Here is a 112,302-nt window from a genome sequence, read left to right on the forward strand (position 1 = left end):
CTATCTTTCTGCCGGATATCTCGATGAAAAGGGAATACTGGATATCTCTTATTACAAGCGTTATAATTTCCGGGTGAATCTTGAAAATCAGATTCGTAGCTGGTTGACAGTAAGTGCTAATATCTCCTACTCGGACTATACCAGTAACGGAGGGGGAGCGATGGGAACAGGAGCGAATCGCGGTGGCGTTGTATTGGCTGTTATCAATACGCCGACATATGCTCCGATCTGGGATGCTTTAAATCCGAACCAGTATTACAATAACTTCTATGGAGTTGGAAATATCACCAACCCGTTGGAGAACATGGCACGTGCGAAGAATAATAAAGATAAGGAAAACCGTTTGCTGGCATCGGGCAACGTGTTGCTTACCTTGCTGCCGGAGTTGAAGTTTAAATCAACTCTAACACTTGACCGTCGCAATGCTGTAAATACTACTTTTCTTGATCCGATTTCTACTGCCTGGGGACGTAACCAGTATGGTGAAGCCTCCGATAACCGGAATATGAATACGGTATTGACATTCGACAATGTATTTACTTACAATAAGAACTTCAAGAGACATGGTCTGGAGGTAATGGCAGGGTCATCGTGGACGGATTCAGACTACTCTAACAGTTGGATAAACGGTTCACACTACCGCAATGATCTGATACAGACCTTGAATGCCGCGAACAAGATTGCCTGGGATAATACCGGTACAGGTGCTTCTCAATGGGGAATTATGTCATTTTTCGGACGTGTAGCTTACAATTTTGATAGTAAGTACCTGTTGACGGCTAACCTGCGTGCCGACGGTTCTTCTAAGTTGCATCCTGATCATCGTTGGGGGGTATTCCCATCGTTCTCAGCTGCCTGGCGTGTATCTTCCGAGAAGTTTATGGCTGATCTGACGTGGATTGATGACTTTAAAATACGTGGAGGCTGGGGACAGACAGGTAATCAGTCTGGTATTGGTGACTATGCTTATTTGCAACGTTATAATATCGGTCGTATTGAATGGTTTAAGGTAGCGGCTGAAGGTGATACAACAGATTATGCGAATGCGGTACCGACTATCAGCCAGGCCAATTTACGTACGTCTGACCTTACTTGGGAAACGACTACTCAGACCAATATTGGTCTGGACCTGACAGTATTGAATGGACGTTTGACTTTTAACATGGACTACTATTACAAGAAGACCAAGAACATGCTGATGAACGTATCACTGCCTGCCGGTGCTGCTGCAGCTACTTCTATCGCCCGTAATGAAGGTGAAATGACTAATAAAGGTTTTGAGCTTACCATTAGTTCGAAGAACTTCCGGGGGGGAGCATTTACCTGGGATACGGACTTCAATATTTCCTTCAACCGGAACAAATTGACGAAACTTGAATTGCAGAAAGTGTACTATGATGCCAAAACTGCGGATGTAGTCAACGATTATGTAGTGCGTAATGAGCCGGGACGTGCTTTAGGAGGCTTTTACGGATATATCAGTGACGGTGTAGATCCTGAGACTGGTGAATTAATGTATCGTGACCTGAGTGGTGATGGTAAAATCTCGACTTCCGACCGTACTTATATCGGCGACCCGAATCCGGACTTTACTTATGGTCTGACCAACACTTTCTCATGGAAAGGATTTAATTTGAGTGTGTTTATCCAAGGCTCTTACGGAAATGATATCTTCAATGCTTCCCGTATAGAAACAGAAGGGATGTACGATGGAAAGAATCAGTCTACCAAAGTACTGAACCGCTGGAAGATACCCGGACAGATAACCAATGTGCCGAAAGCTAATTTCAAGTTGCTGAACTCTACTTACTTTATTGAAGATGGCAGTTACCTGAGATTGAAAGACGTTTCCTTGTCGTACAACTTTAAGGGCAAATTACTGCAGAAATGGGGAATCACCCGTCTGCAACCTTACTTTACCGCTACCAATCTGCTGACATGGACAAGCTACTCCGGCATGGACCCGGAAGTAAACCAATGGGGTAACAGCGGTACGGTGCAAGGCATCGACTGGGGTACATACCCGCATTCTAGATCATACGTGTTTGGTATTAATGTTGAATTCTAATGAAAGGAAAGACTATGAAACTAAGATATATATTTTATGGACTCACTTCCGGTTTGCTGTTCGGACTTTCTTCCTGCTCACTGAATTACGATCCGATCGATACTTATTCGGATGCGACCGAAGGTGTGACGGATACCGGTACAAAGGTGGTATTTAAAGATAAAGCGGCTGTAGAAAGTCACCTGACGACTATCTACAATCAGATGCGCGACCGTCAGGAACACTGGTATGTGGACTTGTTGCTCATATCAGATTCGCATGCGGATAATGCGTACGCAGGAACTACGGGAGCTGAGGTACTTCCGTTTGAGAACAATTCCATCGAAGGTTCCAACTCTGTGCTCGAACGTGACTGGAACCGTTATCTGGAAGACGTTGCCCGTGCTAATAAATTGATATGTAATATTGACTTGGTGACCGATAACTCTTTGACTACTGCCGAACGTGCGCAGTATAAGGCGGAAGCAATGATATTCCGTGCCATGGTCATGTTCGATATGGTACGTCTGTGGGGGGATTTCCCGGTTATTACAACAGTAGCTGATGATATTACTTCAGAAAATATCGAAGATGTGTATGAACAATATTTCCCGGCACAAAACACAGAACTGGAAGCTTATCAGCAGATAGAGAAAGATTTGCTGGCTGCCATCCAGCATGCGCCGGATAATACGGCAGGCAACAAAACTCTGTTTACAAAATCCGTAGCCCGTACTCTTCTTGCAAAGATCTATGCAGAGAAACCGTTGCGTGACTATTCAAAAGTAATCCGTTACTGTGACGAGGTGAAGGCTGATGGTTTTGAGCTTGTGAAGGACTTTAGCGATTTGTTCGGCATGAATGCTGCCGGAACGGATGCAAAAGCCCGTAATACTAAAGAATCTATACTGGAAGCTCAGTTTACTCCCGGTTCGGGTAACTGGTGTACATGGATGTTCGGACGTGACCTTGTAAACTGGAATAATAACTTCACTTGGGCAAAATGGGTAACTCCGTCACGTGATTTGATCAATGCTTTCAAGAAAGAAGGAGATCAGATTCGCTTTCAGGAATCCGTAGTTTACTATGATTGTAATTGGAGCAACTATTATCCGTCGGACAATTATCCTTTCATGTACAAATGCCGTTCGGCTAATAGCAGCATTATTAAATACCGCTATGCTGATGTGCTGTTATTGAAGGCAGAAGCATTGATCATGCAGGATACGCCGGATCTGGAAGCGGCAGCTAAGATCATCGACGAAGTGCGTGAACGTGCCGGATTGGGCGAATTGTCTTCATCCGTACGTAAAGACCGGGATGCGATGATTACCGCATTGCTCAACGAACGTCGGCTGGAACTGGCATTCGAAGGACAACGCTGGTTTGATCTGGTTCGTCTGGATAAGGTAGAAGAGGTGATGAACGCCGTATATGCGAAAGATTCAGGTCGCAAGTCACAGGTTTACGCCTTTGATAAGAACTCTTATCGCCTGCCTATCCCACAATCGGTAATCGATGCCAATGACAAGATTGAACAGAACCCCGGATATTGATAGAGCCGGAGATAACATCACTTATAATGTATTTAAATAGAAAAAGAAACTAACGATTATGATAAACATGAGAAATATAGCACTGACCTTTTTAGGATGCTTCACCATATTAGCGGCTTGTAGCAATAGTGATGATGCGGAAAAACCGGTAGTACCTGTCCCCACCGGAGATGTAGCCATTTATACGACAACCAGCAGTCTGACCCGTGATTTGACCCGTGATGCGGTTAACTTCAGCCCGAAAGACAATTTGGCTCCAACCACAATAACTTTGAATCCTGCGGAACAGTACCAGACGATGGATGGTTTCGGAGCAGCTATCACAGGTTCTACCTGTTACAACCTGTTACTGATGAAACCGGCTGACCGTCATGCTTTCCTGACGGAAACATTCTCCGATAAAGATGGTTTCGGATTCAGTTACATCCGTATTTCCATTGGTTGTTCGGACTTCTCGTTAAGCGAATATACCTGCTGTGATACGAAAGGGATCGAAAACTTTGCTTTGCAGAGCGAAGAAAAGGACTATATCCTTCCGATCCTGAAAGAGATTCTGGCCATTAACCCTTCTATCAAGGTAATTGCCGCTCCTTGGACCTGTCCGAAATGGATGAAAGTGAAAAGCCTGACAGACCGTACACCATTAGATTCGTGGACGAACGGACAATTGAACCCGGATTATTATCAGGATTATGCTACTTATTTTGTGAAATGGATACAGGCATTTAAAGCCGAAGGCATTGACATTTATGCAGTAACTCCGCAAAATGAACCTTTGAACCGTGGCAACTCCGCTTCGCTCTATATGGAATGGGAAGAACAAAGAGACTTCGTGAAAACAGCGCTCGGTCCTCAGATGAAAGCTGCCGGACTGTCTACCAAGATTTATGCTTTCGACCATAACTACAATTATGACAATATCGAATCGCAGAAGAACTATCCGGGCAAGATTTACGAAGATGCTGCTGCTTCTCAGTATCTGGCAGGTGCTGCTTACCATAACTATGGCGGCAACCGTGAAGAATTGCTGAATATACATCAGGCATATCCTGAGAAAGAACTTCTGTTTACAGAAACTTCTATCGGCACATGGAACAGCGGACGTGACTTGTCGAAGCGTCTGATGGAAGATATGGAAGAGGTAGCATTGGGAACAATCAATAATTGGTGTAAGGGCGTAATTGTCTGGAATCTGATGCTCGATAACGACCGTGGTCCGAATCGTGAAGGTGGTTGTCAGACTTGCTATGGTGCGGTAGATATCAATAACAGTGATTATAAGACAATCATACGTAACTCTCACTACTATATCATTGCTCATCTTTCAAGTGTTGTGAAGCCGGGAGCTGTGCGTATCGCCACTACCGGTTATACGGACAACGGTATTACCTGTTCTGCTTTCGAAAATACGGACGGAACGTATGCCTTTGTTCTGATAAACAACAATGAGAAGTCGAAGAAGATAACTGTCAGCGACGGCCAACGTCATTTCGCTTATGACGTTCCCGGTAAATCAGTAACTTCATACCGTTGGGCAAAGTCAAAGTAAGAACCTTAAAAGTATAAAGACAATGAAAAAAAGTATCTATATAACATTGGCATTGGCGGGAATCTTATCCATGAATTCCTGTAATGATGACGAGTTCCTTCCCGGTAATCCGAGTATGGAGATCAAGGCGGAGAATGCGGATGCCCTTTTCGGCGACAGCCTTCCGTTTACGATCAAGGCTTCGGATGTAGACGTTCCTCTTTCTACTTTGAAAGCGCAGCTTTTCTATGGAGAAGAACAGGTATCTGAAACGGTGATCCGAACAAAGACAAGTGGAAGCGACTATACTGGAAAGATTTATATTCCTTATTATGCTAATATTCCTAACGGAAAGGCGACATTGAAGTATATCCTTCAGAATATTCACTTTACTACGACGGAACAGGAAACGGAACTTACGTTGGTACGCCCGGACTTTCCTTATCTGACCCTGGTAGATGAAGAAGGGCAGGAGTACCGGATGGACAGGCAATCGATGTATCATTATAGCGTATCGGGAGACTTTTCGCAGAAGATGAAAGTGTATATCAAAACTCCGAAAGTAGGGGAGCACGGCAACGAGCTAACTTTTGGCTGGGAAGACAATACGATTGCAGTAGGCTCTACTACGTCTATCCCGTTCTCCAATACAGAGCCGGGCAATTATACGATTCAGTTTAATACTTTCAACTATGAAGCGAGTCCGTTTGCCAAATTATTGTTGAACGGAAAAGAAATGGAACTGGTAGAAAACGATGTATATGCTGTTAAATTGTCGTTAAAGCAGAATGACATTCTGACGTTCGAAGGAGTGCCTGCTTATGATGAATGGTGGATTGATCCGGACTTCTTTGAAAAGCAGGAGGATGGAACACTGAAGTTCCTGCCGATTGACGGAAGCTATCAGATTACAGCAAACGGTAAGAGACAGTACTTCTCTGTCATAGCTTTAAAAGACGGTGAAGCAGCTAAATTGCAGGATGACGGAACAGGAGCTATCTGGGCTATCGGAAATGGAATTGGCAAGCCGTCGGTATCTTTGTACGAAGTGGGATGGACGCCGGAGAATGGTTTGTGTATGCCGCAACTTACGGCAAAGAAGTATCAGCTTACGTTTACTGCCGGTGTGACTATGAAAACAAGTGATATTGACTTTAAATTCTTCCACATAAACAAGTGGGATAATGGTGAATTTAAGGGAGATGCCATCTCTACTACAAGCGACCTTGTTGAAATAACAGAGTCGGGTAACTTGAAGTTGCAGGAAGGTCAGAAATTTGAGAGAGGTGGTGTTTATAAGTTTACGGTAGATGTAACGAAAGGTAATACCAAAGCAGTACTGACTGTAGAGAAAGTAGGACAGGTAGACTTGCCGCGACCGGACATTACAATCAATGGAATGAAGCTGGAAGAAGGCAGTTCCGATATGTATCAATTGCAGATGTCTTTGACGCAGAACCAGACACTCGAAATAGGTGGCATCGAAGATCTAAATGATTGGTATGTTGATCCGGATTATCTGGTGGAGACCGGAGATAATCACTTGAAGTTCTTGCCGGTTGCCGGTAGCTACAGGGTGATGGTAAATGCTACACGTAAATACTTTGCAGTAATACGTATGAATGGCAATAGTGAAGCCGGACTGGATGCTGACGGGCATGGTGCCGTATGGTTGTTGGGCTATGGTATGGGCTCTCCGTCTATTAAGGACGAATTTAACTGGGACTTTTCGACTGCTTATTGTGTGGCGGAAATCAGTCCGAAAGTTTATCAGTTTACTGGGAAGACTGGTGCTGAAGGCAGTACGGTTATTGGTGAACGCATACGATACGATTATATCAGTGTTAAATATCTGGGTGGAAAGTCTTGGGATCAGCAATTTCATCAAAAGAACCTGCAAATGGATCAGGCTACCCGGAACTTATTCAATGTTGATGAGGAAAATCTTGTATTGGCCTCTCCGTTGGAACAGGGAGTTACTTATGTGTTTACGTTAGATTTCACTCAGGGGATAGATAAAGGAATTCTTTCTGTTGTGAAGAAGTAAAAATACAGAAATCATTTATGAACATGAAATTTAAAGCAACGTTACTTGGCTTGTCTATAGCCGCCGTTTTACCGACTATGAATATGGCGCAGACACCAGTATATCTGGACACGAGCAAGCCTGTCGAAGAACGGGTGAAAGATGCGCTGAGCCGTATGACACTTGAAGAGAAGGTGAAGATGACTCATGCGCAGTCTAAATTTAGTTCACCGGGAGTCCCTCGTCTGGGGATTCCCGAAGTATGGGCAACCGATGGCCCTCACGGCATCCGTCCCGAAGTATTATGGGATGAGTGGGATCAGGCAGGATGGACAAACGATTCCTGTATAGCCTATCCTGCATTGACTTGCCTTTCTGCAACATGGAATCCCGAAATGTCTTATCTTTATGGGAAGAGCATTGGCGAAGAAGCCCGTTACCGGAAAAAAGATATTCTCCTGGGGCCCGGTGTCAACATCTACCGTACCCCGTTGAATGGGCGTAATTTTGAATATATGGGCGAAGATCCGTACCTGTCTTCCATAATGGTAGTTCCTTATATTAAGGGAGTACAGGAAAACGGTGTTGCTGCTTGTGTGAAGCATTACGCATTAAACAATCAGGAGTTCAACCGTCACACCACCAATGTTCATTTGAGCGACCGTGCTCTTTATGAGATTTATCTTCCGGCTTTCAAAGCGGCCGTTCAGGAAGGTGGTGCTTGGGCAATAATGGGAGCTTACAACCTTTATTCGTTTAGTGAAGATACCGACTCCGGTAAGCTCTATAAGACTCAGCATGCGTGCCATAATAAGCGATTGCTGCAAGATATTCTGCGTAAGGAATGGGGCTTTGATGGTGTCGTCGTTTCAGATTGGGGCGGAGTACATGATACTTTCCAGGCCATTTCGAATGGTCTGGACATGGAGTTCGGTTCATGGACAAACGGACTTTCTGCCGGGACAAGGAATGCTTATGACAATTACTATTTGGCACATCCTTACCTGAAACTGATCCAGGACGGAACAGTCGGAACCAAAGAACTGGACGAAAAGGTGAGTAATATCCTCCGTCTGATCTTCCGCACTTCGATGAACCCGTATAAACCTTTCGGTTCTCTGGCTTCGCCCGAGCATGGACAAGCCGGACGAAAAATCGGTGAAGAAGGAATTGTACTGTTACAGAATAAGGATAATGTATTGCCTATTGACTTGAAGAAAGCCAGGAAGATTGCTGTTATCGGTGAAAACGCCATTAAGATGATGACTGTAGGGGGTGGTAGTTCTTCTCTGAAAGTGAAATATGAGATATCTCCTTTGGACGGCTTGAAGAACCGCGTAGGTTCACAGGCGGAAGTTTTGTATGCCCGTGGATACGTTGGTGACCCGACAGGGGAATATAATGGAGTACAGACCGGACAGGATTTGAAAGACGACCGTTCGGAGGATGAACTTCTTGCTGAGGCTGTAGAAGTGTCTAAAGATGCGGATTACGTAATTTTCTTCGGTGGACTGAACAAGAGCAATCATCAGGATTGCGAAGATTCGGACCGTGCATCCCTTGGATTGCCGTATGCGCAGGACAGGGTGATTGGCGAGTTGGCAAAAGTAAATAAGAACTTGATTGTCGTAAACATCTCCGGTAATGCGGTTGCCATGCCTTGGGTAAATGAAGTGCCCGCTATTGTTCAGGGTTGGTTCTTAGGTTCGGAAGCCGGAACAGCTCTTGCTTCGGTACTGCTAGGAGATGCTAATCCGTCGGGGAAACTTCCTTTTACTTTTCCTGCAAGACTGGAAGACGTAGGCGCACATAAACTGGGTGAATATCCGGGGAATAAAGAAGAGCTGGCACACTCCAAGAACAATGGTGATACCATAAACGAAATCTATCGTGAAGATATTTTTGTTGGCTATCGCTGGGCAGACAAAGAAAAGATCAAACCGCTTTTCCCGTTCGGACACGGATTGAGCTATACTACTTTCGCTTACGGGAAACCTTCGGCTGACAAAAAGGTGATGACTGCCGATGATACCATCTCTTTCACGATCAACGTAAAGAATACAGGTACTCGTGAAGGTCAGGAAGTTATCCAGCTTTATGTCAGCGATAAGAAATCCTCTCTGCCTCGTCCGGTCAAGGAACTGAAAGGCTTCAAGAAAGTAAAACTGGCTCCGGGTGAGGAGAAGGCTGTAACGCTGACGATTGATAAAAAAGCCCTGAGCTTCTTCGATGATGTCAAACACGAATGGATGACAGAACCGGGTAAGTTTGAAGCAGTCATCGGAACATCATCCAGAGACATTAAAGGAATTGTACCATTTGAGTTGAGATAGGTATCCGTTTGGTAAAACTGGGGTCCTCCCCCGGTAAAACAGATTGCTGGGAGAATGTTGTTATCTTATAAAAGAGAGAGTCACAACATTCTCCTTTTTCTTTGAAACGAGTTTGGCTTGTGATTAGAAATAAGGCTTATACCTTGCATTTTACTGTGGTATATGCAATTTAGAATGAATTTCTTTTTCCTATTCTGATTTATATCCTATCTTTGTAGTGCTCTTTTTTCAAAATCACACAAGGCTGGAAACCTGCCTTGTAATTGTGGCAGGCATTTTTATGCCTGTCCGGTTCATTCTATATGGGCGGTTTCGCACCCCCATGTAGAGTGTTAATGCACCTGCTGCCTTGTGTGAACGAGAAAAGAGCAATGGGACAGGCGGAACCGCTTCTTTTATTATCTAAAACCACCTTTCTGTTTAGTCCCGTTGAACTTAATTTATTCACCATTTAATTTAAATTCTTATGAAGGAGGTTTTAAACAACCAGCAGATTGTTTGTCCGGGGGACGCAACACAATTCATGCATGCCATTTTTTCTTCTGATCATGAAATGATGACCTTTTATCTTACGCTCAATCGTTTTATAAATCCAGCCAGTTATTTGGTGGAACGCTCGGATCGGCAAAGACTGGAAGATTTAGAGAATGTTCTTTTTGGTAATGTAGCAGCCTTCGAGGCAGTCCATCATTTTAAGAAAATTAGTGTAAAAGATGTGATTAAAGGATTTGGTATGCATATGATGAATATGCAGGTTTCAAATGCCAATCGTATGCAAAGTGCCAATATAATGGGCTCTTTTATAGATTGTATTATCGATACTACTAAAAATAGTTGGCAATATAAACAGATGTACCGGGTCAATCATTTACATCTTGAGAATGTCAGATATTTGCTGAATCGACTGAATGAAGAGTAATCTGTTGAAGGAAATAATAGTGACCTGATGATTATAATTTGTCTCTTTCTACAGAGTTAAAAACGTTATTCTTATTGTCACTTGTCACTTTTCAGACTTAATGTGCTGCAATTTAGCGTGATAAGGGTGATAATAGGTGGTGATAATAGGGTGATAATAGAGAAAAATCGCTTTTCTATTGTCACCTTCATAAGAGATTCTGCCTTCCTGATTCAGGTAAGACGGTTCATTTAATGGTCTGTGCTACGTTTGTTAAGCTGTTTTCAACGTTAGATTAATGTATTACGGTCGTTACATTTCTTCGTTTCACGTCTGTAATCCCATGAGTTCATGTACGTGAACCGATGGGATCACGTACGCAGTCCCAACGGTTTACGTACGTGGAACGAAAACAGGAAGCGGACAAAAGATATTAATCAAGGCTTGTCCGCCTGTTAACCTTACCGGGATATATGATAAGATACGTAGTGTCAGGACGTTTGATGTCTTTGTCTGGCTATTATAATGTTATTTACTTGTTAATACCAACAAACTCTCCGGTCCCATATTGAAAAGCAGGTCAATAATACTCAGATTAGGGAGAAAACCGAGTTTGGAATCAAAGACTTGGTAATAGGGATGCGGAATAAATTCCGGGTCGGCTATCCGGAAATCTTTCTTAGGATGAATAATCTCGCGGAAATCTGTTTCTTCTGCTGCAAATTCCGTTTTATATTCTGAAGTTCGTTCAATGCAAGGTTGAATGTCTATCAACTTACAGACCAGCTGGCAGATTTCTTCGTTGAAATCGGCTAAAAACTCGTATTTCTTCTCATAGAAAGGTCGGAAGTCGTCTTTATAATATTCAAAGTAAGGAGTGCTGTTGTAGGCTGATTCGATAGCATTCCAATGCAGATGGCGCCAGTTACCGTGATCGGAAATACGTATATCCTTCATCGGACATTTCAGCGTATCCGGTTTGACGGTTGGAATGGAGAGTGCCAGTTCGCCGTCAGGTCCGGCAATCGTACAACGGTTGCGATAGGTTTGCTTTATATAATGATCGTGTTGTTCGACATATATTTTATCATATTCCAATAGTTTGGTATAATATTCTACTGGAGCAAGGTAGGCAGATGATAAATAAGCTATTCTCATTATTTTATGTACAGATGTTATGTTGAAAACTATGCATGTGAATTATTTTACAGACTGAAAGAAGCGATTCCATCGGTATCCGTCAAAGATTCCCGTTCCTTTTTCTTTAGAGAACCAGATCAACGATGCTTTCCCGATGATATGGTCTTGCGGAACGAATCCGAACAGACGTGAATCGGACAGATTGACACTATTGTTGGAAGCCATCCAGTAGTAATCTTTGGTAAAAAAACAATGCTGTGTGGGTTTTCCGTCGATATAAAGCGTATCATTCTTTATTTCCGCCTGTTTGCCTTCGTGCATCACGAGGGTATTTCGCAGCAATGTGATATTCCACGGATATACTCGTAGTGCTTTCCCTTTGCCGGGAACGATGAGCGGTTTAAGCTCTTTTTCGCTCTTTTCCGTCAAAGGCTGAATCCAGTTCTGATCGCTGATCGCTTGTTCCAGTAAGTAATATTCATAGCGGCTGAAACTGCGGACATGAGTACTGTCATTACTTCCCATCAGTCCGTCGTTGGTGATGGAAAGGGTTTGCATAAGCGAAGTGATCAACTGCTCTTTGGCAGCGGGATAGGTGTAGAGCCTTTTCTTGTCCGGATTGAGTTGCGCTTCGGGAGAGGATACGGAGAAAAGGGAATCGACAAGCAGGGTATCACCGGGAGTACCGATACAACGGCTGATATAGATTTCTCTTCGGTCAATAGTCGGTTGCCCGATAGCGGTGGGATTATTAAAGACTACAACATCTTGTTGCCGGACAGATCGCTCGCACCAACGGTGATATGAGAACAGTGACATCAGCGGAACCCGCAGGCCGTAGCTCCATTTGTTGACCAGAATACGTTCACCCTGAAAAAGTGAATTCTCCATACCGGTGGAAGGGATAAGGCAGGATGTAAAAGCGAATCCCCGGAGCAGAAGCACGACGGCTATTGCTCCGGCGAATGCGAATATCCATTTGAATTTACGAATGTTCATCAATTTCTATCACCTTATCACTCTATCATGTCTGTATACTTATTAGTCTACCCACTTGAAGAGGCGGTTCCAACGGATTTTACCATCAAACCATCCGCGGTCTTTGTCAAGTGACAGCCATACAACGATAGGTTTACCTACTACATGGTCTTCAGGAACGAATCCCCAATAGCGGGAGTCCGCAGAATTGTGGCGGTTGTCGCCCATCATCCAGTAATAGTCCATCTTAAAGGTATATTGATCGGTTTTCTCGCCGTTGATATAAATACCGTCCGGCTTGATTTCCAGCTTATTTCCTTCGTAAGCGACAATACAACGTTCGTAGATAGGCAGGTTGTCTTCAGTCAGAGTGATAGTAGCACCTTTGGCGGGAATCCAGATCGGACCGTAGTTGTTACGGTTCCATTTGGTATGTAAGTTGAGCGGGTACATCTGTCCGGCATACTCTTCCGGTTCCATGACGATCTTGCTGATGAGCTTTTTGTTGCCGGACAATGTTTCGTACATTTTCTTCGTCAGCGGAAGATGATAAATAGGAGCCATCTTTCCTTGTGCATTCCGATTGTCCAGTCCGATCTGTCTGAAGGTTTCTTCCCATGAAGAATCATCATACAATGTCTGGTCTGCCTTGCTGATGCCTAATTCACGGAACATATCTTCCGTGATATACGGGCCTGTGGTCTGTACGAAGTAGTTGAACTGCAGATTTTCGGGATTCTCGATAGCCTTGCCGTCAATCATGACCTGACCGTCTACGATCTGCAGCGTATCTCCGGGCAGACCGACACAGCGTTTTACATAGTTTTCACGGCGGTCTACCGGACGATAAACGACCTCTCCGTAAACACGCGGATTCGATAGAATTTGCTGGCGACCGGCATTATAATACAAATCGTAAACAGCACGTTGCTGCTGGCGTGTCAGACTGTCCATCTCTATCTGCTTGGGATACAGGCGCTGACCTTCACCGTAAGCTATAGAGTAGAAATCTGTTTGCTGATTGTTGAGCGCTACCGTATCACCGGCAGGAAAGTTGAAGACAACAATGTCATTGAGTTTCACTTTTCCGAACCCGGGAACTCTTTTATATTTCCACTGAGGCCATTCGATATATGATTTGGTATTTAAAATAGGCAACGTATGTTGCGCCAACGGCATGGAAAGCGGCGTATTCGGCACACGTGGCCCGTAACTCATCTTGCTGACGTACAGGAAGTCGCCTACCAGCAATGACTTTTCCAAAGACGAGGAAGGAATCTGATAGTTTTGGAAAATGTAGATATTGACAAAGTAGACAGCAACCAATGCAAAGACAATAGCATCTACCCAGCTCATAACATTACGAACGGTAGGATTCTTCGATTTCTTCCAGAATGACCAGGGTATTTTCTTGGTGATATAAATATCGAAGATGAAAGGAACGACAATCAGCCCCCACCAACTGCGTACCCAGATGAGGAAGGCGAGATAAAGGAGAATAGCAATGGTGCATTTGATCCATTGTGTGCGTGTGGCTTGTCTCATAATCTATATTCGTTTGATAGTGGCTTTGAAGCCTTATTCGTTTAAGAATGGGAATAAATCACTCATGCCCAGATATCCCTCATGTTGGGCCGTGTATTCGGCAGCAAGGATGGCTCCCAATACAAAGCCGCCGCGATTCTTGGCATCGTGCGTGATGGAAATGCTGTCTACTTCTGACTCGTAGCGGATGGTATGGATGCCGAAAACCTCTCCTTCACGGATCGAGTCGATAGGAAACTCGTTGGAAGCGCAGGCGTCGGTGCCGCTGACGGTACCGTCCGGTGCAAGGAGCGTTCCTTTTACCCATTTGTCTTTGCGGTCCATGTTTTCCAGTATACCTTCAGCCAGTGTGATGGCAGTGCCGCTGGGTGCATCCAGTTTATGGATATGATGAGTCTCGCTCATGGTGACGTCATAACCGGGGAATTGATTCATTATTTTTGCCAGATACTTGTTGACAGATGAGAAGATGGCTACTCCAAGACTGAAGTTGGACGACCAGAAAAGGGTTTTTCCTCCTTCGGTACATAGCTTTTTGATTTCTTCGCCATGTTCCGCCATCCATCCTGTACTGCCTGATACTAATTTGACTCCGGCTTTGAAAGCTTTCATATAATTGCTGTAGGCTACCATCGGATTGGTGAACTCAATGGCTACGTCGGCGGACTTGAATGCTTCCGACTCAAAGTCTTCCTGATTATCAACATCAATAATGCAGACAATTTCGTGTCCGCGACTAAGGGCTGCCTTTTCAAGTTCCTTGCCCATTTTTCCATAACCGATCAACGCTATTTTCATTGTTTTCTGACTTATATTCAAAATAATAGTCGCAAAGATAAGATTTTTATTACATTTGCAGTGCACATTAACTTTCTGTTAACATGGAACACCTTCTCCACTATGTGTGGAAACATAAATTATTCCCTCTCAAAATACTGCAAACCACCAAAGGCTTACTGGTAGAAATTATCGATTCCGGACTGCAGAACCCTGATGCCGGTCCCGACTTCTTTAATGCGAAGCTGAAGATAGACGGTACATTGTGGGTGGGAAATATAGAGATACATACTCATTCTTCAGACTGGTACCGTCACGGTCACGACCATGATAAAGCATACGATTCTGTGATTCTGCATGTGGTGGCCGAGGCAGATGCCGAAGTAACCCGTTCCAACGGTGAGCAAATCCCCCAACTGCTATTGACCTGTCCCGAGAATGTACAAACCCATTATCATGAACTCTGCATTGCCGACCAATATCCTGCCTGCTACTCCATCATAGGGTCCTTATCCAAATTAACGATTCACTCCTGGCTGACGGCTCTTCAGACCGAACGACTGGAGCAAAAAGCAAGGCAAATTGCCGATCGGCTGGAACGATGTGACCGTCATTGGGAAGATGCCTTCTTTATCACTCTTGCCCGTAATTTCGGTTTCGGCTTGAATGGCGAGGCTTTTGAGACGTGGGCAGGACTGCTTCCATTTCGGGCGATAGACAAGCATCGGAATGATCTGTTTCAGATAGAGGCTTTTTTCTTCGGGCAGGCCGGTTTGCTGGAGGAGGCGTTTTTAAAGAAGGAGCAGGAAGATGAGTATAGTCTCCGGCTTCGTAAAGAATTTCGCTATCTGCAACGGAAGTTTGAAATAACTCAGGTGATGGATGCCGGTTTATGGCGTTTTTTGAGGCTTCGTCCGGAAAACTTCCCCCATATCCGGTTAGCACAGTTGGCCTACTTGTATCAGAAAGTTGATAAGCTCTTTTCGCAGATGATGGAGGCAGAAACCTTGCCGGAAGTGCGTCAATTACTGTCTACTCATGCTTCTGCTTATTGGGACAGTCATTATATATTCGGCCGTCCTTCTTCGCAAAAAGAGAAATCAATGGGAGAGAAGTCACAGGACTTGATTGTGATTAATACCGTTGTTCCTTTCTTATATGCTTATGGCCTGCATAGAACCGACGAGCGGATGTGCGATCGTGCCGGACGTTTTCTGGAAGAGTTGAAAGCGGAGAATAACCATATTATCCGCTCGTGGAGAGATGCCGGGCTACCGGTCGGTTCGGCGGCAGATAGCCAGGCATTGATACAGCTCCGCAAAGAGTATTGTGATAAACGGAAATGTCTCTTTTGCCGTTTCGGATACGAGTATTTGCGGAAGAAATGAGTCGTTTATTTCTCTAATAACTTATAGACTGCATTAAGAAGGTCATTTTCCCTGTTGGGCCTGGGGGCGTCACGGTCTACGATGTTTCCTTCCTTGTCTATCAATATATAGGTGGGGAAGGAGCGGACCTGCAGAAACTTCTCAATAGCACTTTGCTGCTCATCGGGCAGGTTATAGTGGACGGCAATTTTGCCGGTCAGTCCATATTCCTTGATAATGTTTTTCCACGATTTGTCCGAGGAATGGTTGCAGAGATACAAGAATATCACGTCTTTTCCCTCAAACAGCTTCTTGGCACTTCCTGCATATTGCATCATGTCCTTGCACGGACCGCACCAGGTGCCCCATACATCCAGATAAACCACTTTCCCTTTATAAGGCTCGATGATTTTGCGGAATAATTGTTCTCCGTCTGTGATCTCTGCCAGAGGTTCGTTAGGCATCAGGCTTTCGGGATATTCGATGGCCTTATGGGATATTTCTTCGTATATCCCTTGTTGGTTTAATACATAAGCCTGTAGGGAAGGATTAGAAACTTCTGCTTTGAATTTACTGATGAGGCTGTCCGGCAATTCTTTGTGAGTCTGCTGCAACATCTCATAATAGCAATTTGCCTTTAGTATCTCCTTTAATTTTTCGTCCATTTGCAGGGAGTCAATGATAGCAAGGGTACGATTGATGGAATTAGCGAGCAAGTTTCCCATCATATAGTCATTGAAAATTTCGTCTCTGCCTACGAGGCTCTGTATTGTTTTGATGCTCGGTTCCATCTTTTTGTTGTAGGCAGCCATTGTCAGCGAGTCAGCAGTATTCGCAGCTTTCATTTTTTCAATTTCTTTTTCGAAGTTACTGAAGGCGTGTAATGCGTCTTTTTCTTCTTGTGATAGCTGAATCTTTCCGTCCCTTTCAAATTTAAGATAGAGCATTTCCATCTTTTGAGGAGTTACGGTCAATCTGTTTGAAGAAGCGGGAGCAATGTCCGTTATGTATCCGACGTAATCCCGCAGGAAAGAACCATAATCTCTGAGAAGCGTATAAGGCTCTACCGGACGGGGATATAGTGCCGAGTCTACATAACTCATAAATTCCGGTTGCAGATGCTCCTGCTTGTTACGGTCTACCGAAAAGCGGCGTTGCATCAGGTCGCGTGCAGCGTTGTAGCGGATTTCCTGTTCTGTGTAATAGCGGAATTTGTGCGAGAGAAGCGGATGATCATTGAGCATCTTTGCGCGATATTCTGATTTATGACGGATGATATCCTGCGTCTTTTGCAAATATTCCATATTATCCATTTTTTCTCCTTCGTCGTAGCCGATATATTCACTGAGTCCTTCGTGGGCCAGCAGTTCGTTGAGGATACGTGCCTTTTCTCCCATTACTAATTTCTTTTTGTCAGCGAAGTCCACATAGAGGAAATAGGTCTCTCCCGGCTCTACGGATGTCCAGATAGTGGTACGTCCCCAATCGATGAACACGTTGTGGCTGTTCAATACAGGGAAACGGAGGGTAAATCTTCCCAGTGAGTCGATGGCGGTGGTATATTTTTCTTCTCTATCGGTGATCATGTCCGGCACAGCAACCTCGAAAGGACGTGTCGAAGGCAGGTTACGCAGGTATCCGATGAGAGTCACGCTATCCGTTTGATAACCATTGTCTACGAAAGGAGTGGTGTCAGCTACCGGATAATCGGGCAGATACTTGTCGTTACAAAGAACATATGTCTGTGCCTTTTCTTTTCCGACAGACAGGGTGCAGGAAGTTTCATCTTTACGAGTTAAACGTACTTTCAGTTGTTCCGTTCCATTTTTTAGGATGATGGTGGTTCGATTCTTTTGGATGTTTATCGACTCATAATCCCAAAATTGACATTGGTAGACAGCAAAGTCTTCGAAGAATCCGATGCGCCAGTCCCCGGTCGCTTGATTTATCCAACATCCGGCGAAAGCATATATTTCAGGGCGTGAGGCGATGGGAGAGACTTTTTCATTTTGCAGTTCAGCGGCTACGTTCATTGTTTTCGGCAGGGGGAAGCTGAGGTAAAGCAGTTTGTACGCTTCTCCGTTTTTGACGAGCAGGCGATATTCTTTATTGAGAAAATATCCGGCCGATAAGATATCCCATGTTTTTCCGTCATAGAGCAGTTTTCCGTCACGGGTGAATTCGTAGATTACTTTTCCGGATAATCCTTTCACCCATTTCTGATAAATACGGTCGGGCAATGTAAGGGGAGTGAGCGGTTCCGTGTGGTCGGGGACTTGCTTGCGGATACAGTTCTTCGGCTCTTTCCAGCCTTTGTACCAGATGGTGGCAGCGTCATTACCGGTAGGTGTGATACGGAATTCCGTCGTATCTCCTTTCTGATTGCGTAAATGGAAGAAGTAGCTGCCGTCAGCTTCCTGTTTTATCTGTTCGGCATAGAAAACGACGTAATAGTTCTCTACGAAATTCTCTCCGATGAGCGGACCGTTCCAGTCAGATACATTGTCTGCTTTAAATTGCCAGTAGCCTCGCAAAGGTTCGGGAATTGTCTGATAAGTGCCGGATTGGGCGAAAGCGATAGTCTGTGTGCTGCATAAAAGCAAAAGACCTATCAGGAGAAAACAGTGGGGGTGTCTCATAGGTGTGTTTTTATTTAAGTTAGTATTTCGATTTATGACAAAGGTATTTTAATACCGGAATAATGAGGTGTGGTAAGTATATTATTTATAGTAGTTTAACTATTTTCTTCCCGATTCGTATCAAGATATTGAACTTGTCATTATCTTTGCAGTGTTATTTTAAACTCTTAATTTATATCGTGTTATGAGAGCTAAGAAGTTTGCATGCTGTTTGATGGTCATGTCATTGCTGGCAGGTATTTCATTTATTTCCTGTGGCAATAGCTCCAGGGCGAAAGTAGAAAGTGAAGCAGCACAGACAAGAGAAGATTTCAAGTCGTTTCTGGATAAGTTTACTTCCAGCGCGGCGTTTCAGTATACTCGTGTCAAGTTTCCGTTGAAAACGCCGGTTACTTTATTGGCGGATGACGGGGAAACTGAGAAAACGTTCCCTTTTACGAAGGAAAAGTGGCCGTTGCTGGACAGTGAAACGCTGAAAGAAGAACGTATCACTCAGGAAGAGGGCGGCATTTATGTATCTAAGTTTACGCTGAACGAACCGGCACATAAGGTATTTGAGGCGGGATACGAAGAATCGGAGATCGACTTACGTGTGGAGTTCGAATTGCTGCCCGATGGAAAATGGTATGTAGTAGATTGTTATACCGGCTGGTATGGATATGATTTGCCGATTGCAGAGCTGAAACAAACCATTCAGCACGTGCAGGAAGAGAATGCGGCTTTTAAAGAACTTCACCCTTAAAAGCAGGACCGGCAGAGAGCATATCGGTCATTATCTATAAGATATAGCACATAATTTGAACTATTTTGTACGATTTGAACCCCTCTTTCCAACAAAAGAGGGGTTTCTTTGCATTCGGGAGATGAACAGGTGATCTTCTCTGTAAATACCGGCTAATGATAAACCGATTTACCATCGGACCTAAAACAATATATTCTATGATAAAGCAATCTTTTACTCTGTCAGTGACGATGCTGATATTGTCTTTTCTCTGTCCGGCATTCCTCAATGCGCAGATAGTTACGGACGAGCGGATGTTCTCTTTTGAAGAACCGCAGTTGCCTGCCTGTATAACCGGTGTTCAGTCTCAGTTGGGCATATCCGGTGCACATTATAAAGACGGGAAACATTCGTTGGAATGGACCTTCGAACCGAACGGGAAACTGGAACTCCGGAAAGACCTGAAGTTTGAAAAGAAGGACCCGACAGGGAAAGACCTGTATCTTTCCGCTTTCATCGTATGGATATACAATGAGCAGCCTCAGGACGCTGCTATCGAGTTTGAATTTCTGAAAGACGGCCGTAAGTGCGCTTCTTTTCCTTTCGGCATCAATTTCAAAGGCTGGCGTGCGGCATGGGTCTGCTATGAACGCGATATGCAAGGCACGCCGGAAGAAGGAATGAACGAGCTCCGCATCGTGGCTCCCAATGCAAAAGGACGCCTTTTCATCGATCATCTGATCACTGCGACGAAGGTAGACGCCCGTCAGCAGACAGCCGATCTGCAAGTCCCCTTTGTCAATGCCGGCACTACCAATCACTGGCTGGTACTCTACAAACACTCCCTGCTGAAACCGGACATCGAACTGACTCCCGTAAGCGACACGCAGCGGCAGGAAATGAAACTGCTGGAAAAGCGTTTCCGTGACATGATCTATACCAAAGGGAAGGTGACGGAAAAAGAAGCCGAAACCATCTGTAAGAAATACGACCTCTATCAGATAACCTATAAGGACGGGCAAGTGTCCGGAGTGCCCGTTTTCATGGTGCGTGCTTCCGAAGCCTACGAACGGATGATTCCGGACTGGGACAAGGATATGCTGACCAAGATGGGAATAGAGATGCGTGCCTATTTTGACTTGATGAAACGGATTGCCGTGGCTTACAATAACAGTGAGGCAGGATCACCGATCCGCGAGGAGATGAGGCGGAAATTTCTTGCGATGTACGACCATATCACCGATCAGGGAGTGGCTTATGGTAGTTGCTGGGGCAATATTCATCATTACGGATATAGCGTGCGCGGACTTTATCCGGCTTATTTCCTGATGAAAGATGTATTGCGGGAAGAAGGAAAACTGCTAGAAGCGGAGCGGACATTGCGCTGGTATGCCATCACCAACGAGGTATATCCCAAACCGGAAGGCAACGGAATCGACATGGATTCTTTCAATACACAAACCACCGGGCGTATCGCAAGCATTCTGATGATGGAAGACACGCCGGAGAAACTGCAATACTTGAAATCCTTCTCCCGATGGATTGACTACGGCTGCCGTCCTGCACTGGGATTGGCCGGTTCTTTCAAAGTGGACGGAGGGGCTTTCCATCACCGTAATAACTACCCTGCCTATGCCGTTGGAGGACTGGACGGGGCAACGAATATGATTTACCTTTTCAGTCGGACAAGCCTTGCCGTTTCCGAATTGGCACACCGGACAGTCAAAGATGTCCTGCTTGCCATGCGTTTCTACTGCAATAAACTGAACTTTCCCTTGTCTATGTCCGGGCGCCATCCCGATGGAAAGGGGAAATTAGTTCCCATGCACTATGCGATGATGGCAATTGCCGGAACTCCCGATGGAAAGGGCGATTTTGATAAAGAGATGGCATCCGCCTACCTGCGTCTCGTATCTTCCGATTCCTCTTCTGCGGAACAGGCACCGGAATATATGCCGAAAGTTTCGAACGCTCAGGAGCGTAAGATTGCCAAACGACTGGTAGAGAACGGTTTTCGTGCCGAACCCGATCCGCAGGGCAATCTCTCGCTAGGCTATGGCTGTGTATCTGTGCAACGGCGTGAAAACTGGTCGGCTGTGGCACGCGGACATTCACGCTACCTTTGGGCTGCCGAGCATTATCTGGGACACAACCTCTATGGACGCTATCTGGCACATGGAAGTCTCCAGATACTGACAGCACCTCCGGGACAGACAGTGACTCCCGCCACCAGCGGATGGCAGCAGGAAGGTTTCGACTGGAACCGCATTCCGGGAGTGACTTCCATCCATCTCCCGCTGGACCTGCTCAAAGCCAACGTGCTGAATGTAGATACATTCTCCGGAATGGAAGAGATGCTTTATTCGGATGAAGCCTTTGCCGGCGGCCTGTCACAAGGAAAGATGAATGGCAACTTCGGAATGAAACTGCACGAACACGATAAGTATAACGGAACACATCGTGCGCGAAAATCCTACCATTTCATCGATGGAATGATCGTTTGTCTGGGCTCGGATATCGAGAATGCAAACACGGATTATCCAACGGAAACGACCATCTTCCAACTGGTGGTGACAGATAAAGCGGCACATGACTATTGGAAGAATAATGCGGGTGAAGGAAAAGTATGGATGGATCATCTGGGTACCGGATATTATGTGCCGGTTGCTGCAAGATTCGAGAAAAACTTTCCGCAATACTCCCGTATGCAGGATACAGGCAAAGAAACGAAAGGAGACTGGGTATCATTGATTATCGACCATGGGAAAGCACCGAAAGCGGGAAGCTACGAATATGCCATTCTGCCGGGAACCGACTGGAAGACGATGACTGCCTTTGCAAAGAAACCTGCCTACAGCGTATTACAGCAAGACCGGAATGCACATATCCTTGAATCGCCTTCGGACAGGATAACTTCTTATGTGCTTTTTGAAACTCCCCAGTCACTGCTTCCCGGTGGATTATTGCAGCGTACGGATACGTCCTGCTTAGTGATGGTCCGTAAGGAATCTGCTGATAAAGTATTATTGACTGTAGCTCAACCGGATTTGGCATTGTATCGTGGTCCGAGTGATGAGGCTTTCGATAAAGACGGAAAACGTATGGAGCGCAGCATCTATTCCCGCCCGTGGATTGACAATGAAAGCGGTGAGATTCCTGTGACGGTGACTCTGAAAGGCAGGTGGAAGGTAGTGGAGACCCCTTACTGCAAGGTGGTATCCGAGGATAAAAAACAAACGGTGCTTCGCTTCCTCTGTAAGGATGGAGCCAGCTATGAGGTAGAACTGGAGAAATAATCTTTTGTTCTGTGGCATGCTATCTGAATAATCAGATCCCCCAAGAGCATTTACGGCCAAAGGAATCGGCTGTAATAGCAGCAATGAAAGCTGAGGAGCCTACATATCGGTCAGGCTCTCCACAGTGATTTGATAGCCGTTTTGCTCTCATGCTCTAACAAATGGTCTGTATCCTTTTATTCATCGTGGTTTTCGGTGTGGTAGCAACTGTGGTGGCAGGTATGAGGGCAAACGGTTGCTCTCACTCTGCCTCATCCTGATCTGTCTCATTTCTACAATGTTATCTTTTGACTTACAGGATGTTAATAGCTGATTTCTCAACTGTTAACGTTTGATCTCTCAGCCATTAATAATTGAGAAATCAGCTATTAATGACTGAGAGATCATCCATTATTGACTAATAAATGATTTAATGCTTCCTAAAAGAACAGGTCAACTGAAACAACTGATACGGTTGAGTTAATCGGATCGGGCGGTCAAATCATCCTAATCGAGTATTTCTCCTGATTGTTTCACGCCTTGAAACTTTTTGAAACAAATTGCGACTGACAAATAAGTCAATAGTATCATTAATTCCCCTCCCTTCGGGAAGGAGGGGTGGCTGAAAGCCGGGGTGGTAGGTAAAATAAGGTTATCTCTAATTGATTATGAATGAAAGAATCGTGTATTCACCTACCACCTCCCCCTGCGGGTACTCCTCCTTCCCGAAGGAGGAGATTTAAGATACCACCGACTTTTTAGTCGGCCTTAAAGTGATGTAGGAACTTAAATTCTGTTGAATGATCTTCTGCAAATTAGAACATGAACATAGCGACTGCTACAATACGGTTGTTGCTGACGGAGTGGGTGTCTATGATTTTACCATCCGATTTGTCCAGCTTGCCGTACCATGCCGAACTCAATGTATACTCAACTCCGAACTTCCAGTGAGGAACATTGTAGGTAAGTTCAGCTCCGGCAGTTACCAGTTTATCAAGGTTGGTTCCTGTGCCATAGAGTTGTTCAGAGACTAATTCGTCGCTTGTTCCTAAGTTTTTGGCGTATCCTACAAAGATTCCCGGTTTCCATTTCTGTCCGTAGACTACATTCAGCCAGGAACTGGAGAAGCGTATCGGAGTGTACTCCTGCTCTTTTGTCTTGTTGTCTATGTGCTTAATTCCAAATCCTCCCAAACCGGATGCTTGTGTCAGGTTGGAACCTAATACGCTCTTGGCGCCGATGAACCAATTTTTATTGGTATATTTTACATGAGCCTCATAAGAGAGGGTAGTGATACGTTCGTCTACTTTGTACGTATGTGGGATTGATATAGTACCATTGGTGGTCGGATCAAACGTCTTTTCTTCCCATGAAGATTGAGTACGTGGCTTTAATGAAATCATTTCGATGCCGGCACCCGCCAGAAATCCTCCGTTTTTGTAATCTGCTCCGACATAAATCTCAGGGATATTGCTCTTCTTTATGTATTCCTGACTTTTACCGGCAGGTCCTTGTGACAGATACTGAGACTGCCATACCAACGCTCCGGTCAACTGAAGGTGTTTATTGTTGAAGCGATAACGAATCTGCGGTGCACGGCTGAACGGCTGGAACGGTGCTCCTACGGAAAGATTAAGAATCTGAGGAGAAACATCACCGAACAACGGATGCCATGTCTGACCTACCAGTACAGCCGACTTTCCCCAGTCCAGGTTAAAGTATGCATGGCGCAGACGAATGGTGGAGTAAGAAGTTCCCGACCCGCGGAAGTCCACTTCCACTTTGGCGGATGTCTTGGCTGTTCCCAACTTCGGGCCTGCCACATCCAGTCCCAAACGGGAGTATAATGTATAGAAATTACTGTTCGATGTAGCGTTCAGGTCTTCACCATTGCCGTCGAGCACTTCATCTTTGGGATACATGTAGAACAATCCGTCTACAGTTTCCTCGTTGGCACGGCTGTTATAGTAGAAGTCCGTGCGAATCTGTCCGTAGAATTTGAATTTAAAATCCTTTAATTGTGCGAAACTACTTGATAGTGTCATCAAGCAGAGAGATAATAGAATGTATTTTTTCATAATGTGCTTGTTAATAAACGGGCGCAAAATTACATAAAATAACTGATTCTCAATCTACCGTTGATTAAAAAAGGCACTGACAGCCTGATAATATTTGCTGATATTCGTACTTTTATGAATCGCTTTCAGTACTTTTCTGTCGGTTTGGGGCGCCAGGTATTCCCAAAAGGTCTTCATTTTAGTCAGTAGCTGTCCCTCTCCTCCTTCCAATAGTACGTCGTAATTGTTGTACACGCTTTTGTGCATGGATTTCAGTCTATCCCTCATTTCATCGGGCGCGAGCGTACGGTTTTCTTTGTATTCCAGTGCTAAAGCCGGATTTGCCAGTAGTCCGCGTCCTATCATGATTCCCGCCAGTGAGGGGAATTGTGCGCTGATGCGTTGAATATCTTCCAAATTATGAATGTCTCCATTGTAAACAAGCGGAAGTCGGCAGACCTCCCGGAAAGCTGAAAATCCTTGCAAGTCAACTTCTCCTTTGTAACCTTGTTTGCCCAGACGGGGGTGCATGGTGATCTGGCGCAGAGGCAGGTCATTGAGTATGGGGGCGAGTGCCAGGCATTCATCCGGCTGTTCCCATCCCAGTCTCATTTTGACGGAAAAGCTGATTTGCGGATATCGGGTGACAATGCTGAGCAATGCTTTCACCTCTTCGGGATAAGGAAGGATGCCGGAGCCGTTATGACGTTTCGCCAGAAGCGGGAACGGACAGCCTAGGTTTATATCCACTTCCTGATATCCTTTTTCGATGAAAAGGGATAAAATCACTTCTGCTTTCTCTGCCGATGAGGCTATCAACTGAGGAATCAGGTGGGGCACTCCATTGTTCTCAGGTTCGATTCCCCGGACATCTCTGCGACGGAAGTTCCCTTTTTCCAATCGTACGAACGGAGTATAATAGGTGTCTACACCGCCGAAGAAGGCGTCATGTGCATTGCGATAAATTGCTTCGGTGTAACCTTGCAGCGGAGCAAAATGGATGGGTAGTGTATCTTGCATATCTTTTAATTTGCTATTCGTTATTTGTTATCTTTTCTCTAATAAAGCTTTTCCTTTTTCTGTCAGCCGATACTTCTGTTTCGGGCTTTTAGGCTGGTCAGGGAAAATTGGCTCTATAACTCCTGTTTCAACAGCAGGCTTTAAGTATTCTTTTGAAAAATAGCTACGGTTTTTCAATTCTAAAAGCTCCATCATTTCCTTAACGGAATAGGTGTTATATTCCATTATATTCAATAGGGACTGAACTTGTATGGTACTTATGTGGTGCTTATGTGGTACTTGCATGGTGCTTGTGTGGTTATTTGTCCCGTATCGGAAAACAAGTATCACAAAACCATTGGCCAACTTAAATTCCGGTTCCGGTAAATTGGCTTTTCGACATTCTTCTGTCATTAAGCTGATACCACGTCCCCAGTTTTCCAATAACTTGCGCTTATAGAGGACATTGGCAATTAAAGGATTCCGAGGTTCTGAACAATGTTCGGATTTCATCCTTTCCATATCCCAGCCATGAGGGAATGTTCCAGGATTTTCAATTTCCACACGGTCATCATAAATAGCTATTCCTACAGAGCCGCCTGGAGTCCGGAATTGTCTATGGCAAAGTGAATTGATAATCCCTTCTCGTATAGCTTTATAAGGAATCGTCAAATGTTCTTCCCGCTCCAAAGCTTCGGTTGTGCCCGACAAAGAAAGGTGCTTGAATATAAAGGTCATTGCTGAATCAAGCAATTGGAACAGATTACCTTGTACGCGCTGATTATCCATAAAGACCATTTTATCTGTTCCTTTGAAACGCGCCAGCCTTAAAAGACATTGCGGATATTCTATCAGTTCCCGGTTGGCAAACAGTACAGCGGCAGCATTGTTTAATACGCCATTCACCAGTAACCCAAATTTTTCTAGAATAATGGAGAGGTTGTTTCCTGTGTTCTCTGGCAAACGACCACATTCTATTCCGAGTCTGACCGTTTTCAGAATTTCATTTTCATCCATATCCTGCAAAGAGAGTTTAGGGTTTTCAAACAGTTCCCAACGATATTTTGCCTCGTCGCGAATTATCAGCAATTGATTATACACTGCTTGTGGCATGGCGGATGTTACACTTTCTACACGATAATAAGGACGACTTTTATAGCAAAATGGGCGGTTGTCTCTTGAATTTTCAACATGGAGTGCTATTATTTTCTTACTACTGTCTGGAAGGGGAATATAAAAGACGTGTACGTTTGCTGTTGGCTCTAATCTGTTGATAGCCTCCGCAATGCTCCTTTTGGTTACATCGGCAACCTCTTGCCCGATTATCTTGCCTTTGTCTGTAATGCCGAATAAGACCGTTCCGCCTTCTCCGTTAAGAAAAGCACAAAGCGTTTCCATGCCACGTTCCAATTGTCCGGTGGTTTCTTTAAATTCCACTTGTTCATTTTCAGTTTGGGCTATGAGTTCCTTTATATCTTCTATATCTTCAGGGTGGTCTGCTTTCATACTGCGTATATTATTGATTTACAAAAGTACTTAAAAAACTTCTTATTTCCTGTAGATATACGGAAAAGTAAAAGAGAGGAACCTCCCGGCCCCTCTCTTTTGGGTGTTAAATTGATTAAAGTCTGATTTTCATATACGTTTTTAACTGAAGGTTAGAAAAATCGTGCGGGTGATTGGTTGTTACTTAAGGGCGTTGAGCCATCCGGGTACATAGCCCAGACGTTCCCGCAATTGTGCCTCGTACAAAGATTCGGGGGATACCTTCATACCGGTACTTTCTTCGTATGTGACTTGTTGCTGCTCTTTACTGGGAAATTTCACATTCATACCATGTGTACCAACTACGATAGGCGGGAAAATCTTCCACCATGTATCGCTGTCGCTCCACCATGCGAAGTTAGAAGCGTGAGAGTCTGTTCCGGTCACATTCAGATTCCATAGGGTGAGGTCGCCCAAGTGATTGGGGACTTCATTTTCATCGCCTCCTGCGCGGTAGTATACAAGTCCGCCGCTGCAATTGTCTATCAGCGTGGCACGGGGTTGTGTGGCGTGGGATTCGAAACAGGCGTCATTGCCCCAGGTTACGTTCCATAATACGGTTCCTACACTTGGCTTCGATACGCCGCAGCCGTGGAACTGCCCTTGACAACTCTTTCCGTATACGTCATTTCCTGCGCTTTCATCGCGGACTTTGCCGATAAAGACGCGTGAAGAACCTTGCGAACGTACGGCTGAATGTCCGCGTTTTCCACTGATACGGATATCGTATGCCGAGCTGTTGGCAGATTCGGCAAAAGTAAGCGCTTCGCTGACACTCTCGAAGTGGACGTTGCGTACCCATGAATTGACTACACGTTGCAGCAGCAGCGGTTTGTAGGCTCCGTCGTATTGCCAGCCTACTTTAGCCTGTTCGGCGTGTCCTTCTCCGTGATGGGCGTAGCCGTCCAATGCGTTTCCTACGAAGCTCAGGTCTTCTATACCGACATTCTCCAGATATTTGTACGTGCGGATTTCCCATCCTTCCGTATCGTTATACTTGATGTCGATGTCGTGCATGATCGGTTCGTAGAAAGTGATCTTGCCGTTTGCGGCGGATTTCACCTGATGAAATTCGGTGATTTTTACTCCGTATAGGTCGTCGGAGCTTTGGTTGATGGAGATAGGGGCTTTTGCTATCGCCCAGTTCTCGTTGAGGGCAATCGGACCGATTTCCTTCTTTACCAGTTCCCTGTCTCCGCTGCGCAAGCGCAACTGTACCCACTGTCCGGAGGAGATTCCGGTGGTTCCACTGACTTTCACGGTAAAGTCTCCGCGCTTGGCATTCTCGGTTACGGAAGCGAGCTTGGGGGAGTTACCGGCATTGTTCGGACCGTTGGTGTGCTTGATTGCCAACAGTATAGGTGATGAACTGAGATTGCTGATACTTGTCGGCAGATTAGGCGTTTCCATGATCAGACGGGTCTTGTCGGGACCGTCGCCTTTGATCACAAAGTTACCGCCATAGATTTCAATGCCACTGCTGACATTGTTGTTTTTCGAGTCAACGGCGTCCTTCTGCTTGCTTTCGTCGCGGGTGTTGTCGTCGTCGTTGTGAAGAACGTAGTCGCCTGCGGGGAAATAGATTACAATCCTCGCGTTGGCGTTCAGCTTGTTGGTTCCGTTTACTCTTGTCATACCTTTCTCTTGCAGGATGCTGATCAGCGCTTCACGGGCGGTCATGTTCTTGGCGGTCATGCGCTCTTTTACGTTGATCACTTGGTATCCTAAAGAAAATGCGCCTTGCGGCGCACTTTCTCCATGATTATATCCGGCATACGAATAGTCGAGCAGCACATTGTCCTCTCCCTGCCTGAAGTGTTGCCAGGCTAAAGCCGAGTTGGCATCTATCTCCGTGGTCAGCAGTTTTACCGGAAGTTTCACTACCCGGCAGTAGCCTTCTTTCGAGAATATCTTGATGTAAATCTGTTCTTCGTATTCTTTCCCTTGCACGTTTGTTTTGGGGGCGGTGACGATCAGTTTGTTTTCCGTCAGTTTCACGCCCCATGTCTGGTTTTCGATGGTGGCTGTTTCCACGTTGGCTTGTTCTACAAGGAATTCCTGCTTTTGTCCCAGACCGAAAGTGGCTGTGCCTTCATACTTGATTGTCAGGTAGAAGTCTTTTCCGTAGATGGGGACTTTTACTTGGCTGTTGTCGGCACGGATGGTAAAGGTGATCTGCCCGGTCGCTTCGTCGATGGTCACGTTGCTGAACAGGGAACTTGCGTTGGCAACGGCTTGCGTTCCGTCGGCAATCTGGTTGTTGCCTAGTTTGTTCCAGGTGCTTCCGTTGTCAATAGAGACCAGCCAGAAACCGTTTGCATCTACTTTCAGTTTCGGGGTGACGCCTGCTGCTCCCGCTTCGGGGATGGCGCTTACCGGTTTGTCGTTAACGAGCAGTTCGGTGGTCATGTCGTTGATGGTATATGCCCAGTGACCTGACGCGTTGACGCTGAACAAGGGCATATCGTTCATGTCTACTTTGCCGCTGTATATGGTTACAGTTTCGCCGTTACTCAGTTCGATGGTATAGTTGTCCTGTTCATCCTTGCTATATCCCACCACCAGAATCTTACCTTCAACCATCTGCTGATAGTTGCTGATGTCCGAGTTCATCTGTTCTATGCTCGCTTCCAGATTGGCTACCCGTTCTTTCAGGTTGTCAATGTCGGAGCGCAGATCATCCCGTTCGTCGCACGAGTAAAGTGCGACGAGGAGGGTGATACATATGATTGATATTACTTTTTTCATACGTTAGTCGATATTAGTTGGTTGCACCGTATTCGGCATATTCTGCATTCGGAACGAAGATACCGTTGGCGAGGTCGAAGGTGCCGCCGTCGAACGGATTGGATGTTAATGCTTTCAGTTCTTCTGCTCCTTCAAACGGTAGTTTGCCTCCATAGAACATTTGCCAGTTATAGGTCATAGTTTTGTAAAGGAGGTTATCTGCGCAAATATCTCCTGTTGGGGATGTTATCTGAGGACGAATGATGACTACATTACCTGTTCCGTCTGTATTTGTCCAGAAGATATTATTTTTAATAGAGGTTTTCGCCAGATTGCCTATGTTTACGTAGCCACCGGTATTTGTTTCCAAGTTTATAAATGTATTGTTTTCTATGGTCAGATTGGCTATACCTGAAGCTGAACCATTGAATAAAACCAATTGATTTACTTTACCTGACGGACAATAGAATGTGTTGTTTCTAAAGATGACATTGCCATAATCCTGATTCTTATTACTGCTGGTATTGATAATAAACTGTTGTGTAACAGCTGTTATCTTGATTGTACTATTTTCCATGCTGAAATTGGCAATACTCCTTTTGTCGTTAGTAATGGCACTTACAGGTTTGCCATTGAGTGCAATCTGACATTGATCAAAAGCTACGTTAGCAAATGACTCGTCTGCATAAACAGTAAACAGATAATTAGTGAATCCTTCGGCTGCTTTAAATACAATGTTTTTACACAAGAAATGTCCAGTTTCGGTATTTTGTCTGAGTCTGATATAATTTCCTGTAATTGCCACTGTACTGATGTTTTGTGAATCATCTCCGATGAAAAGCAAATTAGCGGCATTTGTGGTGCTGTTATAGTTGACTGTAACTCCTCCTTTGATAAAATAGATGCCTGGAGTAGTGATTGTCTGATCAGTATCAATGTATGTTGCATTCTCGAATTTAGTGTTATTTACTTCAATTCCATTTACCGTAAATGTGGCTCCGCTATTATATAAAGCATAGTAGCTGTCAACTACTTGAATTGCCTTCACCTGAATCTTGGCAACCGCCCAACTGGCACCCTTATTAACCTGCACTGTTACGTCGGAACCGTTATCCGCCGTTGCACGTGTACTCATTGCGTTTGCCGGAGCTGTAATGCTCAATGTAGCTACATTGGTCGTTTCATCCGCTTCGCTCACAGTAGCCACCCATCCGGCAGGAGCAGTAACGATAATGTTTTCACCTTTCACTTTTACAGTCGTAGTGGCAGTCTTGCCATAGCCTATTTCCCAGTATCCGTTCTTCATTCCGGTTTCCGGTTCGGTGATTTCGCAAAGCAAGTCTTTTACGATAGGGATAGAGATGGCTTCCGTCTGTCCTTTCAGTTTGACAACGAAGAATTCCCCGGTTGAATCTACGTATACTTCCTCAAAGAAAGAGTCTGCACTGCTTCCTCCGGAACCATCGCTGACTGCGGATACCTTTTGACCGTCTGTGTCGAGTACGTCTTCCCAGCTGGTTCCGTTATCATAACTTACCTGCCAGAAACTTCCCTCGTCCGTAATCCGGAACTTGGGAGCTATACCATCCTTACCGGGAGTGCCCACAGCCTGAACAGGTATGCCATTCTGCATCAATACCTCACCGTTCACTACCCATTGGCCCTCATCATTGACAGTAATCTCAGGATAAGCTACTTCTCCCTTCGAGCCTTGTGTCAGTGAGATGGTTTCTCCGTTACTCAGTTTCAGTTTATATGTACCGTCTGTATTCGTCACTTCTGTGATAGTCTGACCACCTTCAAGCAGTCGCTTGATAGCTGTCATGTTATCGTTCAATAGACTGACTTGTGCTTCCAAAGACTCTACGCGGTCTTTCAGATTGTCAACATCGTCTCTCAAGTCGTCTGTATCGCACGCTGCCAATGCAAACAGCGCAAATGCGGTTAACATGATTGATTTAAAGTAATTCATAGATATAATGTATTAGTTATTATTTTATTCGTTTATTGTTATTCCACTACGTTTACCACCATGTGGTAAGTAGTCGTGGAGGAATGATCGATATTGGCATTACGAGCGAGGAATGTCACGTTGTAGATACCAATTTGATTGTAGGTATATGTGTACTTATCCAGACGCTGGGTAATATCCTTTACTTTCGTTCCCTGATCGGGGCTGCAAGAGTTAACGGTAATCAGATCGGAAACCAGCCAGCTGTATTTCAGCGGATCGTTGGCATTCGTACTATGGATGAAGAAGGAGCCGCCGCCTACACCTGTCAGGTTCCAGATACCGGATACGTTATTGGTAACTGTCCCGTATTCACGGTCTTTGGTCATGCTGGTCTGATCCTTCAGATTCCATTTGTTCTTCATATTGATCGGAGTAAAGCCGAAAGAACCGGCAGAATATTCTGCTTCCTGTCCGCTCGTCATCACATTATTGATGCGCATCCGCTCAAAGTACATCTTGGATTGTGCCACTGTATTGTCAATGCCACGGTAGCAGATAGCGATTGCAATCCGTTTGCCCATGTATTCTTTCATATCAAAACTGTATGGAGTGGCAAGATCGGCATTGCCTACCGCCGCTGTCGGGAATGCGGACTGCGGAACCAGTTCTTTCCATTTACCGTCTTTCTCAAATTGCTCTACAAGCAAAGAGTCAGCTTCGAAATTATCCTTGTATAATCCGGTGAATTCGTCGGAGATATATACGTGTTTCTCCAATGTCGTGCTCGGGTTACCGTACTGGAACCAGATAGAGAAGTTCAGCATAGACGACTTGATCTGTGAAGGATCAATCGTTTCGCGTTCGCGATATTCGTATTTGCTGCCCGCTTCTCCACTGAAGAATGTCAGGAAGTCCGGATCGCCCGAAAGGATGAACTCTATCGGAGTACCTTTTTTGGCAGTAATGATCTGTCCGTCGAAGCTTACATTCTCGTTGGTCGCTACTTTTACGTGCAGACCTACCGCTTCGTCCAGCCCGTCGCTGCAAGCCCCAAAGAAGAGGCTTGCTATACAGATGGCTATGAGTTTATATGTTTTCATAATCTATGATACTTTTATCGATGAATACTGTGATTACCAACCCGGATTGTTCTGTGTGATATCTTTGTTCACACTCATTTCCGCATCCGGAATCGGGAAGTAGTTGTAGGTGCTGGAGATGTTGAAGTAGGTATATACGTTGGTAGGTCCCTGCGTCCAGTTGTTGCCGGATTGTGCTTCGGTTACCAATGCTCTCATATTTTTCACATACTCACCCCAGCGGATCAGGTCGAAACGGCGGGTGTATTCGAAACAAAGTTCCATGGCACGTTCGTCTTTCACGGTCTGGCGGAATTCTTCCTGCGTCATGTCGGGAAGCTCGTTCAGTCCGGCACGTTCTCTTACTTCCTTCATACACTGGTAAGCCAGAGTGGTAGGGCCGTTGTTCGCTTCGTTTTCCGCTTCTGCGATCATCAGCAGTACGTCAGCATAGCGCAGGATCGGGAAGTTGATAGACGTATAGTTCTTGTCTTTCTTATCCGCTTCGTATTCACGGCGGTATTTGCCGCACATACGGCTGAAGTTCTTGGTGGCTGTGGTCTTTTCTGTGTCATCTGCGTACTGGTAAGTTCCGCGTTGCTGACCGTATTGGGACATTACTTCAGCAAGTTTGCCCTGCTCAAATTCACGGTGGGTAACGCCTGTATTCTTGCCTCCGGCTTCTTTGTATTCAAACGGAGCGATACTCCAGTTGAAACGTTTGGTATCCCCGTTGTTCACATAAAGGTTGTACAGTTTCGGAGTACTGTAGATAAAGGCATAGCCATATCCGGGGTCTTTGGCTCCCGTCACATCGCTTTTGGAGGACAGATCCGGACCGGCGAGTCCGATGATGTTACCGATACGGCCTTCGGCTTGTGTATCCGAAGTGTTGTTGCCGGCAAATTCGGCTTCCCAGATGCTTTCGTTGGCAGTGGTGTTATACTTGTCGGAACACATATCGATGAAAGGGTCCCAGTAGTTGGCAGCCAGTTTGTGACCGGCAGTCATTACTTTCTGGGCGTAGAAGCTGGCTCTTTCGAAATAGTCTTTCTTTTCGGCCTGTGTGGCATTGCGACCTTCACGGTAATGCTCGCCTGCACGGAACAGATATACACGTGCCAGTATGCCCCATGCGGTAGACTGAGAGATACGTCCCGGCTTGTAAGCAAGATCGGAGGCCGATTTCAGACCAGTCTCGGCGGCATCTGCCATTTCGGAGATGATGAAGTCATAGATTTCCTGCTTGTCCGTACGCGGGATATTCAGGTTGGTAACGCTTTGGGTTGAAACTGTTTTGAAAGGAACATCTCCCCAGCACTCTACCAGATTGAAATAATAGAATGCACGCAGGAAGCGGGCTTCGGCGATGTACTGTTCTTTGACGCCTGCATCGAAACCGTTTACTTTGTCGATGTTTTCGAGGAACATATTGGCACGGTTGATGCCTGAATAGAGGGCATACCAGAAGGCAGTCACGGCGTTGTCACTGGTGGTGGCGTTGTTGCAGATCAGTCCGGTAGATGCGGGACCGCGTCCGCTGCCTCCGTAGTGGGATAAGTCGTCACCGGCTACGAGGTACATATAGTCACCGCCGTAGAAAGTAGGTTGCGACAGTATGGCGTAGATGCCTGTCAGGAAGGAGTTGGCTTCAGCGGGGGTGTTGAAGTAGTTCTCCGGCGTCAGTTTGGTAGGTTCTTTGTCCAGAAAGTCACAGGATACCATGCTGAAACCTGCCAATAGAGCTATGATTGTTATTTTTAATGCTTTCATAATCGAATTCTTTTTTCTAACTGTTACTATCATTATCCGTTTAGAATCCCAGGCTTACACCGAAGCTGATAGAGTATGCTCTCGGATAGGAAGAGTAGTCCAGACCGGGAGTGAGCGCACTGTTGCGTACAGATACTTCCGGATCATAACCGGAATAACCGGTACATGTCCACAGGTTTTGTGCGGCAACGTAAACACGTGCTTTGTCTATCTTCCATTTCTTCACCAGCTTTGCGGGGAAGGTATAGCCTACTGTTACGTTCTTCAGACGCAGGTACGAACCGTCTTCGATGATGCGTGAAGAGATCACACGGTTGGAAGAGGAGTTGGTAGCCGCAGGGATGTCACTGGTCGGATTTTCCGGTGTCCAGCGGTTGGCATAGCTGGCGAACTGGTTCAATTCGCGTGAACGGTTGTTGGAGCTTTCAAAGAACAGGCGGTTGGCATTCATGATATCGTTGCCGTATGACCACTGGAAGAAGATGCTCAGATCGATGCCTTTATATTCAAAGTTGTTGGTGAAACCACCTGTATGTATCGGAAGTCCGCGTCCGATAATCGTACGGTCGTTGGAGTCAACTACTCCGTCTCCGTTAAGGTCGGCATATTTGGGCATACCCGGCTGAGTGTTGGTCTCAGTAGAGTAGTGGGGCACTCCCGGTTTCAGGCTGTATGAGTTACCCGATTTGTTGAAGTCGTCGTACTTGTATGTACCTTCATAGACATAACCATACATCAGTCCCATCGGCAGACCGACTTTGGCGATGTAGCTGGACTGACCGTTGTAGTTCTGGTCGAATTGCGCGGCAGTCAGCAAGGCTGTCTGATTCTCCGACAATGCCAGTACTTTATTCTTATTGAATGAAATGTTGAAGTTAGTCGTCCACTTGAAGGCGCGTGTCTGGAAGTTGACGGTGTTCAGACTAAGTTCCAGACCATCGTTACGTACTTTACCGATATTCTTGGTAGCGCTGTAATAACCCGAAGAAAAAGGCAGGGAAGCGTCCAGCAACAGGTCGCGGGTGGTCTTCCGGTAAATATCCATCGTTATACCGATGCGTTCGTCGAAGAATCCGAGGTCGAGACCTGCGTTCCATTGTTCGGTTGTTTCCCATTTCAAATCCTTGTTGGGCAGAGAAGTAGGAACAACACCTGCATTCGTCGCATCATTGTCGAATGGATAGACGCCGCTTGGGAGGGAGTTTGTCGATGTATACGAGCCGACTCTTGATTTCAATACCGCCAGGAGCGCATAATAATCATATTCGCCGATACGGTTGTTACCCGTGAGTCCCCAGCTCAAACGAACCTTACCACTGGACAGTACACTTTTCAACGGCTTCATAAATTCTTCTTCCGAGAAGCTCCATGCGAGAGAACCGGAAGGGAAGTATCCGTAACGGTTGTCCTTGTTGAACTTGGAAGAACCGTCGGCACGGAAAGAAACGGTAGCGTAATATTTAGACATATAGTTGTAAGTCACACGTCCGAGGTATGATAACATCGCCCATGAAGACTTTGCCGAAGTGGTAGTACCTGCCTGTCCTTCGCTCATGCCTGCCATACCGAGTGATTCGTTGGGGATGTGCGTTGTGCGGAATGAATAAATCTCATAGTCCGAGTTCTGGAATGTGATACCTCCCAATACGTTGAGGAAGTGTTTCTTTTTGATGTTAGTCTGATAAGTCAGGGTGTTTTCGTTCAGCCATGTCAGGCGTTCCTGACGGGTTACCTGAGCATTCACTTTATCTGTAGAGGTAGGACCTCCGTAGCGGGTATTCGAGTTGTTGAACTGATCCTGCTTGCGTGAATCATAAGTATATCCGGCGGAAACTTTCAGTTTCAGTCCTTTCAGTACTTCGTATTCTGCGAATCCGTTCATCTGAAGATTGTTGGTGTAGCTCTTCCGGTACTCGTTCTTCTGCGATTTGATCGGGTTGAAACGGTAGTCGTTGCTTGAATCTACGGCGTTGTCCGTTGAACTATCCATCAGGAAGCTGAGCGGAGTGTCGGGGGAAGTCACCGGACGGTATCCCCATACGCTATAGAAAAGGTTGTTCATACCACTGTAAGAAGTGGATGATGGAGTACTACCTGTCTGGATAGAGCGTGAATAGTTGGTGGTCAGACTCATGTTCAGTTTGCCGCGACGGACTACTGTGTTCATACGTCCTTGCATACGTTTGTAACCGGTTTCTATCAGCGTACCGTCCTGATCGAAGTAAGATAAGGAAGCATTGTAGCGTACACCTTCCGTACCACCGGCAAGTCTGACTGTATGATTCTGCTGCCAGGCAGTCTTGAATATCTCGTCCTGCCAGTTATATTGCGGTATGTCTTTATAATCGTCCAGTGTCCATTGCTTGCCTTCGTAGTTCATCAGGTATGAGCCGGCAACGACGGTGGGATACATTTCATTCTGTAGCTTGACAAACTCATAAGCATCCATCATCGGAATAGTGCGGGTGACGTGCTGCACACCGAAACTACCGTCATAGGATAATTGTGCCCGTCCTACCTTACCTTTCTTGGTGGTGATGATGACAACACCGTTGGCACCGCGCGCACCGTAGATGGCCGTAGCCGACGCATCTTTGAGGAAGTCGAGCGACTCGATATCGGAAGGGTTCAGCGTGCTGGCTGCCGATGAATCTTCTATCGGGAAACCGTCGATAACGAACAGCGGCGAGTTTTCTTGTGTCAGTGAGTTGTTACCACGGATCACGATGCTCATGTTGCCGCCCGGCATGCCTTCGCCCGAGGTTACGTTGACTCCGGCGATACGTCCGCCGAGTGCCTGGTCGAATGAAGCGACGGGGGCAGTAAGTACATCCGCCATGTTGGCTTTCGCCACGGAACCTGTAAGGTCACGGCGGCGTACTTCCTGATAGCCGACAACCACTACTTCGTCCAGCGTTTTAGTATCTTCTTTTAATGTGATGACCATTGGTTTTTGCGAGTCCGCCTTTTGTTCTACGGTGACGTAGCCGATAAAGGAGATAACCAAGGTAGCGTTCTTTTGGGGGATGTTAAGAGTGAATTTACCGTCAAGGTCGGTGATCGTTCCCTGCGAAGTGCCTTTTACCTGAACACTGGCTCCGGGAACACCTTCTCCTAGATTATCCTTCACAGTACCTTTGACAAGTACTTGTGCAAGCACAAATGGAACAGAAAGCAGGAGCATTCCCAAAATGGAGAGCATCCTTTTTCTTGTCTGGTTGGATAGATGTTTTTTCATATATTAAAAATTAAGTGATTTTGTTGAATTTACGATGGCAAAGATATACGCATTGATTGTTCTCATATGGGTAGAATTATTCAAGATTGATACAAAATAATACAAATCTGCTATTCTCATTGGTTATCTTGTCTTTACCGATTCAAGCAGTTCGGACAACTCTCTGACAACCTCCGGATGCTGTTTCGCTACATTGTTTTTCTCCGATGGATCGGCGGATAAATCGTACAGCTGGGGATGCCTGTCGTTGCCCAGTTCCATTTTTGTCCAGTATTCGATGGCGGGGGCGTCACTCGGTTCGATGTACTTCCATTGTCCTTTCACGATGGCGAGCGTATTATTGAGATTTTGCTGTACGATGTATTCACGACTGGTGTCGTCTTTTCCCAGAAGCGTGTTCAGATGTTCCTGACTGTCAGGAGCTGCGCCTTCCGGAAGCGGTTGTTTCAACAAGGCGGCAAGTGAGGCAAAGATATCGATTTGCGAGAAGAGAGCCTGTTGCTTGTTCGGCTTCACTTTGGCAGGCCAGCGGACGATAAACGGAATGCGGGTGCCGGCTTCGTAAGCGCTGTACTTTCCACCACGGTAAATACCCATCGGGGTATGTCCGTTGAGGCGTTCGAAGGCTTGGTCCTGGTAGCCGTCGTCGATGACGGGGCCATTGTCGCTGGTGAATATCAGGATGGTGTTGTCCGTCAGCTGGAGGCTGTCGAGGGTGTTCATGATCTCTCCGATGGTCCAGTCGAGTTGCAGAATTACGTCTCCGCGGGTTCCCAGACCGCTTTTCCCGGCAAAGCGGGGATGTGGGACGCGCGGTACGTGTACGTCCTGCGTACCCATATATAAGAAGAAAGGTTCTTCCTTATGGGAGGCGATAAAGTTCTTTGCTTTATCGGTGATGATGTCGGCGATGTCTTCGTCTTTCCAGAGAGCGGACTTGCCTCCGGTCATCCAACCGATGCGGGGGATGCCGTTGATTATCGTATTGTTATGTCCCTGACTGGGTTTTAGTTTTACGAGTTCCGGATTCTCTTCGCCTGTAGGCCAGTCGCCTACTTTATGCTCGTAGTTCACAGTGATCGGGTCGTTCGGGTCGAGTCCTACCACGTGTCCGTTCTCGACGAATACACAGGGGACACGGTCTACGGTTGCCGGAATCACGAACTCGTAGTCGAAGCCGATACTTTGGGCGTTGGGGGTGATGTGGCCGTTGAAGTCGGTGCCTCCCTTCGGACCGAGTCCAAGATGCCATTTGCCGACAACTCCGGTGGCGTAACCTGCTTCTTTCAGCATATCGGCCATGGTGACGCAGGCGGTGTCGATGATTAGTTCCGAGTTTCCGGGGGCGATGCCTGTGTTCTCCTGTCGCCACGGGTACATGCCTGTCAGGAGTCCGAAGCGGGAAGGGGTACTGGTGGCGGAAGTTGCATAGGCGTTGGTGAACTGTACACCCTGTCCGGCAAGGCGGTCGATATGGGGAGTACTGACCTTCGTTGCTCCATAGCAGCTAAGGTCACCTATGCCAAGGTCGTCCGCGAATATATAAATAATGTTAGGCTTTTGTGAGTTTTGTCCGTTGTCTTTTTGTACTTTCTGATTGCATCCGGTCAGCAGGGCTATACCGGGCAATAGCGGTAGTAAACGTGAGACATTCTTCATAATGTTGATCTTTTATGGAGTGATTACTGAACACAAAGATAAGAGGATTGGCGGAAATGAGTGAGCAGGAATGTACAGGTGTGATACAAAATAGTCCATTCTAAAGGGTTAAATGTTTCGGGGCTACGGATGCCTTTTCCTGACATCGTAGCCCGGATCTTGTGCCACGCTGTTGGCACAGCTGTGCCACCGCGATGGCACGGTCGTGCCAGCAGCGTGGCACAAGTGTGCCAACAGGAGGGAACTACTTTGGCATAGGTTCTCCTGTTACAAATGCTACTTGCTTACCTGTTTGTGGGTTATTGATCCGTTTCTTCGTTCCCTTCTTCCTCTTTTTCTTCACCCTTGCGGTAGGCAAGCGGACTGACGTGATAAATCTCCTTAAAGCATTTACTGAAATAGCGGGAAGAAGAGAAACCGATGCGGTCGGAAATCTCCGTAATGTTCAGCTCCGGATTGTTCCGCAGCATGACGGCTCCTTTCTTGAGACGGATACTTAATATAAAGTCGTTCGGTGTCTGACCGGTGACGGCTTTCAACTTCGTGAACAGATTGGTACGTGCCATCCCCATTTCACGGGCGAAGATGTTGACATTAAAGTCCGTATTATCCAAGTGCCGTTCGATGATGGCCATGGCACGGTCCAGCATTTCTTTATCCATCGGGTTAGTGGCAAGCATCTGGGCAAAAGCCTGTGGCTGTTTGCTGAATTTCTCCTGTAGCAACCGCCGTGAGTTCACCAGATTGTTGCAACGGGAGATCAGGAGATTGGTATTGAACGGCTTGGTGATATAATCGTCCGCGCCGATCTTTAATCCTTCAATGTTGTGTTCCACGGCTGTGCGTGCCGTCAGTAGTACTACCGGGATGTGACAGGTGTTGAAGTCCGTTTTGATTTGCTTACAGAGTTCCGTACCCGACATACGTGGCATGACAACGTCACTCAGTATGATGCTTGGCATATCTTTCTGTATGATATCCAGTGCCTCTACACCGTCGGAAGCGGTGATGACCTGATAGAACGTTTCGAAGATACCTGCCAGCATTTGCTTGATGGATTCGTTGTCTTCCACTATCAGCATTTTCGCATCTTCGATGCGTTTGTTGTCTTCCTCCTTCCATTCGGAATCGGGCAGTATTTCTACGGTTGGAACGATTGTTTCCGGTTGTTGCTGAATGTTGGTGTCGGTGTTGTCCCGTATGATTTGTTCCTCCGTAAAGTGCTGGTTGCCCGATTTCAACGTAATGATAAAACGGCTTCCCTCGCCCGGTTCGCTCTCTACACGGATGGTTCCGTGATGAAGTTCGATGATACCTTTTGTCAACGCCAGTCCGATGCCTGTGCCGGCTCCGGTATTCAGCGAGTCGAGGCGTTCGGTCTGGTAGAAACGGTCGAATATCTTGTCGATCTCGGCGGCGGCAATGCCTGTTCCCGTGTCTTTGATCTCGATAATGACGTATTTATCCTCCTGCGATACGTTGATGGAGATGGTATCTTCCGCTTTCGTATGCTTCAATGCGTTGGACAGCAGATTGTTCACTACCTTCTGCATCTGCTTCTGGTCGTACCATACTTCAATATCATCCGACTGCTTGTTGAACTTGAAATTGATTTGCTTGCTGCTGGCGTATTCAAGGAATAACAGATAATTCTCGTACAGGAAGTTCACCAGATTATGTCGGCTGACTTTGATTTTCATGTGCCCTTGTTCCTGCTTGCGGAAGTCGAGCAGTTCCGTAATTAATTCACGCAGTTGGAGGCTGTTTTTGTAAATTCCCAATATCTTGTGATAAATATTAGGTGTGAATGTCTGTACTTGCAACAGCGTTTCTACCTGTCCCACGATCAACGTCAGCGGAGTGCGGAATTCGTGGGAGATGTTGGTAAAGAAGCGCAGCTTGGATTGGTTTAATGCTTCGAGGTCTTCGATGTGCTTCTTTTCATATTTCAGTGACTCACGCAGTTTGATGCGGGAATTGTAGTTCTGAATGAGATACCATAACAGACTGACGGTACAAATGGTGTAAATCAGATAAGCCCACCATGTCTCATACCAAGGCGGTAATACACGGATCAGTAGTCGGGCTTCTTCGATACCGTCTCCGTCCGACTTGATGACGAGCGTATATTTGCCCGGATTCAGGTTGGTATAAGTGATAAGCGTCTGTTTGCGGTCGGTGTGATTCCATTCGTCGGAGAAACCTTCGAGGCGGTAGACGATTTCATTCCTGTTGGCAGGGATGAAGTTGGAAGTGGCGTATTCTATGCTGAACATGGATTGGTCGGCTTTCAGGCTGATTTCCGGTGTATAGGCGATGGACTGTTCCAAGATGCCGGTGTCGTCTCCGGCAGTGATCTCCTTTCCGTTGACCAGCAGGCGGGAAAGGATGATGCTGTAGGACTTGGGCGTAAAGTGCAGTTTCTTTTCCCAGAAAGAAATCATGCCTTGGATGCCGCCTAGAAATACTTCTCCGTCATGCGTTACGAACAATGCGTTTTCGTTGACGGCAGTCAGCGGGAATCCGTTCTCTGTACCGTAGTTGTAAAACTTCTTTTGCGGATAGTCAAACTGGGAGAATCCCTGATTGGTAATCAGCAGCAAGTCTCCCTTTTGTATGGACGACTCGAATACTTCGTAGATACAGTCGCTGGATAGTCCGTCTTTCTGCATATCGAAGTTTTCGAAGTCGTTGCTCTCCTTGCGGTAACGGTCGAGCCCGCTTCCGGAAGTGGAGAACCACAGGTTGCCGTTGCTGTCCTGCATGATGTTGTTGACATTGTTGTTGCTGAGAGTGTTCGGAATGGAGGGATTGTGTGCATAGTGGGTGAGCTTGCCGGTGTCGAAGCGGTAAGAATATACGCCCTCTCCGGTAGCGGAAACCCATAGCGTTTCGTCCTTGTCGATGTAGAGGCTGGCCACCATACCGATATTTCTGCCTTCTTTGGTATCCTTGAAAAGATGTTCGCAGGTGCCTGTTGCCGGATTGAAAAGGCAGACTCCGTTTTGTGTGGCGATGATCAGTTTGTCTTCGTAGGGCACGATGTCGCGTACAATGTCCGAGGGCAGTGTGGTCGGGTCGCCCGCTTTCATCCGGTAAACGGTAAAGCGGTTGGTGCGCAGGTCGAGTTTGTTCAGTCCTCCCAAGTGTGTGCCGATCCACATAATCTCCTCTGTCCGGTCGTAATAGATTGCCTTGACGTTGTTGTGCGAGATACTGTTCCTGCCTTCTTCATGGCGGTACCAGCGATAAGTATTGTTTTTCCGGTTGTAGACGTTCACGCCACCGCCTTCGGTGCAGATCCATAAGTTACCGTCTTTGTCTTCCGTCATTCTGCCGACGATGGGACTGCTTAATCCTTCTTTCTCCGTGTCTCCCACTTTATAGCGGGTATAGATTTCATATTCCGGATTGAAGTAGTTGACGCCGCCAAAGTAAGTTCCCAGCCATAGGGTTCCTTGTTCGTCTTTCACGATACACCAGATGGAAGAGTGGGTGAGTCCGTCGGGTTTGTTGTCATTGGCGGTATAAAGTTGGAACTGTCCTGTGCTTTTGTCGTAGCGGTTCAAGCCGTGGAAAGTTCCGATCCATAGATTTCCCAGATTATCTTCACAGCAGCTTCTGACAAAATCGGAACATATACTGTTCGGATTCTTCGGGTCGTGGCGGAAGTTATCGATAGTGCCGTTTGTGCGGATACGGTAGAGCCCTTCCTCCCAGCTGCCAATCCACAGTTCTTTGGATGAGTCTTCGTAGATGCTGGCTATGTTTCCTTTCGTGATGGGCTGAGAGAGTTGCTTGTCGTCCGACAGGCAGTAAACACCATTGCTGGTGGTTCCCATCCACAGGTTTTTCTTCTCGTCCAGATGGAGGCAGGATAGGTTAATGTCTTTCCCGGCAAGGTGGTAGTAAAGGTCGAAGTTGTTCGTGTTCTCGTTGAAAACGAATACTTCTTCTCTTTTTCCGATATATAGTTTTTCGTTGTAGTAGATAGCGTCCACATTGCCTTGCAGTAGGGTTTTGAATCGTTGAGTGGTCATGTCAAATTCGGCTACACCGTCGGTGCAAAGCAGGTAAACCTTCCCGTTCTTATTACCTGTGATACGGAGTACGGTATTGCTGAACAGACTGTTCGGATCATTCTTCTTGAGCTTGAAACTTTTGATATCGTTACCGTTATAACGGTTCAGTCCTTCGCGCGTACCTATCCATATAATGCCCCGTTCGTCAATGTACAGGCTGTTGACGGAAAACTGGGAAAGTCCGTCATCTGTGGTCAAATGGCTGAAAGTAATATTTTGTCCTAACGTACGGACAGCAGTTACGCTTAAAAATAGCAGAAATAAAAGGATTGTTTTTCTCACTAATTCGGTTGTTTAGGGTATTACTAATGGCAAATATATTGTTTTTATTTGATTTTCGGGAACCTTATTAGGAGAAAGTAACTATATTTGTATCCTCCAAACGAAAGATATATGAAAGTAAAGAAAATTAGTTCTGCTAATGTAGAGGCTTGTTCGCTTCCTAAATTATTTGATGAGGAAAAGATAGATTTCCAGCCGGTTCAGTGTGTCAACTGGGCTGAATATCCTTACAAGCCAAAAGTAAGTTTCCGGATTGCGCATACCAAAGATTCTATTCTGTTGCACTTCAAAGTCAGAGAAGAAAGTGTACGTGCCAAGTATGGAGAAGACAATGGATCTGTATGGACTGATTCCTGTGTGGAGTTTTTCTCTGTTCCGGCCAGTGACGGAATCTATTATAATATAGAATGTAACTGCATCGGAACGATTCTGATCGGTGCCGGACCAGCCCGTAACGGTCGGGAACACGCTCCGAAAGAAGTGACGGCTCTCGTGCAGCGTTGGTCCAGTCTGGGCAATGAACCCTTCGAAGAACGTGTGGACGATACGACTTGGGAAGTAGCCTTGATTATTCCTTATGCTGCATTCTTCAAGCATCAGATACAGTCACTGGATGGAAAGGAAATTAAAGCGAATTTCTATAAATGCGGGGATGAACTGCAAACCCCTCACTTCCTGTCATGGAATCCGATAAAGATTGAGAAACCGGACTTCCATCGTCCCGACTTCTTCGGTACGCTGGAGTTTGAATAAATAAGAAGGGTGATGTCTTTTACGGACATCACCCTTTCTCTATGAAAAGTGTATTTTGTCTATTTCACAATCCCACGTTCCGAACCTTTTACGAAATTCACGATATTCTCGATTTCTTCACTCATCGGAACCTGATCGATAATCTTCTGAACAGCATCCTGAACACTGAAATTACCTTGATAGATCAACCGGTAAGCATTGGCAATATGACGAAGGATTCTTTCCGACGTATTGTGATGCTGTGACAGAACGACTGCATTCACTCCATGATAGGCAACAGGATTGCCGGACATAATTACGTAGGGAGGAACATCTTTGGAGATGCGGCATCCGCTTTGTACAAGTGTCCAGCTACCAATGTGACAATATTGGTGCAACGTTACGTTGCCGCTTAGGATCACACAATCATCTAATGAGCATTCTCCTGCAATTGTAGTGCCTATTCCTACCACACAATTATTGCTGATCTGCACATCATGGCAAAGGTGTACCTTATCCATCAGGTAGTTCCCGTTTCCGATTCTGGTAGCATTTCCTGCAAAAGTGGCACGGCTGATTACTACATTCTCACGGATATCGTTATTGTCTCCGATGATCAGACTGCTTTCTTCCCCTGTATAGTGAAAGTCTTGCGGTTCTGCTCCCAGGACAGCATTCTGATGTATTTTGTTTCCTTTCCCCATTTTTGTACCTTTCAGGATACTGGCGTATGACATGATGGTACAGTCATCGCCGATTTCCACATCCTTCTCAATGTAGGCGAAAGGCAAGACAGTTACATTCTTGCCTAATTTCGCTTCGGGGTCTACGTAAGCTAACGGACTAATCATAATAGTATATGTTTAAAGTTAATCTTCTCTTCCACCGCCTAATGCCTGGTAGAGGCTGACCACAGCCTGCATCTTGTCGAAACAGTCGGAAACCTGAGAAATCTGTGCGCTCAGATAAGATTGCTGTGCCGACAATACTTCCAGATAGGTTGACGTCCCTAAGTTAAACAATTCTTTTGTATCTTCCGAAGCCTTCTTTGCAGATTCTACCTGCATTTGGCGGGATTCAGCCTTTTTACTGGTGTTCTGGTATAAACTTAGCGCATTGCTGACTTCGCTTCCGGCATTGTACAACGTTTGCTGGAAAGATAATTTAGCTTGTTCTTCCTGTGCTTTCGCTGCTTTCAGACGGGCGATATTCGTACCACGGTAGAACAATGGCTGAGTCAGTGAACCGATAGCGGAAGCCAGTAACTTACCCGGATTGATAATGGCGGAACCTGCACTGTTCGTCCATCCGGCAGAACCGCTAAGAGTGATCTGCGGATAGAAAGCGGCACGGGCAGAGTTCGTATTATAATAGCAACTTGCCAAAGACATTTCGGCTGCTTTTACGTCCGGACGGTTAGATAACAACTGCAAAGGAATCCCTGCGGAAAGTTCCTCAGGAAGTGCCTGTGCTTCCAGTACACCACGTTTGATCGCGTGCGGAGCTTCTCCCAGGAAGGTAGACAGGGCATTTTCCGTTTCGCGGATGCTCTGCTCGATGTCGGGGATGGAAGCCACTACTTGTGCATAGGCAGCTTTGCTTTGTGCTAAAGCAGCAGATGTGTAGGTCGATCTTTCCGAAAGTGCCTGTACGGTTTCAGCATTACGCTTCAGTACCTCAGCCGTAGCCTTAGTGATCTCCAGCTGGCGGTCGAGCATAAGCAAGGTATAATACATGTTGGCAATGTTGGCAATAACTTGTGTCTGTACAGCCTGGCGATAAGCCTTTGTCTGTTTCAGGGTGACTTGTGCATTTCGTTTGGAGTTCAGCAGTTGCCCGAACAGGTCTACTTGCCAACTGGCAGTAACCGGCAATGAGTACGTTTTAGTTGCTGCGTTCTTGTCAAAACTGCTGATTGTTCCCTGTGGAGACAAACCGATGGACGGTGCATAAGCCAGTCGGGCTGACATCAGAGACGCTTCTGCTGCTTTGACGTTTAATGCAGCAGAAAGGAGGTCAGTGTTTTGTTTCAGTCCCTGTTCGATGAGAGACTGGAGCTGTGGGTCGGTGAAGACTTCTCTCCACGGCAGGTTACCGAAGTTGGTGGTATCCGAAGCTAATGTATCATTGTCCGCTGCCGGATCACGATACAGGCCGGAAGCGGTAATATCTTCGGGTCTGTCATACGACTTATAGATGTGGCAGCTGCTCAGGAGAGCAGTTGCACACAACATATATAGAATCTGTTTCTTCATATCGAATTTCATTATTTAGCGTATTGTTCAATCTCAGTTACGGCATCCGTATTGTCGATGTCTTCCCATTCCATCGGTTTAACCTTCTCTTGCAGGTACTGGAAGATTACGAACAAAGCAGGAACGATGAAGATCTGGCAGATCATACCAATCAACATACCACCAATAGAAGCTGTACCCAGTGTACGGTTACCGTGGGCACCTACACCGAATGCGAACATCAACGGAAGCAGACCGACTACCATTGCAAGGGAGGTCATCAAGATCGGGCGGAGACGGGCACCGGCACCCAGAACGGCTGCCCATGTGATGCTCATACCCATCTTACGACGGTCGAGGGCAAACTCTACAATCAGGATCGCGTTCTTTGCCAACAGACCCATCAACATGATCAACGCAATCTGCATATAGATATTGTTGGACATGGTACCGAGTATCATCTTCAAGGCCGATATACTACCGATCGCACTCATTCCGTTGACAAACAGGAAGCTGCCCAGCAAACCGAACGGAATAGATAATAATACGGCCAGCGGAAGAATATAACTTTCGTACTGAGCACTCAACAGCAAATAAACGAATACGAAACAAAGGATAAAGATCAAACCGGTCGTACTGCCGCTACTTTGTGCTTCCTCACGAGCCATACCTCCTAGTTCATAAGTGTAACCTGCCGGAAGGTTTTCTTTGGCCACTTCTGCCAGTGCAGCCAGTGCCTGACCGGAAGTATAACCGGAAGCCGGAGCTACCATCACCTTCATGGAAGTATACAAGTTGAAACGGCTGATAATATCAGGTCCGTATACCTTCTCTACAGAGATGAACTGGGAAATCGGAGCCATTTCGCCTTGGTTGTTACGAACCTTGACATTATTCAGTGATTCCAGATTCTTGCGTGATAACGGGTCCGACTGGATCATTACACGGTACATCTTACCGAAACGGTTGAAGTTGGATGCGTACAAACCTCCGTAATATCCCTGCATCGTGCTAAGAATATCGCTTGGGCTGATACCTGCCTTCTTACAAGCTGCCGCATCAATATCAATCATATATTGCGGGAAGTTCGGGTTGAAGGTCGTTTTTGCAGAGTTAATTTCCGGACGTGCCTCCAATGCTGCGGTGTAGTTGTTGGCTACATCAAAGAATTTGTTCAGGTCACCACCTGTCTTGTCCTGCATGTTCACTTCGATATCCGTAGATGCCGAGTAACCGGGGATCATAGGAGGAGCGAAGAACAATACCTGTGCTTCCTTGATAATCTTCTGCGCACGCATGTATAAAGAACCGACGATAACGTCTGAGTTCTGAATCATGGAGCGTTCATCCCAGTCTTTCAGTTTGATAATGAAAGAACCGTAAGACGGTCCCTGACCACCAATGAAACTGAAACCGGAGATCAATGTACGTGAAGCTACGGCAGGGTCGGCAGCAATCAGACTGTCTACACGTGCCAGTATTTGTTCCGAGCGGTCTTGTGATGTACCCGGAGGTAGCGTTACAGCTCCCATCAGCGTACCGGTATCTTCATTAGGGACCATACCTGTCGGAGTAGTGTTCATAAAGAAGATCAGCAATACGATAGAGAGAACCACCAGTCCCATTGACAACCACTTTTTCTGGATAAAGAAGAGTACGCGTTTCTTATACCTCTTTAGTATAGAGTCATAAGCGGCATTGAAAGAAGTGTGGAAGCGAGAAACAAGTGTTTGTTTCTTATCTCCATGATCAGTATGCGGTTTCAGAAGAACGGCACACAATGCCGGACTCAGTGTCAAGGCGTTCAATGCGGACAGACCGATAGCGATAGCCATTGTCAAACCGAATTGGCGATAGAACGTACCTGCCGTACCACCCATGAAACTTACCGGAATAAACACGGACATCATGACCAGTGTGATAGATACGATAGCACCACCCAATTCGTTCATCGCATCGATAGATGCCAGACGGGCGGATGTATATCCCTGATCGAGCTTGGCATGTACACCCTCGACAACCACAATCGCATCATCGACCACGATCGCAATGGCAAGCACAAGGGCACACAGGGTCAGCAAGTTCAAACTGAATCCGATCAGTGACAGTACGAAGAATGTACCGATAAGGGCTACCGGAATAGCAATGGTCGGAATCAAGGTAGAACGCAAATCCTGCAAGAAGATATATACTACGATAAATACCAGAATAAATGCCTCGATCAATGTCTTCAACACTTCGTGGATAGAAGCGAACAAGAAGTCGTTGGCGTTCATAGAAACGTTAATCTTCAATCCCGAAGGCAGTGTTGTGGATGCTTCATCCAATAATTTCTGGATATCAGTGATGGTTTGCGTAGCATTTGTACCAGCCATCTGATAAACGATACAGGTTACAGCTTTGTGTCCGTTTACACGGTTGGTAAAGTTATATCCCAGACGGTCCAGCTGAATCTCCGCAATATCATTCAGTCGAAGTACCTCACCGTTAGGCAGAGACTTGATGACAATGTTCTCAAACTCTTCCGGCTGTTGCAGACGTCCTTTGTAACGAATGGTATATTGGAAAGTCTGGTTACTACGTTCACCGAATTGTCCCGGAGCCGCTTCTATATTCTGTTCAGCCAAAGCGGTAGATACGTCGTTGGGGATCAGTTTATACTGAGCCATTACGTCCGGTCTCAGCCAGATACGCATGGAGTAGTCCTGACCCATCACACTGGCATCACCTACACCCTGTACACGTTGAACCTGAGGAATCAGGTTGATTTTTGCATAGTTCTCGATGAAAGCATCTGTATATGTATCGGTTTCATCGTAAAGAGAGAATACTACCAGCATGGATGTCTGACGTTTCTGAGTAGTCACACCAATTCTGGTAACTTCGGCAGGTAGCAAACCTTGTGCCATGGAAACACGGTTCTGTACGTTAACGGCAGCCATATCCGGATCAGTTCCTTGTTTGAAGTAGATCGAGATATCACCGGAACCGGTATTGGATGCGTTGGAAGTCATGTACATCATGTTTTCTACACCGTTGATCTGCTCTTCCAGAGGGGCAATTACAGAGTTCAATACGGTCGATGCACTGGCACCCGTATATGTGGCTCTTACCGATACGGTAGGAGGCGCAATGTCCGGATACTGTGTGATAGGCAGTGTTGCCAATCCGATAGCACCTAGGATAACTATCAAAATGGAAATAACTGTTGATAGTACCGGACGGTTAATGAATTTATCTAATTTCATACGATTATCTAAATTATTAGTTGAAAGCTGTAGCTAAATTTCCGTCGTGCTGGTCTTTCAAATGCTGTTGATAGTTCGCTTCTTTTTGAGCCGGCGTGATTGGTTGTATTTTTTGGCCGTCCTTCAGGCTCTGTACACCTTCGACTACGATTTTATCGCCGGGGTTCAGTCCGGAAGTTACCAGATATTCTTTTCCGTTGTCCAGGTTGAATATACCGATCTCGGTATATTTCACCGTGTTGTCCGGCTGCAGAACGTAAACGAACTTTTTGTCCTGGATTTCTACAGTAGCCGATTGTGGGATGCTGATAACGTTCTCCATATTATAAGGGATCAGAACGTTGGCAGTTCCACCACTACGAAGCATATGCTCCTTGTTAGGGAAGATAGCACGCATGCTAACAGAACCGGTTGACTGGTCGATCACTCCTGTGATAGCATCTACCTTTCCTTCTGCATCATATGTTGTGCCGTCAATCAATTGTAGTTTGATGGCTGGTATTTTACTGATTTCTTCTTTGATGGTTCCTCCGGTTTTGGTCATAGCCAGCAGTTCTTTTTCAGTTGTAGAGAAGTATACATATACTTCGTCTATTTCAGATACTGTAGTCATTGGCGTAGCCATAGAGGGGCTTACGAGTGCTCCCAAACGATAAGGAATGTCGTTGATAACGCCGTCTGAAGGACTCTTTACTTGTGTGAAAGAGTAATTTTGTTGTGCTGTGGTCAGCTGTGCTTTAGCCTGGGCGAGTTGTGCCTGAGCCTGTGCCAGTGAGTTCTTCGCCATTGACAAGTCATAATCGCTGATAATCTGTTTCTTGTTCAGTTCGATCTTATTGTCAACAGTCATTTGTTGTGTATTCACGGCTGCTTCTGCTGTTGCAACTGAAGCTTTTGCTGTGCGTACTGCTGCTTCATACTGAGTAGGGTCTATGATGAATAAGAGCTGTCCTTTGCGAACGGTTGCTCCTTCATCTACACATAACTTTGTGATGAATCCCGATACCTGCGGGCGGATTTCTACGTCTTGTCTACCTTTGATAGTAGCCGGATAAGCTTTCATTAGATCTGCAGTTGTCTTCTGTAATTCTTGTACTGCATATTCTGGGACTTTCCCTGTGTCATTGCCCTTATTGCCGCAACTAGACAAGAGGGCTAAGCAAAATGCAAAAAAAACAATTCTACTTTTCATACTTTATATTTATCTGTTTTTTAAAATTGTGCGTTCGTCGCTGTGTACATTCATTGTATGGATAGATGATCTAAGGAAGAAAAGCCGGAAACTTATTCCATGAAATAAGTTTCCGGCTGCAAAAGTACTTTAAATTCGGTATTCTTGTACTCTGATACCGTGTTTTTTAACTATGTTTTTTACTTCAGTTTATGATATACAGGATTCATTATGAAACTGAACTCATAATCCTGATATGGAAGACGGTATTTTTCCAAAGCGATAGCACCCCAGCTATTTACGCAGGCGAGTCCCGTTTGTGCCTTATCAATACAGAAGTTTGTGAAGTTGGCTTTTTCTACTTCCGGTGAGTGACGCTGGTCTTTGCCGGCACCGTCATCCAATGATTCGATTGTATAATTCAGTGCGGAAGCGGAGAACGGTGCATCGGCTACAAACTGCAGTCCGTTGCCGCCGATATTAAGCAGTCTCCACCAACGGATATCAGTTTTGGTACCGGTTTCCTGCGGGCGGATGTATGGATAGAATTGTTCTTCTACGGTCTGGCGGTACTTGCCGATCCTTGCGGCGTGGTTACGGTCAGAATAGTTTTCACCCGGTCCGCGTCCGTAATATTCAATCTCATTGAAGGTGACAGGCATACGCAGCTGCATTCCGAAACGGAACATATCGGAAACCTTCTTGCTCTTGTCTGCTTCCATCTTTTGAGTTACTTTTACTGCTCCCTTATTATTGATGGCATACGTCAGGTACAGCTTTCCACCAATAGATTTCATGTCATATTCTGCACGAACCACTGCTTGTTCGTTTTCTATATCATGCTTCAATGAAGTCAGTTTTAGTTCCGGATTCTTCCATGCGGCATATCTGTGTTGTAATCCTGCTCCAAAGTCGTTGTCGGTCGGAGCACGCCAGAAGTTGGGAGTCAGTGCACTTCCGTCTTCCATCAGTTGCGTTCCGCTGACGTCGTAGCGGCAGAGGTAACCGTTGTGCTTGTTGAATTCGAGCGTGAAGTCTTTGCCGGAAACAATCAGATAGTTGCGGTCGTTATCGTGGAAAGAGGGAACTACGACTGCGATATTGGAGGACTGCTTGTTTTCCAGTTTTAGTTCCGGTGCCTTGTAGTTACGGATACTCATTTGGTCATAAGCGATGGTTTCTCCCGCAGGAAGCAATGTCTCGGCAGCTTTTAGCTTGTAGCTGACGTTCAGAAGTAACTCTTTGCAAGAACAGATGTTCTTTATGTCGAATGGGAGTTGAAGTTTTGCAGTCTGTTGCGGGGCTACATTCAGGTCTGATACGATGCCGTTTTGTACGATTTCCCCATTAGCCAGTAACTGCCATTCCAGATAGAATGCGGACAAGTCACGGAAGAAGTTCTCGTTATAGATATTGATCTCACCTTTGGAAAGATCGGTCGGAGTAGTCCAGATATTCTGATAGAAATATCCTACTTCATAAGCGTGCGGGTTTGGTACGCGGTCGGGGCTGATCAAGCCGTTGTCATTGAAGTTATTGTCCGAAGCGTCATATTTGTTAAAGTCGCCTCCATAGCCGTAGATGGCTACACCGTCTTTATTTTTCCAATGGCAGGACTGGTCGACAAAGTCCCAGATAAATCCACCTTGATATTTCGGGTACTTGCGGGTGATGTCCCAGTACTCCTTGAATCCACCTTGTGAGTTGCCCATAGCGTGTGCATATTCGCATTGGATAAGGGGTTTGTCAATGTTGCCTTCACAATATTTGATACAGTTATTGTAATCATAATACATCGGGCAGAAAATGTCGGTGAATTCGCTGGTTCCCGCTTGTTCATATTGTACGGCACGTGTTTTGTCTTCGTTCTTGATCCATGTATAGCAATGTTCGAAGTTAGGTCCCATACCGGCTTCGTTACCCAATGACCAGAAGATGATGGACGGATGGTTGTAACCACGTTGTACATTGCGTTGATTACGTTCCATATGTGCTTTTGCGTAAATGGGGTTTTTGGCAAGGCTCTTGTCTCCATATCCCATTCCGTGAGATTCGACATTGGCTTCGGCTACTACGTATAAACCATATTGGTCGCAAAGATCATACCAGCGGTTATCGTCCGGATAATGGCAGGTACGTACTGCATTGATATTAAGCTGTTTCATAACTTTGATATCTTGTATCATACGTTCGAGGGAAACGACATAACCACCGTCCGGGTCCATTTCATGACGGTCGGCTCCTTTAAAGAGTACTGGTTGGCCGTTGACGAGTATTTGTCCACCTGTCAGTTCGATCTTGCGGAAACCTACCTTGACAGGGATCACTTCAGTAACGGTATTTCCATTTTTCAGAGTAGCGGTCAATGTGTAGAGGTTGGGCGTTTCAGCAGTCCATTTGGTAGGATTGGCTACGTTGATAGTCGTGTTCAATTTGCCGGAACCTTTCAGATCGGCTGTGGCTACACTTTTTCCTTGTGCGTCTGTCAGGTCAAGAGCTACAGTGCCGCTGCCTTTCATGTCGATAGCTATGTTCAGTGTACCGTCTTTATACTGGCTGTCCAGATCGGGAGTGACGCGGATATCCTGAATGCGTTTCTTGTCGCGTGCATACAGATAGCAGTCGCGTCCTACGCCGGAATAACGGAAGAAGTCCTGATCTTCCAGATAACTGCCGTCGCACCAGCGGAACACCTGGAAGGCAATCAGGTTTTTGCCGGGTTTCAGGTAGTTGGTCAGATCAAATTCGGCTTCCAGTTTGCTGTCTTCGCTATAGCCTACGTAGCGGCCGTTTACCCAAAGATACATATTGGAAGTTACCGAGCCGAAGTGGGCAAAGATGTCTTTTCCTTTCCAGTCGGCAGGAAGAACGATTTCTTTTCGGTAAGAGCCTACGTGATTGTTTTCTGTGGGGACAAGGGGAGGATTGTTCTGAAATTGGTTTCTCCAGGCATAGCCGACATTTACGTAAATCGGATCGCCATAACCATTCAATTCCCAAACGGCGGGTACTTTAATATTGTCCCAGCCTTTGTCGTTAAAACTGGTCTGATAAAAGTTTGTCGGGCGTGCGTCTGCATTTCTTACCCAGTTAAATTTCCAGAGACCGTTCAGAGTCATAAAATTCTGAGAGTCTTCTTTGCTGCCCGCTTTAGCTTCATCAGCTGATGCATAGGCAAAATAATTAGTGTGCATTGCGGAGCGGTTTACGGAATTCACTTCCGGATCTTTCCACTCGTTAAAGTTTTGTGCTTGGATGGCTGTTGTTAGTCCTAGTGCAGCCAAACAGCAGGAAAGTAGTTGTTTCTTCATGGGTTTTTTGTATTAGGTTTGAATTTCGGGAGTCAAAGATAGGGATTTATTAACAAGATAAGGACCAATAATCATTCATTTAAGGCTACTTTTTAATAAATTAGCTAGAAAGTGTAGTGTTTATTGATGAAGAACGTTTATTTTTGCACCATGTTACAATTTGAGAATCAAAAGATAAAACATATCGTGCGCAAAGCTCTTCCGGTGATTGCACTGGTGGCTATATTGTACTCCTGTGCCAGCATTGGACGGCCGGAAGGCGGGCCTAAGGATTACGATCCTCCGCGTTTTGTCGGCAGTACCCCTGCTGCAGGTGCGATTAATAATAAGAGGACTAAAGTTTCTCTTCAGTTCGATGAGTTTATTAAGCTAGAGAAAGCAACCGAGAAAGTGGTTGTTTCTCCTCCTCAGATTCAACAACCGGAGATAAAGGCTTCCGGAAAGAAAATACAAGTGAATCTGCTTGACTCACTAAAGCCTAATACTACCTATACTATAGATTTCTCGGATGCCATCGTCGATAATAACGAAGGCAATCCTCTGGGTAATTTTGCATTTACTTTTTCTACCGGTGCGCAGATCGATACAATGGAAGTATCGGGAACGGTGCTTGACGCCTCTAACTTGGAGCCTATTAAAGGTATACTGGTCGGACTGCATGCAAATCTGAATGACTCCGCCTTTACTAAACTTCCTTTCGACCGTGTGGCACGTACCGACAGCCGTGGGCGTTTCTCTATTCGTGGGGTAGCTCCCGGCAAGTATCGTATCTTTGGCTTGATGGATTCAGATCAGAACTTTGCTTTCACTCAGAAGAGTGAGGTCATTGCTTTTAATGATTCACTGATCATCCCCCGTATGGAAGAAAGACTTCGTATGGATACGGCTTGGGTGGATTCATTGACTTATGATACGATCGTTGAGAAGAAATATATGCATTATTTGCCGGATGATGTGATTCTCCGTGCTTTTAAAGAACTCAATTATTCGCAATATTTGATAAAGTCCGAACGACTGGTTCCCCAGAAATTCACCTTTTATTTTGCTGGCAAAGCAGATACCCTGCCTGTACTGAAAGGGTTGAACTTCGATGAAAAGGAGGCTTTTGTGATAGAAAAGAACCAACGGAACGATACGATTCATTATTGGGTAAAGGACTCTTTGCTCTATAAACAGGATACTCTGGCCCTTAGCCTTACCTATCTTTATACGGATACGCTGAACCAGTTAATTCCGCGTACAGATACCTTGAAATTGGTATCCAAACAAAAGACTCTGACCAAAGAAGAGCCCGAGAAGAAGAAAAAGAAGAAAAAGAAAGAGGGTGAAGAAGATGAGCCGATACCGACTAAATTCTTACCGGTGAATGTGAATGCACCTTCATCAATGGACGTGTATGGCTATGTTTCTTTAAACTTTGAGGAGCCGATTGCAAGTTTTGATACTGCGGCAATTCATCTACGGCAGAAGGTGGATACAATTTGGAAAGATATTCCTTTCGAATTCGAACAAGACTCATTGAATCTGAGGCGGTTTAATCTGTATCCGGCAAATGATTGGGACGCTACAATGGAATATGAGTTCTCGGTGGACTCAACTGCATTTCATGGCATTTATGGTTTGTTTACCGATAAGATAAAACAATCATTTAAGGTACGTAGTGAGGATGAATATTTTACTCTTCATTTTATTGTTACAGGAGCAGATCCTCAGGCATTTATAGAATTACTGGATACCCAAGATAAAGTGGTTCGACGAAGACTGGTGGATGATGGAAGGGCAGATTTCTATTACCTGAATCCGGGGAAATATGCCGCCAGACTGATTAATGATAGAAATGGAAACGGAGAATGGGACACGGGAGACTATGCAAAAGGAATACAACCGGAAGAAGTTTACTATTTCCCCAAGGTTGTTGAATATAAAGCGTTATGGGATGTTGACCAAAACTGGGATATACACGCAACTCCTGTAGACAAACAGAAACTGGATGAACTAAAAAAACAAAAACCAGATGAAGACAAGAAAAAGAAAGAAAGAGAAAGAGATAGAAATAACCAAAACCGTAACCGTCGCTAATTTGCGACGTCATCTAATTGTTGGAATTCTTGCATTGTTGATGGGAAGTTTTGCGCTTCCTGCCAATGCTCAGTGTGAAGCTAAAAACGATGCTTTTCAATCCGGAGAGCATGTAATGTATGACTTGTACTTCAACTGGAAATTCGTTTGGGTGAAAGCGGGTATAGCCAGTCTGACGACTAATGCAACTACCTATCATTCGGAACCGGCTTACCGTATCAATCTGCTTGCCTTAGGTAGCAAGCGTGCCGACTTCTTTTTCAAGATGCGCGATACACTGACTTGCGTCATGGGTGAAAAACTGGAACCTCGTTATTTCCGTAAAGGTGCCGAGGAAGGAAAACGCTATACGGTAGATGAGGCTTGGTTCTCTTATAAAGACGGCCTTTGCTTTGCCAAACAAAAACGTACGTTCCGTGACGGAGAAGTTCAGGAGTCGGAAGAAAGCGACAGTCGCTGCATCTACGATATGCTGACTATCCTTGCCCAAGCGCGTTCTTATGATCCTGCTGATTATAAGGTAGGCGATAAAATCAAATTCCCGATGGCTACCGGACGTAAAGTGGAAGAACAGACACTGATTTATCGGGGAAAAGAGAATGTGAAAGCGGAAAATGGGATTACCTATCGCTGCCTGATCTTCTCATTAGTTGAATACGATAAAAAAGGGAAAGAAAAGGAAGTGATTACTTTCTTCGTAACAGATGATAAGAACCACCTTCCTGTCCGTTTAGATATGTTCTTGAATTTCGGTTCAGCCAAAGCTTTCTTAAATGATGTCAGAGGTCACCGTCATCCATTGACTTCTATAGTTAAATAGTCTGTCTACAGAGTAAAAGGTACTTTCTGATCTTTCCGGAAAACACTTGATTCGAATGTAGCGATCAAGTCTCCGTTCTGGTTAGTAACATCTACTTGATAGCAGCCGGTGCTTCGGCCGATATACCGTTCGCGTGCCTCGGCATAGAGGGTGTCGCCCGGACCGCTGGCACGCAGAAAAGTGATTGAGGATGAAAGAGAGAAAGCGAGTGTTCCGTGCGAATTGGCAGCTGCGGCGAGTGCCAGATCTGCCAGCGTGAAAATCGCTCCTCCTTGTGTCCGCGCTCCGGCATTAAGATGTTCGGGTTTTATTTCCAGTTTGGCTTTACTGTATCCTTCGCGTACTTCAAGCAATACTATACCTGCATTTTCGGCGAACAGGTCCTTTTTAAAAAACTCTTGTGGGGTCATAATGATTAATTTTGAATTACTAATTTGAAACGTTGAATGATAAGTTATGAGGCCGAATTAGCCTATAATTTAAAATTCAAGATTCTTCCGCAAATGTAATAAATATATTCCCATATATGGCTGTCGGATACTTACGTTTTTAGGGGGTTATTATTCTTCATCAATCTCGAATACCTTATGACTGGTATGGTGTTTGCATTCGTATCATCTAATAAAAATGCTGTATGGAGTATCCTGATAAAAGAAAGAGGAGATAAGCTTCTATGTTTAATCAAGTGCTTGTCTCCTCCTTTTTTAATTTTCTCTTACCATTCAATAGCTTGATCCTCATCCGGTATCAACGGGTTGATCTGGCGTTCCATTGTCATAGAACCTTTTACTTTGTAAGTTATCGGATAATCCGGATTGGAAGTGACATCCGTGTACTTATAACTCAGTTCCAGTGTGGTAAGGTGGCGTTCCATATATTTGATGGTCTCGTGCTGAATGATTCGTTTTTCATATTTGCATTCTCCCAATGGTCGGATATTGATTCCCGGTTCGCCTTCGTCACCGTACAATCTCAACTTTCCTTTAATAGTACCTTCCTCGTCCTCCGTTCCTTCTTCAAACTCGACGAATACTTTATACCTGGAGCGGTTCTCATCTTCCACCCACGTTGAACCGGCATAGAAGAAAATGGTATTCTCGTCCACTACGCGGGCTAAGCGCGTATCTACCTTAGCGGGATCGGTTGTCGTTCCTTCGATGTAGATGTTCATCAGCGTGGTGTTATACGTTCCGGAGTAGTCATTGAACAGATTGACTCCCAGCAGCGCTTTATAACGTCCCTTATATTTGTTTTGAACATAAGAAGGGTCTTCTTCAATAGTCAGCGGAAGTACGTATTTCTCATCCAGTTCCAACCCGTTAAAGTTGAAATGGATGGGGTAGAGCTGTATATTCTCTCCCGCAGGAATATGGCAAATGTTTGATTCAAAAGAATAATGCTGTTCTGCAAGGGGGACATACCAGAGGTCCTGACGACCTACGGGGAATTTTTCCTGGTTAAGTATTCGGAGCGTATCCTCATCCACGGCTATTTTTGCATCGATATTCCGACTGTTGCTTTTCGAGCCGCTGACAATGACCGGCAACTGGTATATTCCTGTTCCATCCGGCTGATAGCGTACATAAATTTCACTCAAGCCGTTGTCACCTAAAGGTGCCTTGAAAGAAAGCATCTGTGTGTAAAGTTCATCTTTCCACTCGTCATTGCATGCACTGAATGTTACATACATCCCCAGTATCATTCCTAAAATATATAATTTTCTCATATTGATCTTTTGGTTTATAATGTTAACACTAATCATAATTCTGCCATCCGGGAGCTTGTGAGAGATTATTGTTGCGTTTCAGCTCATCGAAGCTGATAGGCCAGAAGTACTGTTTGCGTGAGAAAGAAGTCTGTAGTTCGGCCACTCTGACTGGCAGATAAAACATATCTTTGTATTCTTCGTTCATCAGTGTATTGCAACCGTAGATTTGTTCTCCTTCATGTTCTTCGACAATTTTCCAACGACGCAGGTCATAGTAGCGTTGGGTTTCTGCAAAGAATTCGATCTGCCGTTCATGAACTATTTTTTCAAAGAATTTTTTCGGGTTTTCATATACTTCATCGCTATAGTCGGGGACTCCGGCACGCATACGGACAGGCTTAACTCCACGGCGCATCTGTTCTTTGTCACGGAAGATGTCGTAAGTCTGGCTTCCGTCCCATGAGGCCACCTGGTAGTGTGTCCCTTCGGAAATATTATTCAGTGCTTCTGCATACATCAGTAATATGTCGGCATAACGAAGTGTAGGTTCCACTTTCTGGTAGATAGAGCCTCCCCATTTGGCGCAATCGTTCGGATTTACATATTTCATGATGCCGGTGCCCGTAATGCACCAGTTATCAGATCCATTGATACGACCGTCGGTTGCTCCGCGATAATACCAGATTTGTTTGTTTCGTGAGTCTTTTCCTCCTTCTTCCTTAATGCTCAGTGCGTTCCATTGTGCTCCGTTGAAAGCTACGGAAGCATAGAAGCGAGGCTCACGGTTGGTATATCCCCACCATACGCCATTTTTTACATTGTCGTACTTGTGTTCATCTTTGTTTTCATCGTTTGTGAACTTCCCTTTCCATAATGTATAGCATTCTTTGTCAAATGATGTACCATCTGCCATAGCGTATGCTTCACTTTGCTTTAGGGTCATTCCGTGTACGTTATATCCTCCAAAAGTTCCGGGCAGTTGATGCTTTACGAAATCTACCATCGTGTTGTCTGTTTTTAAGTCATTGCTGTCACCATTGGTTCCTCGGGTAAAAATAAGTTCCGGATTTTCGGCTGCATAGATATCTCCATTAAAAAGAGACCGATATGATTCAAATGGATCTATATTGGACCATCCTTCCGGAAAAGGCTTGTTACTGTATTCCTCATGATATGGCGGTTCAATAGTAGTTGGATAAGCCTCGTCTGTACTAACCGGGCGCCTTTCAAAAGTATAAAGTTTGTAGAGTCCGCTCATTTCCGAGTACTCGATCATGTCTCTGGCGGCAGCAGCGGCTTTTGCCCACTTCTCTTCATTGTATTCTTGTGGAATCAACTGTTGGCCGTCCTTGTTGATGAAGTCTGCCATTTCCGTATTCCCGTTTACCAGCGGACTGGCAGCATAAAGGAAAACTTTGGCACGTACAGCCAGCGCGGCTCCTTTAGTCGGGCGGGCAATGTTCAAGTTATCGCGTTTTTCGAACAGTTCGGTAGCTGCAATTTCGAGTTCTGAAGTGATGAATGCCACGCACTCATCATAGGTTTTACGTGGGTAGGCCAGTTCGTCATACGATTTTGTATAGTCGGCTCCTTCCGGTGGTAGAATGGGTATCGGACCGAATTTTCTCAGCAGTAACCAGTAGAAATAGGCACGCAGAAAACGGGCCTGTCCTCTTACGTCCGTCACTTCCTCCGGAGTGAGATCTTCATTCTCATACAATTCATTCAGTAGAATGGAGGCTTGATAGATTCCGTCATACGACCATTTCCAAGCATTTTGGCCACCAGTGGAATTTAAATATTCGCCGCGTTTGAATTTGGCAAAACGGTCTCCTCGTTCGTTGAATACTTGGTCGTCTGAGAAATTGAAAGGGCATACGTCACTGTGTCCCACCTCCAGATTATCTCCCTGCAGGCGACTGTAGCAGAATGACAGCCATTGAAGTGTATAGTCTTTGTCCGAGAAAATGCGTTCTGTAGATTGTTGGTCTCTGAAATAGCGGTCTACATTTAGGAAATCGGAACAGGAAGTGAGTCCCAAGCCGAGTACCACTGCTCCCAATAAAATGTATTTATTTTTATTCATAACTTTTCTTTTAATGATTGTTTTAGATTCCTACCGTCAGTCCGATGGTCACTGTTCTGGATAACGGATATTGTTGTCCATTGGAACTACCCAGTTCCGGATCCCAAAGCTTAAAGTCGGAGAAGGTCAGCAGATTCGTTCCCATCAGGTAGAGGCGTACACGGTCCAAATGGAGTTTATTGACAAACCGTTTGGGGATGCTGTAACCTAATTCCACATTCTTTAAACGGATGTACGAACCGTTTCGCAGCCAGTAAGTAGAAGCACGATAGTTGTTGCTATTACCTCCATAACTCAGACGCGGGTATTTGGCATTCGGGTCTTCGTTGATTCCCAGCGACCAGTAGTTACCCACTACATCCGTCAGAATATTGCCCCATGACTTCTCTTGGAATGGATATACGGTGAATCCGTCTATGAAGAAGGATGACTTGCCGGCTCCTTGGAAGTGAACGTTGATATCAAATCCTTTCCATTGTGCAGATACACCGAACCCGTAAATCAGGTTAGGGCGGGTGGTCGCACCGATGGGCACTTCGTCATCTCCGTTAATGACTCCGTCACCGTTTACGTCCTTGTATTTGATGTCTCCCGGCATGATGCCTGAACCCTGTGAGGGTCTGTTGCGGATTTCTTCATAATCCTTAAACAATCCTTCGGCTATCAGGCCGCGTGCCTGGTCTACACGGAATCCGTATTTCATCTTATACGGATAGCGGCTGTTCTCTTCGTCATACTCCTTGATTTCATTCTTACTATAGGTCATGTTGGCACGTACCGTAAGGTCTACCTCACCTATCCTCTGTTTATAAGCGATATTACCGTCAAAACCTTCGGACAAGACAGAACCCACGTTGGCATAAGGTTTCGTTGTGATGTGATTCAGACCGATGATCTGAGGAAGGTAACTACGTACCATATAAATACCGTTGCGTTGTTCGTGGAAGTAGTCAATGCTGCCACTGAACTTATCATTGAACATAGAGAAGTCAAGTCCGAGGTCATGTTTCTTGGCTACCTCCCAAGTGATGCTGCTTGACGCAATTCTCGAATAGGTCAGTCCGGTATAATAATAATTACTGGTGCCGATATCACCGTAATAATAACCGTCTTCATCCCATGTCCCGAATTTCTCTACGTATGGGAAGCGGGTTCCCACATTGTCGTTACCTACCTTACCATATGAGTAGCGCAGCTTAAACATATTCAGCCATTTGAGATGTTTCTTGATGATTGACTCTTCAGCGATGTTCCATGCTACAGAATAGGCGGGAAAGAATCCAAACTGCTGACCTGAGGCGAAGTTCTCGGAGCCGTTGTAACCGAAATTAAAGTCAAAGAAGTAGCGGTATTTCCATCCGTATGTGAAACGTCCTGCAAACCCCTGATGACGATTCTGAATACTCTGCACAATCTTCTCGTAGCTATCTGTATTGCCGTTGTGAGATGTATTGGTAGTCTTATCCTGAGAATACTTTAAAACGGCCCCTAGCATGTGGTCGCCAAACGTACGGTTATAGTGTAGCTCTGCCTCCAAGTATTCCTTCCGTTGTCCACTTGAATACATCGTTCCGTCCATCAGTTTCTGCGTCTCTATTCTTCTGAATTGCAATTCTCCGTCGGAGGTACGCTGCCGTTCCGCTAACCAACTTTCCGGCCATTTGAAACGGTTGTCACCGTTATCCGTATATGTATCGAATCCGAAACGTCCGTAGAATTTTAATCCCTTTGTGATAAATTTCAAATCTTGTTCAAGATTAACCGTAGTCTGTATTTTATTCTTCCATGTTTCCTGATATCCCTGTTGGGTGGTCAGTACCCACGGATTTCTTCGTCCTTCACTACCGACTGCTGCCCATTTCCCGTCACTATACTGTACCGGAGAAGCGATGGGACTGTATCCCATTAACGAGTGCCATATTTCATGATACTGGCTTCCCGGCAGGTTCTGCTTGTCCAAAGAACCCGATACGCCTACTTTTAGCAGCGTGGATTTTGTCAGGTCTATGTCTACATTCATGCGGTAGTTCCAGCGATGGTAGTTGGCATTGGTGTTATAGTCTGTCATAGCACGATCCGTCTCGTACATGCCGCCTTCATTTACATAACTGGCGGAAATGAAATAGCGGGCTACCGTACCACCTCCGGTCAAGTCTACAGTTGCGCGATAAGTGGGGGCACCGTCTTTCAGTATTAAGTTCATCCAGTCCACATTAGGGAAAAGATCCTGATCCAGCCCGTTTGCAAACAGTTCCAAGTCGCTTTCGCTATAGGCCGGAGCCTGACTACGACTAACCAAGGCTTCGTTCATCATGCGGGCATATGTTGGACCGTCCACAAATTCCGGAGTTCTGGTGCGTGTATTATACGAGGTTTCTACTTTGGCATTGACGCGGGTCTTCCCTTCCTTGCCGCGTTTGGTCGTGATCAAGACAACGCCATTTGCACCGCGTGAACCGTAAATGGCGGTTGCGGAGGCATCTTTCAACACGGAGAAGTCCTGGATATCTTCCACATTGATTTCATTCATATCACGTTCGAAGCCATCGACCAACACCAATGCACTGCCTCCGGCACCGAAAGTGGAGATACCGCGTATCCAGAACTCAGAAATATTGCTACCCGGCTGTCCGGAAGTCTGGCGGGCGAGTATACCGGCTACATTGCCTGCAAGAGCATTGGTGATGCTTGCCGTCGGAGTACGTAGCTGGGAAACGTCGACTGTGGTAACGGCACCTGTCACAGTTACCTTCTTCTGAGCACCGGTCCCTGTGACAACAACCTCGTCGATGACCGTTTCTTTCGTCTCTGCCATAACGATGTTAATGATTTTTTTGTCTTTGATAAAGATTTCCTGCTTTGTAAATCCCACATAGGAAAAAATCAAGTAAGAGTAATTGGGAACCTTGATCTTGTAACGTCCGTTTATGTCTGTTATCGCACCGAAGCCGGGCATATTTCTTGCTGTAACGTTCACGCCTATTAAAGGTTCGTTCTTTGGATCAGTGACGATTCCCGTCACCTCAATCGTCTCTTGTTCATTTTGAGCGTAGACTGTAGTTGTCCAGCCTACTATCAATAAAAATAGTAAGATTACATTTCTCATATTTACTTGTGTTTTAAATAGTATTATTCCGTTGTCATATAACGAATCCCTTTATTATCAATATCTCCAATATAGAACATATCTGTATCAGGGTCGTAAGCAAGACCGGCTGGCTGATTGAAACGTGCCTCATGCAATGGATTGCCGTCTACGTATCCCCATATTTTGCCGTCGGCGTTTTCGTTACTTCGTCCGGCTGCAAGAGACGCTACCCCATGAGGATCCAGTTTCCAGATGCAGTGATTTTCTCTGTCACAAAAATAGAAGTCATATTGGTCGTTGTCAGGACCAATTCCTTCGCCGTATTTCTCGTTTTTTACGAATACACCGAACTGTGGTTTGTTAAACCGGGCGCTTCCTCCCGTTCCTTCCTTGAAACTTTTATCGTTCATGTTTCCGGCAATGATGCTAGGATTACCGAATGTTTTTGCCACCGGATCATAATCGGCTCTGAACACTGCGCCAAAATTGTCGGAAAGCATATACATGAATTTATTGGACGGGTGCCTGAATAATATCGTATGTGAACCGCCCACTGCCGATATCTGACTCAGGCTAAAGGCAACTTCCGCATTCTCGTCGATATTGGGAATAGCCCCATTGCGTATCATTTTGTAGACTTTTCCCTCCCACCAGGTGGTGTAAAAGATGGTTCCGTCATCCATATACACTAAGCTATATGCTGTCCTGCCATAGTTGTAGGGACGAATTCGTCGAAAGTTTTCACGACGGAGAGAATAATAGATATTTGCCCGGGTGGTGTTGTCCTGACCGTGATCATCGGTAAATAGCAACGTGTCTCCGTCAGCACTGAATGTGAAAGAATACATTGTGCTATATCCCGTTCTTGGGAAGAGGCGTTTTACAGTCCGTTCTGTCAGGTCTATTAGGTGGAGACCGTCAAAATGGTTTGAAGAAAAAAGTAATCGGTTGTCCCCATCCTTGTACTTGGGGTCGAACACCATACAGTCATTGGAAGGAATAGAAGCTCCTTCATCGAACGAACCCTCTTGAAATGCAGAATTATTATCCTCGTCTACCTTACGTAGCAAGGTACCTACGATCGTTGCAGGAGTGTACTTGAATTCCTCTTCAAATGTATGTTCTGCAATAGGTTTGCCATCCGGACCATCTACACGAACATTGATTATTCCATCAAAAGCCTTGGAAGGAACCATGCAATAAATCTTTTTTCCATCGGCTCCGATGGTTTTGGTTTTTTCTCCACCGATCGTAATGTGAATTTTGGTGGGATCATTCCCGAAGTTACTGCCTTCAATGTACAGGCGGGTTCGCATACCTCCCTCTTTAGGGCTAAAATCTGTAAATACTACTGGTTGAGATGGGTCATACTGATTAGAGTTGGCTTTATCATCTTTACAACCGATGAAGAATAAACAGCAGACAAGTACTGTTATTAGGTGGTTTTTCATAAATATAAATAATAAAATGGTTAAAGTGCATCCGAACAATAAATATTATTGCTTACAACGTTTGCCTATCTTTCTTATTATAAGCATAATATGTATCTAAATCTTTAGGAGTTTTAGGTATCCTTCACCTTGTTGATGTTGGCATGTTGTGCTCATAATATGTTGTAGATTTAAGTACAAATATCTATATATATCTGATTCTCATCAACGAAGAGTTTGACTGAGAAAAGACATGGCAAAGCTAACTAAATAAGTAATTTCTTATTTAATTTGCATAACTTTATGTAAACGTGATGATAATAATTATAATTAACAATCAATTGATTAATTACAAATAAATATAATAAAAATGTAGAAGAGTTAGAATGCCTTTTTCCTTAAAATGACCAGAATATATTATATATTAGTCAGATTATTATAATTACATTTTTAATTTCATTAAATTAAGCAGGCTTTTGGGGAATATCTGTGCAAATATGCCCTTCAAGGGAGAAATGTACCAAATTTGTCCCTGAATTGGATTATTTGGGACGGTCTATTCTATTTGAAAGTACTACTTTTGCCACCAGATAATTATTAACTTAACAAATAATCCATGTATTATGAAAACAATTCTTAGCGCATTGGGACTTTCGCTTCTGATCTTTACGAGTTGCGGTGGACAAAAAAAGGTTGAAGTCGATTTTATTCAGGACAACATCGACAACGCAGTAGCACAAAACACAATTCAGACAGACATTATCGAGAAATCCGGTAAAATTCTGAATCCAAGAACCATCAATGCAGATGGTAGTATCTCCTATATACCTATTGATGACTGGTGCTCCGGTTTCTTTCCGGGCAGCATGTGGCTGACTTACAATCTGACAGGGGATAAAAAGTGGTTGCCTTTGGCAGAAAAATACACAGAAGCCCTCGATTCTGTGAAATATCTGAAGTGGCATCATGATGTCGGCTTTATGATCGGGTGCAGTTATCTTAACGGTTACCGTTTTGCAGATAAAAAAGAATATAAAGATGTGATTGTAGAAGCCGCAAAATCATTGTCTACCCGTTTCCGTCCGGGAGCAGGCGTTATCCAGTCATGGGATGCCGATAAAGGCTGGCAGGGAACACGCGGATGGAAATGTCCGGTGATTATCGATAATATGATGAATCTGGAATTGCTGTTTGAAGCTACGGCTTTTTCCGGTGACTCTACCTTTTACAATATAGCAGTGAAACATGCGGATACAACGATGGCTCACCACTTCCGTCCGGACAACAGTTGCTATCATGTGGTAGACTACGATCCCGAAACAGGAGAAGTGCGTAAGAGACAAACAGCACAAGGATATGCGGACGAATCATCATGGGCTCGCGGACAGGCTTGGGCATTATACGGTTATACCACTTGCTATCGCTATACAAAAGACAAGAAGTATCTCGATCAGGCACAGAAGGTGTATAACTTCATCTTTACCAATAAGAACCTGCCGGAAGACCTCGTTCCTTACTGGGATTACGATGCTCCGAACATTCCGAACGAACCTCGTGACGCTTCTGCAGCCGCATGTACGGCTTCTGCTCTGTACGAACTCGACGGTTATCTGCCGGGCAATCACTATAAGGAAACCGCTGATAAGATCATGGAAAGCCTCGGCTCACCGGCTTATCGTGCCAAAGTGGGTACGAATGGAAACTTTATATTGATGCACTCTGTGGGCAGTATCCCTCACGGCCAGGAAATAGATGTGCCTTTGAACTACGCTGACTATTACTTCCTGGAAGGATTGATGCGCAAAAGAGACCTGGAAAAGAAGTAAGAACTGCCTTGCTTGTACTTTAGCCGGATATGTGCATATATTAGTCTCTTCCGGTACATTAACTGTTATTCTTTATATCATGATAAACAAATCAGTAAACTTATTGATGGGAGGCTTGACCCTCTTTGCAGCGCAAGGCTGTAAAGCCCCCAAACAGGTGGCAGAGCAGGCGGAACATCCAAACATCATCTATGTATTTCCTGATCAGTATCGCAATCAGGCAATGGGCTTTTGGAACCAGGAAGGTTTCAGAGATAAAGTAAACTTCCGGGGAGACCCCGTGCATACTCCTAACATAGATACTTTCGCACGTGAATCTATGGTGCTGACTTCCGCTCAAAGCAACTGTCCGCTGAGCAGCCCTCATCGTGGAATGTTGCTGACCGGTATGTATCCGAATCGCAGTGGTGTACCTTTGAACTGTAACTCTACACGTCCTATCAGCTCTTTGCGTGACGATGCGGAGTGCATAGGCGACGTATTCAGCAAGGCCGGTTATGATTGTGCTTATTTCGGTAAACTTCACGCTGACTTCCCGACCCCGAATGATCCGGAGAATCCGGGACAATATGTAGAAACACAGCGTCCGGTGTGGGACGCTTATACGCCGAAAGAGCAGCGCCACGGTTTCAACTATTGGTATTCGTACGGCACGTTTGACGAACATAAGAACCCGCATTATTGGGATACGGACGGCAAGAGGCATGATCCGAAAGAATGGTCACCGCTCCATGAGTCGGGCAAAGTTGTTTCTTATCTCAAGAATGAAGGAAACGTGCGTGATACGAAGAAACCATTCTTCATCATGGTGGGAATGAACCCGCCGCATAGCCCATACCGTTCGCTGAACGATTGTGAAGAACAGGACTTCAATCTTTATAAAGATCAACCGCTGGACAGTCTGCTGATTCGCCCAAACGTAGATCTGAATATGAAAAAAGCGGAATCCGTCCGTTACTACTTTGCTTCTGTGACCGGAGTAGACCGTGCTTTCGGACAGATTCTGGAAGCACTGAAACAATTGGGATTGGATAAAAATACAGTAGTCATCTTTGCTTCCGACCATGGCGAAACAATGTGCAGCCAGCGAACGGACGATCCTAAGAACTCTCCCTATTCCGAATCTATGAATATTCCGTTCCTGGTTCGTTTCCCCGGTAAGATTCAGCCCCGGGTAGATGATTTGTTGCTTTCTGCTCCCGACATTATGCCTACCGTACTCGGCTTGTGCGGTCTGGGGGATTCGATTCCTTCCGAGGTGCAGGGACGCAACTTCGCACCTCTTTTCTTCGATGAAAAGGCGGAAATTGTTCGTCCGGAAGGTGCGTTGTATATTCAGAATCTGGATGGAGAGAAAGATAAGGATGGATTGGTGCAATCTTATTTCCCCTCTTCGCGCGGCATTAAGACGGCTCGCTATACATTGGCTCTGTATATCGACCGGGAGACTAAACAGCTAAAGAAAAGTCTGCTGTTTGATGACGTAAACGACCCTTATCAGCTAAATAATCTGCCTTTGGAAGAAAATAAGGAAGTCGTGGAGCAACTTTATCGTGAAATGGGAGCAATGCTGAAAGAAATCGACGATCCGTGGTATACGGAAAAGATTCTTTCGGACCGTATACCTTACTGATACCGTATACTAATACGGTTTGTATGACACCCGGGTCTCATACATACCGACACCCGGATCTCATACATGCTGACACCCGGGTGTCGTGCATCCTGGCACCCGGGTGTGGTAAGAACTGCCTTTAAACAATTAATGATCATGAAAGCTGTTTGTTTTATATTTCTGTTCTTGTTTTGTTCTTTGTCCTCTTATGCGCAGGTCATAGGGTTTGAAGAAAAGGTTCCCGAGACGTTCAAAGTTTCGGGGAAAGGTGAAGTGAAACTTTCTTCTCTTTTCTATAAAGAGGGAGAAAGTAGTCTGGAATGGGATTTCCAACCTGCCTCGATACTGGACGTTCAGATAGAACCCTTATCACTGAATGCCAAAAAGGAACAGCAATTTGGTATTACCCTGTGGATATATAACGAGAAACCCCAGCAGGACTCTATCCGTTTTGAGTTTCTAAATAAGGCGGGTGAAGTCTCTTATTGGTTCACGTATCATCTGCAAGCGGCAGGCTGGCGGGCTTGCTGGATATCTTTCGCCTACATGAACGGTGATAAGAAAGATAAAAATATTGTTTCTTATCGTCTGGTCGCTCCCGACCGTAAAGGGCGCATCTTTCTGGATCGCCTGACCTTTCCGGAAAAGAAGATGAACCTGCGCACGACACCGGACCAACAACTGCCAGCTAACAACGGTCTTTCCAATCGTGACCTCTGGCATTGGTGTCTTGTATGGAAGTGGGAACAGCAGTCTTATGATGTCCCCTTGCTTTCTAAACTGACAACTCGGCAAAAGAAGGACTTGAAAACAATCGAACAACGCCTGACTGAATTTCTCGATGTGAAGAAAGCTCCCCAAGGACAGATCAACGCTGCAAGGAAGACTTTTGAAAGAGCTGCCATTGCTCCCTCCGCAGCCGGAACCGGCTTTACCGGAACTCCTGTTGTAGCACCGGACGAGCAAGACAAGAAGAAAGGGGAGATGTCATGGAATGATATCGAAACGATGCTTGCCGGTTTTGCATACGATGCCTTCTACAATCAGAATGAGACATCGAAGAAGAACTATTTTACCGTATTCGACTATGCAATGGATCAGGGATTCGCTTTTGGCAGCGGCATGGGGACGAACCATCATTACGGCTATCAGGTACGTAAAATATATACTACCGCCTGGCTCATGCGGGACGCGATTTATAAACATCCTCACCGGGATGCCTATCTATCCACTTTACGTTTCTGGGCTGCTTTACAGGAGACTCGTCAACCGTGTCCGCCGGAGCGGGATGAATTACTGGATTCATGGCATACGCTCTTGATGGCAAAGTTTATCTCCGCCATGATGTTCCCCGATGCAAGAGAACAGGAACAGGCTTTGAATGGTTTGTCGCGCTGGTTGTCTTCATCGCTGAATTATACTCCGGGCACTCTCGGCGGTATCAAAGTAGATGGAACGACCTTTCATCACGGAGGTTTCTATCCCGGCTATACAACCGGAGTACTGGCTACCATCGGCCAATTTATCGCTCTCACCAACGGGACCGGATTTGAACTGACGGAAGAGGCACGTCAACATATCAAGTCTGCCTTTCTCGCCATGCGCAATTATTGTAACCTTTACGAATGGGGGACAGGCATTAGCGGTCGCCATCCTTTTGGCGGAAAGATGGGAAGCGATGATATAGAAGCATTTGCCAATATTGCATTGTCAGGAGACTTGTCCGGTCAGGGAAATACATTCGATCATGGACTGGCCGCCGATTATTTGCGTCTGATACGTGATCGGAATACAAGGAATGCACATTTCTTCAGAAAAGAAGGTATTCAGCCTGCACAGGCTCCCCACGGTTTTTTTGTTTATAACTATGGATCGGCAGGTATTTTCCGCCGTGCAGACTGGATGGTGACACTGAAAGGATATACCACAGATGTATGGGGTGCTGAAATCTATGCGAAAGATAATCGTTACGGACGTTATCAAAGCTACGGATCGGTACAGATTATGGGAAAAGGAAATCCCGTCTCCCGTGCCGGAAGTGGTTTTGTACAGGAAGGATGGGACTGGAACCGTCTGCCCGGTACGACTACCATTCATCTTCCTTTTGAACTCTTGGACAGTCCCCTGAAAGGTACGACGATGGCACGGTCTACGGAAAACTTTTCCGGAAGCAGCTCTTTAGGCGGCATGAACGGAATGTTTGCAATGAAACTGACGGAACGTGATTATGAGAACTTTACTCCCGACTTTGTAGCCCGTAAATCCGTCTTCTGTTTTGATAACCGGATGATCTGCCTCGGAACAGGCATCACGAACAGCAATGCTGACTATCCTACGGAGACCACTCTCTTCCAGACGAAATTTAACGGCAAAGAGCAGAAGACAGGTAAGGATAACTATTGGTTGCACGACGGCTATGATAATTATTATCATGTAGTTGACGGAACCCTTCGTTCACAGATAGCCGAACAGGAGTCGCGTCATGAGAAAACCCGCGAAAAGACTACAGGAACATTCTCTTCTGCCTGGATTGAACATGGCAACGCCCCGAAGAATGCTACTTATGAATATATGGTACTGATTCAGCCTTCAGCTTCGGATTTGGATGAACTGAAGAAAACGCCTGCATACGAAGTATGGCAACGTGATCAGACTGCGCATATTGTCTATGACAGGAAAACGGGTATAACCGGATATGCTGTTTTTGAAGATTACCGGTCTGCTGACGATAAGCTGGTGGTTGCTTCCATTCCTGCGGAAACGATGGTCATGTATGCGGCAGAGGGAAAAAAGGCGATTCGTCTCAGCGTCTGTGACCCAAACTTGAATATTGCGGAAAAGACGTATACGACAAAAGAACCGAGCCGCCCTATTCGTAAAATAATAGAGCTGAAAGGACGCTGGAGTTTCTTGGAGACACCGGCGAATGTAAAGCTTGAATATAAAGGTGCCCATACGATACTGGATGTAACTTGTCAGCATGGACAACCGGTGGAAATGATTCTTGAAAATAAATGAAGAGAGAATTTAAATAGGTATTGATGTTTGTGTTTCTATGAAAGAAAGAGGGTCGGTTCAGCGAAGAATCGACCCTCAGTTTTATATGCGGTTAATGAGACAGTTTGCTAGGGAGAACTTGAATTACTTGTTTAATCTCCATTCGAAACCATCTTTTGTATCTTTCACTTCAAATCCGAGTGCAGTCAATGTATTACGGATTTCGTCGGAAGTAGCCCAGTCTTTGTTGGCTTTTGCTTTCATGCGTTGTTCAAGAAGCATATCAACGACTTTGCCATAAGCGGCTTCGCGACCGTCGGAAGAACCTTTCTCTTCTTTCAGCCCCATGATGTCGAAGCAGAACAGGTGGAAAGTTTCTTTCAGGTCTTTCAGATCTTCTGCGGAGATCGTTGCATTTCCTGCGTTGATATTATTGATGATGCGGGCACCTTCGAAAAGCTGTGCGATGACAATAGGAGTATTCAAGTCGTCATTCATAGCTTCGTAGCATTTAGCACGCAGCTCTTTCACGTTGATACCTTCCGAAGTTGTTGCGGCCGGAGTGATCTTGTCGAGTCCTTCGATTGCTTCTATCAAACGTTGCAGCCCTTTTTCCGAAGCTTGCAATGCTTCGTTACTGAAGTCTACAGTGCTGCGATAGTGAGCTTGCAGGATGAAGAAACGGATGGTCATCGGAGTGTAGGCTTGTGCCAGCAACTTGTGAGTACCGTTGAAAAATTCATCCAGCGTGATGAAGTTGCCGAGTGATTTACCCATCTTCGTACCGTTGATGGTAATCATGTTGTTGTGCATCCAGTAGTGAACCATGTCATCGCCTTGCGAAGCTACCGACTGTGCGATCTCACATTCATGATGCGGGAAGATCAGGTCCATTCCTCCTCCGTGAATATCGAAGTGCTCGCCCAGATACTTGCGTCCCATGGCGGTACATTCGGCATGCCATCCGGGGAAACCGTCGCTCCATGGAGAAGGCCAGCGCATGATGTGTTCCGGCTGCGCTTTTTTCCAGAGGGCGAAGTCGGCGGGATTACGTTTTTCGCTTTGTCCGTCGAGGTCGCGGGTGGTATTCAGTACGTCGTCGAGGTTGCGGCCGGAGAGTTTGCCGTAATGATAGTCCTTATTATATTTGGCTACGTCAAAGTAGACGGAACCTTCGCTTTCGTAAGCGTATCCGGCGTCCAGAATCTTCTGTACGAGCTGGATTTGTTCGATAATGTGACCCGAAGCGTGCGGCTCGATGCTGGGAGAAAGTACATTCAGTGCTTCCATTGCCTTATGATAGCGGTTCAGGTAATACTGAACGACTTCCATAGGTTCCAATTCTTCGAGACGGGCTTTCTTGGCTATTTTGTCTTCTCCTTCGTCAGCATCATGCTCCAGATGACCGACATCGGTAATATTGCGTACATAGCGTACTTTATATCCTAAATGAGTCAGATAACGGAAGAGTACGTCAAATGTGATGGCGGGACGGGCATGTCCCAAGTGAGCATCACCGTATACTGTCGGTCCGCATACATACATGCCTACATGCGGTGCGTGAAGCGGTACGAACAATTCTTTCTTTCTATCTAACGTGTTGTAAATGGTAAGTTGATGTTCCATAACATTTTATATTTGTTCTATTGGAAGTGCAAAGTTAGAATAAATAATTGATTTCAACTTAACTTGCAAGGGATTTTGTCTGATCTGCTGAAGGAAGAATGCCTTATGGGACGTTGAAGATTCTCTCTATCGCTTCCGCAACCCCATCTTCGTCATTAGTCAGTGTAATGTAGTCGGCAGCCTTCTTCACAGGCTCCTGCGCGTTGCCCATCGCTATGCCCATACCAGCGAATTTGATCATCGACAGGTCATTGTAGCCATCGCCTATAGCTATCACTTCCTCGCGTGTCATTCCTATATTTTCCAACAGTACGCTGAGGGATAAAGCCTTGTCGATACCTTGCGGAACCAACTCCAGGAAATAAGGTTCCGAACGGAAGACATTGATCTTTCCTTGCAGGCGGATACAAAGCTCGGATTCTACAGGAATTAGCTTGCCGGCATCTCCGACGATGAGGCACTTGGCTACTGGGAGGGTGATGTCAGTCAGGAAGTCGTTTGTTTCCCGTATCGCCATTTTATTGAGGAAGGCTTCTTTTTGTACGTATGGATCCAACGAGTTTTCGGTCACTATTTCTGCTCCGTCGTAAGTCAGTATGCTTAGATGATTGGTGCGGGCACATTCGTAGAGTACCGGAACGACTTCATTGGGCAGTACATTCTCGTACATCATTTCTTTGCTTTCCCAGTTGATGATCTCTCCACCGTTATAGGACAGGATAAATCCGCCGAACTCATTCATGCGTAACTCGTTGGCGAGCGGTACGATGCCGTAAGTCGGTCGCCCTGATGCAAGTACCAGACGGATACCTTGTTCTTGTATGCGTATCAGCGTTTCCCGGTTGCGGGAAGAGATTTCCTTTTTAGAATTGGTGAGTGTGCCGTCGAGGTCGAGCACTATGAGTTTGTATTTCATGTCGCATTGTTTTGGGTTGCAAAGATAGGAGAAAATGGATGACTACAAAGTGCGTGGTAATTAAAATATGCTTAGATTATGCACTTTTATGGTGCAATAGTGAGATGTTTGATTGTTATTGCAGCAAATCCGCCCACTGCTCATTGCTCAGTGCAGGCAGTGCCTCACTATCCGTAATAAATGTTTCTGCCAGCCTCCTCTTGTCCTCCTGTAGTTGGAGAATCTTTTCTTCGATACTGTTCTGAGTAATAAAACGATAGGCGATAACCTGTTTATCCTGACCGATACGATGTGCACGGGCGATGGCTTGTGACTCGGCAGCAGGATTCCACCAGGGATCAATGATAAATACATAATCGGCTTGTGTAAGGTTAAGACCGACTCCTCCTGCTTTCAAAGAAATAAGGAATGCCTGCACATCCTTTTGCTCGGTGAAATGGGCGATTTCGGAAGGTCGGTTGTTGGTGGAACCGGTCAGCAGAGCATACTTCCAGCCCCGTTGGCGGAATACCTCGGCAAGTATCTCCAGATGCCGGACAAAGGAAGAAAAGATAAGTACCTTATGTCCTTCACTTCTTAGGGTGTCAAAGGTATCGATGATTTGTTCCGTTTTTCCCGATATCCCGTCGAAGTCGGGAAAGATAAGCTGCGGATGGCAAGCCAGTTGACGGAGACGCAGGATACCGTTCAGGATGCTGAACATATGGTATCTGTCTCTGTTTTCGGGTTGCTGGAGTAATATGTTGCGGAGGCTGTTTTTCTCCTGTTCGTAGCTCTCACTCTGCTTTTCGGACATGGCGCAATAGATCGTTTCTTCGGTAAGCGGGGGAAGTTCCGGCGCTACCTCGCTCTTGCTTCTGCGAAGGATAAACGGAGCGATGATCTGTTGCAGCCTTTTCTCCATACGGACGTTTCCTTGCCGGATCGGAATGATAAATTGCTTATGAAAAGCGCTTTCTTCTCCTAATAGGTCCGGTTGCAGGAAACGGAACTGTGCCCACAAATCTTTGAGAGAGTTCTCGATAGGCGTACCGGTAAGTGCAATCCGGTGCTTGCCCTGCAACTGGATGACCGAACGGAAAGTAAGGGAATCATTGTTCTTGATATTCTGACTCTCATCAAGTACGATGTATTCGAATGTGTAGGAGTGGAGAATATCAATGTTATTCCTCATCATCCCATAAGTCGTGAATATCAGATGGAAATGATTGAAGAACTTTTCCGGATGTCCTTTGGGAAACGTGGTGTTGCTGTTATATTCCGCTATCGCAAGAGTCGTGAAGCGTTTAGCCTCTCTTCGCCAGTTGTGGAGCAGGGAAGTGGGGACAACGATCAAAGTGGCAGGCTTACGGGAGTTCTTTCCGTGTTCCTGTCTGTGACCATCTTCTTTCGGTTTATTTTTCTCTCTGATTTCCCGTGCGTCCGGCAGCAGCTCATCTTCGGAGGAAAACGAGAATAAGGAGAATTGTCCTTCGGCATCTGCTATCTGCTCTTTGGTGGGAGGAGTGTCGGCAGTACATTCTTTGTCCGGCTGATTGTCGGAAGCTGTGCTTTCTGTAAATACGGGCTTTATAGGAGCAGTGACCGCATCGGGAGAAAGCGGTTTGTATATATATTGCAGCAGCGTCAGCGTCTGAAGCGTCTTTCCAAGTCCCATATCATCTGCCAGGCAGCCGCTGAATCCTTGCTTGTTCAGCTGCACCATCCATGAGAATCCCTTCTGCTGATAGGGTCGTAGTTTCGCATTCAGTCCCTGGGGAACGGGAACATTGCGTATCTCTCTCTTGAAAGGCAGGCTTTTAGGTCCGTTCTCTTCTAAAGCCGATTGTACGGCACCGATAAAGGTCGGTTTCAGACGAATCCCCGTCTCCGTTTGAGTGCCTAGTTCCAACAGGTTTCCGTACTTGCTGAACCATTCTTCCGGTAAAAGAATCATACGTCCGTCCGGTAACAGAAATTCTCTTTTCTCTTCAAGGATGTGCTTGCGGAAGCGTGAGAAAGGGATACGCAGATTTCCGATGACTACCGTGATATGTAGCTCAAACCAGTCGGGTTCGTCATCACAACTCTGTTCGATGCGGATTTCGTCCAGACAGTAAGGGGTATTCCCCATGTTTCCTGTCAGCAGAAAAGACTGCTGGAGCATCTCCCGATATGTACTGATCCATTCAGTAATTGTCTTTTCGGGTGCATCGGGCGACAGCTTGAAATGAACGTCGCTGACTCGTTGCAAGCCGGAATCTGTTAACATCCGGAGCTTCTCTTCTTCGGCATCGCTATCCCGACGGAAAAAGAATATCTCGCCGAAATCGTTCCGGTAAATGATCTTCTTCATTTCGGTCACGGTGTCGGGAGTAAATGACTGGTCTCCATAACGGAAGCTAAGCCGCAACATCTGTTCGTCGTAAATGGTATCTTCAAGAGACAGGACAGCTTCGCAGGCATACGTCTCTTCAATGATATTCAGTCCCTGAGTCGTGATTTCATGATAGCGTGCTATCGGAATGACGATGTTATCGATGTATTTCTCGATTTGGGAAGCAGGGACGCTGATTTTCTTTTTCTTGGTAAAGGGCAGAATGCGTACGCTCTCAATATGCGGAAAGAAGTACAGCTCCATTCCCAGTAAAAGGGCAGACGGTGAGGAGGTCAGCACGATAACAGGCTTCTGTTCACTTAATGAGAGCGGCTGCCCGTCATAATAGCATTGTAGCTGGTAGCGGAAATTGGTCTCATCGGCAAGAAACGTAAAACGGATCTCCACGTCATGAGGATGCACATGATAGGCGTGATGCGCATATAGCAGTTTGCTTCCGACCTGTTTCTGATACAGAGGAAGATTATGATGGCGTATCAATGTCAGCATCTCCTGCATTTTTTTCTCGATGAATGGGCGGATATTGTTCTTTACCCGTTCCGGATCTTCGGATAATTTGCGCAGAAAACGGGATACTGTTTTCTCACGCGAATAGATTCTCATCAGATATTTCTCTGTGTAATGTGAGGCGATGTCGATAGCTTGTTGCTCGGCCTCGTTCATTCGGCTGATTGCTTCGGGTGAAGCGTGAAAAGCCTGTTCAATGAGTTGGTATGTACCGTCGTCAGATTTCTCTGCCATATAAGGAATCAGCAGTGTGCCGAACGTCAGATGTTCGGTTAAAACGATGATAACTTGTCCGGTATTTGCTTTCTCTTCCATTCTCTTTAGGCTTTAACAAACAAAGATACGGGAAAATCCTTAATTTTGCAGCATGATGGAAGAAAACAAACGAGTATTGTTAGGAATGAGTGGCGGTACGGACAGTTCCGTAGCTGCCATGCGATTGCTGGAAGCCGGATATGAGGTGACCGGAGTTACTTTCCGTTTCTATGAGTTGAACGACTCGACCGAATATCTGGAAGATGCCCGCCATTTGGCAGAGCGTTTGGGAATCCGCCATATCACGTATGATGCCCGTGAGATATTCCGCAAACAGATCATCGAATATTTTGTGCGTGAATATATGGTGGGACATACTCCTGTGCCCTGCACATTGTGCAATAACTATCTGAAATGGCCCCTTCTTTCCAAAATTGCCGATGAAATGGGGATTTTTTATATTGCTACAGGGCATTATGTCCGGAAAGTAAAGGTGGATGATACCTGTTATATAACTTACGCTGCCGATTCGGACAAGGATCAGACCTTTTTCTTATGGGGACTCAAACAGGATATTCTTCGGAGAATGTTGCTTCCGATGGGAGATATTACCAAAGTGGAAGCACGTGCCTTTGCTGCTGAACGGGGATTTCAGAAAGTGGCGGTGAAAAGGGACAGTTTGGGAGTTTGCTTTTGCCCGATGGATTATCGAAGCTTCCTGAAAAAGTGGTTGGTCAGCAATTGTCAGTCGCAGGTCAGCGTAGGTCAGCCACAGGTCAGTGCAGGTCAGACTTGGTCAGCGGAAGTCAGACGTGGACGATTCGTCGATGAAAAGGGAGATTTTATAGCCTGGCATGAGGGCTATCCTTTTTATACCGTCGGACAGCGGCGTGGCTTGGGCATTCATTTGAATCGTGCCGTCTTTGTGAAGGAAATTCGCCCGGAAAAGAATGAAGTAGTACTTGCTTCCCTACAGGCTTTGGAGAAAACGGAGATGTTCCTTAAAGATTGGAATATTGTTAATCGGGAACGTTTGTTAGGGCATGCGGATATCATTGTGAAGATTCGCTATCGGAAACAGGAAAATCATTGTACCGTGACAGTTACACCGGATAACTTCCTGCATGTACAACTTCACGAACCGTTGACGGCAATCGCATCCGGGCAGGCTGCTGCCTTCTATAAAGATGGCTTGTTGTTAGGCGGTGGAATCATTGTAGAAGAATCATTGCTTCAGTCTCTATAAAGTTTGAAAAAGTAAAAATCATCTGCCATCTGCAACAGAATCGACTCATTTTATTCTTTATCTGTTGCTTATAGCGTTGCAGATACCAGTTGCAAGCTGGTGATACAAAAAAAAGTCCCACAGTGCATATTATGTACACCGTAGGACACTTCCTGTCATATAATGATTTAATTTGTTCGGATAACTTTATTCATTGTTCAGCACCAGCATTGTTTCTATATACTCGCGTGTATTGCTTAATCTGGGCACTTTGTGCTGTCCGCCTAATTTCCCCTTCCTTGCCAGCCAGTCATGGAACAATCCCGGACGCGCAACGATGACTTCCAGTGGTTGCAGAGCAATATCTTTCCAACGCTTCGCCTCATAGTCCGAATTTACTTCTTTCAATGTAGCATCAAGTATTGCGGCAAATTTCTCTACGGAATCCGGCATCTTGGCAAATTCTATCAGCCATTGATGACGGCATTTGGCATGTTCGTCCATAAATACCGGTGCGGCAGAGTATTCGCTCACCTGTGCACCTGTCTCGGCACAAGCCTTAGCTAAGCCTTTTTCGGCATTATCTACAATCAGTTCTTCTCCAAAAGCATTGATGAAATGCTTCGTACGTCCTGTGATGACGAACTTATATGGGTTCTTGCTGGTAAACTTCACCGTATCACCGATCATGTATCGCCACAATCCGCAGGACGTAGAAATCACCATTGCGTAATTTTTGTTAAGCTCCACCTCTTCGAGGCAGTAAGCGCGTGGATTTTCCTTATCAACTTCTTCCAATGGAATGAACTCGTAGAAAATACCGTAGTCGATCATCAGCAACATGGCAGGGTCTGAAAGATCGTTCTGCGTACCAAAGTACCCTTCGGAAGCGTTGTAGGTCTCTACATAATGCATCTTCTTTGAGTGAATCACCTGTTTGTACTGCTCACGATAAGGGGTGAAAGCCACTCCGCCGTGGAAGAATACTTCCAGATTCGGCCACACTTCCTCCAGAGTTTGTTTGCCGGTCTTTTCGAGAATACGCTTGATAAGTACCAGCATCCATGAGGGTACACCGGACAAACTGGTCACATTGACCGGAATAGTACTGTTGGCTATTGCTTCTATTTTGGTTTCCCATTCGCTCATCAAAGCGATTTTCTTGCTCGGCACACGAATGAAATTGATTAACGGATTGACGTTCTGAATCAGAATCGCCGACAAGTCTCCCACCAAACTATGGTTGGAGTTGAGGTTCGGACTATGGCTGCCTCCCAGAATCAACCCTTTTCCCGAGAAAAAGTGACTGTCCGGATTGATGCGGAAGTAGAGTGCCGCAGCATCTTTACCGCCTCTATAGTGAATGTCTTCCAGAGCTTCTTTGCTGACAGGCAGGAATTTGCTTTTATCATTGGTCGTTCCGGATGATTTGGCAAACCAGCGTATTTCCGATGGCCAAAGCAGATTCTGTTCCCCCGCCCGCAAGCGTTCTACATAAGGCTTTATTTCCTCATAAGTCTGTATTGGAAGGCGGTTTCTGAAATCCTCATAGCTACGGATGGAGGCGTAGTCGTACTTTTTTCCCCACTCTGTCTGTGCAGCTTGGTTCACTAAGCGACTCAGCACACGGTGCTGTATCTCACTAGCCTGACTAGCATAAAGGTCTATTTGTTTTAAACGGGAATCGAAAGTCTTACTAATAATCTTTGTAATATTCATTTCTGCTTTAACATAATAATGTTTAGTCGTGCAAAAGTAACCTTATTTATCTTTTTTTTCTATCTTTACGACGGAAATAATCGTTAAAATTTGGCGACTTTTCTTGAATCCCGAGTTTCTGACTAAAAAAAACGACAATGAGAATTGGAATCCTGACTTCCGGAGGAGACTGCCCCGGTATAAATGCCACTATTCGTGGCGTGTGCAAAACTGCCATCAATCACTATGGGATGGAAGTAATAGGAATTCATAGTGGTTTTCAAGGTTTGCTGACAAAAGACATCGAATCCTTTACTGATAAATCCTTATCCGGATTGTTGAACCAAGGGGGTACGATGTTGGGTACTTCGCGCGAGAAACCTTTTAAAAAAGGAGGCGTCGTCTCGGATGTCGACAAGCCGGCACTGATTCTTCAGAATATTCAGGAAATGGGACTGGATTGTGTCGTCTGCATCGGAGGAAACGGAACGCAGAAAACTGCCGCTAAATTTGCCGCAATGGGCGTCAACATCGTATCAGTCCCCAAAACCATTGATAATGATATTTGGGGAACGGATATTTCCTTTGGATTTGACTCCGCTGTGAGCATCGCTACGGATGCCATCGACCGCTTGCATTCTACCGCCAGTTCGCACAAAAGAGTGATGGTTATTGAAGTGATGGGGCATAAAGCCGGCTGGATTGCCCTGTATTCGGGCATGGCAGGTGGCGGCGACGTCATTCTTGTCCCCGAAATCCCTTACAACATCAAGAATATAGGAAATACAATCCTCGAAAGACTGAAAAAAGGTAAACCCTATTCTATCGTAGTGGTGGCAGAAGGCATCTTGACGGATGGTCGGAAACGTGCTGCGGAATACATCGCACAGGAAATAGAATATGAAACGGGTATCGAAACACGTGAAACCGTATTAGGATATATTCAGCGTGGTGGTTCGCCTACTCCTTTTGACCGTAATCTGTCTACCCGTATGGGAGGACACGCGACAGAATTGATTGCTAACGGGCAATTCGGGCGTATGATTGCTTTAAAAGGAGATGACATTTCATCCATCCCTCTTGAAGAAGTGGCCGGTAAATTGAAGTTGGTAACTGAAGATCACGATTTAGTAATTCAAGGCCGCCGTATGGGGATTTGTTTCGGTTAACTTATAATTTACTCTTTTATCGTTAGGATGGTAGTTGGAGTTATCATGCCTTTTCAGTTTCTGTTGCTTCGACCTCATTAACAGTCGTTTCGACTTCATTTGCAGCCGTTTCCACTTCCGGTGTTTCGGTCTCCAAGGTATCCGGTTCCATGGCTTCCGACTCAGTCAATTCGGGCTCAACCAACTCTGTGTCCACTTCTGACGGCATCGAATGCTGCAACTTCGCTTCATTGACTGTATCCATAAATGTCTGGTCTTTCACCTTCTTGATAGCCATTTGCGCGGCATTCTGCTGAGACTCTTTCTTGGAATAGCCCGTACCGGTTCCGGCAGGAAGCCCTTCGATACGAACCTCTGTCTGGAAGACGGGATTACTGTCATGGTCGAGGAACTGCTCGATCAACTCAAAGGAAACCTCCATCTTGTTCTTCTGGCTCCATTCGATAAGCTTGGACTTGAAGTTAACTTCTTTGCGGGATATTTTGTCCAGATCAATATAACGGTTGATGATCCGCTGCTCCATAAACTGCTTGCAACGTTCATACCCCTGATCAAGATAAATGGCTCCGATAAATGCTTCGAAAGCATTCCCGTACATATAACTGTTGTGGGAAGAGGAGCGGGTAGAATATTTGATAAGTTTGTCCAGACCGATCTCCACGGCTAACTTGTTCAAAGTCTCCCGTTGTACGATCTTGGAACGTGTGTTTGTCAGGAAACCTTCCCGTTTCCCTTCGAAACGTTTATAGACAATATCTCCTACGATGGCGTCGAGGATGGCGTCACCCAAAAACTCCAGCCGTTCGTTGTTCAGCGGACGTCCCTTCTCGGAGCGGACGGCAGATGACTTGTGCAGGAGCGCTTGTTCGTAAATCTGGATATTGTGCGGATAAAATCCGAGTATCCGGTAAAAACAAAGATAAGACTCTCTGTCTTTGCGGAACAGGAGTCTTATCTTATCTATTTGGTTACGTAACACGATTTTACTCAGCGTATTTCTTGAAGATAACGCACGCATTGTGACCACCGAATCCAAATGTATTGGACAGGGCAACATTAACCTCACGTTTCTGAGCTTTGTTGAACGTGAAATTAAGGTCGTAGTCAATGTTCTCGTCGTTGTCACCTTCTTCGTGGTTGATAGTCGGAGGAACAATGCCGTTCTTGATGGCAAGGATGCTTGCGATAGATTCTACTGCGCCGGCAGCTCCCAGCAAGTGACCAGTCATTGATTTTGTAGAACTGATGTTCAGTTCGTATGCGTGATCACCGAATACTTCCTTAATTGCTTTCGCTTCAGAAATATCACCTACCGGGGTAGATGTTCCGTGAACGTTGATGTAATCTACTTCTTTCGGATCCATTTCTGCATCTTCCAGAGCGTTCAGCATTACCAGTTTGGCACCAAGACCTTCCGGATGGGAAGCTGTCAGGTGATGAGCATCTGCAGACATGCCTACACCGGCAACTTCTGCATAGATTTTCGCACCACGGGCCTTAGCGTGTTCCAGTTCTTCCAAAATCAGGCAACCGCCACCTTCGCCCATGATGAAGCCGTCACGGCTTGCGCTGAATGGACGTGAAGCCTTGCTAGGCTCATCGTTGCGTGTTGACAGAGCATGCATAGCGTTGAAACCGCCTACGCCTGCAGGGAAGATGGCTGCTTCCGAACCACCGGATACGATTACGTTTGCTTTACCCAGACGAATCAGGTTGAAGGCATCCGCAATGGCATTGGTAGAAGTAGCACATGCTGAACAAGTCGCGTAGTTAGGACCATGGAAGCCATACATGATAGAAATCTGTCCGGCAGCAATATCCGAGATCATCTTCGGGATGAAGAACGGATTGAACTTGGGACCTATTTCCTTGTGAGTGTAGTAGTTGCCTACTTCTTCCTCGAATGTATGTATACCACCGATACCGGCGCCAAAAATAACACCGATTCTGTTCAAATCTTCTTTTTCGACGTCAAGACCGGAGTCCGATACCGCTTCTTTGGCAACAGCGACAGCATACTGAGTGTATAAGTCCATCTTTCTTGCCTCTTTGCGGTCGATATATTTAGTTACATCGAAGTTTTTCACTTCGCATGCAAACTGGGTCTTGAATTGCGACGCATCAAAATGAGTAATAGGCCCTGCTCCACTAACCCCGTTCACTAGATTTTCCCAGAATTCGGGTACATCATTGCCAACAGGAGTAATGGCGCCAAGGCCTGTTACTACCACTCTTTTTAATTCCATATTGATGAAATCGGATAATTACTTAGCGTGTTCTTCGATATAAGATACAGCATCACCTACAGTACCAATCTTTTCTGCTTGGTCATCAGGAATAGAGATACCGAATTCTTTTTCGAATTCCATGATAAGTTCTACAGTGTCAAGAGAATCTGCTCCCAGATCGTTAGTGAAGCTTGCTTCGTTAGTAACTTCTGATTCTTCTACGCCTAATTTATCAACGATAATCGCTTTTACTCTTGATGCAATTTCAGACATAACTTTAAGTTTTTAATTAATAATTAGTTTTATTTCTTTAAATTTGCGGTGCAAAGGAATGAATATTTATCGTTTTGCGCAAATATTTGACTAAATAAATGCAGTCTTTTGCACATTTTTCACTGTTTTGTGCATTGAATTCGAGTATAATGAAGAAAAACATCGCCATTTTCGCTTCCGGTTCCGGCTCAAATGCCGAGAATCTCATCCGGTATTTCCAGAAGAGCGACTCCGTTGAGGTGTCGTTAGTACTTTCTAATAAAAGTGATGCCTACGTTTTGGAACGTGCGTATCGTTTGAAAGTGCCCTGTAACGTGTTCCCGAAGGAGGACTGGACAGCCGGAGATGAAATTCTGGCTATTTTGCAGGAATATCGCATTGACTTTATCGTGCTGGCAGGTTTCCTTGTCCGCGTGCCGGATTTGCTTTTGCATGCTTATCCCGATAAAATCATAAATATACATCCTGCTCTCCTGCCCAAGTTCGGCGGAAAAGGTATGTATGGCGACAAAGTTCACCAAGCCGTAGTGGCTGCGGGCGAAAAAGAAACTGGCATTACTATACATTATATTAATGAGCACTACGACGAAGGAAGCATCATCTTCCAAGCCACCTGCCCCGTACTTCCCGATGACTCACCCGAAGAGGTGGCTAAAAAAGTACACGCTTTGGAGTATGAGCATTTCCCACATGTTGTAGAAGAAGTAATAAGTAATAGGTAATAAGTAATAATCGTAGTTACTTTGGTACCGTGCCCGTTCGCTAGATATCCGCATGGCTATTACTTATTACCTATTACTTATTACCTGCATATACGCCTTCGCTTCTCTCCTCAACGGGTAATCTCCCCGTAAGGTTTCGAATAGTTCCGGATGGGATTTTAATCGGTTGCTGTCTTCGATGGGATTGTACATTTTCAGCAGAGCTTCTTCACGGTCTTTTGCTTCGATAATAGGCGAAGATGGGGCGGGAGGGGTGATTTCATAAGTTGCGCCTAGGTGGAAGAAACGGCAGATGGAGTCCAGCGACATTCGGGTGGCATTTGCTTTTCCGTCGGCAGAGTATCCGGCGATATGTGGGGTGCCTATCAGTACCTTTTCTAATAATTTACGGTTGATTTCCGGTTCATGTTCCCATACGTCGATTACTGCGTCCGAGATTGTACCGTTGTTGATGGCTTCCAGCAGGGCGTTTGTTTCGATCACTTCTCCTCTTGAAGTGTTGATGACAACAGGCTTCCGTTGGAGAGACCGGAAGAAATTCTCGTCTGCCAGATGGTACGTTTTATATTTCCCTTCCTTATATAAAGGTACGTGAAAGGTGATGATATCACATTCTTCGGCTATTTTCTCTAGTGAGGTGAAGGTAATGTTTCCTTCTTTCTCTTCTCTTGGCAAGTCGTTCAGTAGTACACGCATACCGAAATCCTGTGCGACTTTGGCCACCTTGCTTCCTACATTACCTACACCGATAATGCCGATCGTCAGTTCGTCCGGCTTTTTATTCCGAAGAGATTTCCAGATCAGAAGAGAGGATTGTATATACTGAGCCACCGAGGCGGAATTGCATCCCGGGGCATTCGCCCACTCGATACCCGCCTGCTTGCAGTATTCGGTGTCGATATGGTCAAATCCGATGGTTGCTGTGGCGATAAATTTTACTTTGCTGCCTTCCAGCAATTCGCGGTTGCAGTGAGTGCGGGTCCGGATGATGAGTGCGTCCGCATCCTGTACCAGTTTCCGTGTAAAATCCTTTCCCGGTGCGTAGATTACCTCTTCGGCAATTTTCTCTGCTGCCTCTTTTATATAAGGTATCTTATCATCTATAATAATTTTCATATACAATTCCTTTTTTACTCAGACAAAGGTAAGAAATAAAAAAGTAAGAAACGGTTGCTTGTCTGAAAAATATTACATAGCTTTGTCCTATTATACATCTATTAGCTAGTTAAGATTATGACATTTAGTAACCTTTGCAATGATATTTTTTGGAAATCGACGACAGATTACCATGTGACGGACAGCGTAGATGCGCCGATGAACAATCCTTACGAGTTGAAGTCGATAGAGTATTATTTGTATCTGAAAAACTGGATTGATGCCGTACAATGGCATTTCGAAGATATCATCCGTGACCCGCATATTGATCCGGTGGCAGCCGTAGCTTTAAAGAGAAGAATCGATAAATCCAATCAGGACCGTACGGATCTGGTGGAGTTGATCGATAGCTATTTTCTTGATCGATATAAGGATGTAAAGCCGCTGGCAGATGCTACCATCAATACGGAAAGTCCTGCCTGGGCAGTAGACCGTCTCTCTATTCTTGCTTTGAAAATTTACCACATGCAGCAAGAAGTGGAACGTACGGATACGACGGAAGAACATCGTGCACAATGCCAGGTAAAACTGGATATTCTGCTGGAACAACGGAAAGACCTTTCTTCGGCTATCGACCAGCTGCTGGCTGACATCGAGGCAGGGAAGAAGTATATGAAAGTATATAAACAGATGAAGATGTATAATGACCCGGCGCTGAATCCGGTGCTTTATGCAAAAAAATAACGAATGGCGCGTATTCTCATTATCCGTTTCTCGGCTCTTGGCGATGTAGCCATGACGATACCGGTAGTACATTCGCTGGCAGTACAATATCCTCAACTTGAAATTACTGTGTTGAGTCGTGCTGTGTGGCAACCGCTTTTTCAGGGACTTCCTGCAAATGTGAGTTTTATCGGTGCTGACCTGACGGGTAAACATAAAGGATTATGGGGGTTGAACACCCTTTATTCGGAACTGAAAGCAAAGTGTTTCGACTATGTGGCAGATTTTCATCATGTACTTCGTACGAAATACTTGTGTCTGAGGTTCCGGCTGGCTAATATACCTGTGGCATCTATCTATAAAGGTAGAGTGGGAAAAGAAAAATTAGTCCGCCGCCGGCATAAAGTATTGGAGAACCAGAAAAGTTCTTTCCGTCGTTATGCCGATGTGCTGGAGAAACTGGGTTTTCCTGTATTGTTGAATTTTTCTTCGATTTATGGAGATGAAAAAGGAAACTTTGCAGAGATAGAACCTGTCACAGGCGCAAAAGATAATTTGAAATGGATTGGTATAGCTCCTTTTGCCAAGCACATGGGTAAGATATACCCTATTGAATTGCAGGAGCAGGTAGTAGCCCATTTTGCCACCGATCCGAAGGTGAAGGTTTTCCTTTTCGGAGGTGGCAAGAGTGAACAGGAAGTATTCGATGGCTGGGTGGCGAAATATCCTACCGTCGTTTCTATGATTGGTAAGTTGAATATGCGTACCGAACTGAATCTAATGAGTCATCTGGATGTGATGCTCTCGATGGATTCGGCGAATATGCATCTGGCTTCGCTGGTCAACATTCCGGTGATCTCTGTTTGGGGAGCTACTCATCCATATGCCGGGTTTATGGGATGGAAACAGTTGCCGGTCAATACGGTACAGCTTGACCTGTCATGCCGTCCCTGCTCCGTATACGGACAGAAACCATGCTGGCGGGGCGATTATGCCTGCCTGAGAGAAATAAAACCCGAACAGGTGATAGCGAAGATTGAAGGAATAATCAATTAGGAGCCAGGTACTCCTGAGATATGGAACAAGAATGAAGAATAAACTTTTATATAAGTTGCGTAGCGGGAAGAATCCTAAGTTCATTTACTATTCGGTAAATGCTCTCAGACTGGTCATTCCGAAAGGCATTTTCCGGCTACGGTTACAAGGAAAGTTGTCTTCACTATCCCGCCGGAAGGACAAGGATTATATAGAACGTCGCGTTGACTATTATAACAAACTTTCCGGAACGGTGCAATTACCTTCTTCTGCTCCGCATCTTTCAGAGCACAAGATGAGCAAACAAAAAGTGTATTTCTTTGATACTTATCAATATACCCGCTGGTTTTCTGATCAGTTTCAGTGGGGCTTTTGTCCCGGTGATGTGACATTTGTTCCCGACTATCCCTCTATTGTGAAAAGTCGTCCGCTGACAGATGATAACGTGAATTCGATTGTGATGAAACTGGATAAGGTTCGTCATTTTATATTTGTGGACGACAAGAAGGCTTTTACTGAGAAGAAAAATATGGTAATCTTTCGTGGAAAGGTAAAAGGAAAACCTTCCAGAAAGCTTTTTATGGAAATGTATTTTCATCATCCGATGTGCGATCTGGGAGATGTTAGCAAAAATACGACTGATCCGGCAGAGTGGCGTACGGAGAAGAAAACGATTAATGAGCATTTGGATTATAAATTCATAATGGCTCTTGAAGGAATCGATGTGGCCAGCAACCTGAAATGGGTGATGTCATCAAATTCAATAGCAGTGATGCCCCGGCCTACCTGTGAGACATGGTTTATGGAAGGCACGCTTATTCCCAATTATCATTATATTGAAATAAAACCGGATTTCTCTGATCTGGAGGAACGGTTGAATTACTATATAGAGCATGTAGACGAATCATTGGAGATCATCAGACATGCCCATGAATATGTGTCCCAGTTTAAAGATAAGAGAAGAGAAAATTTGATATCACTGCTTGTGTTGGATAAATATTTTAAGATGACCGGGCAAAAGAGTTGAGAGATGAAGAGAAGTATGACCATTCTTGTTTTTTCGTAAGATGAAAATAATGATTAACCCCAAATACGAATATCTGAGAGAATATGTAGAACGTATTCCGAAAGATTTTGAGACAATAGGAACGGTAATTCATTCCGGGCGAAATTTGATAAAGATGATCACGGTGGATGGATTGGATATTAACGTGAAACGGTATACGATACCTCCACTGATAAATCGGATCGCTTATGCTTTCTTTCGCCCTTCGAAAGGGAAACGGGCTTTTGTTTATCCGGAGAAACTGTTGGAGAAAGGGTTTGAAACCCCATGTCCTATTGCCTATATAGAAGAGACAAAAATGGGTTTGATTGGTCATTCATATTTTATGAGCATACAATCTCCCTATCGATATAATTTTTGCCAGTTTGGCAATGCGGATATAAAAAGCTGCGAAGATGTAGTGACCGCTTTTGCGGAATTTACAGCGCGTTTGCATGAAGCCGGAATTCTGCATTTGGACTATTCCCCGGGAAATATCCTGTATGACAAGATAGGAGAGGAATATCATTTCTCACTGGTGGATATTAACAGAATGCATTTTGGCGAAGTGGATATTAAGAAAGGTTGTGCGAATTTTGCCCGTTTATGGGGGCAGACACCCTTCTTCATCTTGTTGGGAAAAGAATATGCCCGTTCGAGAGGGATGGATGAAGAAGAATGTGTGCGTTTGATTCTGCATTACAGAAAGAAATTCTGGAACAGATATCGTCGCAGACATCAGGTCTGGTTTCAGTTGGATATTTAATGGCTAAAGGAGGGTAATTAATGATAGTAGCTTTTGAAAATAATGTTGTTTGTTCGGATGAAAAAGTACGGGACTACTTGCTGGCTCATCATGCTGACTTGAAAGAAGATCAGGATGAGGACGCATTATGTCTGGTTCGTTTGCATAAGGAGGAAGACATTGATGGCACTGATCGTGTGGACTTAGCCGGATGGAGGGAGATTTCGAGAGAACTTTATTGGGCTGGGGAACAGATGGAGTGCAATTATTCTATTATCCGTTTTAGCCGGAAGACTACTTCTTTGCAGATGTCGGTCGTACTGTCAACCTGCAACCAGCTTGAATGGCTGGAGAAGGTGTTGTGGGGATATGAAGCCCAGGATACTAAGAACTTTGAATTGATTGTTGCCGATGATGGTTCGCGGAAAGAAACTTATGATATGTTGCAGAGGATAACTCCGCAATTATCCTTTCAGGTGAAGCATGTATGGCACGAAGATAAAGGATTCCGTAAGTGCGATATTCTGAATAAAGGCATACTGGCTGCGCAAGCAGATTACCTGCTTTTCAGTGATGGCGATTGTATTCCACGTAAAGACTTCGTCTCAACTCACCTGTGTCTTCGCCGTAAAGGACGTTTCCTGTCCGGCGGATATCATAAGTTGAGTATGGATTTGTCGAAAGATATTACAAAGGACGATATATTATCCGGCAGATGTTTTGATCTGCAATGGATGAGAGGAAAAGGGATGCCTGCCTCTTTTAAAAATAATAAACTGACTGCTACAGGATTTAAAAGGTGGGCATTAAATACATTTACTCCTACCAAAGCAAGCTGGAACGGGCATAACGCTTCCGGTTGGCTAAGCGATATTCTGGCTGTGAATGGTTTTGATGAGCGTATGCAGTACGGTGGACAAGACCGTGAATTTGGAGAACGTCTGGAGAACTATGGAATTCATGGTATGCAGATACGTTACTCTACCGTATGCCTCCATTTGGATCATGCAAGAGGGTATAAGACGAAAGACTCTATTCAGAAGAACCGGAATATACGAAAGCATACTCGTGGAGCAAAGGTTCAATGGGCTTCTCTGGGCATTGTAAAGGATGAACTGAGAGGTCAGTCTGTGAAGGTGAACAGTTATTATGATCGCTATATACGGGAAGAAGAGAAGCTGACTTCCTATAAGGAAAAAGGAGGATTTTACCGACATATCTATTCTTTGCCTTGCAGGTGGAGAAGAGCAAAGTATCATGATAAAGTGGTGCGTGCTTATCAGCAAGACACTGATGCTCCGACATTATCGAACCATTCGGGAGTCATTGTCTCGTTGACGACGTTTCCTCCCCGTATCTCTCAGCTTCATTTGATGTTGAAATCAATTCTGTGGCAGACTTGTCCGCCCGAAAAGATAATTGTATGGTTGTCGGAACAGGAGTTCCCCGGACGGTTGAATGATCTGCCGGAAGAACTTAGAAGATTGATGGCTAAAGGAATAGAATTCAGATTTGTGTCTGAGAATTTCCGTTCACATAAGAAGTATCATTATGTTTTCCGTGAATATCCGGATAGTAAAGTGATAACAGTGGATGATGATTTGATTTATCCCCGGAATACGGTTGAGCGTTTGCTTTCCTTATCGTATCAGTATCCGGATACAGTTTGCGGAAACGTTATCCGGAAGATTCATATGGATGGAAATTCTTTTTCGGTATATAGAAAGTGGACGAAAGTGTTTACGATGTCGGTGAATAGCTCTTTGCAGAATGTGGCAATCGGATGTGGCGGGATTTATTATCCTCCCCATTGGTATGGAGAGGAGTTGTTTGACTGGAAAATAATCAGTGAACATTGTCCGTCTGCGGATGATTTATGGTTGAAAGCGAATGAATTAAAGAGGCGGGTCAAGGTGACAGGAGGGGGTGAATTCTATCCCCGGCCGATAGAGTTGCCTCAAACGCAGAATAATAGCTTACAAAAGAAAAATAATGGGAAAACTAACCTGAATGATAAACAGTGGAAATCTTTGAATGAACTTTGGAAACTAGACGAATTATACTGTATAAATGGCAAATAAGAGGTAATTGTTTGATTTGAGAGTGTTTAGATTGTATTATCGAATCACATACAAGTGTGAAATTTATTTAAAATAGAGGGTAGTTTTGCAGTATTTCTTGTTATATAGCATTCTATATAGAAGGGGCTGCAGTAAAAATAAAAAGTTGACAAGTAGAATAATATGAATACTAATATCTCTGGACCATTGATTAGTCTTATAGTGCCTGTTTATAATGTAAAGGACTATTTGAAGACTTGTCTGCAATCTATATTGGAGCAGACCTATAAGAACCTTGAGATTATCTTAGTTGATGATGGTTCTGACGACGGCTCTTCCGGTATCTGCGATGAGTATGCGCGTATGGATCAGCGCATTAAGACTATTCATTTGCCTCATAGTGGGGTGAGTGCTGCCCGTAATGCTGGTTTGGCTGCAGCTACGGGAGAGCTCTTGGGCTTTGTTGACAGTGATGACTGGATTGATCATGATATGTATCAGTATCTTTACACCTTGATGCAAGAGCATGATGCAGATGTTTCTGCTTGTACTTATCTTCTTGAGCAGGAGGGAAGACCTTCTAAAATAATCAACAACACGGGTAAGCTGTATGTTTTCTCCAGAAAGGAGATTATACGTGCTTTGGTAAAGAATGACTTGGTAAAGAACTATTTATGGGCGAAGCTCTTTAAACGTAAATTGTTTGACCGCCTTTCATTCCCTGTCGGACGGGTTTATGAGGACGTAGCTGTATTATATAAAGTATTTTATAGCTCTCAGAAAGTGGTATTGAGTTGTGTCTCTAAATACCATTATATGATTCATAAGAATGAAAGCATTACTCGTGGTGGTTATGATCCGGTAAAGGAATATCATTACTTCCTGAGTCTTTATGAACAGGATAAGTTTATTCAGAATGCGGAACTTGGAGGTGAATCTTCCGTTGGCGTACTTAAGAGAGGGATTCATTTGATTAACCATACTTTATTGTGCCCTCCGTCACCGGCTTTTGAGGATATCATAGATGAAACGATGTTGAAAATGCGTGAATATCGTCATATTACTCCTTGGCAACTAGGCCCGAGTATGTCAATCAAACGATATTTTATGTGTAAACACTTCGGTTTTTATAGGATGCTATATCGTGGTTATCGTGCTATATTTAAGAGAAAGCACAAATTGTTGATTGACTAGAATGACTAAGGAAAAGATAGCTTTTATAGTAGTTCGTTATGGAAAAGATATAAACGGAGGTGCTGAATATCATTGTCGTATGCTGGCCGAAAGGCTGGTTAACGATTATGATGTTGAAGTATTGACTACGTGTGTCAAGAATTATGTTACCGGTGATAATGAATATCCTGAAGGAGAAGAAATCCTGAATGGAGTTTTGGTACGTCGATTCTATTCAGATCCTGTTGAACCGGACCTACATAAGAGCTATGTCAGGCAGGCGGCTCCGGCAAAGAAGTGGAGGCACTTCTTGTACAGATGTCGTCTTTTGAAGCCTTTGTCTTATGTGAAACCGATTTGGCATTATAAAGAACAAGAAGAAATAAAGGCCTTGAATAGTCAGGTTTTTTATTCATCTTCAATGTATGCTTTTATAAGAGAGAATAAAGCTTCTTATAGAGCATTCATTCCGCTTTCCTTTTTCCCTCATACTTATTATACTGCACTATATGCACCGGAGAAGACGATTCTGATTCCTACTATGCATAATAACGGCTCATCCTTTCGTTCTATTATTACTTCTGTTTTCTATGAGGTTGCCTATATTGGATTTAATATAGAGGCAGAACAGAAATTGGTAGAGAATATAGTTGGAAAGCCTTTGGCTGCTCATGGCATTATTAGTGTAGGTATAGAGAAGACGAAAGCTGCTGATTGGGAGCAAACAAAGGTAAAATATAATTTGCCGGAAGATTATCTATTGTATGTAGGGAGAATTGATGCTATAAAGTTGAATAATATAGTTGATTATTTTTTAAGCTATAAAAAGAAATATGTAGATTCTCGATTAAAGCTAGTTTTAGTCGGAGGTATTTTTGGAAAGACAGTCGAACATCCGGATATAATTTACACAGGTTTTGTTGATGATGCGGAGAAAGTAGCGATTCAGTTGAATGCTAAAGTAATAGTGAATCCTTCCAGATATGAAAGTTTATCACTTATTTTACTTGAAACGATGAGCGAAGGTAAGGCGATGTTGGTCAATGGCAGGTGTAATGTGTTGAGAGAACATTGTGAAAAGAGCAATTATGCAGCTTTGTATTATATGAATCGTAGAGATTTTATGCGAAAATTGCATAACCTTGAGAACTCAGAAACATTACGTCAACAGATGGGAGAGAAAGGGCGTCACTATGTTCAGGAGAATTATAATTGGGAGATGATTATAGGACGGATGAAAAATGTGATTCAGATGCTCTCATAAGTAGAATGTTGTATTAAGGGAAGCTATGAAGAAAGAGAAAGTTGCTTTTGTTGTTGTCAGATATGGCAAAAATATAAATGGCGGGGCTGAATATCATTGTCAGATGTTAGCAGAACGGTTAGTATCTGATTATGATGTGGAAGTACTTACTACCTGTGTCAGAGATGTTGCGACAGGCGAAAATATATATCCGGAAGGTGAGGAAGAATGGAATGGAGTGGTGATTCGTCGTTTTAGGACGAATCCTGTTCAGCGTGAAAAGGAACGCTATTTCGCAAAGAAGGCTAAACCAGCAAGAAAACTACGCCAGTTCCTTTTTAAATTAGGAATCTTGAAATACTTGTCTTATTTGATTCCTATATGGACCTACAAGAATGATGATGAAGTGCAGGCGATGAAGAGTGATAAATTCTATTCGTCCACATTGAATGATTATATTCGTGATCATATAGATGAATATAAAGCATTTATAGCAATGTCTTCTGATTATGTCACCTTTTATTACACTGCATTGTATGCAGGTAGAAAAACAATAGCTATTCCTACAATGCATAATATGGGTATTTCTTTCCGTTCTGTATTAACATCTGCTTTTTCAAAGATAGCTTATGTTGGTTTTAATACCGGAGAGGAACAGAGGCTTGCTGAAAATATTCTGGGTAAGGCTTTGGGGGCTCATGGGATATTGAGTGTAGGAATAGAGGAGTCTTTATCCGCAGATTGGGCGATGACAAAAGAGAAGTTTCAATTACCAGAGAAATATTTGTTATATATTGGTCGTATTACTCCTAAAAAGATTCATCGTTTACTTACATATTTTGTGAATTATAAGAAGAAATATTCAGATTCAACATTAAGATTAGTATTGGTAGGTGGGCTGGCTATGGAGCGATTTGAGCATCCTGATGTTATATACACAGGCTTTGTCAGTGATGAAGAGAAAATGTCAATTCTACAGCATGCCGAAATTGTAGTAAATCCTTCTCGTTATGAAAGCCTTTCTTTAATACTTTTAGAGGCTATGAGTCAAAAGAGGCCAATGCTTGTAAACGGACATTGTAAAGTTTTGAAAGAACATTGTTTAAAAAGTGATTTTGCTTCTTTTTATTACATGAATAATCGCGGGTTTAATCAGGCACTTCGACGGATTGAACAATCGGAAGATTTGAGAGAGGAGATGGGAGAGAAAGGTGTATTTTATGTGAAATCGAACTATAATTGGACTTTGATTATGGGGCGCTTAAAGCAAGCTATCAAGAGTATCTAAATCTTTATATATTTTCGATAACATGCTTTAGTTTATTCATTATTATGTTCCAGTCGTAATTACTGTTAACGTAAGAATATCCTTTTTCTCCCATCTCTAATCTAAGATTGGTAGAAGAGTCTAGCATATGAAGCTTATCAATGAAACTTTTTTCATTAGTGTAGTATAAAGCAGCATTATTACTTTTATGGCAATGTTCTTTCAATACATTACAATTGCCATTGACCAGCATCGCTTTTTTTAAAGCCATTGCTTCCAGTAATATAAGTGATAGGCTTTCATACAGTGATGGGTTGATTACAATCTTTGCATGTTGAATGATTGATATCTTTTCTTGTTCTTCAACAAAATTAGTATATATAATATCCGGATGATTAAAAGGATCACTATATTGTTTGCCTACAAGAACAAACTTTAAATCAGAATTAGGATATACCTTTTTATAGTTGAGGAAATAAGTATACACATTGTTAAGCTTGCCTTGGTCTACTCTCCCTACATAGAGCATATATTCATCAGGAAGATTATACTTTTCTTGGGTCACTGCCCAGTCTGATGGAGCACTTAGCTCTATCCCTACGCTTACAATACTGTGGGGTGCCATGTGCATACCAAATATTTTTCTTGCTAGTTTTTGTTCTGCTGTTGTGTTGAAAGCGATGTAGGCTGCCTTTGTAAAGACTTGTGTCAAGGTTGAGCGAAATGCAGTTTTGTGATAATGCATTGTAGGGATTACAATAGTCTTTTCTGGTGCATATAAAGTTGTGTAATATACATGAGAATAATCTATTGTAATAGGGATGATTGCTTTGTAATTATCTTTATTTTCTTTTATGAAATTGAAGAGAGCCGGAGAATGGAAAACTTGGCTACCGAGTGCTTCTAGTTCTTCTTTTTCTTTGAAATGCCAAATAGGGAAAAAGTAAGAAGCAATAGCTAGAAAGTGACATTTGTATAAAAAACGTCTTAATTTATAAGCCGGTTTAGCTTTCTTTTTATAAAAGTTTTCAAGTTCAGGATGAGTGGGATTAGTTTTAAAACGGCGAACAATGACTTTATTGATAATCTCTTTTTCCTTAAACTCAAGATTTTCTCCAGTTCTATAATTATCTACACAAGTAGTTAGAACTTCAACGTTATAATCATTGGTGAGTCTTTCGGCTAGCATTCTACAATGATACTCTGCTCCTCCATTGATATTTAATCCGTAACGTACAACAACAAATGCTATATTTTCCTTACTCATATTAATATAATAAGCTTTCCGGCAAAGATACGATTATTAATGATAACCTGGGAACTTAAAATCTGGTTTTTATTTTACTGATAATACTATATTCTCTATCTTTGTGCGTAAGTTTATTAATGGAGGGCATGCATGGAGAATAATTATTTGATAAGTGTGATTGTACCTGTACATAATACAGTTAATTATTTGCGAAAATGTATTGAATCTATACGAAATCAATCTTTAGAAAATATAGAGATAATTCTGGTAGATAATTTATCAACTGATGGATCTTCTGAGGTATGTGATGAATATGCAAGTATGGATACTCGGGTAAAAGTAATTCATCTTTCGGTAGCTAATGCATCTGTAGCTCGTAATGCTGGCATTGATATGGCTTCTGCTCCATATATAGGGTTTATAGACAGTGATGATTATATTGACGTCAATATGTATGAGGAATTGCTTGCTGCAATTAGTTCATATGGTGTTGATTTGGTATATTCTAATTTTCAGATTGAACATGACGACGGGCATATAGACTCTTTTGAACCTAATAGTGGTATGGTCTGTGAAAGATCTTCGAAGGAGGTGGTGTATGATATGATGTGTGATCGATTGAATAGCTCTTGTTGTACGAAACTCTTTAAGAAGACACTTTTTTCTTCGTTAAAATTTCCTATACATAATATGTATGAGGATCGTCTTATCTTGCATCAGTGGATATTAGAGTCTGAAAAAGTAGTGTGGATTGATAAGGCATTTTATCATTATGTAAAAAGAAGCTCTAGTATTTGCCATGTTATTTCGCCATTACAACGTTATCATTTCTTTTTAGCACAATTTTGCCGCTTGGAGTTTATTAATAATAATCTATTGTTCGATACGGAAGAACAATATAATATGAAAATATCCCTTGTTAAGAGCTGCTTAAGGACTTTTAAAGAGATGCGTTCTTTTCCTTTTAGCGAAAGTCGTGCCTATGTTGTTGATATGAAGAATAATTTGAAGAAATTAATTCCTCTGTCTAAAAAGGAACTTGATATTAAATGTTATAAACGGCTGAGAAAGATTGTTTATTTTTGGCCTATTTATTATTGGGTACATTTTAAACTTAAAAAGATAAATAGTGGAGAATAAGTATTTGGTTAGTATAATAGTGCCTGTTCATAATACTGCTGATTATTTGCATAAATGTATTGAATCATTACGTAGTCAGACATTACAGCAGATTGAAATAATCTTGGTTGATAATTTATCTGTTGATGGTTCTTCTGAGATATGTGATGAATATGCGAAAATTGATAAACGTATTAAAGTGCTTCATCTTTCTATAGCTGGACTCTCTATTGCCCGTAATGCTGGCATGCGTATAGCTTCTGCTCCTTACATTGGTTTTGTTGACAGTGACGACTATGTTGAACCTGCAATGTTTGAGAAAATGTTAGATGCAATGGTACAAAGTGATGCGGAAATTGCATATTGTAATTTTCTTCTTGAATATGAATTTAAACCAAACGAGTCTCCTTACCGGAATTCTGGAGATATTGTTATTCGAGATCCAAAGAATGTATTACAAGATATGATGATGGAAAAAGTTAGTTGTTCTGCTTGTACAAAGCTTTATAAGAGTGGCTTTCTGACATCATTACAATTCCCAGAGGGGAAAAATTATGAAGACAGACTTGTAATGTATGAATGGGTTGCTCTATGTAAGAAAGTTGTATGGGTAGATAGCCCTTTTTATCATTATGTAGAGCGACAAACGAGTATCTGTCATACAATGTCTCCTATGAATCTTTATCATTATTTTTTAGCAGAATATGCTAGAATGCAATTTATGGTAAAATATTCTTTATTTGAAGGTGAGGATTTATATAAGATAAGGTCCAGATTGGTCGGTACCTGTCTGACAATATTTAAGGAAATACTGCTTAAGGTGAAATTGAAAGACTTTAAAGAGCCTATTAGGGATATGCGATCGAAAATGAAAGAAATAGCCTCATTGCCAAAAGGGGCTTGTGAATCGAAATATATAAAGAGAGCTCGTAGAATTACGTATAGTTGGCCTTTCTACTATTTGACTCATTATGCTTTTAAATAGAAAGATGATTGTGACTTTGTTTGTTAGAATATAAAATTATTGAAATGAAAATAAAGATTAAATTTACAGATTTTTGGCCAGGTTTTGATGATTATCATAATTCTTTCATTGAAGTTTTAGAACGAAAATATGATGTCGAAATAAGTGATGAACCAGATTACCTAATATTTTCAATATTTGGTTATGATCATCTTGCTTATGAGAGGTGAGTGAAGATATTTTATGTAGGGGAGAATTTTACCCCTGATTTTAATCTTTGTGATTATGCGATTGGGTTTGATATAATGGAATTTAATGATAGATATTTGCGTTTGCCATTATATGTTTTTTATGGAATAGAGGAATTAGCAACTCCTAAGTTCCTTGAAATAGGTGCTATTTTAAACCGAAACTTTTGCAGTTTTGTTGTCTCAAATGCTGGCGGCTCACCGGAAAGAAATCGTTTTTTTCATTAGCTTTCGGAATATAAACAGGTAGATTCAGGTGGGCGATTTGAAAATAATATTGGTGGACCTGTATCCAATAAGAAAGAGTTTATAAAAAATATAAGTTTAATATAGCTTTTGAAAATAGTATAAGAGATGGATATACGACTGAGAAGATTATGGAACCGATGCTTGTGAATTCTCTTCCGATTTATTGGGGAAATAAACAGGTTGGATTGGACTTTAATCGTAGTTCATTCATTGATGCCTCTGATTATCCGTCTTTAGAAGCTCTTGTTGAGCGTATTGTTGAGCTGGATATAAATGATGATGAGTATTTGTCTATATTGTCAGAGTCTTGGCTAAATACAATTAATTATTTGGATTGGAAGGAAAAACTTTTGGCTTTTTTTGATCAATTTTTTAGTAAACCTTGGAATAAGCAAAAGTATCTGGTTTCTTATGGTTACGGGAATATATATCGAAATAACTTGTGTTCGATGTTAAGGAATCCTAAGAAAAAAGAGACTAAAAAGGTATGTCCTGCGTCGCTAGCTTAAATAGGGGCTGTTGGTATTCTCAAAATAAGGCGGAGTAAATCAAAGAATATAGAATGTAATTAAGATATTAAGTCGATTATTTATAATGGTCTTTGTTGTCCCTATCTCGTTAGACAAGGTAGAATCGTTTGGCTCTTTACTAATTTTTAATAAAAGGTTTTCGGATAGAAAGAGAAGTAGGGGGGCAACTCAATTAAAAAAGGGAGTGTTGCCTATGTATACAGAGAACTCTTTGTTTGTCTGTTCTGTTAATGAGCCTGAGTTTTTGTGGTATGTGTGGAATTATAATTGTTATAAATAGCTCTTAAAGGGTATAAAGGGTGCTGATGGTTATTATTATATTATTTAATTGAATAAATTTTGTATCTTATTTGTTTTTTGCATTACTTTTGTGTGTCAATATAGCTGTGATAGAAGTATAATAATGTCCTGTGATATGAATGATATAAATTCTCAATATAGTGCAAATGTTATTTTTCCTGTTCGTAATACTGCTTTACATTTGGAACGGTGTCAGCCTTTAGTTTCTGTTGTTATTCCTGTTTATAATGCGGAAAAAACACTTAGCTCTTGTCTTGAAAGTGTTATGAATCAGACATATGCTAACTTGGAAATTATAGTCGTTAATGATGGTAGTACTGATAATAGTCGAACTATAATAGAAGATTATGCGATAGAAGATTCGAGAATAGTGGTTTTTGAAAAGGAGAATGCAGGATTAGTGCAAGCTCGTAAATCGGGTATAGATATTGCATCAGGAAAATATATTCAATATTTGGATAGTGATGATACTCTGCATGAGGATGCTGTATCTCTGTTGGTAGATAAGGCAGAAAAAACACAAGCAGATATTGTGGTAGCCCCATTTGTGTTTTGTAATGACGGTAAAGTTCAAAAATCCACTTTCTCTGCTTTTGTAGAATTGTCAGGCAGAGATTATTTAAAGAAAATTCTTTTTGAAAAAGCATATTGGTGTGTGTGGTCTAAATTTCATCTCCGTTCGTTATATCAGAATGAGATTGAAAGACCGGAAATTTCATTAGGTGAGGATGCAGTGCTTTCTACACAGTTATTGATGTGTTCGCATAAGGTTACGTCAATTGATTATATAATTATAGATTATAATTTTACTCCTTCTTCAATGTCTCATCCTTCCAATTTTGACGATAAGAAATATAAAGACTTTGTGGACTATACAGAATGGGTAGAAAAATATATTATAAAGAAAGGTGCTGGGAATGATTTTCAAGAATCTCTTGCTTTTTTTCATATTAGGAATACATTTCGTAGGATCTATTGGAAACGTTTAAGGGATGCGAATAAGGAAATGAAAAGGGTACTTATAGATTTGAAATGTTTTCCTTATTTTATGAATCATTTGACGAGGCGGGAACGTAAAATAGTGAAGACATATCAAACATCCTTTTTTATGGGATATTTAAAATTGAAATATTATAATTGGCGAAGAAAAATTTGAAGCGTATGGGTGCATTGGTAAAATGGAAAAGGAGCTTTTATAAGAAATTCCTTAAAATGGGAGTGATTTCTCCTAAAATTATGATACTCTTAGATGGAGGTATTTGTTCTCAGATGCATCAGTATCTGTTAGGGCAATTATATCGAAATCGTGGTTATAAGATTGCTTATGATCTATCGTTTTATGATGAATGCGGAATGGATAAGGATCATAAATTTGTGCGCAATTTCGACTTGCTAAAAGCATTTCCTTATTTAGAATTAGAATCTGCTTCTAAAACTTCAATTATTATTTATAAACGAAAATTTTATAACATAGGAAATAATACAACAGAAAGGGTAGATGATTTTTCTTTTTTAGAAAAAAAACCTCCTGTCTATTTAGGAGGATATTACCATCTTCCTGCTGATCTTTGGTTGAATGCTTTCCGCTCTCTTTTTAGAATTGATTTGAATGTTTTGGATGAAATAAATAAGCAAATTTGTGATGAGATAGATTCATGCCTAGGCTCAGTAGCTGTTCATGTGCGTCGTGGAGATTTGAAAGTAGAACTTTACGATTATGGGAAACCTGCTTCTGTTGATTATTTTAAGCGATCTGTTGATTACTGTAAAAAGCAAATAGCTGCTGTTCCTTATTTTTATTTTTTTTCAGATGAGCCTGATTGGGTGATTAATGAGCTTGTCCCCTCTCTTCAATTAACAATCGATAATTGTAAGGTTGTCAATATTAATGGTTCTGATAAAGGATATATGGATTTAATTTTAATCGCTCGCTGTAAGCATCAGATAACGAGTAAAGGTACCATGGGGAAATATGGCGCTTTGTTAATGGATAACCCCCAGAAAATAACAATTCTTTGTGATGATGAGATTGAATACTCTTGGAGAGAGTTATTACAGAATCCGGTATTCCTTTAGGATAGGATAATATATGGTGTAATGTATTTGCAGAATACCCTCAAGTAAGAGCTGGCTTATTTGCAACGCAGCTGTACCTAGTGCAGTATAAGAAAGAATCAGCTCATAGTTTTTCACTTTAAAGCTTGTATACATAGTCTGATGTTTATGAATGAGCATTTTTAATTTGGTGAAGGGGAGAATACTTTTTGGATAATCTTTAGAAATTTATATCCCCATGATTCTTTTTTTCGTAAAAGGATATGACCTCCATATTCTCCCTTACTTTTATCTCTGATCATTATGATTTCTTTAAATGGAATGGACCATCCTTCCGGGTATAAATAGGCAGGTGATAATATAAATGGTGGATTTTCGAGAAAATATCTGTTAATATGTGATTCGTCATGCCATATTGCTACAATATCATTGGAACTATCTATATCTACCCATGATTTTATGGTTTCGCAGAGTTGTAAATATGCCTCTGTGAATCCTCCGGAAAGGCCTCCAGCATAATAATGTATACCTTCTCCTTCGGCGATGTATGCTTTTGAATTGTGGCGGCGCTCATATGTAAATTCTGAGTTATGTGAGTTGTAAAAACCTGGGTGTATTGTGCCTACAAGTTGATAATTCTCTTTTTGAGGGATAATCTCATGCCCAATATCTTGCTTAAAAAGCAAGTTTGCATTGCAAAAGAATAGAAAATCGGTTTCTTGTAATAGCTGCTCTTTTATGCGAAGAAATATGTGAAATCGCTTTAGCGTATTATCAGGCCATCCTAAATTTTTTTGTTTTATACGATGAATATGTTCATTGTTTTCTTCGTCGTACAATTTGGGACAGTCTGTAAATACATAGTACTCTAGTGTGTCAGATTTGTCTTGCATGAAGTAATGTTCTGCACTTAAATAAAAATCTTTCCAAAAAATACTATATTTACCTGTACAAATGTATAGTATGCCAATTCTCATTTATGTTGCTTATATATTAAATCTATATTTTCAGCAAATATATAAAGAATTGTTTGGATAAGATCATCATGTGTGCTTTTATTTCTTGTATTGACTATTTACATGTATTTATTTAGGTTTTCTGTTCTCTCGTCTTGTTTGCTACATTGTTGATGGTTTTACATTGTTTATCTTTCAAAAAAAACTGTTTTATTTGGCATTTCATATGCTTAATTGTATATTTGCAAACTAATTAAAACTAACAAATGGGCTATCTATATATTTTTCTAACCATTTTGTTTACTGTTTATGGTCAAATCATTCTAAAATGGAGAATTACTGATTTGAATTGGTCATTGAATGTGAATGAAGGCGGTATGCAAATGCTGATTTCATATTTGAAATTTTTGTTTGATCCATTAGTCTTTTCTGGATTTGCAAGTGCATTTATAGCTTCTGTATTCTGGATGTTAGCTATGACTAAGTTTGATATAACTTATGCTTATCCATTTATGTCTCTTTCTCCAGCATTGGTTTTCTTGATTGGAGTTTTTGTTCTTGGTGAACCTTTTACAATTGGGAAACTTGTGGGATTAGTAGTTATTATAATTGGCATTTTTATTACAGTGAAATTATAAATATTTTAGTGATAAATACTAAATATATATTGATGAAAAATGGAAATCAGTGTTGTATCTCCTATCTATAGAGCAGAAAATATTGTCGAAGAATTGGTAAAACAAATCATTGACAATGTAGAAAAAGTGTCTCCTGATTTTGAAATTATACTAGTCAATGATGCCTCTCCTGATAAGTCGTGGCAAAAAATCACAGAAATTTGTAAAAATGATAAACGAGTGAAAGGAATTAACCTGAGCCGTAATTTTGGACAACACTATGCTATTACGGCTGGATTGAACTTTGCTAAAGGTGAATGGGTGGTTGTGATGGATTGTGATTTGCAAGATCGACCGGATGAAATTCCTAATTTGTATAGACAAGCGTTAGAAGGTTGGGATTCTGTATTTGCTCAAAGGATAGGACGGCAGGATTCTTTTTTTAAACGAATGTCATCAAAGTGCTTTTATGCGCTATTTAGTTACCTGACAGAGACGCGGCAGGATAGTAGTGTTGCTAATTTTGGGATTTACAATCGAAAGGTAGTAAGTGCTATTTTATCTATGCAGGATAGCGTACGTTATTTCCCGACAATGGCGCAGTGGGTTGGATATGATAAATATTACTTGCCGGTTCGTCATTCTGAGCGATTAGAAGGGACTTCAAGTTACAATATGAGGCGACTATTTAAATTAGCATTTGACAATATTATAGCTTTTTCGGATAAGCCTTTAAGATTGGTTGTGAAATTTGGTTTTTTGCTCTCGTTCTTGTCTTTATGCATAGCTTTTTATTTCTTAGTAAGATATATGTTAGGTGACATTAATGTAATTGGGTTTGCAAGTTTGATAGTTTCTATTTGGTTTTTATCAGGTATGATAGTTATGCTGATTGGAATTGTTGGAATATATATTGGAAAGGTTTTCGATAATACAAAAAAGCGACCTGTGTTTATTGTAAAAGAGGAATTGAATGTATGTCAATCGAACGCTTAAACTGGGATAGTCAGTTTTTTGGAATAGAGGTAGGAAGTACTAGCCGAGAACAACTATTGACCGTACCAGATGCTGAGGTTAATAAGTATGATTTGTTATATCTTAAGGAAAAGAAACCTATAGAGGGAAATGCTTTTCTACCAAATAGAGATAATCTTTTAGTCGACTGTAAACTGATTTATTCAAAGCAAATATCAGACTTAAGCTTTTCTACAAATTATACAATAAAAGAGTATAGCAGTTCTTGTATTATATATGAACAGTTATATAGTCTTGCGTATATCAGTGGGGAATATTCTCGATATAAATTGGACACAAACTTTGCTTCAGGCAAGTTTGAAGAAATGTATAGGATGTGGATTGATAATTCTCTTTCTGGAGAAATGGCAGATTATTTATATTATATAGAAGATGGAGGGAGGATTTGTGCTTTTGTAACTTTGAAAATAACACCAGAAAAAGGTGTTATTGGATTGATTGCGACTGATGAATATGTCCGTGGTAAAGGCATGGCAAAAGCGTTGATATTGAAATGTGAGCAAACTTTGAGATTGAAAGGTATAGGACGGCTAGATGTCGCTACACAGGTTAACAATCATATAGCTTGCAAATTTTATGAAAAATGTAAAATGAGTATCATAGAGAGAACTTTTATTTATCATAGTTGGAAAAAATAAATAAAGATTATTATGACTAAAGTCCCATTTAATAAACCTTATTTAACAGGGAAAGAGGCGCATTATATGTACCAAGCTGTGTATGGCGGTAAAATTTCGGGTAATGGAATATTTACCAAGAAATGTCAGGAGTATTTTGAAAATCAATATGGATTTAAGAAATCGTTATTAACAACTTCTTGCACTGATGCTTTGGAAATGTGTGCAATATTGGCTAATATTCAGTCGGGTGATGAAGTAATTGTACCTTCATATACTTTTGTTTCAACAGCGTTAGCTTTTGTCCGGCAGGGAGCAAAAATTATTTTTGCAGATAGCTGTTCTGATAATCCGAATATTGATGTTTCACGCATTGAATCATTGATAACTCCTAAAACTAAAGCAATTGTTCCAGTTCACTATGCAGGAGTAGCTTGTGATATGGATGCTATAATGGCTTTATCTCAAAAATACAATCTTTTAGTTATTGAAGATGCTGCTCAGGCTATTGATTCTTATTATAAAGGAAGGCCTTTAGGGAGTATCGGGCATTTGGCTGCTTTTTCATTTCATGAAACCAAGAATATTATTTCAGGTGAAGGAGGTATGTTGGCAATAAATGATGATCGTTTTATTCGTCGGGCGGAAATCATATGGGAGAAAGGTACTAATCGTGCCGAGTTCTTCCGTGGAGAAGTAAATAAGTATGGGTGGGTTGACACTGGAAGTTCTTTTTTGCCATCAGAGGTTATTGCTGCATTCCTATGGGCTCAGTTAGAAAATATGGGAAACATCCAACAGCGTAGAAAGGAATTATGGAGTCGGTATAATGATCTGCTGTCAGCAGCAGCTTTACCGCAGATAACCTTGCCAAATATTCCAGACTATGCAACTAATAATGCTCATATGTACTACTTGGTTTGTCAGTCGTTAGAGCAGCGTACAGAATTAATCAAGAGATTAAAAGATAATGGTATTTTGGCAGTATTTCATTATTTGTCATTGCACAGCAGTGAATATTATCATGATAAACATGATGGTAGAGCCTTGAGTAATGCGGATCATTTTGCTGAATGTTTAGTGCGTTTACCAATGTTTTATGAATTGACAAACGACGAGGTGGACGAAATAGTTCGTGTCGTTTGCGGTTAATATAAAACACTGATGAAGAAGAAACTGATTTTGCTATTTTTTGTCGCATTTGCTGTTAGGGCTGTGTTTTGCTTATCCTATAATATCAGTGAGCTGTATCCAGATGTTATAGGCTATCATATGTATGCATTTAATTTGATTGATAACGGCTATTATTCACCTTTACAGTCACCTGTGGAAGACACTTTTTTTAGAGAACCTGTCGGGCCTTATATTTTGAAAATCTCCTATCAGATTGCTTCTTTTTTTGGTGTGGATATTTCCCCGATTTCTAATTATTCAATGACTGAGTATGCTGTGTTGGAATATCATCCGGAGTTCTATTGGGGGAGGTTACTATTTTCTTTGATAGACTCAGTATCGATCTGTTTCTTTTTCTTAACCCTTCTTTATTTTACTACACAAAAGAAAGCAATGGTTGTTACTGCTGTGTACTTATTATTCTTTCCATGCTTTTTTTTCTTGCAAACATTGTTGAGAGATTCTTTACAAGTAAGTTTACTGCTAATTCTCAACTATTTTTTTGTTCGTTATTTATTTAAAGATAGCCGTTTTTCTCTATTAATCGTGGGGGTATTGCTTGGTATTGCAATTTTGACATTGAAAGCCTTGGCTGTTATTGGATTGGGAATTATTGTGTTTATGTTTGTTGTTCATAGGAAATCTTTTAAAGTTTTTTTTGTGGATGCAATCTTGGTTACTGTCGTTTCTTGTCTGACAATAACTCCTTGGATGATAAAAGTCTATAACTCCTACCCCAGTATTAGTACTTTTAAAGAACTCGGTACTTCTTTGACGTTCGATTTGGGTGAGTATTGTACAGCAATAAGGGTACTTCGTTTTTCAGGGCAGGTCTCTGTTGATGATTCAGAGAAGATGTTGGTTGATACTTGGGCTATGGATAGCAGGAAACAATTTGCTTTTTCGTTTGATAACACATTCAAGCAACGAGCAGATTCTGTTTATGCGCTTATGGGTGATAAAAAGGAACACTATGTAATGAAGTATAAATTAAATTCTTATAGTAAAGCGGTAGAGAATTTAATTTATCCGAATACAATTTGGGGTATATTACCAACTTCTTTTGTGTTTAAAATGAATATTTTTGTCTCACCGCTATTTATTCTGATAGGTGTATTGGGTTTTTTAGGCTTTTGGGTATATTTTAGGACGTATTGGAAAGGTACGATGATCTATGTTTCTTTAATGGCAACTCTTGTTTTTCTGCCTTCCTTTGGGGATGAAGGTAGAAGGTTGTTATTATTTTATTCAGCATGGATTCCTTTCTCATTATTGCTGGTTAGTAAGTTGTTTTTTTATTTGAGAAAAAAAATACATGTGTATGATGAAAAACGTTAGGATGCTATTAAGTAAATATGGTTGTATATCATTAATCATTGTTTTGGTTTGTGGCTATGTTTTTAGTTTAACGATAGTTCCTGTTAATGCTGACTACGGATATTATGTAGGAGCGGCGAAAAGTATTGCTCATGGTTTAGTTCCATATCAGGACATAAGTTTGGGGTATCCTCCTTTTGTTTTTTATCTTTTAAGCCTTCCTTATGTGTTTTGTGGTGGAGATATTTCTCCATTAGTACCAATGTGTATTGCTCTCTTTTTTAATTTGGCAAACGGATATTTGTTATGGCAGATACTAAGGAATTTTGACGTTAATAAATTCGCAAGACAATATGCGATAATTTTATATATAATATATCTTTATTCAGTTGAGTCCGTTTTTTTAGGATTGGAACCTTTTGCTACTTTTTGGGGATTATTGGGAACCTACATTTTGCTAAAAAATAAAAAACATTTAGGAGTAGCAGGGCTTTGCTTAACATTAGCTTTCTTGTGTAAGCAATACGCACTGTTGTATGCGCCGGTTTATGTTTTGCTAATTTTATTATTGAGGTTGGATAAAACAATAAAAGGAAGGCTCTTTGCTGTTTTACAGGTTGCGTTATGGTCGTTGATTTCTGTTCTGATTGTTCATTTGTTTTTTGTTTGTTTGACAGGGCAGGGAAACTATTTTACCCTTCTGTTGGGTACTGGATATGGGCGAAGAAGTTTTTTAGGAGTTATGGAGGTACTTCAGAAAAGATTCTTTCATATGTTTTTTATTGTGTTGTTGATTCCGGTTATTTGGAGAAAGATCAATCAATTGGAGAGAAGGCGAATGATTTTTTTAACTCTTTCCATATTTCTTTTATTGTTGCAAAATTACTATGATACCTCGCCCCACTATTTAATTTTTATAGTCCCTTATATTGTACTGTTGGTAGTAATTGTGATTCGAAATATTTCATATGTCTGGGTTCGTCTTTCGTTTTATTGGGTTGTTTTACTTCTTGCAGTTCTTTTTTTAATAAAGGCTACCAAGGATTACCAGATAATGCGAAGAAATACAGAGAATCATCGTGAGCTGACTAGAAAACAACAGCTTGATGTAGCTGGATTTCTACAAAAGGTGATTCCACCTGAATCAAAAACTGTTGTGGCTCGTCAATGGAACTATCTTGTGACTCCCCATCTTTATGGGTTAGTTAATATTGTTCCAACCGACTATCGGAACACGCGTTTTGGATTCGAAGATGATTCTCTGTTAATTGATCAAGTAAAGGATGCGGATGTGTTAATCATAGAAACCTCTCATCCTTTGTTTAATGAGTTTCTTGAGAAATTCAAGTCGCCATACAAATCTTATACATATAGAGATATACATATTTTCTTATGCCCTTAATTGGTGTTTTGTTTCTCAATATTCTTGTAAAATACTTAATATAAGAAGTGACAGATGATTGGTATAATAAGCTTATGAGGAATTCGGTACTCTGACTTTTATTTGTCTCTTTCTTTGGAAAATGTACAGAATACGTTTTATATTCTAGATATTGTATATTTGTGGAATTCTGTGGCATGAAGAAGGTTTAAAACTTAAATTTGAATTATTATCTTATAATAATTGTCTTTGCGTAATCAACAAGAATAAAAGCAATCTATGGTAAGAAACCCTTTTATCACAAGCGGATACGCATCTGCTGATTATTTTTGTGACCGACATAAGGAGAGCGAACGGCTCGTGCGGGAGGTGGTGAATGGCAATAACTTAGCTCTTGTCTCTACCCGGCGTATGGGAAAGACGGGATTGATTCGCCATTGTTTTCAATTTCCGGAGATCCGGGAGAGTTACTATACTTTTTTTATTGACATATACGACAGCCGCTCACTGCGAGATTTAGTATTTGCCTTGAACAAAGAAATTTTAGAGGGACTCAAGCCTGCCGGGAAAAAAGCATTGTAAGCTTTCTGGGAGAGCATGAAGTCTCTGCAGGCAAGCATTACTTTCGATGTGAATGGCATGCCTTCTCTGAATCTGGGATTAGGAGATATACATACACCGATTAACACTTTGGATGAGATCTTTCAGTATCTGGAACAGGCGGATAAACCCTGCCTCGTCGCCATTGACGAGTTCCAGCAAATCATCGGTTATGTAGAAAAGAATGTGGGAGCAACCTTGCGCACGTATGTGCAGCATTGCAACAATGCCCGTTTTATTTTTGCCGGTAGATGTAATGGGCAATATGTCCCTCACCGCTTCCCGACCTTTTTATCAAAGCGTGTCAATGATGCATTTGGAAAGAATTCCTTTGGAAGAGTATGTCTTTTTTGCCCGCTCTCATTTTGAACGTAATAGTAAAACTGTTGAAACTGAAGCAATTATCCGGATTTACCGACAATTTGAAGGGGGTACGTGGTACATACAAAAAGTGCTGAACGTGCTTTATGACATGACTCCGCCACAAGGTGTTTGCAGGGTGAGAATGGCGGAAGAAGCAATCCGGCAGATTGTGGGCTCGTTCAGATATACTTATTCCGAGATTCTTTTCCGCATGCCCGAAAAGCAAAAAGAACTTCTGATCGCTATTACTAAAGAAAGAGAAGCCAAAGCTATAACTTCCGGTGCTTTTATAAAGAAGTATAAACTACTGTCTGCCAGTTTGGTACAGTCAGCTCTGAAAGGGCTACTGGAGAAAGAATTTATTACTCACGAGGCGGGAGTTTATAAGATATACGATCGTTTCTTGGGGATTTGTCTGGTAGAGAACTACAAGGTATATCAGCCGCTCTTCCAGAGAAGAAGAAAAATAGTCTCACGGTCTCACTGCTTTTGAGTAACCATCAGATGGTTAGCTCATTACAGAATGAGAGATACTTTTAAAACAGATATCTCTCATCATTTTCTCCATGAAATTGCTTCATTTCAGCCTATCTCTCACTCTATTTTCGGGTATCTCTCATTCTGTTTTGACCTATTTCCCATAATGTCCTGGACACGGCACATAAATCGGTTGCGTACGAATTCCGATATTCTGCAAAGAGCCTTCTTCTTTCAACCTGCGAATATGGCGTGCCGCCATACTGTGTGTGAATTGGCAAAGTGACTGCATATCAGAGCGGGTCAAAACCGTATGCGTAGAGAAGTACCCGGTTAATTTTTTGTCTATTTCTTCTTGGGAGAGGGTAGCCGAGTGGGGTTTATACTTTGAGCGTTGTGCATGCATACCTATAAGCTCACCTTTTAAATCTCTGTCCGCCAGGAAACTGACCGATTTAAATTTCACTTTGTCAGCGTGTGCGGCCATGGAATGTATCGGCTCTGTTGCTTGTAATGTGATCTGAAAATAGCCGACCCCGTCAAGATGTACTCTTTGCCCTTCGCGTAAGTGATTTCCCATGCACCGACTGAGTTCCATTAACATTGCTTCCACTTCGGCCTTGCCAAAGGTAGTTGCCGAGTGAATTTCGGCTGCCAGTCTTCGGGTAGTCACGTGTTGAAAATTCACGACTCTGGGATGATAACTTGTTTCCCCCTCTTCTTCTCCCTGAACGGGATTCTTATAAAATTCGAATTGTACTGCCATCTTAATTGTTGTTTATCTGTTGTTTATATATGGTGTTACTTATCTCTTCGGCATTTAAAGCCTTGATCTGCGTGTCATCTTACCGACATCTTCATCGTTCTACCCGGGTGAACCAATCATTGCACCTTCGAGAACGTATCTGTGTACCTGGGTGAACAGGTCGGTTCACCCGGGTAGTATGATGAATAACGTCCTTCAAAGATACGACAATAATTGTACTTCCCTAATAATGGTTGACTTGTTTATCTCTAATAGCTGCTATGTGTTGACTAGAAATATTACTAACCCTGGCAGCTGTTTACTTTATTATTTATTATTCCTGCCTCCGGTTTAC

The 112,302-nt window shown here is 43.5% G+C and carries 73 protein-coding genes and 2 pseudogenes (1 of these 75 running past the window's edge); 39 read left to right on the forward strand and 36 right to left on the reverse strand.

Features of this window, described 5'->3' with window-relative positions; all coding sequences use genetic code 11:
• From NBH01_RS02715 to NBH01_RS02740, 6 genes are all read left to right on the forward strand, one after another.
• Positions 1-2,068 carry the 3' portion of a SusC/RagA family TonB-linked outer membrane protein gene (locus NBH01_RS02715; protein ID WP_008762912.1) on the forward strand. Its footprint begins 938 nt before the window's first position, so only the last 2,068 of its 3,006 coding nucleotides appear in the window; the start codon falls outside the window, past its left edge; its stop codon occupies positions 2,066-2,068.
• Positions 2,068-3,603, forward strand: a complete 1,536-nt coding sequence (locus tag NBH01_RS02720) for a RagB/SusD family nutrient uptake outer membrane protein (RefSeq protein ID WP_195211537.1) — start codon at positions 2,068-2,070, stop codon at positions 3,601-3,603. Before NBH01_RS02715 ends, NBH01_RS02720 begins: the two co-directional genes overlap by 1 nt.
• Before the next feature lie 58 nt (positions 3,604-3,661).
• On the forward strand, positions 3,662-5,152 hold the full coding sequence (locus NBH01_RS02725) for an endo-1,6-beta-glucanase (RefSeq protein ID WP_011108760.1): 1,491 nt from the start codon (positions 3,662-3,664) through the stop codon (positions 5,150-5,152).
• A gap of 22 nt (positions 5,153-5,174) precedes the next feature.
• Positions 5,175-7,178 (forward strand): DUF5125 domain-containing protein, encoded by a 2,004-nt coding sequence (locus NBH01_RS02730; RefSeq protein ID WP_250699962.1) that lies wholly within the window; start codon positions 5,175-5,177, stop codon positions 7,176-7,178.
• A 17-nt stretch (positions 7,179-7,195) separates the two neighbouring features.
• A complete protein-coding gene (locus NBH01_RS02735; protein ID WP_250699963.1) occupies positions 7,196-9,490 on the forward strand; it encodes a glycoside hydrolase family 3 C-terminal domain-containing protein in 2,295 nt (764 codons plus the stop codon).
• A 466-nt stretch (positions 9,491-9,956) separates the two neighbouring features.
• Positions 9,957-10,409, forward strand: coding sequence for a hypothetical protein (locus tag NBH01_RS02740; RefSeq protein WP_055229113.1), 453 nt, complete (start codon positions 9,957-9,959; stop codon positions 10,407-10,409).
• Positions 10,410-10,916: 507 nt separating this feature from the next.
• Here the strand turns inward: NBH01_RS02740 and NBH01_RS02745 are convergent.
• Genes NBH01_RS02745 through dapB form a run of 4 tightly spaced genes read right to left on the reverse strand, consistent with a single transcriptional unit; the run spans position 10,917 to position 14,849 of the window.
• The gene (locus NBH01_RS02745) at positions 10,917-11,546 is read right to left on the reverse strand and encodes a WbqC family protein (protein ID WP_048698389.1); all 630 of its coding nucleotides are present in this window, start codon (positions 11,544-11,546) and stop codon (positions 10,917-10,919) included.
• A gap of 42 nt (positions 11,547-11,588) precedes the next feature.
• Positions 11,589-12,527: a signal peptidase I gene (gene lepB / locus NBH01_RS02750; RefSeq protein WP_234140432.1), complete on the reverse strand. Its 939-nt coding sequence runs from the start codon at positions 12,525-12,527 to the stop codon at positions 11,589-11,591.
• A 42-nt stretch (positions 12,528-12,569) separates the two neighbouring features.
• Complete coding sequence (lepB, locus tag NBH01_RS02755; protein WP_008767531.1) at positions 12,570-14,051, reverse strand: signal peptidase I; 1,482 nt, start codon at positions 14,049-14,051, stop codon at positions 12,570-12,572.
• A gap of 33 nt (positions 14,052-14,084) precedes the next feature.
• On the reverse strand, positions 14,085-14,849 hold the full coding sequence (gene dapB, locus NBH01_RS02760) for a 4-hydroxy-tetrahydrodipicolinate reductase (protein WP_008762922.1): 765 nt from the start codon (positions 14,847-14,849) through the stop codon (positions 14,085-14,087).
• 83 nt (positions 14,850-14,932) lie between these two features.
• Here dapB and NBH01_RS02765 point away from each other — a divergent pair, with 83 nt between their 5' ends.
• Positions 14,933-16,216 (forward strand): DUF2851 family protein, encoded by a 1,284-nt coding sequence (locus NBH01_RS02765; RefSeq protein ID WP_234140435.1) that lies wholly within the window; start codon positions 14,933-14,935, stop codon positions 16,214-16,216.
• Positions 16,217-16,221: 5 nt separating this feature from the next.
• Here NBH01_RS02765 and NBH01_RS02770 read toward each other — a convergent pair whose 3' ends face one another.
• Entirely contained in the window at positions 16,222-18,834 is a 2,613-nt protein-coding gene (locus NBH01_RS02770; protein ID WP_234140436.1) for a TlpA family protein disulfide reductase, read from the reverse strand.
• A 184-nt stretch (positions 18,835-19,018) separates the two neighbouring features.
• Between NBH01_RS02770 and NBH01_RS02775 the strand changes: the two genes are divergently transcribed.
• Together NBH01_RS02775 and NBH01_RS02780 are read left to right on the forward strand one after the other, a co-directional pair.
• Positions 19,019-19,576, forward strand: a complete 558-nt coding sequence (locus tag NBH01_RS02775; RefSeq protein ID WP_048698395.1) for a hypothetical protein — start codon at positions 19,019-19,021, stop codon at positions 19,574-19,576.
• 197 nt (positions 19,577-19,773) lie between these two features.
• Entirely contained in the window at positions 19,774-22,851 is a 3,078-nt protein-coding gene (locus NBH01_RS02780) for a chondroitinase family polysaccharide lyase (RefSeq protein WP_250699964.1), read from the forward strand.
• Positions 22,852-23,645: 794 nt separating this feature from the next.
• On the opposite strand, the gene NBH01_RS02785 is transcribed toward NBH01_RS02780, so the two are convergent.
• The 10 genes from NBH01_RS02785 to NBH01_RS02830 all read right to left on the reverse strand — a co-directional run bounded on the left by NBH01_RS02785 (position 23,646) and on the right by NBH01_RS02830 (position 44,225).
• Positions 23,646-24,908: a DcaP family trimeric outer membrane transporter gene (locus tag NBH01_RS02785; RefSeq protein ID WP_181035906.1), complete on the reverse strand. Its 1,263-nt coding sequence runs from the start codon at positions 24,906-24,908 to the stop codon at positions 23,646-23,648.
• 54 nt (positions 24,909-24,962) lie between these two features.
• The gene (locus NBH01_RS02790) at positions 24,963-25,907 is read right to left on the reverse strand and encodes a tRNA-dihydrouridine synthase family protein (RefSeq protein ID WP_225679976.1); all 945 of its coding nucleotides are present in this window, start codon (positions 25,905-25,907) and stop codon (positions 24,963-24,965) included.
• A gap of 27 nt (positions 25,908-25,934) precedes the next feature.
• Positions 25,935-27,392, reverse strand: a complete 1,458-nt coding sequence (locus NBH01_RS02795) for an ATP-binding protein (protein ID WP_008767538.1) — start codon at positions 27,390-27,392, stop codon at positions 25,935-25,937.
• Between the two features lie 180 nt (positions 27,393-27,572).
• Positions 27,573-30,179, reverse strand: coding sequence for a BT3328 family hyaluronic acid endo-lyase (locus NBH01_RS02800; protein ID WP_250699965.1), 2,607 nt, complete (start codon positions 30,177-30,179; stop codon positions 27,573-27,575).
• Positions 30,180-30,192: 13 nt separating this feature from the next.
• Positions 30,193-32,130 carry a PL29 family lyase N-terminal domain-containing protein gene (locus NBH01_RS02805; protein WP_225679972.1) on the reverse strand — a complete coding sequence of 646 codons (1,938 nt, stop codon included), beginning with the start codon at positions 32,128-32,130 and terminating at the stop codon, positions 30,193-30,195.
• Between the two features lie 38 nt (positions 32,131-32,168).
• Positions 32,169-33,212 carry a DUF5017 domain-containing protein gene (locus tag NBH01_RS02810; protein WP_011108772.1) on the reverse strand — a complete coding sequence of 348 codons (1,044 nt, stop codon included), beginning with the start codon at positions 33,210-33,212 and terminating at the stop codon, positions 32,169-32,171.
• A 33-nt stretch (positions 33,213-33,245) separates the two neighbouring features.
• The gene (locus NBH01_RS02815; protein WP_011108773.1) at positions 33,246-34,964 is read right to left on the reverse strand and encodes a RagB/SusD family nutrient uptake outer membrane protein; all 1,719 of its coding nucleotides are present in this window, start codon (positions 34,962-34,964) and stop codon (positions 33,246-33,248) included.
• A 40-nt stretch (positions 34,965-35,004) separates the two neighbouring features.
• Entirely contained in the window at positions 35,005-38,166 is a 3,162-nt protein-coding gene (locus tag NBH01_RS02820) for a SusC/RagA family TonB-linked outer membrane protein (RefSeq protein ID WP_050581224.1), read from the reverse strand.
• Between the two features lie 159 nt (positions 38,167-38,325).
• Positions 38,326-39,861 (reverse strand): sulfatase family protein, encoded by a 1,536-nt coding sequence (locus tag NBH01_RS02825; protein WP_061473277.1) that lies wholly within the window; start codon positions 39,859-39,861, stop codon positions 38,326-38,328.
• Between the two features lie 299 nt (positions 39,862-40,160).
• Positions 40,161-44,225, reverse strand: a complete 4,065-nt coding sequence (locus tag NBH01_RS02830) for a hybrid sensor histidine kinase/response regulator transcription factor (RefSeq protein ID WP_250699966.1) — start codon at positions 44,223-44,225, stop codon at positions 40,161-40,163.
• Positions 44,226-44,336: 111 nt separating this feature from the next.
• Between NBH01_RS02830 and NBH01_RS02835 the strand changes: the two genes are divergently transcribed.
• Positions 44,337-44,978: a carbohydrate-binding family 9-like protein gene (locus NBH01_RS02835; RefSeq protein ID WP_022471690.1), complete on the forward strand. Its 642-nt coding sequence runs from the start codon at positions 44,337-44,339 to the stop codon at positions 44,976-44,978.
• 59 nt (positions 44,979-45,037) lie between these two features.
• Here NBH01_RS02835 and lpxA read toward each other — a convergent pair whose 3' ends face one another.
• The 5 genes from lpxA to lacZ all read right to left on the reverse strand — a co-directional run bounded on the left by lpxA (position 45,038) and on the right by lacZ (position 54,921).
• Positions 45,038-45,808 carry an acyl-ACP--UDP-N-acetylglucosamine O-acyltransferase gene (gene lpxA, locus NBH01_RS02840; protein ID WP_008762937.1) on the reverse strand — a complete coding sequence of 257 codons (771 nt, stop codon included), beginning with the start codon at positions 45,806-45,808 and terminating at the stop codon, positions 45,038-45,040.
• A gap of 18 nt (positions 45,809-45,826) precedes the next feature.
• Positions 45,827-47,212, reverse strand: a complete 1,386-nt coding sequence (locus NBH01_RS02845; RefSeq protein WP_225679968.1) for an efflux transporter outer membrane subunit — start codon at positions 47,210-47,212, stop codon at positions 45,827-45,829.
• An 11-nt stretch (positions 47,213-47,223) separates the two neighbouring features.
• Positions 47,224-50,439: an efflux RND transporter permease subunit gene (locus NBH01_RS02850; protein WP_008767547.1), complete on the reverse strand. Its 3,216-nt coding sequence runs from the start codon at positions 50,437-50,439 to the stop codon at positions 47,224-47,226.
• A 16-nt stretch (positions 50,440-50,455) separates the two neighbouring features.
• Positions 50,456-51,631, reverse strand: a complete 1,176-nt coding sequence (locus NBH01_RS02855; RefSeq protein WP_008762940.1) for an efflux RND transporter periplasmic adaptor subunit — start codon at positions 51,629-51,631, stop codon at positions 50,456-50,458.
• A 179-nt stretch (positions 51,632-51,810) separates the two neighbouring features.
• Entirely contained in the window at positions 51,811-54,921 is a 3,111-nt protein-coding gene (lacZ, locus tag NBH01_RS02860; RefSeq protein ID WP_225679966.1) for a beta-galactosidase, LacZ type, read from the reverse strand.
• Between the two features lie 150 nt (positions 54,922-55,071).
• On the opposite strand from lacZ, the gene NBH01_RS02865 reads away from it, so the two are divergent.
• Together NBH01_RS02865 and NBH01_RS02870 are read left to right on the forward strand one after the other, a co-directional pair.
• On the forward strand, positions 55,072-57,000 hold the full coding sequence (locus NBH01_RS02865) for an Ig-like domain-containing protein (protein WP_054959313.1): 1,929 nt from the start codon (positions 55,072-55,074) through the stop codon (positions 56,998-57,000).
• Complete coding sequence (locus NBH01_RS02870; RefSeq protein WP_225679964.1) at positions 56,936-57,820, forward strand: DUF3108 domain-containing protein; 885 nt, start codon at positions 56,936-56,938, stop codon at positions 57,818-57,820. The genes NBH01_RS02865 and NBH01_RS02870 overlap by 65 nt, the downstream gene beginning before the upstream one ends.
• Positions 57,821-57,825: 5 nt before the next feature.
• Here NBH01_RS02870 and NBH01_RS02875 read toward each other — a convergent pair whose 3' ends face one another.
• The 5 genes from NBH01_RS02875 to NBH01_RS02895 form a co-directional block, all read right to left on the reverse strand.
• Entirely contained in the window at positions 57,826-58,230 is a 405-nt protein-coding gene (locus NBH01_RS02875; protein ID WP_225679962.1) for a PaaI family thioesterase, read from the reverse strand.
• Between the two features lie 305 nt (positions 58,231-58,535).
• Positions 58,536-59,546, reverse strand: coding sequence for a DUF4973 domain-containing protein (locus NBH01_RS02880; RefSeq protein WP_250699967.1), 1,011 nt, complete (start codon positions 59,544-59,546; stop codon positions 58,536-58,538).
• Between the two features lie 28 nt (positions 59,547-59,574).
• Positions 59,575-61,614, reverse strand: a complete 2,040-nt coding sequence (locus NBH01_RS02885) for a RagB/SusD family nutrient uptake outer membrane protein (protein ID WP_250699968.1) — start codon at positions 61,612-61,614, stop codon at positions 59,575-59,577.
• A 22-nt stretch (positions 61,615-61,636) separates the two neighbouring features.
• Positions 61,637-64,720 (reverse strand): SusC/RagA family TonB-linked outer membrane protein, encoded by a 3,084-nt coding sequence (locus tag NBH01_RS02890; protein WP_022471685.1) that lies wholly within the window; start codon positions 64,718-64,720, stop codon positions 61,637-61,639.
• A 23-nt stretch (positions 64,721-64,743) separates the two neighbouring features.
• Positions 64,744-66,153 (reverse strand): IPT/TIG domain-containing protein, encoded by a 1,410-nt coding sequence (locus NBH01_RS02895; protein WP_008767554.1) that lies wholly within the window; start codon positions 66,151-66,153, stop codon positions 64,744-64,746.
• 602 nt (positions 66,154-66,755) lie between these two features.
• Here NBH01_RS02895 and NBH01_RS02900 point away from each other — a divergent pair.
• The 3 genes from NBH01_RS02900 to NBH01_RS02910 all read left to right on the forward strand — a co-directional run bounded on the left by NBH01_RS02900 (position 66,756) and on the right by NBH01_RS02910 (position 72,591).
• Positions 66,756-67,958, forward strand: coding sequence for a glycoside hydrolase family 88 protein (locus NBH01_RS02900; protein ID WP_016269279.1), 1,203 nt, complete (start codon positions 66,756-66,758; stop codon positions 67,956-67,958).
• Positions 67,959-68,040: 82 nt separating this feature from the next.
• On the forward strand, positions 68,041-69,591 hold the full coding sequence (locus NBH01_RS02905; protein ID WP_250699976.1) for a sulfatase family protein: 1,551 nt from the start codon (positions 68,041-68,043) through the stop codon (positions 69,589-69,591).
• Positions 69,592-69,729: 138 nt separating this feature from the next.
• Positions 69,730-72,591, forward strand: a complete 2,862-nt coding sequence (locus tag NBH01_RS02910) for a chondroitinase family polysaccharide lyase (protein ID WP_250699969.1) — start codon at positions 69,730-69,732, stop codon at positions 72,589-72,591.
• Between the two features lie 123 nt (positions 72,592-72,714).
• On the opposite strand, the gene cysS is transcribed toward NBH01_RS02910, so the two are convergent.
• The 3 genes from cysS to NBH01_RS02925 all read right to left on the reverse strand — a co-directional run bounded on the left by cysS (position 72,715) and on the right by NBH01_RS02925 (position 78,311).
• The gene (gene cysS / locus NBH01_RS02915; RefSeq protein ID WP_008762954.1) at positions 72,715-74,196 is read right to left on the reverse strand and encodes a cysteine--tRNA ligase; all 1,482 of its coding nucleotides are present in this window, start codon (positions 74,194-74,196) and stop codon (positions 72,715-72,717) included.
• Positions 74,197-74,299: 103 nt separating this feature from the next.
• On the reverse strand, positions 74,300-75,112 hold the full coding sequence (locus NBH01_RS02920; protein WP_250699970.1) for a Cof-type HAD-IIB family hydrolase: 813 nt from the start codon (positions 75,110-75,112) through the stop codon (positions 74,300-74,302).
• Between the two features lie 115 nt (positions 75,113-75,227).
• Complete coding sequence (locus NBH01_RS02925) at positions 75,228-78,311, reverse strand: DEAD/DEAH box helicase (protein ID WP_225657724.1); 3,084 nt, start codon at positions 78,309-78,311, stop codon at positions 75,228-75,230.
• Positions 78,312-78,366: 55 nt separating this feature from the next.
• Between NBH01_RS02925 and mnmA the strand changes: the two genes are divergently transcribed.
• Positions 78,367-79,497, forward strand: coding sequence for a tRNA 2-thiouridine(34) synthase MnmA (gene mnmA, locus NBH01_RS02930; protein ID WP_016269297.1), 1,131 nt, complete (start codon positions 78,367-78,369; stop codon positions 79,495-79,497).
• 186 nt (positions 79,498-79,683) lie between these two features.
• Here mnmA and NBH01_RS02935 read toward each other — a convergent pair whose 3' ends face one another.
• Positions 79,684-81,195: a GH3 auxin-responsive promoter family protein gene (locus NBH01_RS02935; protein ID WP_022471678.1), complete on the reverse strand. Its 1,512-nt coding sequence runs from the start codon at positions 81,193-81,195 to the stop codon at positions 79,684-79,686.
• Between the two features lie 137 nt (positions 81,196-81,332).
• Between NBH01_RS02935 and NBH01_RS02940 the strand changes: the two genes are divergently transcribed.
• Positions 81,333-82,343, forward strand: coding sequence for an ATP-dependent 6-phosphofructokinase (locus NBH01_RS02940; protein ID WP_008767561.1), 1,011 nt, complete (start codon positions 81,333-81,335; stop codon positions 82,341-82,343).
• A gap of 43 nt (positions 82,344-82,386) precedes the next feature.
• Here NBH01_RS02940 and rnc read toward each other — a convergent pair whose 3' ends face one another.
• The 3 genes from rnc to NBH01_RS02955 are packed head-to-tail and all read right to left on the reverse strand — an operon-like array spanning position 82,387 to position 84,844.
• Positions 82,387-83,361, reverse strand: coding sequence for a ribonuclease III (gene rnc / locus NBH01_RS02945; RefSeq protein ID WP_055301003.1), 975 nt, complete (start codon positions 83,359-83,361; stop codon positions 82,387-82,389).
• The gene (fabF, locus tag NBH01_RS02950; protein WP_016269300.1) at positions 83,327-84,589 is read right to left on the reverse strand and encodes a beta-ketoacyl-ACP synthase II; all 1,263 of its coding nucleotides are present in this window, start codon (positions 84,587-84,589) and stop codon (positions 83,327-83,329) included. Before fabF ends, rnc begins: the two co-directional genes overlap by 35 nt.
• Before the next feature lie 18 nt (positions 84,590-84,607).
• Entirely contained in the window at positions 84,608-84,844 is a 237-nt protein-coding gene (locus NBH01_RS02955; RefSeq protein WP_004291965.1) for an acyl carrier protein, read from the reverse strand.
• A gap of 98 nt (positions 84,845-84,942) precedes the next feature.
• On the opposite strand from NBH01_RS02955, the gene purN reads away from it, so the two are divergent.
• On the forward strand, positions 84,943-85,566 hold the full coding sequence (gene purN, locus NBH01_RS02960) for a phosphoribosylglycinamide formyltransferase (RefSeq protein WP_048695941.1): 624 nt from the start codon (positions 84,943-84,945) through the stop codon (positions 85,564-85,566).
• Positions 85,567-85,632: 66 nt separating this feature from the next.
• On the opposite strand, the gene pdxB is transcribed toward purN, so the two are convergent.
• Positions 85,633-86,682, reverse strand: a complete 1,050-nt coding sequence (gene pdxB, locus NBH01_RS02965; protein WP_048695944.1) for a 4-phosphoerythronate dehydrogenase PdxB — start codon at positions 86,680-86,682, stop codon at positions 85,633-85,635.
• Positions 86,683-86,799: 117 nt separating this feature from the next.
• Here pdxB and NBH01_RS02970 point away from each other — a divergent pair, with 117 nt between their 5' ends.
• From NBH01_RS02970 to NBH01_RS03005, 8 genes are all read left to right on the forward strand, one after another.
• Positions 86,800-87,405, forward strand: coding sequence for a DUF4254 domain-containing protein (locus NBH01_RS02970; protein ID WP_008767565.1), 606 nt, complete (start codon positions 86,800-86,802; stop codon positions 87,403-87,405).
• Between the two features lie 3 nt (positions 87,406-87,408).
• Positions 87,409-88,440 carry a glycosyltransferase family 9 protein gene (locus tag NBH01_RS02975; RefSeq protein ID WP_061473284.1) on the forward strand — a complete coding sequence of 344 codons (1,032 nt, stop codon included), beginning with the start codon at positions 87,409-87,411 and terminating at the stop codon, positions 88,438-88,440.
• Positions 88,441-88,471: 31 nt separating this feature from the next.
• The gene (locus NBH01_RS02980; protein WP_074857703.1) at positions 88,472-89,446 is read left to right on the forward strand and encodes a glycosyl transferase family 90; all 975 of its coding nucleotides are present in this window, start codon (positions 88,472-88,474) and stop codon (positions 89,444-89,446) included.
• 40 nt (positions 89,447-89,486) lie between these two features.
• Positions 89,487-90,230, forward strand: coding sequence for a BUD32 family EKC/KEOPS complex subunit (locus NBH01_RS02985; protein WP_032814211.1), 744 nt, complete (start codon positions 89,487-89,489; stop codon positions 90,228-90,230).
• 20 nt (positions 90,231-90,250) lie between these two features.
• Entirely contained in the window at positions 90,251-92,290 is a 2,040-nt protein-coding gene (locus NBH01_RS02990; RefSeq protein WP_118307206.1) for a glycosyltransferase family 2 protein, read from the forward strand.
• Positions 92,291-92,452: 162 nt separating this feature from the next.
• Positions 92,453-93,463, forward strand: a complete 1,011-nt coding sequence (locus NBH01_RS02995; protein ID WP_008767570.1) for a glycosyltransferase family 2 protein — start codon at positions 92,453-92,455, stop codon at positions 93,461-93,463.
• A 1-nt stretch (position 93,464) separates the two neighbouring features.
• Positions 93,465-94,706, forward strand: coding sequence for a glycosyltransferase family 4 protein (locus NBH01_RS03000; protein WP_250699971.1), 1,242 nt, complete (start codon positions 93,465-93,467; stop codon positions 94,704-94,706).
• Positions 94,707-94,731: 25 nt separating this feature from the next.
• Positions 94,732-95,973: a glycosyltransferase family 4 protein gene (locus NBH01_RS03005; protein WP_250699972.1), complete on the forward strand. Its 1,242-nt coding sequence runs from the start codon at positions 94,732-94,734 to the stop codon at positions 95,971-95,973.
• Between the two features lie 4 nt (positions 95,974-95,977).
• Here NBH01_RS03005 and NBH01_RS03010 read toward each other — a convergent pair whose 3' ends face one another.
• The gene (locus tag NBH01_RS03010) at positions 95,978-97,219 is read right to left on the reverse strand and encodes a glycosyltransferase (RefSeq protein ID WP_011108796.1); all 1,242 of its coding nucleotides are present in this window, start codon (positions 97,217-97,219) and stop codon (positions 95,978-95,980) included.
• 132 nt (positions 97,220-97,351) lie between these two features.
• Between NBH01_RS03010 and NBH01_RS03015 the strand changes: the two genes are divergently transcribed.
• The 6 genes and pseudogenes from NBH01_RS03015 (at position 97,352) to NBH01_RS03040 (ending at position 102,687) form a co-directional block, all read left to right on the forward strand.
• A complete protein-coding gene (locus tag NBH01_RS03015; protein ID WP_250699973.1) occupies positions 97,352-98,341 on the forward strand; it encodes a glycosyltransferase family 2 protein in 990 nt (329 codons plus the stop codon).
• Complete coding sequence (locus NBH01_RS03020; protein ID WP_250699974.1) at positions 98,331-99,305, forward strand: glycosyltransferase family 2 protein; 975 nt, start codon at positions 98,331-98,333, stop codon at positions 99,303-99,305. Before NBH01_RS03015 ends, NBH01_RS03020 begins: the two co-directional genes overlap by 11 nt.
• Positions 99,306-99,349: 44 nt before the next feature.
• A pseudogene (locus NBH01_RS03025) lies at positions 99,350-99,760 on the forward strand (hypothetical protein).
• A gap of 119 nt (positions 99,761-99,879) precedes the next feature.
• A complete protein-coding gene (locus NBH01_RS03030; RefSeq protein ID WP_234173796.1) occupies positions 99,880-100,290 on the forward strand; it encodes a glycosyltransferase family 10 domain-containing protein in 411 nt (136 codons plus the stop codon).
• A gap of 502 nt (positions 100,291-100,792) precedes the next feature.
• Positions 100,793-101,767, forward strand: coding sequence for a glycosyltransferase family 2 protein (locus NBH01_RS03035; RefSeq protein WP_373151156.1), 975 nt, complete (start codon positions 100,793-100,795; stop codon positions 101,765-101,767).
• 5 nt (positions 101,768-101,772) lie between these two features.
• A complete protein-coding gene (locus NBH01_RS03040) occupies positions 101,773-102,687 on the forward strand; it encodes an alpha-1,2-fucosyltransferase (protein ID WP_225657719.1) in 915 nt (304 codons plus the stop codon).
• Positions 102,688-102,848: 161 nt separating this feature from the next.
• On the opposite strand, the gene NBH01_RS03045 is transcribed toward NBH01_RS03040, so the two are convergent.
• Positions 102,849-103,643, reverse strand: coding sequence for a family 6 glucosyltransferase (locus NBH01_RS03045; protein ID WP_225657718.1), 795 nt, complete (start codon positions 103,641-103,643; stop codon positions 102,849-102,851).
• A 245-nt stretch (positions 103,644-103,888) separates the two neighbouring features.
• On the opposite strand from NBH01_RS03045, the gene NBH01_RS03050 reads away from it, so the two are divergent.
• The 7 genes and pseudogenes from NBH01_RS03050 to NBH01_RS03080 form a co-directional block, all read left to right on the forward strand.
• The gene (locus NBH01_RS03050; RefSeq protein WP_225657717.1) at positions 103,889-104,260 is read left to right on the forward strand and encodes an EamA family transporter; all 372 of its coding nucleotides are present in this window, start codon (positions 103,889-103,891) and stop codon (positions 104,258-104,260) included.
• A gap of 39 nt (positions 104,261-104,299) precedes the next feature.
• On the forward strand, positions 104,300-105,235 hold the full coding sequence (locus NBH01_RS03055; protein WP_225657716.1) for a glycosyltransferase family 2 protein: 936 nt from the start codon (positions 104,300-104,302) through the stop codon (positions 105,233-105,235).
• Positions 105,217-105,912 (forward strand): GNAT family N-acetyltransferase, encoded by a 696-nt coding sequence (locus tag NBH01_RS03060; RefSeq protein ID WP_225657715.1) that lies wholly within the window; start codon positions 105,217-105,219, stop codon positions 105,910-105,912. The genes NBH01_RS03055 and NBH01_RS03060 overlap by 19 nt, the downstream gene beginning before the upstream one ends.
• A gap of 12 nt (positions 105,913-105,924) precedes the next feature.
• Positions 105,925-107,043, forward strand: coding sequence for a dTDP-4-amino-4,6-dideoxygalactose transaminase (rffA, locus tag NBH01_RS03065; protein ID WP_225657714.1), 1,119 nt, complete (start codon positions 105,925-105,927; stop codon positions 107,041-107,043).
• A 12-nt stretch (positions 107,044-107,055) separates the two neighbouring features.
• Complete coding sequence (locus tag NBH01_RS03070; protein WP_225657713.1) at positions 107,056-108,402, forward strand: glycosyltransferase family protein; 1,347 nt, start codon at positions 107,056-107,058, stop codon at positions 108,400-108,402.
• On the forward strand, positions 108,386-109,783 hold the full coding sequence (locus NBH01_RS03075; protein ID WP_225657712.1) for a glycosyltransferase family protein: 1,398 nt from the start codon (positions 108,386-108,388) through the stop codon (positions 109,781-109,783). The genes NBH01_RS03070 and NBH01_RS03075 overlap by 17 nt, the downstream gene beginning before the upstream one ends.
• A gap of 258 nt (positions 109,784-110,041) precedes the next feature.
• Positions 110,042-111,155: pseudogene (locus NBH01_RS03080) on the forward strand (AAA family ATPase); the annotation flags it as partial.
• Between the two features lie 201 nt (positions 111,156-111,356).
• Here the strand turns inward: NBH01_RS03080 and NBH01_RS03085 are convergent.
• Positions 111,357-111,968: an HU family DNA-binding protein gene (locus NBH01_RS03085; protein ID WP_008767588.1), complete on the reverse strand. Its 612-nt coding sequence runs from the start codon at positions 111,966-111,968 to the stop codon at positions 111,357-111,359.
• Between the last annotated feature and the right edge of the window lie 334 nt (positions 111,969-112,302).

The sequence above is a fragment of the Bacteroides sp. B1-V-101 genome (assembly GCF_023656585.1).
Classification (GTDB): Bacteria; Bacteroidota; Bacteroidia; order Bacteroidales; family Bacteroidaceae; genus Bacteroides; species Bacteroides thetaiotaomicron.

Bases quoted from the DNA above. Each gene is read 5' to 3' on its own strand.
- NBH01_RS02720 (WP_195211537.1), top strand. From the start codon at position 2,068: ATGAAAGGAAAGACTATGAAACTAAGATATATATTTTATGGACTCACT.
- NBH01_RS02725 (WP_011108760.1), top strand. From the start codon at position 3,662: ATGATAAACATGAGAAATATAGCACTGACCTTTTTAGGATGCTTCACC.
- NBH01_RS02730 (WP_250699962.1), top strand. From the start codon at position 5,175: ATGAAAAAAAGTATCTATATAACATTGGCATTGGCGGGAATCTTATCC.
- NBH01_RS02735 (WP_250699963.1), top strand. From the start codon at position 7,196: ATGAACATGAAATTTAAAGCAACGTTACTTGGCTTGTCTATAGCCGCC.
- NBH01_RS02740 (WP_055229113.1), top strand. From the start codon at position 9,957: ATGAAGGAGGTTTTAAACAACCAGCAGATTGTTTGTCCGGGGGACGCA.
- NBH01_RS02745 (WP_048698389.1), bottom strand. From the start codon at position 11,546: ATGAGAATAGCTTATTTATCATCTGCCTACCTTGCTCCAGTAGAATAT.
- lepB (WP_234140432.1), bottom strand. From the start codon at position 12,527: ATGAACATTCGTAAATTCAAATGGATATTCGCATTCGCCGGAGCAATA.
- lepB (WP_008767531.1), bottom strand. From the start codon at position 14,051: ATGAGACAAGCCACACGCACACAATGGATCAAATGCACCATTGCTATT.
- dapB (WP_008762922.1), bottom strand. From the start codon at position 14,849: ATGAAAATAGCGTTGATCGGTTATGGAAAAATGGGCAAGGAACTTGAA.
- NBH01_RS02765 (WP_234140435.1), top strand. From the start codon at position 14,933: ATGGAACACCTTCTCCACTATGTGTGGAAACATAAATTATTCCCTCTC.
- NBH01_RS02770 (WP_234140436.1), bottom strand. From the start codon at position 18,834: ATGAGACACCCCCACTGTTTTCTCCTGATAGGTCTTTTGCTTTTATGC.
- NBH01_RS02775 (WP_048698395.1), top strand. From the start codon at position 19,019: ATGAGAGCTAAGAAGTTTGCATGCTGTTTGATGGTCATGTCATTGCTG.
- NBH01_RS02780 (WP_250699964.1), top strand. From the start codon at position 19,774: ATGATAAAGCAATCTTTTACTCTGTCAGTGACGATGCTGATATTGTCT.
- NBH01_RS02785 (WP_181035906.1), bottom strand. From the start codon at position 24,908: ATGAAAAAATACATTCTATTATCTCTCTGCTTGATGACACTATCAAGT.
- NBH01_RS02790 (WP_225679976.1), bottom strand. From the start codon at position 25,907: ATGCAAGATACACTACCCATCCATTTTGCTCCGCTGCAAGGTTACACC.
- NBH01_RS02795 (WP_008767538.1), bottom strand. From the start codon at position 27,392: ATGAAAGCAGACCACCCTGAAGATATAGAAGATATAAAGGAACTCATA.
- NBH01_RS02800 (WP_250699965.1), bottom strand. From the start codon at position 30,179: ATGAAAAAAGTAATATCAATCATATGTATCACCCTCCTCGTCGCACTT.
- NBH01_RS02805 (WP_225679972.1), bottom strand. From the start codon at position 32,130: ATGAATTACTTTAAATCAATCATGTTAACCGCATTTGCGCTGTTTGCA.
- NBH01_RS02810 (WP_011108772.1), bottom strand. From the start codon at position 33,212: ATGAAAACATATAAACTCATAGCCATCTGTATAGCAAGCCTCTTCTTT.
- NBH01_RS02815 (WP_011108773.1), bottom strand. From the start codon at position 34,964: ATGAAAGCATTAAAAATAACAATCATAGCTCTATTGGCAGGTTTCAGC.
- NBH01_RS02820 (WP_050581224.1), bottom strand. From the start codon at position 38,166: ATGCTCTCCATTTTGGGAATGCTCCTGCTTTCTGTTCCATTTGTGCTT.
- NBH01_RS02825 (WP_061473277.1), bottom strand. From the start codon at position 39,861: ATGAAGAATGTCTCACGTTTACTACCGCTATTGCCCGGTATAGCCCTG.
- NBH01_RS02835 (WP_022471690.1), top strand. From the start codon at position 44,337: ATGAAAGTAAAGAAAATTAGTTCTGCTAATGTAGAGGCTTGTTCGCTT.
- lpxA (WP_008762937.1), bottom strand. From the start codon at position 45,808: ATGATTAGTCCGTTAGCTTACGTAGACCCCGAAGCGAAATTAGGCAAG.
- NBH01_RS02845 (WP_225679968.1), bottom strand. From the start codon at position 47,212: ATGAAGAAACAGATTCTATATATGTTGTGTGCAACTGCTCTCCTGAGC.
- NBH01_RS02850 (WP_008767547.1), bottom strand. From the start codon at position 50,439: ATGAAATTAGATAAATTCATTAACCGTCCGGTACTATCAACAGTTATT.
- NBH01_RS02855 (WP_008762940.1), bottom strand. From the start codon at position 51,631: ATGAAAAGTAGAATTGTTTTTTTTGCATTTTGCTTAGCCCTCTTGTCT.
- lacZ (WP_225679966.1), bottom strand. From the start codon at position 54,921: ATGAAGAAACAACTACTTTCCTGCTGTTTGGCTGCACTAGGACTAACA.
- NBH01_RS02865 (WP_054959313.1), top strand. From the start codon at position 55,072: ATGTTACAATTTGAGAATCAAAAGATAAAACATATCGTGCGCAAAGCT.
- NBH01_RS02870 (WP_225679964.1), top strand. From the start codon at position 56,936: ATGAAGACAAGAAAAAGAAAGAAAGAGAAAGAGATAGAAATAACCAAA.
- NBH01_RS02875 (WP_225679962.1), bottom strand. From the start codon at position 58,230: ATGACCCCACAAGAGTTTTTTAAAAAGGACCTGTTCGCCGAAAATGCA.
- NBH01_RS02880 (WP_250699967.1), bottom strand. From the start codon at position 59,546: ATGAGAAAATTATATATTTTAGGAATGATACTGGGGATGTATGTAACA.
- NBH01_RS02885 (WP_250699968.1), bottom strand. From the start codon at position 61,614: ATGAATAAAAATAAATACATTTTATTGGGAGCAGTGGTACTCGGCTTG.
- NBH01_RS02890 (WP_022471685.1), bottom strand. From the start codon at position 64,720: ATGAGAAATGTAATCTTACTATTTTTATTGATAGTAGGCTGGACAACT.
- NBH01_RS02895 (WP_008767554.1), bottom strand. From the start codon at position 66,153: ATGAAAAACCACCTAATAACAGTACTTGTCTGCTGTTTATTCTTCATC.
- NBH01_RS02900 (WP_016269279.1), top strand. From the start codon at position 66,756: ATGAAAACAATTCTTAGCGCATTGGGACTTTCGCTTCTGATCTTTACG.
- NBH01_RS02910 (WP_250699969.1), top strand. From the start codon at position 69,730: ATGAAAGCTGTTTGTTTTATATTTCTGTTCTTGTTTTGTTCTTTGTCC.
- cysS (WP_008762954.1), bottom strand. From the start codon at position 74,196: ATGGAACATCAACTTACCATTTACAACACGTTAGATAGAAAGAAAGAA.
- NBH01_RS02920 (WP_250699970.1), bottom strand. From the start codon at position 75,112: ATGAAATACAAACTCATAGTGCTCGACCTCGACGGCACACTCACCAAT.
- NBH01_RS02925 (WP_225657724.1), bottom strand. From the start codon at position 78,311: ATGGAAGAGAAAGCAAATACCGGACAAGTTATCATCGTTTTAACCGAA.
- mnmA (WP_016269297.1), top strand. From the start codon at position 78,367: ATGGAAGAAAACAAACGAGTATTGTTAGGAATGAGTGGCGGTACGGAC.
- NBH01_RS02935 (WP_022471678.1), bottom strand. From the start codon at position 81,195: ATGAATATTACAAAGATTATTAGTAAGACTTTCGATTCCCGTTTAAAA.
- NBH01_RS02940 (WP_008767561.1), top strand. From the start codon at position 81,333: ATGAGAATTGGAATCCTGACTTCCGGAGGAGACTGCCCCGGTATAAAT.
- rnc (WP_055301003.1), bottom strand. From the start codon at position 83,361: ATGCGTGCGTTATCTTCAAGAAATACGCTGAGTAAAATCGTGTTACGT.
- fabF (WP_016269300.1), bottom strand. From the start codon at position 84,589: ATGGAATTAAAAAGAGTGGTAGTAACAGGCCTTGGCGCCATTACTCCT.
- NBH01_RS02955 (WP_004291965.1), bottom strand. From the start codon at position 84,844: ATGTCTGAAATTGCATCAAGAGTAAAAGCGATTATCGTTGATAAATTA.
- purN (WP_048695941.1), top strand. From the start codon at position 84,943: ATGCAGTCTTTTGCACATTTTTCACTGTTTTGTGCATTGAATTCGAGT.
- pdxB (WP_048695944.1), bottom strand. From the start codon at position 86,682: ATGAAAATTATTATAGATGATAAGATACCTTATATAAAAGAGGCAGCA.
- NBH01_RS02970 (WP_008767565.1), top strand. From the start codon at position 86,800: ATGACATTTAGTAACCTTTGCAATGATATTTTTTGGAAATCGACGACA.
- NBH01_RS02975 (WP_061473284.1), top strand. From the start codon at position 87,409: ATGGCGCGTATTCTCATTATCCGTTTCTCGGCTCTTGGCGATGTAGCC.
- NBH01_RS02980 (WP_074857703.1), top strand. From the start codon at position 88,472: ATGAAGAATAAACTTTTATATAAGTTGCGTAGCGGGAAGAATCCTAAG.
- NBH01_RS02985 (WP_032814211.1), top strand. From the start codon at position 89,487: ATGAAAATAATGATTAACCCCAAATACGAATATCTGAGAGAATATGTA.
- NBH01_RS02990 (WP_118307206.1), top strand. From the start codon at position 90,251: ATGATAGTAGCTTTTGAAAATAATGTTGTTTGTTCGGATGAAAAAGTA.
- NBH01_RS02995 (WP_008767570.1), top strand. From the start codon at position 92,453: ATGAATACTAATATCTCTGGACCATTGATTAGTCTTATAGTGCCTGTT.
- NBH01_RS03000 (WP_250699971.1), top strand. From the start codon at position 93,465: ATGACTAAGGAAAAGATAGCTTTTATAGTAGTTCGTTATGGAAAAGAT.
- NBH01_RS03005 (WP_250699972.1), top strand. From the start codon at position 94,732: ATGAAGAAAGAGAAAGTTGCTTTTGTTGTTGTCAGATATGGCAAAAAT.
- NBH01_RS03010 (WP_011108796.1), bottom strand. From the start codon at position 97,219: ATGAGTAAGGAAAATATAGCATTTGTTGTTGTACGTTACGGATTAAAT.
- NBH01_RS03015 (WP_250699973.1), top strand. From the start codon at position 97,352: ATGGAGAATAATTATTTGATAAGTGTGATTGTACCTGTACATAATACA.
- NBH01_RS03040 (WP_225657719.1), top strand. From the start codon at position 101,773: ATGGGTGCATTGGTAAAATGGAAAAGGAGCTTTTATAAGAAATTCCTT.
- NBH01_RS03045 (WP_225657718.1), bottom strand. From the start codon at position 103,643: ATGAGAATTGGCATACTATACATTTGTACAGGTAAATATAGTATTTTT.
- NBH01_RS03050 (WP_225657717.1), top strand. From the start codon at position 103,889: ATGGGCTATCTATATATTTTTCTAACCATTTTGTTTACTGTTTATGGT.
- NBH01_RS03055 (WP_225657716.1), top strand. From the start codon at position 104,300: ATGGAAATCAGTGTTGTATCTCCTATCTATAGAGCAGAAAATATTGTC.
- NBH01_RS03060 (WP_225657715.1), top strand. From the start codon at position 105,217: ATGTCAATCGAACGCTTAAACTGGGATAGTCAGTTTTTTGGAATAGAG.
- rffA (WP_225657714.1), top strand. From the start codon at position 105,925: ATGACTAAAGTCCCATTTAATAAACCTTATTTAACAGGGAAAGAGGCG.
- NBH01_RS03070 (WP_225657713.1), top strand. From the start codon at position 107,056: ATGAAGAAGAAACTGATTTTGCTATTTTTTGTCGCATTTGCTGTTAGG.
- NBH01_RS03075 (WP_225657712.1), top strand. From the start codon at position 108,386: ATGATGAAAAACGTTAGGATGCTATTAAGTAAATATGGTTGTATATCA.
- NBH01_RS03085 (WP_008767588.1), bottom strand. From the start codon at position 111,968: ATGGCAGTACAATTCGAATTTTATAAGAATCCCGTTCAGGGAGAAGAA.